This is a genomic window from Candidatus Leptofilum sp., from assembly GCF_965223525.1.
Lineage (GTDB): Bacteria > Chloroflexota > Anaerolineae > Promineifilales > Promineifilaceae > Leptofilum.
Genome location: NZ_CBDCWX010000005.1, coordinates 1,211,102 through 1,326,444 on the forward strand (window position 1 = coordinate 1,211,102; position 115,343 = coordinate 1,326,444).

The window sequence follows — 115,343 nt, forward strand, 5'->3', positions numbered from 1 at the left end:
AATAATACGGACTTTTGAATGCAACCACGGTTTTTCTGCGCTTGTTCGCGTCCTAAAATTGTGACGATTACAAAATGGTGCCAAATCGTTTTGGGGCGGGACGGTTTGTGGGACGTTGCTGGGGCGGCCGTTTTATATGATGCCATCAAATTAAAACGGAGGTTCCCGATGATTCAGCAAACAACCTATCAAAACTATCAACTAAAAACCAACTTTGGCCGAACGGCCGTTACCATCCGACCCATGAACTCCAGTGATACAGAATTGCTGGTCGCCCTGCACGAGCGGCTCTCAGAAGAAAGTTTATACAAGCGGTTTTTGCGGGTTTATCGCCCATCGGTGCGAGACATTAAATTCATCACCCACCTCTCGGCGACGCAAGGGGCGGGCGTGGTAGCCACAACTGAGGTGCGTGGGCGCGAACAGGCCATCGGGCTAGCGTACTATGTTATTGAAGACGAAAAACGGCCTGTCACTGCTGAACCTGCGTTTGTTGTTGATGATTGGTATCAGGGGCAAGGGGTTGGTAAAAAGCTGTTTGCTGCACTGTGCCAAACGGCTGTAAACAACCAAATCTCTTGCTTCAACGTGGTGATGCACCCAGCCAATGGTGGCATGATGCGAATCTTTGAGCAGAGTGGATTGCCCATGCAGCAGCGGCATCATTATGGCGAGCGGGAGCTGACTATTCAGCTACAGCCGCCTACAAACTACCATTTTCTGGATACGGCCGTTGCACTTCATGCACTATAGAGCTTACGCATTTGCCCTCACTAGACTACAAAAGTCTTGGGGCCAATGATGCTAATTCCAGAAAGAGTAAGACTTTTGTAGTCTTTACTGCGTAAGGCCTTCACTAGATGATCTGGTTTACTAGATTGGGCAGCGTTAATTTTGTAGCCGACTGTTCTGCACGCGCCACAAAGTCTGGCGGCAGTTCAGCCATCAGCTCTTCTACGATGGGTTGATAACTGTCAATATCAATTTGGCGCACCCGGTCTTCCGCTTTAACAAACAGCAAAATCGTTAACGCTTGCTCCAATTGCCCCTGGCTTGCCATCACTCTAGCATAGGCTGACAAAGTTGAGAGGGCATCCGGTACTGTTTCTGTCGCCCAGCTCTGAGCCAACGCAGACTTCAGGGTTCGTTTCGCTTTTAGCACGTTTCCCACTTCCAAATAGGTGATTCCCAGATTTTTTGTCATGGAAGCCAGAACCCGCCTTTCACCAATGGTTGTGGCGATGGCGATGCTTCTTTGCAGGTGGGCTTCCGACTTCTTGAATTCACCCAATGTTCGGTAAGTTCCCCCAATTGCCCCAATGCACTCCATTTCAAGCCGCGTAAAGCCTGCTTCCCTGGCGTAGCCCAAGGCTTCTTGGTAAGCGTCCAAAGCCAGCTTGTGTTCTTCTTGCCGTGAATAGGCGGTGCCAATGTTGTGCAGCAGCATGGTTAAGCCAGGGGCAAAATTTTGCTCCCGGAACAGAGCCAGCGATTCTTGGTAACGCGCATGAGCCAAGTCGTAATCGCCTGCGTCTACAGCGACCACGCCCAGCACTTTCAACGCATCTGCCTGAATGAAATAATCCTCAGGCAGTTTGGCATGGGCTAACGCTTGGGTAAGCTGTTCTCGCGCCAAATCGCGCTGCCCACGCAGCACGCTGGCTTTCGCCCAGCAGTTGTAGGCAAAGGCCAGCAGCGATTGGTTGTCGGTCTCTTTTAACCAGGGCACAGACTTCGTTAATAGCTCATCTACCTGCTGGTAATTGCCCAGGCCAAAGCTAAAGTAGGCGGCTTTGGTTTGCAAATTGGCAATAATTGTGCGGTAGAGATTGGTTGTTGCGTTTTGGATGGACGGCTGGGATACGGCCGTTTCCAAGCTGTTCAGCCCATCCAAAAAGAAATCCAGCGCGGTAATCATCGGCCCTTTGAGATAATAATAAAATTGCCAGCTTTCAATAAAGGGGGTTAATAAATGGAGGGTTTCCTCGGTAGCGGGATGGCTGGTAACGACCACTTCGGCAAGCCCAACTGCGTTGGGCAGCTCAGTGCAGGCTGTTACCAGCCATTCCCACGCCTGCGTCAAATTTCCCTGCTCAGTAGCAATTTTATCCAGAGCCGATTGATACGCGGCTCGCTGTACATCAAACGCCTGCTGGTTCATGAAATCCGCAAAGAAAGTGGCAAAATGAGTATGAAGCGGCTCGCTTTCATTGGTGGGTAGCCGTTCGATTGCGTATTGCCGCAGCAGTTCATGAAGCCAGTACCGCTGCTGATCATCCATTGAAAGTAGCGAACGATTTGCCAACTGTCGCAGCACACGCAAATTGGCACCGCAAATTTTTTGGGCAGCCTCGCGGGTAAATCCGCCGCTGAACAGTGCCAGCCTGGGCAGTACATCTGCTTCCTTTGCCGTTAGCCGCTTCCATGATGAATCGAACACGGCGCGCATGCTGCGCTGCCTGAGTGGTAAATCATGAAGTTCTGTTTCCAGAAAGTCCAGACTTTGGGCAATCTCGTCCCCAATTTCTGCAAACGAGAGCATATTGGCCCAGCCTGCGGCCAGCACCAGCGCCAGCGGCATCCCCTGCACCAACTGGCAAATACGAACCACGTCTGCCCATTCGTCTAGCTGAACGGCCGTACTGTGCCGAACTAAATTCACATGCTGCAAAAAGAGGGTAATGGCGCTGTGAGATTCATTAGAAACGACCGTGTCTACCTCTGGCACATCCAAGCCATGCAGCGCATACACTTGCTCCCCGGCTAGCTGTAATCGCTCCCGCGAAGTGGCTAAAATTTTGACGTTCGGTGCGCTTTGCAAAAGCTGTATCAGCAGTGGAACCCCGCTCAGTAAATGCTCAAAGTTGTCCAGCAGTAGCAGCATATTTTTGGCCTGCAATACTCGCAGCAACTGCTGTTCAGGCGCGTCTGAACCTGAAAGGGAAATACCCATTGTCTCGGCGATAATGATCGGTATTTCTTCTGGGGCGGTTGCTGCAGCCAGCGGCACAAAGTAAGTGCCGTCTGTAAACGTAGCCTGCACCTGTTCGGCGGCAGCTAACGCCAGCCGCGTCTTGCCGCTTCCCCCTGTGCCAACGATTGTCAAAATGCGGCACTCCGACTGCTCAGTGAGCAGATGACAAATCGCCTGCAGCTCATGTTCGCGGCCTACAAATGGGGTAGCGGGTGTGGGCAACGCTGGTTTTGGAGTGGCAGCGGGCGCAGTTAATGGGGTCGCTGTTGGTTGCCAGGTGCCGGCTCGAATGGCCTCTAGCTCCGCCGCTACCTGGCGCATACTGGGAATGCGGTCTTCGCGCTCTTTCACCAACATCTGCTGCAAAAGCGGGGCTAAACCAGCGGGCAAATCAGGCAGCTCATCGGCAACAATTGGCACGGGGTTGTTCAGGATGTTGATCATGATGGCTGTCAGTTGGTCGCCAGGAAACGGCCGTTTGCCAGCCAACAGCTCATACAAAATGATGCCAAACGACCAAATATCGGAACGGGTATCCAGCTCCTTACCGCGCAATGCCTCTGGGCTCATGTAGGCAGGGCTGCCCAAAATAGAGCCAGTGGGCGTGAGGCGCACATTGTCGCGTTCCAGCCGCGCAATGCCAAAATCTGCTAAACGAGGGGTGCCATCGGCAGCCAACAGCACGTTGCCCGGTTTAAGGTCACGATGAATAATTCCCAAGTGATGTGCGCGGCTAAGGGCATCGGCCAGTTCCAGGGCAATATCAAGCACCTGCTCAGCAGCCAAAGGTGCGTTGCGAATAAGCAGGTCACGCAAAGAGCCGCCGGGCATATATTCCATCACGATTGTTTGCTTGCCGTTCATCTCGAAGATGTCTAGCATGGCCACAATATTGGGGTGATTGAGTTGTTGCAATGCCTCGGCTTCACGCTTGAAGCGGGTGACGTAGGCTTCTGAGCTGTTGAGTAGTTCAGGCCGAATCTGCTTGATAACGATGGGCTGATCCTGTAGCTGATCATGCCCCAGATAAAGCTCGGCGTGACCACCATGTTTTAGCGGCTCGGTGATGCTGTACCGGTCTGTGGGGGCGAGGGTGGTTGGGGTGGCAAGGGCCGTTTCTACCTCAGGTGGTGGGGGTAAATTGCGCTGCTTAATGAGTTCGTAAAGCGCGTCAGTTTCTGGTTCTGGCTCAACACCCAACTCTTCCTGCAAAAGACGCACGCAGGTTTCATATTGTCGCAGCGCGGCACTGTGCTGCCCCGCCCAGGCATAGAGCTGCATCAGCTCCCGATGCGCCGGCTCGTGCAATGAATCTAGCGACAACCAGCGACGGCCGTATTCAATACTCTTCTCAAATTCTGCAACGGCCGTGTGCCACCGGATGAGCTTTTGTAACGCATCCCCCAGCTTTTGGCGCAACGCTTCTCGTTCAAAAAATTGCCATTCATCAAATTCCGGGCAGTCGGGCAGATTGAACCCGCTCATGAAGTCGCCGCTGAAAATGTCTACGGCTTCAGCAAGCGTAGCGGCGCAATCGGGACACAACGTTTCGGACGGATGATTGTGGTTTTCTACGGTTTGCAGGTGTGCTTGGAAAACGGCCGCGTCCACCCAAAGCGTCTCCCCCACCGTCAGCCCAATTTGCAGCCGATCTGCCTCTAAAACAGTGTCTCCCACAAATCGCTTTAACCGCCCCAGGTCGCGCCGTAGATTTTTGAGTGCCCCAGATTGGTCGTATTCAGGCCATAGCAAGGTTGCTAAATATTCGCGTGTGTGGGGTTGCCCACTGTGTGCCAAAAACGCCAGCAAAGCCACAACTTTGCGGCGACCAATGGGATAAGGTTGGCCGTCACGCTCAAACCGGGGAGTGCCAAACAAAGAAGCCTTCAGGTGCATACGCCATTGTACCCCAAACTTACGCCTGATCAGAAACATTTCTAAGGCAGGGAGTGGCTCAATTCAAGGTGACAGTCACTTCAGCCTCGGCAATATCCAGGCAAATCCCCCCCAGGGGACGCTATTTGGGACGTTTAGAGGATGTTTGCCTTCTACTCTTTGTGCAACTTAACAAAATTTTAGGAGGCAGCATGAATTCAAATAACAAACCCGTTGGTAAGATTTTAATCTTTTTTTACAGTATCCTTGCTTATTTTATAGGGTTGGGTGGACTCGTCTACTTCATTCTGTTTATTGGCAATTGGTCATTCATGCCACATCAAATTGATTCTGGTGAGATGACAACCGTCGGCCTAGCACTGGTGATCAATCTGGGATTGGTTTTGCTGTTTGGCTTACAGCACTCAATCATGGCGCGCCCAGCTTTTAAGCAGGTTTTAACCAGGTTCATCCCCAAAGCGGCCGAACGCAGCACCTATGTTTTAACCTCTGGCATCCTGATGTTGAGCTTCTGCTTCTTCTGGCAGCCAATTGACGGGACGGTATGGGCCGTTCATTCCAATGTGGGGCAAGCGATATTAACTGCCGGGTACCTTTTTGGCTGGGCTTTTGCGGTGCTAGCATCGTTTGTCATCAATCATTTTGAGCTGTTTGGTTTGCAGCAAGCGTACCGCAACCTGAAAAATCAGCAGGAACCGCCGCCCAAGTTTACCCAGCGGTTTTTGTACCGACTGGTGCGCCACCGGCTGCAGCTTGGGGTGCTGATTGGCCTCTGGTCTACCCCCACGATGACGTTTACACATCTGTTTTTAGCCATTGCCTTGACCATCTACATCTTCATCGGCCTCTATTTTGAGGAGAAAGATTTGCGGGCGGCTTTGGGGCAGGCGTATGTGAATTACCAACAGCGTGTCCCGAAGGTTATTCCTGTACCGGGCTGGCTGTTTCGGAACGGCCGTCGCACCAAACCATTAGTTGGCAAGCAACAGGCAAACTAAGGTAGGGGTAGGGGAGAGGCAGGTGGCTGCAATCTGACAAATTGTGGTGCTTGGCTCTCTCCACCTGCCTCTCCCTTTTACATGGCAAACCATCTGCTCATTGTGGCATTTGGCTGGCGAGGCGGTAATTTGCGATTTTCCGAATCTCGAAACTGTTTGACTCTTGATTCTGATTCGCAAAAGCCTTTACAATGTCCCAAACCATAACCCAGCCAGGAAATGCCAACCTATGAGTGATTCAATCAACACAGGAGACATTAAAGATAGCAAAGGCGTTGTATTTGGCAGCGGCCAAGTCAACTTCCATGAGCATAATTACCCCGCTGCACCAGAAAAACCAACCTTCCCCATCCACAAAATTGCTCACCCACAAAATCCCAACTTCACCGGGCGCACTGAGATATTGGCACAGGTGGCCGAAACGCTAAACGCTGGCCAAACGACGGTAGTGACCCAAACGATTGCCAGGCTGGGAGGCGTGGGCAAAACCCAACTGGCGTTGGCCTACAGCTACGCCCACTTAGACAGCTACGACCTCATTTATTGGCTCAGCGCCGATACCGAGCCGAGCTTGGGTGAAGATTTAATGGGGCTGGCCCGACGCCTGAAGCTAATTGCCCCGGAAACCACTGACCAGCAGGCGACAATTGGAGCCGTGCAGCAATGGCTGGGGCAAACCAGCCACAACTGGTTGCTAGTATACGACAATGCCGACCAGATTGAGCCGCAGCAGCTGGCCCCGTACCTGCCCCGCAGTGGCAACGGGCACGTGCTGATTACCAGCCGCAACCCCAACTATGGCGGGCTGGGGCAGGTGCTGGAGCTGGGCTTATTTGATTTGGATGAAGCTGTTGCGTTTCTTTTTCGACGCAAAGAGGCAAAGAGGGCAAAGGTAGAAAGAGAGAGCCAAGAATGGCAAGAGGCGGCGGATTTGGCGGAAGCGTTGGGGCGGCTGCCGCTGGCGCTGGAACACGCGGTGGCGTATGTGGAAAGTAAAGGCAGCAGCTATGCCCGATACCACCAGCTCTTTACCGAACGGCAAAATGAATTGTGGCAACGAGCCGAGAGACCGGAGCGGTACCACGCCACCATAACCACCACCTGGGAACTGGCCTTTGACCAGATAAAAAAGACCCCCGGCGCGCTGGATTTGCTGAACCTGTGCTGCTTTTTAGACCCGGAAAGCATTCCGCTGGATTTGCTTAAGCAGATTGCCGTCGTAGAGACGTTGCATGCAACGTCTCTACAAACGGTGGTGGCCGATGAGCTGGCGTTGAATGATGTGCTGGGCGCACTGCGGCGGTATAGCTTAATTCAACAAACCGAAGGTGCGTTGACAATGCACCGGCTGGTGCAGGACGTGGCTCGGAGTCGCATGGGTGCGGAACGGGTACGTGACTGGTTGGGAGCGGCCATTGATTTGCTATGTAAGGCATATCACTATGACCATAGCAAGATGGAAACCTGGGCAGCGGTGAACGACCTCATACCCCACCTAACCATCGCCACAGAGCTAGCCGCCCAGCTGGGCGGCCAAACGGAAAATGCGGCTTATTTGAATAATGCAGTGGGGCATTATGTCAAATTGCGGGGCAGCTACGCCGCCGCCATGCGTTTTTACGAACAGGCACTTGCCATCCGCCAACAGGTGCTGGGTGACGACCATCCCGACACCGCCCAAAGCCTCAACAACATGGGCTTACTCCTGAATGACATAGGGCACTTGGCCGAGGCACGGCTGTATCTCAAACAAGCTCTCACTATCCGCCAACAGGTGCTGGGCGACGACCATCCTGACACTGCCCAAAGCTTCAAAAACATGGGCATACTCCTTCAAGACTCGGGGCAGCTGAGTGAGGCACAGCCATTTTTTGAACAAGCTCTTGCTATCTACAAAAAGGTGCTAGGTGATGACCACCCCGACACTGCCCGAGGCCTCACCAACATGGGCTTGCTCCTGAAGGCTATGGAGCAGCTAGCTGAGGCACAGCCATTTTTTGAACAAGCTCTTGCTATCTACAAAAAGGTGCTAGGTGATGACCACCCAACTACCGCCAGCGGCCTCAACAACATGGGCTTCATCCTGCAAGCCATGGGGCAGCTGGCTGAGGCACAGCCGTTTTACGAACAAGCCCTCACCATCTATAAAAAGGTACTAGGTGATGACCACCCCTACACCGCTACCAGCCTCAACAATATGGGCAGCCTTGTGGAAGACTTAGGACAGTTAGTTGAGGCACGAGCCTACTATAAACAGGCGATTGCCATTTTGGAAAAAGCTTTCGGTAAAGAACATCCCCACACCCAAATTGTGCAGGGCAACCTCAACGCACTCGATTAAGCTCGTATCCATTCCAACCCCGAAGCTGCGGATTCATTCCGCGCCGCACGAGTATAACCTCCAATTGACTATTCACTAAAGGATTCTTCCCTACAGTCAGAATGATAGGCGTCGTCTCACAACAGCTGTGCGACCTGTACCAGCCGTTCCGCTGCCCGTTCCAAATCGGCCTGGGCAGTGGAGATGGCGAAGCGCAGGTGGCCTTCGCCGCTTTGGCCAAAGGCGATGCCCGGCGTGGCTGCAATTTGCGCTTTTTCCAGCAGGGCATCGGCCAATTCCAGGCTGTTCTTCTGGCTCGTTGGGAAGCTGGGGAAAAGGTAAAACGCTCCCTCAATTGAGCGGCATTCTACGCCGTCAATGCTGTTCAGGGCGGCCACCATAAAGTCCCGCCGCTGCTGGTACGCATCGCGCATCATGCCAATGCTTTCCTGCGGCCCCGTCAGCGCGGCGACGCAAGCGTGCTGCGTAAAGGTGGCGGCGCAGGAGACGGATTGCCCGTTTTGCTTCGTCGCCAGCCGAATAATCTCTGGCGGCCCCACCAGCCAGCCCAGCCGCCAGCCCGTCATCGCATACGATTTGGTGAGGCCGTTGACGGTGAGGGTGCGCTCGGCCATGCCAGGGGCAGCGGCGAGGGAGAGGTGGGAACGGCCGTCAAACACCAACTTCTCATAAATCTCATCCGCAATCACGTACAGGTCTGCTTCCTGAGCAACTTCCACAATCGCATCCCGCTCTTCAACCGTAAGCACCCGCCCGGTGGGGTTGCACGGCGTGTTGACCATGATCGCCTTCGTGCGCGGCGTCAGCTTGGCTCGTAGTCGGTCGGCCGTAATGCGAAAATTGTCGGCGCTGGGCAGACTAACCGACACCGGCGTACCGCCCGTCAGCGTGATCATCGCTGGGTAACTTACCCAGTATGGTTCCAGCACCAAAATTTCATCGGCAGGATTGGTAATCGCAGCCAGCGCCAGGTAAAGTGCCCATTTGCCCCCCGGCGTCACGATGATTTGGCGGCGCGGGTCGTCGATGGGTATCTGGTTTTCGCTTCGCATTTTGTGGGCAATTGCTTCTACGGTTTGTGGCAAGCCCACCATCGGGGCGGGGTAATGGGTGTGACCGTTTTTCAGGGCAGAAACGGCCGCTTCCACAATGTGCGCTGGCGTGTCAAAATCAGGATCGCCGCCCGCCAGGGCGATCACGTCCTGCCCGGCGCGCTGCATTGCTTTTGCTTTGTCATTCACCGCTAGCGTCATCGAGGCGGGGATACTGCTGAGTTTGGTGGAAAGAGGTTTCATCGGATTTTCTCCAGTCTGGGTTTGTGAACGGTAAATTGTAAATGGTTAATGGTAAATGGTAAACTCTGGCATTAACAATTAACCATTCACCGATAACCATTAACTATTATTATGTTAACTTTTAGAGATGATTCAGTAACGGCCGTTATCCTCGGCAATATGCAAGATGCAGGGTTGCCCCACGCAGGCTGTACCTGTGCCCGGTGTACGGCCGCTTTCCAGAATCCAGCGCAGGTGCAGTATGCGGCTTGTTTGGCGGTTGTAGATACGAGGAAAAAGCGGAACACAGAGTTACACGGAGGAGGCACAGAGGGGCACAGAGAGAGGGCAAGCGTTTATTTGGTGGATGCGACGCCGGATATTAAGTTTCAGATGAACTTGCTGGCGGGGGTGTTGGGCGAGCATCCCCAGCGGCGCAATCGGCTGCGCCAGCCAGACGGCGTTTTTCTGACGCACGCTCACATGGGGCACATTGGCGGTCTGCCGCAGTTGAGCAAGGAAGCAATGTTTGTCAACGGGCTGCCGCTCTACGCGACACCCGCCTTGTGTGAACTCATTGAGCAAACCAGATTGTGGTCGCCGCTGGTAGCAGAGCTAGATTTTCGACCCATGCCCAGCGGGGCGTCGGTGGATTTGGGAGATGGATTGGTAGTCACGGCCGTTCCCGTACCGCATCGGGATGAGTGGGGGGTAGGTACAGTGGCGTATCACATCCAGGGGTCAAACCAATCGCTACTCTACCTGCCAGACATTGATTCTTGGGATGAGTGGCCGGAAGCCGAAGCCACGTTGAGCAGCGTAGATGTGGCTTTAGTGGATGCCAGCTTTTACAGTCGAGAGGAGCTTGGCGGTCGTGCCCCCGTTGCCCACCCGCTTGTTACAGACACCATTTCCCGCTTCACCCATCTAGCAGACAGAATGGTTTTGACGCACCTGAATCATACAAATATGATTTTGGACGTGGGGAGTGTGGCAGAAACGGCCGTACACCAAGCCAATTTCCGCATTGCCCAAACCGGCGACCAGTTTATTTTATAATCACCATTCTGGTAGGGGCGAGGCAGTTGGGAATCATCCATGCTAAGCAAAACCAATATGTCTTCCAACTGCCTCGCCTCCTTCTTCAAAGGAAAACAATTTGCAAATTCTAGTCATCGCCCTCGGCGGCGCAGTTGGTGCCGTGCTGCGGTATTTGGTTTCATTGCTAGTCATCCATTTTGCTGGCGATAGCTGGCCTTACGGCACGCTGGTTGTCAACCTACTCGGCTGCTTTTTAATTGGCTTTCTGTGGCAGCTATTCGATACGGTTACCTATACGCACAACACCCGCTTGCTTGTCTTCACTGGCGGGCTTGGCGCCTTTACCACATTTTCCACCTTCGGCCTGGAAAGCCTGACGCTGCTGCAAGCCGGGCGCAGCCGAGACGGGATGCTCTATTTAGCCTCTAGCAATCTCGGGGGCTTGCTTTGCGTTTGGTTAGGATTTGTGGTTTCGCGCACCGTGCTGGCTCAATTGCGCTGATGCGTTTGATGCTTGTCACGTAACCCCGCGTCATTGCTCACCTTTAACTATTTCGGCATGAAAATGGTTGGTCATGCACGTATAATGATGGGCGGAAGTTGAAAGAAATCGACTGATACACAAATTGTAAATAATGACGGTTAGCGATCATAGTCACCAACGAGACACTAACCACCAACGACTAGCTACGAACTTGAGGTCAAAATGAATAAAAAAACTGTTCGAGATATTGATGTAAATGGAAAAAAAGTGCTGGTGCGCGTTGACTTTAACGTGCCGTTGAGCAGCAAAGACCCCAACGATGACATCACCGTAACCGACGATACCCGCATTCGGGCGGCAATGCCCACCATTGCCCATCTGCTGGAAAATGGTGCTGCGCTCATTTTATGTTCCCATTTGGGACGGCCGTCTTCCCCCGCAGACACCCAATTTAGCATGACTCCCGTGGCGGCTCGCCTGAGTGAACTGCTGGAACGCCCCGTGCAAACGGCCGCAAATGTCGTTGGGGCGGACGTGACCGCTGCGGCTGCTAATTTACAGCCTGGCGACGTGCTGCTGCTGGAAAACACGCGCTTCCACGCGGGCGAGAAGAAAAACAATGCTGAATTGGCACAGCAGCTAGCCAATCTGGCAGATTTGTACGTGAATGATGCCTTTGGCTCGGCACACCGCGCTCATGCCAGCACAGAAGGCGTGGGCAAAGCCATTCAAGCGAAAGGCGGTACGGCCGTTGCGGGCTTTTTGATGGAGAAAGAGTTGCAGGCATTGGGAACGGCCGTATCCAATCCACCACACCCCTACGTGGCCATCATGGGCGGGGCCAAAATCTCTGACAAAATCAAGCTCATCGAAAACCTGCTAGACACCGCCGACAAAATTTTGATCGGCGGCGGCATGGCCAATACCTTCATCCGGGCACAGGGGCATGAAACTGGCACCTCGCTGGTGGAAGCCGATGCGCTACCTGAAGCCGAGCGGCTGCTGGGCAAAGCAGGCGACCGTCTGGTGCTGCCTGTTGATTTTGTCGTGACCGACAAATTTGATGCCGACGCAGCAGCCGAAACCGTTGCCGCCGATGGCATCCCTGCCGATAAAATGGCGCTAGACATCGGCTCCAAATCGCTGGAAAAGTTTAAGCAGGCGCTACAAGGGGCCAAAATGGTGGTTTGGAACGGGCCAATGGGCGTGTTTGAGTTCCCGCGCTTTGCCGTTGGCACCAATCAGTTAGCGCAATTGCTGGCGGCGCAAGTAGAAGATGGTACGGAAGTGATTATTGGGGGTGGGGATTCGGCTGCGGCCGTTACCAAAGCGGGGCTTGCTAGCAAAATGAGCCACATTAGCACGGGCGGCGGGGCGAGCCTGGAACTGTTGGAGGGCAAAACGCTGCCCGGCATTGCCGCTCTGGACGATAAATAGTTTTTTACCCTAGAGAGCGTGGAGGACGCAGCGGCTTTTCTAAAAACTCCGCGTCCTTTGCGTCCTCTGCGGTAAATTATTCTTCTTGCGAGGGTTCTTTGGGGGTAAACCGCTCTGCCAGTTTGCTCAATTGTGTGCTGAGCCAGCGCAACCCTTTGGCAGTGCCCTGTTTGGCCTCGTGCTGCCAATCTGTTTCCCGAATTTTGGTTTTGATCGCTTCGGTTTGTTGGCGGGCTTGCTCTTCTGCCGCTTTTACCATACGTTCTTGCACGACTTGTTGGCTTTTAGCGGCAACGGCCGTTGCCCCCCGTTTCACCCCGCGCGTGGCCTTTTTGCGTAGTTCACTGTCCCAAGCCTTTTTGGCTGCGTTGGCCGCTTGGGTTTTAACTGCATCTGCCGTGTTGGGTTGGGGCTGTTCCGGTACAAAAGGCGTTTCTTCCTCAACTGGAACTTCAATTTTTAGATAACCGTTCTCTTCACTCATTGGGTTTGCCTCGATTCTTGTGGAGAATTCAAGTAAAGATTGGACCATTTTGAGATTTCAGCCAAGTACAAAGGGTAATGAAAATGGTTCAATCTTAAATTGTCTGCTCAATTCATGCGCCACCTTGTGCAGCGCATGTTTGTCTCTACGTGAGAATGAGGGCTTTGTTGCAGGAAATCTACTTGCGAGGGAGGCAAAGCGAAAATGTGCTGCCCAGGCCAGGGGTGCTGTTGATGTGGATACGGCCGTTATGCCGATCCATCACAAATTTGGCAATCGTTAAACCAATGCCCAGCCCAGGGTACAGCGTCGGCGCGCTTTCCTCTTTTTCCAGGCGGAAAAATGGTTCAAATAGCCGTTTTTGGTCGGCCAGGGCAATGCCAATTCCCTCATCCGCCACGGCAATGGCCACCTCACCTGCTTCTGGGCAAGAAACGCGAATAGCCACTGGTGCTTCCGCCGGCGAATATTTGAACGCATTTTCGATCAGCGCCCGCAGCGCCAGCGTCAGGCCACGCCGGTCAGCATACACCTTTGGCACCTCAGGCTGAATATCAATGGTGACGGGGGAAGCGTGATCGTTTAATACGCTGCGGGCCGCATTAAGTGATTCGATGAGTACATCCGCCACTTCCAAATATTCAAATGATGGCTTTTGCGGGTGCATCTCGTACAAAATGAGCAGGTCGTTGGTGTGGCCAACCATCTTGTTAACATTGCGCGTAATGGAATCCAGCGCCATTTGCAGCGAATCTCCTTTCATCGCACCGCCGTTGATCAAGCCCAAATAACCTTTGATGGACGTGAGCGGCGTACGCAGTTCGTGAGAGAGCGTGGCGATAAATTGGGTTCGCAGTTCCTCCTGCTCTTCCAATTCTGAGTATGTTTTCCGCAAGGCGGCATTTTTCACGTTTAGCTCGTTGATGACGGCGCGGTCTGTACGGCGAATGTGGCCGATGATTTGCCGCAGCAGGGTACGCAGCAGGCTGGGGTTGGATTGGGCAATCGCCATGAAATCTTCTTCTTCAATGGAAAGCACTCGGCATAGCTGGCGGGTGCGAATGGTGGCCATGCGGGTGGTTTCACCCAAAAAGGCCATCTCGCCAAAGTAACTGCCAGAGCCAATGCTGTCTACCAGAATTTCCTGGTTGTCGTCAGCATGGACGATGATATCCACCTCTCCCTCAGCCAAAATGTAGAGGGTGGTGCCTTCTTCGCCTTCTTTGCAGATGTTGGTGCGGGCAGGGTAGGTTTCGTAAACGGCCGCTTGGCTCAATGTTTTTATGTTGTTGCGGCTCAAATCGGGGAATGCGGTTTGCAGCAAATCCAGCGTTGCTTCATCTGTTTTTAGCGCGGTTGCGGTCATTTTTTCACCATCAAAATAGAAGCCAGTTGTTGACAATCAGTTGCATTCTAGCATGGGGTTGGACGAGCAAAACGGAATTTTTACGGGCTCTTCACTGGAAACGGCCGTTTTTAACAGGATTTTCTTCCTAATCATTTATTGAGCAACTATTCACGCGGCTTGCATGGTCACGCCCTGGGTGAAACCTATACTTGTAAAAGTGGGAAAGACGTTTGAACTAAGCTGTGCCGTTTCTCCCGCTATTACTTACGTAAATCACAATTTCGCGGCTCATTTTCATCAAAATGCCTCTTGTGATTTACAAAAGATGAGAAAATCGCCCAAAAACGCGCCTAACATGACCATTGGCGATTGATTTAGCGAATTCACAAACCCATAATGCGAAAAATTTGCCCGAACGAAACATGAACACCTACGTTGGTCAGCAGTTGGAACAGTACAAGATTGAAGCACACATTGGCAACGGCAGCAGCGGCGCAGTTTACCGCGCCACCGACCTCAATTTAGAGCGGCAGGTTGCGCTGAAGCTGCTCAAGCCCAGCCTCTCGAAGCATCCCGCCCGCCAGCAGCAAATCCTAAAAGCGGCGCAGGCGGCATCTCGCCTTACCCATCCGGCCATTGTGCCGCTGTACAACTTTGGTCAGCAAGACGGCCAGCTTTACCTGGTGACGGCATATGCAGACGGCATCAGCCTGGAGCGGGTGCTGGGGCTGCTGGCACAGGGTGAGCGCGTGCTGCGGCTGGACGAAACGCTGCATATCATCGCCCAAATTGCGGATGGGCTGGGGTATGCTCACCAATCCGGGGTGCTGCACGGCGACCTGAAGCCAGGGAATATTTTGGTCAAGCCATTGGAACGGCCGTTACGCACCGGAGACCCCTCCCTCAAAGCCATGCTAACCGACTTCGGCCTCTCGCCCATCCCCAGCTCCGGCATTCCCGATGGCCTAACGCCAGAAATGGCCCGTCCCCTGCGCCGCTTTGTGCCCTACCTGGCTCCAGAGCGACAGGCTGGACAAGCTGTGGACGGCCGGGCCGATATTTACAGCCTCGGTGTGGTGCTGTACCAGCTCATCGCTGGAGAGCTGCCAAACCACCAGAAATCGCTGCGTGAATTGCAGCCCGGATTGCCTCATGAAATAGCAAATATTGTGGACAAAGCCACCGCCTACGCATTGGCAGACCGCTACCAAATGGCGGAGCAAATGGGAGATGAACTGCGCCAAGCCGCCAGCCGCCTTACCGCTGCCGACACGATGCTGTTTGCCCCGCAAGCCACCGTCGTAGACATTCGCACGCTCATCGAGGAAAACAAGCATGCCCCGCCCGTGCGCCCGCCGTTGGCCACTTTGGAAGAAACGGCCGTGCGCCCCCAACCTCCTCCCGCGCAGCCACCAGCCAGCGTTGATGAAGAGGCAACCCCCTCCCTACTGTTGCCAGAGGGGAGCGCGCCGCCACAAAAAAATGGACAATCGGCCCCATCCAGCAGCTTGCTGCACACCTCACCACCTCCCGCCATTGGCGACCAAATTGTGATTACGGGGCAGGGGCGTGCGCCGCGCCACTTCAGCATGAACAAAGACCAGATCACCGTTGGCCGTGCCCCGGATAACGATATTGTTTTCTCTTCGCTGGATGTGTCCCGCCGCCACGCCCGGTTGGAAAAAGTAGCCGGCGGCTGGCGCATTGTGGATGTGGAGAGTCGGGGCGGGACGTTTTACAACGGCCGTAAACTCCCACCCCAGCAGCCAACCCTGTGGCAACCGGGAGAGAAGCTGCAAATTGGCCCTTACTTTTTGCAATGGCAGCTCGCTGGCGAGGCTCCCGTAAACCCAGCCAGCCAAACGCCTGTGGAACCTGTCACTGAGCTGTTCCAGCTTTCGGCCGAGGGCAGCCAGGTGCAGGCTAGCCACAGCAATTTTAGCGTAGCGCTGAACCCTACCCAGGCAACCCTGGCTCCTGGCAATGAGGCGCATTTGCAAATTGATTTGTTTAACCAAAGCAGCCAGGTGCTGGTTGTAAAAATTAGCCTGACCGGTTTGCCAGAGGTGGCGACGTTGGCCCAAGATACCGTTTCTATGACGCCGGGGGCGCGGGCGACGGTGCCGCTGACGCTGCAGCTGCCGCCGAGTGAGCAGCCGCTGCTGGCGGGGCAGCATCCGTTTCAGCTTTTGCTACGTGCCGATGGCCCCCCGGTGGAAACGGCCGTGCTGCAAGGGCAGCTTACCATTTTGCCAGAAGAGCAGTTTGAACTCAGCATGTGGCCGGCTCATGTGGAAGCGGGCGGCACCTGCCGCGTGATGGTGCGGAACGACGGCAACGTGAACAGTACGGTACAGCTTACTGCACAAGACCCGGCAGGCAAGCTGCAATTTTTTGGCGATGAGCAGTCGCTCACGCTGGAACCGGGCAGCACCGGGACAACGGCTTACCGCATTACGTATCGCAAGAAACGGCCGTTATTCGGCCGTGTCCAGCAGATTCCCTTTGATGTAGAGCTTCGCACCGCTAATGGCCTGCGCCAAAACAAGCTGGGTCATCTGGAACTGCGACCCCGCTTCCCTGCCTGGGTGCTGCCACTCATCCAACTGCTCATGGTGTTGCTGCTCATTGCCGTGGTGCTCAACTCCGTCTTGGGCAACCGCGGGAATCCGGTTGAAAATTTGCCCGTCTCTACGCCTGTGCTGGGTGAAGGCACAGATGAGGTTCCGCCGCTCACTGCCGCCCAGCTTGAGGGAGATGATGATGGCGATGGCCTCAATGGGGAGCAAGAACTCATCATTGGCTCGGATCCATTCAAGGAAGACAGCGATGGCGATGGCCTGCTGGACGGGGAAGAGGTTAACACGCACGGCACTGACCCGCTGCTGCTGGATACAGACGGGGATGGGCTGATGGATTCCATTGAGATTGAGGAACACAACACCAACCCCACCCTGGCCGACACCGACCTCGATGGTTTGTCTGATGGGGTGGAGGTCATTGACGGTACCGATCCGCTTCGCTTCCCCACGCTCATCCCACCGGTCACGCTGGAACCAACCGAAAAAGAGGTTACGGTTGCGCTCCCTTTATTGCCGGACGACTCCGGCTGGCTCACCGACGGGGGTGAGGTGAACACGGGTGGTGAGGCGTTGCCCCAAGCAGGGGATTTGGCGGATGGAACGGCCGTGCGCGGCGTTCTCACCTTCTCTTTGGCAGAAATTCCCCCCGATGCCTTTGTCCGCACCGCCTTTTTGCACTTTAGCGATGATGCTGCTTTGGACGGACGGCCGTTTGATGCCCTCGGCTGCCTGCAAATTGAAGCGGTTGAACTAACGCCGCCGCTGGACAACAGCGTTTATGATGCGCTTGGTTTTTTTCTCGCCTGCGAATTTGAATCCCCTGGCACTTTAGATGTCTCTTTTGACGTAGAAGATGCGCTGGTGCAGGGGCAAACCCTATTTTCCCTCCTCCTCAAGTTTGAAACAGAAAGCAATGGGGACGCCGTTGCCGATCTGTACACCATCCGTACAGTACCTACCCTCGAACTGACGTATCTTTTGCCCTAGTTTTTGGTTTACCCTCGTTCCCACGTTCTACGTGGGAATGCTTGTAACGCTCTGCGTTCCATACGACGCGGAGCATCGGGTCAGATCATTCCACGCGGAGCGTGGAACGAGGAGATGTAACCAAATTTATTGACACAACCCGCCTTTGTGACGGATACTCACGCATTATGGACGACTTAATTGGAAAACAGATAGACCATTATCGCATAGAAGCTGTGCTGGGTGAGGGTGGCATGGGTGCAGTCTACCGGGCGTTAGACACGAACCTGGCTCGCCAAGTGGCACTCAAAATTATGCACCGGCAATTTGCCAGCCAGCCAGAGTTCCAAGAGCGTTTTTTGCAAGAGGCGCAAGCTGCTGCCCGCCTCAACCATCCCAATATTGTGGCTATCTACAGCTTTTCCAGCAGCGCGTCTTACTTAAGCATTGTGATGGAGTACGTGCGCGGCTTGAGTTTGGGTGCGTACATCAAGCAGCTAGCGCAGCGGCGGCAGGTGATGGAGCTAAGTGAATCGCTCAACATCATTGCCCAGGTTGCCGATGCGCTGGGTTACGCTCACCGGCTGGGCGTGGTACACCGAGACATCAAGCCAGACAATATTTTGGTCGCGCGTTTAGAGCAAGCTGGGCAAGCGGATGAGCTGCCCATTCGTGCCAAAGTGACTGATTTTGGCCTGGCCAAGCTGCTGGAGGGGGGCATCGAAACGCAGTCCGGCACCTTTATGGGGACACTGCCCTATATGTCGCCAGAGCAGGCGTTGGCTTCTGCTTCGCTAGACGGCCGTTCCGACATCTATTCTCTCGGCGTGGTGCTGTACCAACTGGCGACGGGCCGTCTGCCATTTGACATAAAAACACCTACTGACGCCGTGATGAAGCATATGCACGAGACGCCACCGCCACCGCGCCATCTGCAGCCCGGCTTGCCCGAGGCGGTTCAAAATGTCATCATCAAAGCCATCGCCAAGCAGCCAGATGACCGTTACCAAACGGCCGAAGCGTTTGCCGCTGCCCTGCGCCGCGCCACCACGGGCTTGACGGAAGAAGACGTGACCGTCTTTGCCACCTCTGCTGAAGAGACGGTAGTGAGCGTGCTGACCCAACTGCATGAAGAGATGATTGTGCAACGGCCGTCGCAAATGGCCGCTGCCGCCACCTCCAGCCCCAACCAGCGGCTGGTCATTAGCAAAAAAGGGGAGTCGCCACGCACCTACAAGCTGGGCAGCGATCCCGTGCTGCTCGGGCGCTCTGAATCGTGCGACGTGACCCTGCCCGCCGACGGCATCTCGCGCCACCATGCCCGGCTGGAATACACGCCCAGCGGCTGGCTCGTCGCCGATCTGGGCAGCACCAACGGCACTTTTTTGGATGAAGCCAAGCTGCTGCCGGAGGTGCCAGAGCCGTGGGATGGCGGCCAGACGTTGCGAATCGGCCCCTTCTTCATCCAGCTTGAAGGCAGTCCCCCGGCCACAAAATCTAAACCGCCGCTGGTTACGGCGCCACAGCCCGCTTATGAAGCCCCATCCGTTGTGCCAATTAGCCGTCCGCCTGGCAGTACGCTGATGCAAAGCAGCACGGGGCAGTTGAGCGTGGTCGTTCATCCCACCAATGTTGAGCTCTCACCTGGCCAAAGCACCGAAATTCAAGTGGAATTATTGAATCACAGCAGCATTGTGGATCATTTTACGCTCAAGCTGGAAGGATTGCCGCCAAGCTGGGTCACGCTGCCCGGTTCGGCCGTTCAGCTCATGCCGGGGGCGCAAAGTTCGCTGCCCGTCACTATTCAGCCGCCCAAAAGCAGCAGTGCCCGCTCTGGGCAGCACCGCTATCGGTTACTGGTTGTGTCGCAAAATAATTCGGCGGAGCAAGCGGCCGTTTCTGGCACGGTGCAGGTACGGCCGTTCACCCAGTTTGCCACTGACATGCGCCCAAGTGAGATTACCAACAACGGCCTCTGCCGGGTGCTGGTTCGCAATGATGGCAACTTTGAGGCGACGTTTGCGCTTCGCGGCAGCGATAGAGCCAAAGCCGTGCAGTTTGAGCAGGCAACCCAGCAAGTCACGATTCCGGCTGGGGGCAAAGATACGATAGATTTTCAGGTGGGGGCAGCACAACGGCCGTTTACCGGCAACCCCAGCACCAATCCCTTCACCATCCAGGTGAGCAGCGGCCTGGAGAGCCAAACGGTGCAAGGGCAGCTTACCACCAAACCCATTTTACCTGGCTGGTTGCTGCCAATATTTGGCATTCTGTTGGTGATTTTGTGCATTTCCTTGGCAGTGGTGTTTGCCACTTTTAATGAACGCGGCCAAGATGCGACGGCAACGGCCGTTGCCCAGGCTGCCATCAGTGCCACCCAAACCGAAGCAGCCAGATTAGGCGGCGACAGCGACGGCGATGGTCTTAGCGATGGTCAGGAAGCCACTGTTACCAACACCGACCCCAACAATCCCGACAGTGACGGTGACGGCATCCCCGATGGTGAAGAAGTCAACGACCTCGGCACCGACCCAAATGATGCCGACAGTGATGATGACGGCCTGAGTGATGGCGACGAAGCCACCTGGGATACCGATCCGCTCGACCCCGATAGCGACGGCGACACCCTCTCGGATGGCGAGGAAGTCGAAAACGGTACCGACCCCGCCAATGCCGACACTGACGGCGATGGCGAACCGGACAACGAAGACCCAGCTCCCGGTGAGCTGCCTACACCAACGCCAACCGAGACGGCGACTGCCACCCCAACCGCCACAGCCACCAATCAACCGACTAGCACCTCCACCTTCACAGCGACCCCTACCGCGTCGCCAACGCCCAGCGCCACGCCTACCTTTAGCCCCACGCCCATCCCGCCCGGCGCCTGGAACGGCGTCTGGCTCAGTAGCTGTGAATTTTTAGACTGCGGCAGCGTCATTTTGACGCATAACGAAGGCGAAGAGACGGTCTCCGGCACATTTGGCGCAGGCAGCGGCACGATTGTGGGCATCATCGAGGAGAACCGCCTCACCGGTACCTGGTCGTTTGCTGGCGAAAATGGCTCGATTGATTTCTGGCTGAGTGATGATGGGCAAAGCTGGATTGGAAACTGGGACAAAACGGCCGCTTGGTGCGGTTATCGAGACGGCCAGCCAGAGCCAACCCCGTGCGGCGTCGCCACCTGGTACGGTGACTGGACTACCAACTGTGGCGCATCTGGCTGTGGCACTATGACGCTCACCCAAAATGGTGCCGAGGTGGAAGGCACCTACGCCGCTGGCGATGGTACCATCGAAGCCACGGCCAACGGCACGACGCTAAATGGAACCTGGAGCCGAAACGCCACCAGCGGCGATATTCAATTTTTTGTATTGGAAAATGGCGAACGCTTCAATGGCAACTACAACGACAGCTTTGCTTGGTGCGGCCACCGCACTGGTTCCCATCTCCCCGACCCGTGCCTCAACGACGGGCTGACTGTCTTTCCCATCTTCCCGCCCATTGTGGTGACGCTGCAACCGGTCATCCCGCCCATCGTATTCCCCACCGCCACACCCACCCCATAGAAGGTAGGGGCAGACCACCGTGTCTGCCCAATCTGGGCGCACCCTTACCTGTGGCGAATCCTCTTGAAAAATCCCCCTCGGCGGCGTATGATCCTTCCATTCTTGTTCCTCAAAACACAAAGGAAGAGCCATGAAAACCTATCCAGTTAACGAAACCCACCGTCTGCAAACCAGACAGTTGAATATGCCACCCCGCTTGTTGCTGGGGCCGGGTCCGTCCAACGCCCATCCGCGTGTGCTGCAAGCCATTAGCAATCGCCAAGTGGGGCATCTGGACCCCAGCTTCATCACCGTGATGAATGAAATTCAGGAGATGCTGCGCTACACGTGGCAAACCAGTAATCCGTTTACGCTGCCCGTCAGCGGCACCGGCAGTGCAGCGATGGAAGCGACGCTGGCCAATCTCGTAGAGCCGGGGGATGTGGTGCTGGTTGGCGTCATTGGCTACTTTGGCGAGCGACTGGTGGATATGGCCGGGCGGTATGGAGCAGATGTAAGAAGAGTGGAACGGCCGTGGGGCGAAGTGCTCAGCCTCGATGACATTAGCCAGGCGCTGAACGAACATAAACCAGCCATCCTGGCTCTGGTTCACGCCGAAACCTCCACCGGAGCTTTGCAGCCGATGGAAGGCGTTGCCGAACTGTGCCGCGCCCACAACTGCTTGCTGCTTATAGATACCGTCACCAGCTTGGCCACAACCCCCATTTTTTTGGATGAATGGGGCGTAGATGCGGCCTATAGCTGTTCTCAAAAGGGACTTAGCTGCCCGCCCGGAGCCTCACCGTTCAGCTTAAGCGAACGCGCTTTGGCCAAGCTAGACCGACGGCAGGGCAAGGTGCCCAACTGGTATTTGGACATGACCACGCTGGCGAATTATTGGGACGGCCGTACCCGCAGCTACCACCACACCGCCCCCATCAACAGCATGTACGCCCTGCGCGAAGGGCTGCGCCTCGTCGTGGAAGAAGGGCTAAACGAACGCTGGGCGCGCCACCAGGCCAACGCCGAACTATTCTGGGAAGGCTTGTCTGCAATGGGGCTGAGCTGCCACGTTAAAGACCCCGCGCTACGCATCCCCGCTCTCACCACCGTCAGCGTCCCCGATGGCGTGGACGCCAAAGCGGTCGCCGGGCAGCTGCTGAACGAGTACAACATTGAGGTAGCGGGCGGCTTTGGCCAACTGGCGGGCAAGGTGTGGCGCGTCGGGCTCATGGGCTTCAACAGCCGCAAGGAAAACATCACCCTACTCCTCGCTGCTCTCAAAGAGATTTTGTAGCATCTTAATGAAGTGACAGTCACCTCGCAGGTGACTGTCACTTGAATAGTTGCCAATATGAAATTAACACCTGCCTGGCGCAACCGACTACGGAACCTGACCACGATTTTTCTGGTGCTAACCGTGGTTGCCATTATTTACACGCTCATTCAGTGGATTCGCAGTGAGCCGGGTAGCTTTGAGCCGCTGAATGTCCTCTTTTTTGCTGTTTTCTCAGTTGCTTCTGCCCTTTCTGCCTGGCTTAGCCGTCCAGACAACGTGCAGCCCCCAGCCAGCAGCGAGATTGCCTTAGCCGAAACACCCGCCTTTGGGTCATTACGCCAACAAATTACAAAACTGTTTTCGTTAGAGGAACTACGCATTTTGTGCTTGGATGTAGGCATCCGTTATGAAACATTAAGCGGTGACACAATCGACACAAAAGCGGCTTCCTTGCTAGCTTATGCCGACCGCCGGGGGCAGCTTAACAAGTTGATGGCTGCGCTCCAGCAAGAACGCCCGCAAGCTAAATGGCCCGTACCAAATACCCTCCAAAATCTCTATGATTTACGACGCAATGTACGAGCCACCTGGATTGACGGCGTGTTGAAACAGTCAGTAACAGATGAGATTGCTCTGGAGCTGAATGTGGCACTTGAACCCCATAGTCTGACACGTAAGGTAGCCTATGTACCGGGGCAAGCCGACAGGCCCGTTGAAAAAGAGATACCACAACTTTTTGCTGACTTTGGGAGCTTGCTTATTTTAGGAGAGCCGGGTAGCGGCAAGACAATGACGCTGCTCCAATTGGCAGAAAGCTTGCTAAACGATGCTGAACAAGATGCCACCCTGCTAACACCTGTAGTATTGAACCTTTCTTCTTGGGCAAATGAGCAAAAGTCGCTGGTAGATTGGCTAGTGGAAGAATTGTGGCAGCAGTATCAGCTACCACGCGAAGCTGGGCGAGCTATTATTCAAAACAACCAGCTTATCTACTTGCTAGACGGGCTAGATGAGATGGCGGAAGCGGCGCGTAATGCTTGTGTACAGGCGATTAATTTGTTTAGGGAACAGCATAGCGGTGGGTTGGCTGTTTGTTGCCGCGCAGAAGAGTATGAAGCCCTGTCCCACAAGCTAAACCTGGGCATGGGGGTGCGTATCCAGTCACTGTCGAAAGTACAGGTAGACGATTACTTCAAGCGACCGGAGTTGGCGCTTGAGGCCGTCTATAAACTTTGGCAAACGGATGAAGCATTCCAGAAGTTGGCCAAAACACCACTCTTTTTAAGCATAATTACCCTAGCATATCGGGGATTAAACAACGAACAACTTTCTAAATTTTCTACGCCGATGACACGCCGAAATCACTTATTTCGTTGTTATGTGGATGAGATGTTTAAACGACGGCCGATTTCCGAACAAAAGAAATATAGTCAAGCTCAAGCACTAAAATGGTTGACAAATTTAGCTTATGGAATGATGCACCATAAACAGTCTCAGTTTTTTATGGAGCGTTTACAACCAACTTGGCTTTTATCAGATCGTTTACAACGGTTTAATGCGTGGATTTATATCGCCATTGTTGGATTTGTTTTCGGTTCAATCTTTAGCCTTTTTATTGATATGAGTGGTGGATTGATTTTTGGAGTGTTTTGTGGATTTATCAGTAAACTAAGCACAAATAAGGAAGCCATTGAGTTGTATGAAGCATTGTATTGGCACTTTCCCTCTCGTCAAGAATTTTTCCGAAAAGTTAAACGCGGACTGATATTTGGGCTGATATTCGGACCAGGTTTTGGGTTAATAGTTGGCTTATTAGGTGGATTAATTGTTAGGTTAAGCAGTGGGTTTAATGGAGGAGTTGCCGGCGGTTTAGTTGGTGGACTTATCGGTGGGTTGCTTATTGGAATAATTGGCGGGTTTGTTGGCGGCTTAGAGTCTTGTTTCCAAGCATCGGACTATAGAACATCATTACACCCTAATCAAGGAATTCATAGCTCCCTCAGGCGAGGCCTCGTAATGGGTTTGTTTTACGGGTTAGTAGGAGCAGTTTTACTTGCAATAATAAGCGGACTGATTTTTGGGTTATATTCAATATTTTCTGGTGTATTAATCGGTGGACAAGAGATAAAAGTAGCTATCAAGACGGCTTTTTCTGATGAGGGAAGATTGGTCCTTTTTGTAGGAGGTATTTTCGGGGGAGCCATCGGGGTGATTGGTGGATTAATTGGCGGCTTTTTTCAGTATGGGGGACAAAGCTATGTTCAACATTATGTTCTGCGTTTGATGTTGGGAAGTCAAAGGATGCTACCATTAGTTGCACTTTCTATAAAAAATCCAGATCGAGTTTTTGTAGATTTTCTGGATGCAATGAAGGATCGTGTGATTTTGCGACGTGTAGGTGGTGGTTGGATGTTTATTCATCGAACATTGTTAGATTATTTCGCTTCCCTGTACCCACACGCCGAAGTTGAGGTTGACCATGAGTGAAGCATTATTCAATTTCCTGCAAGAACTGGGCAATCGAACCAGCGGCGATCTCCGTACGGATGAGTACAGCCGCATTTTGTACAGTACCGACGCCAGCATTTATCAGGTGAAGCCGCACGCCGTCCTCCTGCCGCAAACGGTGGATGACGTGCAGGCGGCGGTGGAGCTGGCGGCCAAGCATCAGGTGCCGCTGCTGCCGCGCACCGGGGGCAGTAGTTTGGCGGGGCAAGCAGTTAACCAAGCTTTGGTGATGGATTTTACGCGCCATTTGGACAAAGTTTTGGAGGTCAATCAGGAAGAGATGTGGGTGCGGGCGCAGCCAGGGATTGTTCTCGACGCACTGAACATTTATCTGCGAAAATACGGCCTGCAATTTGGCCCCGACCCGGCCAGCAGCAACCGGGCGGCCATGGGGGGCATCGTCTCCAACAACTCCACTGGCAGTCATTCGATCATGTACGGCATGACGGCCGATCACGTTCTGGAGATGGAACTGCTGCTGGCCGACGGCACGTTGACCCGTTTTGGGCCACTGGCATCGGCGGCACTTTTGCAACACACGCAAAAAAGCGGCCTCGAAGGAGATATTTACCGTCAGCTCCACGCGCTCACCTTAGACCCCACCAACCAGGAAACCATCCGCAGCGGCACGCCGCGCCATTGGCGGCGTTGTGGCGGCTACAATTTGGATAGATTGATTCCGGTGGCAAACGGCCGTCCCACCTACCATTGGCCCTACGACGAACGATTCAACTTAGCCAAGCTCGTTTGCGGGGCAGAGGGCGGTTTGGGCGTCATCACCGAACTAAAGCTGAACCTGGTGCCGCTGCCCAGGCACACCGCGCTGGCGATTGTGCATTTCAACAGTTTGCCAGAGGCGTTAACGGCCGTTCCCCTCATGCTAGAAGTTGGCCCCTCTGCCGTGGAATTGCTGGATAATCTGGGCCTAACCATGTGCCGCGACGTGCCGGAGTACGCCCGGCTGCTCTCTACCTTCATCCAGGGCACGCCCAACTGCGTTCTCATCACCGAATTTTATGGCGAGAGCGAAGCCGAATTGCTGAGCAAGATTGATAATTTGGAGCGGCATCTCAAGGGGCAACTGGTGAACTTTACGGCCGTTTCCCGCGCCCTCACCTCCCAACAACAAACCGACGTCTGGACGGTGCGTAAAGTGGGTCTAGGCTTGATGATGAGCATTAAAGGCGACCACAAACCGATACCGTTCATTGAAGATGCGGCCGTTCCCGTGGAACATCTGTCCGAATATGTCACCAAAGTCGAGCAGTTCTGCAACGACATTGGTACTGACGTAGCTTACTACGCCCACGCCAGCGCAGGTTGCATCCACATACGGCCGCTCATCAATACTAAAACCGCCAAAGAGGTCGCCAAACTGCCCGCCATCACAGGGTTCTCGGTGGATTTGCTGCGCGGCTACGGCGGCTCTTTCTCTAGCGAACATGGAGACGGCCGTGCCCGTAGCTGGCTGAACGAGAAGTTTTTCGGGGCCGAATTGTATCGGCTGTACCAACAGGTGAAGCAAATCTTCGACCCGCAAAACATTCTCAACCCCGGCACCGTCGTCAACGCTGGGCCAATGACCGAAAATCTGCGCTACGGCGAAGGCTACCAAGTCATTCCCATCACCCCCCATCTCGATTTTAGCGGCGACCAAGGGTTTGATCGCGCTGTGGAAATGTGCAACGGGGCTGGCATTTGCCGCAAGCGCACCACCGGCACCATGTGTCCCAGCTTCATGGCCACCCGCGAGGAAGAACACGCCACGCGCGGACGCGCCAACGCTCTGCGTGCCGCCATGAGCGGCGAGTTGCCCGGCAGCGAGTTCACCAGCGAACGCATGTATGAAGTCATGGAGCTGTGTGTTAGCTGCAAAGCGTGTAAAGCTGAATGTCCCTCCTCGGTGGATATGGCCAAGATTAAGGCAGAATTTTTGGCGCAGTACCACGACGCCCACGGTACGCCCCTGCGCGATAAGCTATTTGCCAACATCACGCCGCTCAGCCGTTTGGGCAGTGGGGTGATGGCTCCGTTAGCGAACTGGACGCTAGGCAACGGCCTTATTCGCAAAGGGCTGGAGCGTACCTTCGGCATCTCGGCCAAGCGCAGTTTGCCAAAATTTGCCAAGCAATCATTTGTGGATTGGTTCAAAAAGCACACACCATTAGGGGAGGCTCAAGATGCACCCCCACAACGAATCGTGCTGTTTAACGACACCTTCTCTACCTACAACGACCCGCACATCGCCATTGCTGCCACGGAATTGCTGGAAGCGGTTGGGTTTGAAGTTATTTTGCCGGGGGTAACAGATTGCGGACGGCCGTCTTTCTCCAAAGGTCTGGTCAGTAAAGCCCGCAATATTGCCAAAACGGTGCTGAATCACCTTGCGCCACTGGCCGAACAGGGCTTGCCCATCATCTTCCTAGAGCCTAGCGATCTCTCCGCTATTACCGATGATTATGAATCGTTACTGCCTAATGATGGGCGAGTGGCACTTGTGGCGGCGCACTGTTGCAGCTTTGAAGAATTCATTGCTGAATTGGCAGAAAATGGGGAATTGAAACTGAATTTTACGGACGAGGCGCGACATTTGGTATTGCACGGGCACTGCCACCAGAAGGCACTCATCGGCACCAAGCCTGCCCGCCGCATCCTAACGCTGCCGCCCAACTACACGCTGGAAGAGATAGATAGTAGCTGTTGTGGCATGGCTGGCTCCTTCGGCTACGAGGCAGAGCATTATGACATCTCGCTAAAAATGGCGGAGCGACGCTTGCTGCCCGCCATGCGCGCTACCACCCCAGAGACGATTCTGGTGGCTCCAGGCGTGAGCTGTCGCCAGCAAATTAAGCACGGCACAGGCCGCCAGGTGCGGCACCCGGCAGAAGTTTTACGTGCGGCCGTGAGGTGACAGTCACTTTGGGAGTTGCTCGTTGAAGCAAGTATATAAATAAAGTGACTATCACCTTTTTTTGAAGAACAAAAAAAGCGAGCCTGGAATTCAGACTCGCTTGGTATTTACTTTGTGTGGGTTAATAAAATAGTGGCTAACTAGAAACGGCCATAACCATTTTCACTAGTTGTGTTGGCTTGTGCGTTTACTGCAAACAGCCCTATTTGGTGCAGTTTCCAGCCAGCCAGTGGGTTTCTGTAACGTATTCCAAAACGATAAAACCTCCTTCTGACTTGATGAAACTTTTTAATAAACCGTTTGCGAAATGGCCATTCGTAACGTGCTGGCAGTTTACACTTTTTTCACACCGTTCGTCAAGGTGACCACCGTGCCATTTTGGTGACATCTTAGATTTCTTCATCGTCAAATGTGCCGAGGGGCATGATGCTGTTTTCGTTGGTTTCGATTATTTCAGCAGCAAGAGAGCCGTGTGAAAGCTCACGCAAGGCATCTTGGAAGCCGGGGAATTTTGGCACGGTGAACTGTAGGGTCATGGTGATGTCGGCGGCGAATGTTTCATCGAGGATACGGCCGTTCCAATCCCCCACCAATAGCCGCACCCGTTCCAGCAAATTGTAGGGCAGCGCCAGCATGGTAATGTGCGTCGGCACCTTTTCAGCGCGAGGCAGAACGTCCAGCACCGCTTTGGCGGCGTCGCCGTAAGCACGCACCAGACCGCCAGTGCCCAGCTTGGTGCCGCCGAAGTAGCGTGTCACCACCACGGCAATATCGCCCAAACCGCTGCCTTGCAGCACTGCCAAAATTGGCCGCCCCGCCGTGCCGGCCGGCTCGCCATCGTCATTACAGTGAGCCGTGACGCTGCTGCCATAGCCCACCAGAAAGGCAGGCACGTTGTGGCTGGCGTCGCTAAATTCGGCTTTGATGCGGGCGATAAACGCTCTGGCTTCCTCGACGGTGAAGGCGGGAACGGCCGTCGCCACAAAGCGCGACCTCTTCACCTCAATTTCCGCCCGCGCCTCTTCCGCCGGGATTAGATACCGCTTGGACATCTAAAACCTAGCTTTGTGGAACCGCTTGCTTAACCCAAGGTTGTTGCACAGCATTCGCCAATCGTTTATCGGCTGTCCAGAAATCGCAGCCCAGTTTTTCGGCTAATGCTAAGTAAAAACTGTCATAGGCAGCAGCTCGGTTTAGTTGGATTGTCCATTCAAATGCTCTGACAACGAGGGAAGCATCCATTTCAAAAAGCGTAACTCCTAAATTTTGCAGGAGTTGTAATAGTTCGGTTCCTTGTTGATTGTTGAGGTCGCCAAATCGAACGAGTTTTGTTGTGGCAGAGGCGACTTCATAAAGCCATAAGGATGGAGCACACAGCTCAAATCTATCCGTGAGCCATTGATTTGCCAAATTCTTAAAATAATCACGAGTTGGATGTGGTGCTACCAGGCGAATAGCAAAACTAGCATCAACGACCAAGTATTTGGTCATCACGACTCTCCCGTTCAGTTAAATAAGCATCCCAGGCAGCATCTATATCAACTGGTTTCCCGTCACGTTCAGCTAAAATTTTTTCAGCTAGCTGATCAGTGGCAGCTAGCCAATTTTGCCAATGTAGAATTCGCTCATCATCCTGACTTTGTTTTAGCTTTTCGTAATCTTCAACACTAACTAAGGCGGCTTTTGGCTTGCCGCGAGAAGTTAAAACGATTCGCTCACCTGCAAAGGCAACACGATTTACTAATTCAGAAATGTCCCTTTTCACTTGCCCAATGCTAACGGCCGTATCACTCATCTCTCACCTCAAAAATTGCAATATCCTGATAAAGCCCACTTTACAACCAGATCGTCGATGTGTCAACCAGTAATTTCCAAATCAAATGTCAGAATGACCCAATTACTCAGTTACCAAATAAGACCAAATCAGGTCTCGGCAGCGATCCGCATCAACCGACACAGCCGTTTCCACCAAATTACCCTTTTGCGGCACGGCGCGGGTAATGCCTCGCTGGTTTTGGGGATGGAGGGTGACGGAAACGGCCGTTTCCTGCCATTCAAACAAGCTCTCATCCAAAACGGCCGCTACTGCCAGCGCATCGTGCAAGGAGCAATCATTGTTGCCCCAGCCCATGCTTTCTACCCGGTCAATCCAGCCATCAGCCTGCGTTTTTAGCAGCTTGAGAGCCGGATCATCATCTGGCAAGCGGGCAAAGGCGGCGCGAGAAAATGGCACTTGGCTCGTAATCTCTAGACCGATGAGGCGCAGCGGCCAGCCTGCGTTTAGCACAATATGCGCTGCTTCTGGATCGCAGCGGGCGTTAAATTCCGGGGTGGGTTTGTCGGCCAGCGAACCGCCCATGGTGACTACCTGGCGCACCAGCGGCACAATGTCTGGCGCCAGCCGCACGGCCAGTGCCAGGTTGGTGAGCGGCCCAACGGCAATGAGCGTGACCTGCCCGGGATTGGCACGCACTGTCTCGATGATGAGATTGGCGGCCAGCGGCAGTGGCGATTGGTCCGGCCAGGGTGGGGTGCGGCCGTAGCCTGCTTGCCAATCGGCAAACCACGCTTTTTCTTCGATGATGCCCTGCGCTGCGCCGCGTCCCAGCGGTAAATCTTCTCGGCCTAGGTAGGTCAGCAGGTGGCGGCTATTGTGCAGCACATTTTCTAAATTGGTGTTGCCATGTGTGATGGTAACGGCCGTTACTCGTTCCCCCATTGCTCGCAGCAAAAAGATAAGTGCCGCCCCGTCGTCAATTTCTGCCCCCGGCGTACCCAGGCTCATATCGGTGTCAAAAATAATCACGCCGTCACCAGCTTGTAGCCCATCCCCCAAACCGTCTCGATGGTGACGCTGTCACCCATTTTTTCGCGCAGATGAGCGATGTGTACGTCCACCGTGCGCGTCTGGCCGTAAAAATCGTAGCCCCAGACTAAATCCAGCAGCTGCTCACGCGACAGGACGATATTGGGATGATCCGCCAAAGTGAGCAGCAGGTCGAACTCTTTGGTGCGAAGCGGGATGCGCTTACCGTCCGCCATTACTTCCCGGCTTTTGGGGTCTATGGTGACGGTTCCGATTTGGCGTACGTCGTCGCTGGCGTTGCCGCTGGCAGAATCGGTAGTGCGGCGCAGAATGGCGCGCACGCGGGCAACTAGCTCGCGGGGATTGAATGGCTTGGTCAGATAATCATCCGCGCCCATCTCTAGCCCCACAATTTTGTCAATATCGTCGTCGCGGGCGGTGAGCATGAGGATGGGCAGATTGCTATCGGTGCGGACGCGGCGGCACACTTCCCAGCCGTCTACCTCTGGCAGCATCAAATCCAGCACCATGAGGGCCAGCTCGTTGTCCTGGACCAGCTTGAGTGCTTGCGCCCCATCTTGCGCTAAGATGACGCGGTAGCCATCTTTTTCTAGATAAAGCCGTGCCAAATCGCGGATGTTGGCCTCGTCATCCACGACGAGAATCGTTTCGTTAGGCATCGGGAATCTCGGCCACCATCTCGATTTCGACTCTGGCACCCAGGGGCAAGCCACGGACGGCAAAGGCGGAACGGGCGGGGGGATTATTGGTGATGTAACGGCCGTACACTTCGTTCAGCCCCGCATAATCTGCCATATCAACCAAAAAGACGGTTGTTTTGACGACGTGGTCGAAGCTGGTGCCGGCGGCTGTGAGAACGGCCTGTAAGTTTTGCATCACCTGCTCGGCTTGGGCGACGATATCGCCTTCAACCATTTTGCCTGTGGCCGGGTCGAGGGCCACCTGCCCCGCGGTGAACAGCAAGTTCCCGGTGCGTACCGCTTGCGAATAAGGGCCTACCGCTTTGGGCGTGTCATCGGTGTGAATGATTGTTTTCATTTTTAACTCCTTTTCTTAGTGACTAGCTCCGCCGGGGGCTAAAGCCCTCCGGCTAGTTTATGGAAGCCCTGTCGGGGCTAATTTGAGCCTCGAAGAGGCTTTCATAATGTAGCCCAGGCCGTTTACGGCTGGGCGGGAGTCAGAATGCGCGGCTACTTAAAGGCTGGCTGCAATTGCCAGCCGCTGCCAGCTTGCATGGCTGGGATGGCCCAAAGCTGAGGCTTAGCGGCTTCGATAGTGAAGTGCAGCTCCTTGAGCCAATCTTTACGGGCGGCCTCTACGCTGAGGACCACAAATTCCAGCAGCTTGAGCGCATCTTCTGGGGTGACGACAGCCTCGACGAGGCTGAATTTGTCTGGCGGGTCTGTGCGCTGAAAGGTGGGCTGACGCTGCACCAAATCGCCGCCAAGCTGGCAAGCGGTTTCGGTGGGCAGATCCCAGGAGGGGACGTAGAGGCGGCGTGGATAGCCCCACAGCTGCTCGGAATGCTGCTGGGCTTCTTTGTTGCGCCCCTGGGTTTGGCGGTTGGTAATAGTGACACGGCCGTTAAACACCCAAAGCGGCAGCCAGCTGTCAAACTTTTCTACAGCTGGGGTCGCAAATTGTAAAGAGATTGTGTCTAGGCCGGATTCGTTGAGGGAAACGGCCGTGCCGCAGTTTGCACAGCCTAACACCACCACATCTGGGTTTTGCGGCTTGAGCGGTTGGGCGCAGATGGGGCAGCGCAAGGCCAGCAGCTTCATCGCTTCCCTCCGGACAAATCTTCCAGCACGCTCATCCCAGAGCGCATCACCGCCTGAATATCGTCATTGTTGCCCACCATGCCGCCCGTGATGGCCGAGATAAAGTTCCCGCCGTCTGATTCACCCGCCAAAGCTGCCTTGCGTGCCCCTTTTTGAATCTCTTCAACTTCTTCCCCATAGCGGAAGGCACGGTAGCCAGCAGCAATCAGTCCCAGCCCTAGGGCGATAGGCAGCAGCACGAGCAGTGCGCCATCCCCATCGTCGCTGTTGCTAACGGCCAACCCCGCCAGCCAGGTGCCGTTGATTAAAATGAGGTTGCCTATGGCCAGCCCACCCACCAAGGCGGCGGCGCGGTAAAAGATGTTGCCAGGGGCTTTGCCGTACAAAATGTTGCCATTCACGCCATCAACCACCACCTGGTAATTGCGTTTGTGGTATTCGTAACGGGAAACCCAAAGTGGATAATAGACGATGGACAAACGCTGGCGCAAAAAGTGGAACTTCTCAAAAAATTTAGTGCGAAGGCTTCGTTTTTGTCGTCCTCGATGAGTGAAGTGCCGCCCGGCTTCGTCCAACGCATCGGTGTGGGATTCTGACGGCTCGAACACCATTGCCTGGGCGTGCAGTTGGTCACTGTCATATGGTTGTAGCTGTTCCTTGGAGATGGCTACCCGATGCACGCCATATTCGGCAACATCAACGGCCGCATCGTTCCAGTGCATTGTTTCGTTGATTTGTACCTCAATGGGGCGGGTGCTGTCTTTGCCCGATTTGACGCGGCCAAACATCCAGCCCGCTACAAATGATTCCACCCGCCAGTAGGGCAAGTAAACCAAAAATGTGTCTTTGATTTGGGCTTCTTTGGCCAGGTCGCGGGCTTTTTTCATGCCTCGGAAAAAGTTGCCGACGGTTTGCAGGGCGCGTTCGCGCTCGACAGTTTGAGAAACTTGCCAGCGGCGCACGCCCCGCTCGCCCTGCACCAGCGAGTGCGTGTGGCAGAAGGGACATTCGACGATGCGATCCCCTTCGGCAATGGGTACGACGCCGCTACATTCGGGGCAGGTGAGTCCTTGGGTTTTGTTGGTTGATTGTGTCATCGTTAATGTGTTTAGGGGCGTTTCGCGAAACGCCCTTACAAATTATCATACACGGGCAGAAATGTAGGCGGCGATGCCAAAAATGGGTACGGCCAGCACAATGGCGACGACGATGTAGCCGACAATGCCAAAAATCAGACTAATATCGAATGAGAAAAAGCTAATGGCGGGAATGAGCGCGGCGCAAAAGTAAAGCGCACAGCCGATGGAGCCAATGGCCACGTAGGGTACTTCGCGCTTGGACGGATAAATGGAGGCAAATACCTGGCTGCTAGCGGCATCCACAACGGCCGTATACCCGCGCCCACCAAACGTATATTTGAAAATGAACAGGGGCAGATGCACCAACGAACTCTCTTTGATCTGCCCAGCGGCGATTTTTTGGTTCTCGGCCAGCCATTTGCGAACTGTGTCCAGCGGCACGGTAGGGGTGATGGCATCGCCGTCCATGGTGTGATCATACGGTTCCAGGTCGGAGGCAGGGATGCTCAGTTCGGTGATTTCCAGCACGGAGAGGGCAGCAGCGGGTTCTAGCACGACTTTTTCCTGCCCGTTCATATCCACCCGTACCAGCCACATGGGGAACATCTGGAAAGACGGCCGTTCCAAAACCGCCTTCTTGTCTAAATCCTTCACCGTGTCATTGCCACCCATCCAGCGACGAACGGCGGCAGCAGCGGCCGTTTCATCCACCGTGGCGCGCACCGCATAATGCAGCACTGCGCCACTTTTATCTACAAAGTTGGTCGCGCCGCAAAATTCACAGGTTACAAATTGGGAGCCTTGCTCGATGGGAAGAACGGCCGCACATTGGTGGCATAAAATTTGGGTTTCTGGGGTTTCGATGGTTAGCTCATCCATAACAGCCGCATTGTACTCAAAAGACAAAAAAAGACGCAAGCCCAGTTTACAAAAAAACAGTTTGGGTGCATTAACAAGTTGCCAGGCAAAATGATTGGCTCACGCAAAGACGCCAAGGCGCAAAGGGAAAGACTTGGCGTCTTTGCGCCTTGGCGTGAAATTCACTGACAACTCTTTTATGCACCCAACAGTTTTTCATATTACCCGCACCAGATTGTTTATGATAAACTCCGCATTCATAATTCTTCCTTCATAATTCATAATTTTTAGAGGAGCAACCAGATAATGATCGATGTCAATCAGCTACGTCGTGGAGTAAGTTTTACTCAGGACGGAAATCTTTACAAAGTAACGGAATACAGCCACAGCAAGCCGGGGCGCGGCAAGGCCACCATTCGCGTGAGCGTGCGCGATTTGCGCTCAGGCTCTAACTTTCAGCTCACCTTCACCTCTGGCGACCGCGTGGAAGATATTCGGTTGGACAAGCAAACCTTCCAATATTTGTATGACGACGGCACGTTTTATGTGTTTATGAACACTGGCACCTACGAACAAAAGCAGGTAAACCACCATGTGATGGAAGATGACAAGGAGTTTTTGCTGGACAACATGGAGCTGGAACTGCTGATGTATGAAGGTGAGGTGCTGGATTACAATCTACCCAAAACGATGGATTTTGAAATTGTGGAAGCTGAAAATGCAGTGGCTGGCGATACAGCCACAGGTGCAACGAAGGAAGTGATCACCAGCACTGGTTTGAAGGTAAAAACGCCCTTGTTTGTGAACATTGGCGACACAATTCGCGTGAACACGGATTCGCGGGAATATATCACTCGCGTTTAAACTATAAAATTGTAGGGGCGCACCCCCGATGAGCTCGTTGTTTAGGGTAGACACGGGGGTCTACCCCTACCCGAACGATGCTTTTAACTGAAGACAAGTGCTCTGCCATGTGAAGCAGAGCACTTTTTAATTTGTGCTAAACGACGATGTTGACCAGCTTTTGCGGCACAACGATGATTTTGCGGATTGGCTGGCTATTGATATGGTTTTGGACGTTGGGTTGAGCAACGGCCGTTTCTTTCACCACATCCACAGGCAGGTCAGCCGCCACCTTCATCCGGTCACGCACCTTGCCATTCACCTGCACCACGATGGTGATTTCATCATCTAGCGTCATCGCTTCATTGTAGCTGGGCCACGGTTGCAGATGGACGGATTCGGTATGACCCAGTGCCGTTTGCCACACCTCTTCGGCAATGAACGGGGCGAGGGGGGCCAGCAGTCGTGCCATCGTGCCAATGGCTTCCCGCCACGCCTCCACACCGATGGCTTGCTCACGCGCGTCGTACAGACTGTTCAGATATTCCATTAGACCAGCAACGGCAGTGTTAAACCGAAAATCATCCATCTCTTGCGTAATCCGCTTCACAATTTTGTGCTGCGCCCGTTCAAAACGCACCTTCGCCTTCTCGTCTTCGTGACGTTGGGCTTTTGCGTGAACCTTTTCCTGCGCCAGCGTCCAGAACCGCCCTACAAAGCGCGTCATGCCGCGAATGCCTGCATCATCCCAGATGACGTCGGCGTCAAATGGCCCCAGGAAAACGACGTTCAGCCGCAGCGCGTCGGTGCCATGTTGGTCAATGACCTCATCTGGCGTAATCACATTGCCCTTCGATTTGGACATGCGACGGCCGTCCAGCGGCGAAGACAGCACCCCCTGGTTTCGCAGCTCGGTAAAGGGTTCTACAAAATCAATCAGCCCTGCATCAGCCATCACTTTTGTCCAGAAGCGAGCGTACAGCAGATGCAGCACGGCATGTTCGGTGCCGCCTACGTAGATGTCCACTGGCAGCCAGCGGCGCACTGCCGCCGGGTCGAACGACCCCTCGTCGTAATGCGGGTTGGCAAAGCGCAGAAAGTACCAGGAGGAGCAGGCAAAGCCGTCCATTGTGTCTGTCTCTCGCTGAGCGGGTTCGCCGCACTGCGGGCAGGTGGTGTTGACCCAGTCTTGAACGTGCGCCAGCGGGGAACGGCCGTCTCCAGCGGGGGCAAAGTTGTCTGTTTCCGGCAGCAGGACGGGCAGCTCATCTTCCGGCACAGGCATCGGGCCACATTCTGGACAATGCACGATGGGGATGGGTGCGCCCCAGTACCGCTGACGCGAAATCAGCCAGTCGCGCAGTTTGTAGGTTACCTGTGGCTGTCCTTTGCCTTGGGTTTGCAGTTCGGTGGTTATGGCTGCGATGGCCTCTTGTGAGGTTTGCCCGCTGAACTGTGCTGAGTTGATGAGACGGCCGTATCCTACAAAACAGTCCTCGTCTGCCTCACCACCCATCGGTTCAATGACTGGCACGATGGGCAGATCGTAGGTTTGGGCGAAGGCGAAATCGCGGCTGTCGTGGGCGGGTACGCCCATCACTGCGCCGCTGCCGTAGCTGGGCAGCACGTAATCGGCTACCCAAATGGGCACTGGTTCGTCCGTCAGCGGATGGGCGGCGTACGCGCCGGTAAAGACCCCGGTTTGTACTTTTTCGGTGGCGGTGCGTTCAATTTCTGATTTGCGCTTGGCTTGCTGGGTGTAGTGGGAAACGGCCGTTGCCTGCCCGTCACTCACAATTTGCCCCACCAGCGGATGCTCTGGCGCGATGGCAATAAACGTCACCCCAAATAGCGTATCCGCCCGCGTCGTGAAGGTGCTGATCGTAAAATTCTTAGCCACAGATTTCGCAGATTGCACAGATTTTTGTTCTTCAATCTGCGAAATTTGTGTAATCTGTGGATTTTTAACTTCAAAAACGACTTCGGTGCCCTCGGAACGGCCGATCCAATTGCGCTGCATCGTTTTCACGTTTTCCGGCCAATTCACGGTGTCCAGGTCGGCAATCAGCCTGTCGGCGTATTCCGTAATTTTGAAATACCATTGCGCCAGCTCTTTCTTGGTCACCTCACTGTCGCAGCGCCAGCACAGCCCTTGCTCTACCTGCTCATTGGCCAGGATGGTTTGGCAAGACGGGCACCACCATTGGCTGCCCATTGCCCGGTAGGCCAGCCCTCGCTGGTGCAGCAGCAGGAAAAACCATTGCGTCCATTTGTAATAATCGGGAAAGGTGGAGTTGATCTCGCGTGACCAGTCGTAGCTGCATTCCATTGCTTGCATCTGCCGCCGATAGGTGTCGGCGAACAGTTTGGTGCTTTCGCTAGGATGGATGTTGTGTTTAATGGCGTAATTTTCGGCGGGCAGGCCAAAGGCGTCCCAGCCCATCGGGTGCAGCACGTTGTAGCCGCGCATCCGCTTGTAGCGGCTAATGATGCAGGTGGGTACGTAGTTGCGGGCGTGTCCCACAGACAGCCCCGCCCCGGATGGGTACGGAAAAAAGTCCAGGATGTAGATGTCTGGTTTAGCAAGGTCATCGCCTGCCTGGTACAGTTTTTGCGCTTCCCAGATGGGTCGCCATTTTTTCTCGACGGCGTGGGGATTGTATTTTGTTTGCTTTGTCATTTTGTCCTCTTATTGTTTGTAATTGGGTAATTTGGTAATTGTGTAATTGAGCAACTAACACTTTCGATCCGCCCAAGGGCTTCAACCCCCGGCGAACTGCCCGACAGCAGCTAGAATCAATGCCGCTGTCGGGCGATGTAACAATAAGAGGTTCCAAATTTGGGTAAAGGCAAATTCTGTGTTCATGATATTTCTTCAAGTGACAGGCACGGGGCGCACAATGTTTTTCTGTGGAAACCATTTTGCCCCGTGCCTGTCACTTTATCTTATAACTTTCCGGGCGCGAATGCCCAAAAATAGCGGTATTTCGGCGCTGGCTCGTTTGTCTGCTTTGAGACGGCCGTTTGCCAACTGCGCCACATCTTTCACCGGAATTTCCTCAATGCGCTCCACCAACAAGCCACTGTCGGCCAGCCCGTTGATGTAGGCTTGCAGTGGCCTGTGAAAACTGCGGGTCTTGCCGCTGCGTTGGCCTTGCTTTTTAGGCTGCAACGGCACGCGCAGCGTTGTCAGGTAGCTGTCTATGCGCCGGAAGCGCAGCTTGCGCTGTTTGTCCCAGCCCCAGCCACTTTGCCTGGGAATGCGGAAGCAGGGATGGGTCATGAGAATCACGAGCCGCCCGCCGGGTTTCAATGCCCAAGATGCGTTTTGCAGCACCACATCCAGCGGATCCATATCTTGAATACTGAGCAGGAAGACGGCCGTGTCAAACCCACCCTTCTTCACACCAGCCACCTTATCCAATGCACGGGCATCACCCCGCAAAAAATTCGCTTTTGTATGCCGTTTTTTAGCTCGCTGCACCAGCTTCGGGCTAGCTTCGATACCCAGATATTCCATGCCCACTTCCTGCAAATAGGGTGCCAAAACACCTTGCCCTGCGCCAATGTCCAACACGGACTCGCCAGGTTGGGGGGTGAGTAATTCCAGCAAAGCCGGAATCACTATCTGGCGATGATAATCGCCACCTTTTTGCCCCATCCAACCGTCATACCAAGCGGCCACATCATCCCAACTTGTCGGTGCTGCCCGCTTGGTGGGCGGGCTATGGTTTTTAATTGTTAAATTTTTCTGTTTCACGGGTTTCCTCCACAAATCGCTAAATTTTTGAGCCGGTTTGTGCAGTTGGTGAAACAAAAAGCCACAGGGTCTCCCGTGGCTGTGTGAAAAGAAAAAGGCCACAGGGCTGAAGCACCTGTGGCCTAAAATGTTTAGAAATTCAATTTCTTAATTCATTCGACCCATGAGGTTGCCCCAGCAACGCAACAAACACGGCTACCAAGTAAGTGCCGTTGTTCATTTCGTAATCGTTGAGCAACCATGTAATTTATCATCATAGGTTTCCTGAATTAGACGCTAACAGGTTAGCATAGGTGTGGCAATTCGTCAATTTTGTGTTAGAGACTGATGTTACGCACTTCGTCTAGGGAGACTACAAAAGTCTAGGTCGCATTTCAGGCAATTTCCAGACTGAGTAAGACTTTTGTAGTCTTGGGCTGCGTAACATGAGTTAGAGAGCTAGCCAGAAGATGATAAAATCTGTGCCTGGAGGCAACTATGTGGGAACAGTTTTTGGAAATTTGGAACGCAGAAATGTGGTGGAGCTATCTGCTGCGGATTTTTGTTTATTTTTTGGTGGCGTACTTGATTCATCGCTTGTCTGGGCGCATGGCGCGACGACTACTGCGAATTGGCAGCCTGGCCAGCAAGCGGCGCAAGCTGCGCCCCGACAGGCAAAAGACGCTGACAAGCCTGGTGGGGAGTGCCATTACGTTTTTAGCGATGGTAACGGCCGTACTTCTCAGCCTCAACCTCTTTGTGGGGGGCGAGACGCTGGTGTGGATGGTGGGCTTGTTTGCGGCGGCATTTGGCTTGGGCGCACGGCCGTTGGTGAGTGATTTTCTCACCGGTATTGGCTTTTTGTTTGAAGACACCTTCGACGTGGGCGAAAAAGTAGACATTTTGGGCAATGAAGGGGTTGTGGAATCTGTCAACCTGCGGACAACGACGCTGCGCGCAGGTAGCGGTGAGCTATTTGTCGTGCCCAATGGCGAAATCCGTATTGTGCGTAACTTTAGTCGCGGCAGTTTTTCCCCTGCTACCGTCACCATCAAAGTAGATGCGGATGATTTGAGCCGAGCGTTGCCCATTTTGGAGGTGCTTGGCAAAGAGGCGACTTTGTTGCTGCCAAATTTGCTGGAGCCGTGGCAAATCATCAGCCAATCTGGAGCCATTGGGCAGCAAACGGAGTTGACGCTGGTAGCTAAAGCAAAGTATGCGATGGGGGCAGAGATGCGCCCGCGCTTGCTGGCTTTGGTGCATGAACGCCTAAATGAATCTGGTATACATTTGGGGGATTGAGGAAAAAAGCTGTATCGAGAAAACTCAAACAGAAACTGGCTCCCCGATGAAGCCGGCGACGCTATTTGGGAATGCTGCCACAATTTTTGTGGGCGTGACCTGATTGAACAAATCGGCGGGGCCATTTGCCTGCACGCGGATGTAGTTATCGGTATAGCCCACCCAGCGCAAGCCGCCGTTGTCTGCTCCCACGTTCGTTTCCCACAGTACGTTGAGCGTCTGTCCTACAAACCGCCGGTGGAATTTGTGGCTGAGTTCTTTCCCCAGATTGATCATGCGACGGGTGCGTTCTTTTTTGATTTTGCCGTTGATTTGGTTGGGGAATTGCGAAGCGGCCGTTCCCGGGCGAGGGCTATAGCCAAACACATGCAGTCTGGAAAAGTTGATTTCTTCGACAAATTCCAAGCTATCGGCAAAGTCTGCGGCCGTTTCACCCGGAAAGCCCACAATCACATCGGTACTCAAATTTAGATTGGAGATGTGGCTGCGGGCAGCCTCCGCTAATTCGCGGAAGCTGGCGCAGCTGGTGCGTCGCGCCATTCGCTTCAAGATTTTGTCACTGCCAGATTGCAGCGGCATGTGCAAATGTGGCAGCAGCCTGGGATTTTGCCATAGCGTAAAAAAGTCTGGCACCAAATCCCACGGCTCCAGTGAAGAGAGGCGCAAGCGAGGAATATCAGTGTGCCGCAAAATAGCCTGCACCAAATCAAGCAACCCTGCCCGATTGCCAAAATCATGCCCGTAGCTGCCCAAATGCACCCCCGTCAGCACAGCTTCCTGATAGCCAGCCGCGGTCAATGCTTGAATCTCAGCCACCACATCCCCCAAATGGCGGCTTTGCCCCGTACCCCGTGCCACCGTTGTGACACAAAAGGTGCATTTGTTGTCGCAACCATCCTGCACTTTGATGAAAGCGCGCGTGTTTGCCCCCAAGCCGCCTGCCAAAAACTCCCTCAATACAGGCTCTTGCTCAAAAACGGGCAGCTCGATACGCGCCTTTGGATCCAACAGTTGCACAAGCTGGGCTTTTTGCTGATTTACCACAACGCGCCCTGCGCCCTGCACCTGGCTCAGTTCATCAGACGCAATGGTGGCGTAACAGCCCGTGAGCACAATTTCTGCGTCTGGATTTTGGCGGTGAATGCGGCGGGTTTGGCTGCGGGCATCGCGGGCCGCTTCGGCCGTAACCGCGCAGGTGTTGATGATAACTTTGTCAGCTTTAGCGGACTCCGTCACGATCTCATGCCCAGCAGCCAGTAGCTGACGCGCCATTGTTTCGATTTCGCTTTGGTTCAAGCGGCAGCCAATACTATTCAGGAAAACTTTCATGGCCACCATTTTAGCGCAGGCAAAGGTCCGGTGCGAGTTTGGAAATTACCGCATACGACGGCTGAGTGAACCGTTACGACTCCCCATGAACATAGACGCAGGTAATTTAAAGCCAAAATTACGCAAGCGTTGCTCGCAGTTGGGGCGCATGCCGCCTGGTTTGAAATCACCAACCAATTCGCCGTCGCCACCACCTGTTTCCTCAAATTTGAAGATGTCTTGCATTACCACGGTTTCACCTTCCATGCCCGTGATTTCGGTGATGTTGATGACCTTGCGGCTACCGTCGCGCAGACGGGCTTGCTGCACAATCAGGTCTACGGCCGAAACAATTTGTTTGCGTACCACAGAAAGCGGCAGATCCATCCCAGCCATCAGCACCAATGTTTCCAGGCGGCTAATGGTGTCGCGTGGATTGTTGGCATGAATGGTGGTGAGACTGCCATCGTGGCCAGTGTTCATGGCTTGTAGCATGTCTAACGCTTCGCCTCCGCGACATTCACCCACCACAATGCGCTCCGGGCGCATCCGCAATGAGTTGATGACTAGATCGCGAATCGTTACCTCGCTGTCGCCTGCTTTGGATGGTTTTTTGGTTTCCAAACGCACCACATGCCGTTGAAGCAAGCTCAATTCGGCCGCATCTTCGATGGTAACGATGCGGTCTCCATCGGGAATGAAGCTGGAGAGTACGTTGAGTAAGGTGGTTTTACCAGAGCCAGTGCCGCCAGCCACAACAATGTTGAGCTTGGCACGTACACATGCTTCCAAAAAGTCGGCCATATCCTGATTCAGGCTGCCAAAGTTGATTAAATCTTGAATGCCAAATGGGTTGCTGGAGAATTTACGGATGGTGATATTGGGGCCGTCAATGGCGCACGGGGAGACGACGGCATTGACACGGGAGCCATCAGGCAGCCGGGCATCTACCAACGGTGAATCAACCCCCACATAACGCCCTAGAGGTTCTATGATCTTACGAATAACGCGCTCCACATGGGTATCATCTACAAAGGTAACCCCAGACTCGATGAGCTTCCCTTTCTTTTCGATGTAAACCAGATCGGCGCGATTGACCATCACTTCAGTAACATCGTTGTCTTTGAGGATTTTTTCCAGAGGGCCAAAGCCTAAAATTTCATCTAGTAGCTCTTCAAAAAACTGCTTTTCATCACTTGGCGCAATGCTGATTTTAGCGTGTTGGCGGGCCAGCTTGTACCGTTCTTTGATGAGTTTGATTGTGTGTGGGCTGCGATCTAGGGTGAGTGTTTTTGGTAGGGAGGTTTCAATTTTTTGCGCCAACCAGAGACGCGTACTGTCTAGATTATTGGTTGTGGTTGTATGGGCTGCCCCGTTTTGTTCTGTTTGCATAATACTTCCTTACGTGTCTAGGACACGAACTCGTGGTCAGAAATTCGAGAATCATTGTAACGAGAAAGGTTGCATTTCAGCCATAGTCCGTTCTTACCAGCGCGGGGGAAATACGACCGTTTTTTATGTCTGCTACTTGACATCCCATGTTGGTTTGGATAGAATTTCCCAGCCTTTTTAACAAAGGATTCGCCGGGATAGCTCAGTCGGTAGAGCACTGCACTGAAAATGCAGGTGTCCCCAGTTCGAGTCTGGGTCCTGGCATATTTTTCTTTTTAACATTTGCCATGATTGTTTGGTAAGATTGCAGTAAAAGTTTTGCTAAATGAAGCGGCAGTTGGTATAACTGTAACTAGTAATTCTCTTTGCGGGCATAGTTCAGTGGTAGAACGTCTCCTTGCCAAGGAGAAGGCCACGAGTTCGAATCTCGTTGCCCGCTCTATACAGAAGCAGATGTTGTAGGTGGCTCATGATAACGATTGCTTCTGTTTAACTGTTTCGCCACCTCCCTTCTAAATCGCCAATTAAGTAGCATTGGCGAAACAGTAACAATCGGCAGGCTGCAAGCCTGCCGGATTTGTTTCCGGCGACGTGGCCAAGTGGTAAGGCAGAGGTCTGCAAAACCTTTATCACCGGTTCGAATCCGGTCGTCGCCTCAATATCCAAAGCCCTTGCCCGCTGGCAGGGGCTTTTTTTGTCACCAATTATGGAGTTTTCTAGCATGAAGATTTTTGATTTGCCACGAACCGTAGATGTCATTAATCCACGACAATGGGAGACGTTTGCTCCCTATTTTAATGAACTGAAGGAACGGCCGTTAACCTCCGAAAATTTGCGCCAATGGCTCACCGACTGGTCCGACTTGACCCGTCTACTGTTTGAAGCAGCCTCACTGATTTACATTGAAAAATCACAAGACACCACCAACAAAGAGAAAGAGCAAGCATTTCTGGATTTGATCAATGATGTTTACCCGCAGGCGCAAGTTGCTATCCAAGCATTAAAGGAGCGGCTGCTGGCAGTTGATCCAAGCAGTGAGGCTCTAGAAGATATGACGCTCGTGCTGCGAAACATGCAGAATGAGGCTTCCTTGTTCCGTGAGGAAAACATTCCGCTTTTTACTCAGGCAGCTAAACTGGAAAATGAGTATGATAAAGTAACCGGTGTGCTCAAAGCAACTTGGGATGGCGAAGAAAAAAACCTGAGCCAGCTTGGTTTCTTTTTGAATGACAAGGACCGTGCGGTGCGCCAAAAAGCGTGGCAAGCAATTTCTGATTTGTGGTTAAGTGAGCGGGAAACGCTCAATGGCATTTACGCCAAACTGCTCACGCTGCGGCAGCAAATGGCTAAAAATGCCGATTTACCAGACTATCGCACCTATGCCTTCCGGGAAAAAGGTCGGTTTGACTACACGCCTGAGGATTGCCTAACGTTTCATGAAGCGATTGAAACGGCCGTTGTTCCCGCAGTACAACGCATTTTAGAACGTAAAAAGAGGCGACTTGGGTATGATACATTGCGCCCCTGGGATTGGGTGCCAGAAAAAGGAACGTTGGTGGATGATTCAGATGGGGAACCACTACGGCCGTATCAAGGCCAGGATGCCCTTATTCAACACACGCTCAACATCTTTAACCAGCTTGACCCACAGTTAGGCCGCCATTTTGCCACCATGGCAGAAGATGGCCTGCTGGATTTGGATACTCGTGCCGGCAAAGCGTTGGGCGGGTACTGTAGCCCGTTACCGCTGAGAATGCGGCCGTTTATCTTTATGAACGGTGTGGGTAGCCATGATGATGTGCAAACCATGCTCCATGAAGCTGGACACGCTTTCCATGTGTTTGAAACGGCCGAACTACCCCTCATTTGGCAAACCGACCCACCCATGGAATTTTGCGAAGTTGCCTCCATGTCTATGGAGCTGCTAGCTGCGCCTTACCTCACAAACCAAAGTGGCGGCTTCTATACGTCGCCGCAAGCTGCACGCGCCCGCATAGACCACCTGGAAAATAGCCTTGCCTTTTTGCCCTACATGGCCGTGGTAGATGCCTTCCAGCATTGGGTGTATACCAATGCCGAACAAGCGGCAGATGCCACTCAATGCGATGCCACTTGGCAAAATCTGTATGAACGATTCTTACCAGGCGTTGATTGGGTCGGCCATGAAGCCAGCCTTGAAACCGGCTGGCATCGCAAGCTGCACATTTTCACCTCGCCCTTTTATTATATTGAGTACGGCATGGCGCAAGTTGGGGCTTTGCAAGTTTGGCGCAACAGCTTGCAGAACCCTGCGAAAGCATTAGCTGCTTACCGTCAATCACTCTCTTTGGGTGGCACCAAAACCTTGCCAGAGTTATTTGCTGCTGCGGGGGCAGAATTCCGGTTCGATACAGAGATGTTGACAGACCTAGTGATGCTTATTGAGGAAACAACGACCAAATTAAGAAAAAATACCTTAAGCTAGGAAGCTAAGCGTGCCGATTGGCAATACAGTCAAGATCGAGATAATATCAATTACATGGTCAACGACAACTTTCAGCCCAGCGTGGCGATGCGCGAATATCTGGCCGAAATTTTTCGGCTGCAAGAGGATTCGCCTACCGTAAGCACAACCAGCCTGGCAGAGCGCCTTCAGGTATCTGCGCCAGCGGTGCCGCGCATGTTGAAACGGCTCAGAAATGCAGGTTATGTAAAGCACAAGCCGTACCAGGGCATTGAACTAACCCCGCGCGGCCGTGAAGAAGCGTTGCGTGAGTTGCGCCGCCACCGCATTCTGGAAGTTTTTCTAGTGAATGTGATGGACTTTACCTGGGATGAAGCCCATGAACATGCGGATGATATGGGCAAAGGGCTCAACGACACAATTACTGAGCGCATGGCAGAAATGACCAACAACCCCACCCGCTGCCCCCATGGTGAACCAATTCCTGATTCAGAGTGCAACTTGCCAGAAGTGAAAGATGTCTGCATCATAAATTTGGGGGTGGGCCATGTTGGCACAGTTAGCCGGGTACGTACACATGATCCAGAACGACTAAAATATTTCAGCTCACTGGGCTTGGTACCAGGAGCAGATTTTGAAATTATGGGGCGCGCCCCGTTTAATGGGCCAATGCGCTTGCGCGTGGGGCGGGATGATGTGGTGCTAGGCGTGGAGCTAACTAAATCCCTCTGGGTAGAGTAAGATCTTAATTTGCTTACGGAAACAGGCGGCGCGTTTTAACCTCGGCAACAGCGTCTTCCCGATACCGATAAAGCATGGCGGGTCTGCCTTCTCCTTCTTTTTTCTTTTCCCCCGTTTCTTCTAAAATTTCCGCCGATAAAATCTTGCGACGAAAGTTTCGTTTGTCTAAAGGTTCTTCCAGGATAATTTCGTACGCTTTTTGCAGTTCGGAAAGTGTGAACACATCAGGCAGTAATTGAAACCCAACTGAACTGTACTCTAACTTGTACCGAAGCCGCGTGTGTGCATACTCTATGATTTCGGCATGGTCAAATGCCAGCGAAGGAAGCTGGGAGATGGCAAACCAGCCTGTTTCGCTGGCATCGCGTCCGGCTTTGTGGTGGATGGCATCGTGTGGTACGAGGGCAAAGTAAGCCACGGTGATGACACGGGTGCGCGGGTCGCGCCCAGGATTGCCAAAGGTGTATAGTTGCTCTGTGTACACATCCTCCACACCGGTCTCGTCTGCCAAAGCGCGAACGGCCGCTTCTTCTAATGATTCATCTATTTGCACAAACGAACCAGGGATAGCCCACATGTTGGCAAACGGTGGCGCCAGCCGCTTAATGAGCAGCACCTTCAGCTCGTTTTTATCTAACGAGAAAATGACCACGTCTACGGTGACAGACGGCCGTTCAAACTGATTCGGATCGTATTTTGCAGATAACTCTACAGACAAGATGCCTCCCAAAAATTAGCGTAAATAAAAAGTCTCCAGCCAGAAGCTAGAGACTTTAATGTTGCTGGACACTCTTAAACTACTCTTCTGGCTCGTTGGGATTTTCCGGTGGCAAGGCCAGATATGGCGCATTATCCATAGATGGATGCAGATCAAAATTTGATTGATCTGGTATGGCCAAGCCACCTTGGTCAATAATTTGTGGCAGGCTAACGCTGGTTGTTACAAATGCCGTTTGGTCGCCAGGTGAGCGCAAAGCCAAGTCAATATCTACCCCCCGAAACATAGCCCAGTTTAACGCCAGGGCATCCTGCGATGACATACTGAGAATCACCACATCTGGCTGGCCTTCTAATCTGGAAGGGATAGGGGTAGGTGTTGGTGGCACACTACCATCTTCGCCAGGTTGAGCCGCTGCCCGGGCGGCAATTTGCTCTTGTTCTAAAATGCGTGGGTCTTGCCAAGTACCTACGTATAGTACTTCTGCTTGTTGAATAGTTAACTGGGTGACTCGCTTAGGAATAGGAAGCCCAAGCGTGAAATCTTGTCCTTCAAGCCCAAGCGTGCTGGGATAAATAGCGGCTACCTGGTTGATTTCCGGAACAAATTCGAGACGGCCGTCTTTAACCTCTGGAAACAAAAATGGCTGTCCGTTAAGCAATGCTGAATTGATGACACGCGCCACATTATTAGGCAATATCGTACCAAACTGCGGATCGATGTCTACAACCCGCATTGTCATCAACACGTCTACTAAATCACCAGGGCGCATCGCCAAGGCAGCACCATTGAAGCGGTCAACAGGGAAGGCAATGGCTACTTCCCCAAACGGCACATACAAAGCCAGGTCAGAACCAAATGAAGCAATGTCTGTTGGGTTTAGTGCCAACATGGGGCTTAAAAATGATTGCCCACGCGCTATGTCTACCTTTGTGATGCGCCCAACCAACTGCGTTGTATCCGTAAATGTGTAACCACCTTGTAAAGCAATATTGTCACGCGGCCACCGTTGAACTTCTAGCAGCTCATCTGTAATCATTGTGCCTACAGGGATGTTTACCCGAGCGACAACCACATCTTCAAGCCCTGGGGTTGCTGTTGGTGGCGGTTGTAGCGGCTCTTCTGCACCGTTGTCATCATCACCATTATCGGTGGTGCCGTTTTCTGCTGGTGTGTCATCATTGCCACCTAAAAGGCCAGCCAGAGGCCCAATACCACTATTGCCCAGCAGCAAAAGCGCAACGGCCGCTATCAATATCAATACCAAAATCAGGAGAATGAACGTTCTGAGACGCATAACAGGGTCCTTGTTAAGTTAGCCTTGAAAGTAACAGCCCATCATTATTCAGGCACAGAGCCTTCTTCAGGGGGCGGGGTGGGTGTTATCTGTATCACCGTTGATTCAACCGAGTACCCCAAATTAGGCGGAATCTCAACATTAAACCGCTCTAAAAGGAAGTCTAACGTCATATTTTCTACACTATATAGTTGACCATCGTTGACACCGCGCAAAGCAAAGAAAACTTGTGCGTTTACTTCTACTGCATACCGTAGCAGAAGCTGTTGCTGTGGTTGCAAAGCAACGACTATCACATCAGGCGGAGGCGGTGTAGCGGTTGGTGCCAGAGCCGGTGGCGGCGTGGGAGTGGGTTCCCCTTCTTCTGCTGGTTCAGGTGTGGGTGTAGGAACTAAATCTGCTGGATTGCCGGGTAAGCTATATTGTCCCACTTGAATAACCCGAGCGTTTTGAATGATCATGCTGACGGGTACGGGGCGTGGGGCAATGTCTTCTTCATTGGGGAAAATATGGGCAAGATCGCCTGTGGGCAGCTCCTCAAAACGGCCGACTGGCTCAACCGGAAAAATAATTAACCCAGTCGTTGTGGTTAATACATCGCCGGCCCCCAATGCTTCAATGGCTTCAATTTGTTCTTCTAGATAAAAGGCTGCGTTATTGGGCAAATAAGTTTGGAATTCCTCGTCAATTTGACGGAAGAGGAATGTAACCATGATGTCTACGTAATCACCCTCGCTTACGCCGTAAGCTACGCCAGTGAGCCGATTCATTGGGACGGATTGAGCCACATACCCTGGTGGGATGAGAGAGCTTGGCCCGAATGATTCCAGACCAACCTGGGTAATATCATCTACCAAAGTATCGTAGGTAAGCGTTTCGCCCTGATAAATATCGGTTCTAGCGAACAGGTTCTCTGCTTCTTCTATGCTGGTAATTACATTGTTGCCAACAGTGTCAATCGGGCGCATATCCAAAGCCAGAATATCTTCTGTCATTTGGTGACCACGCGGAACGGTCTGCAAAGAGACGACCACTTCTACAAGCGGCTGCACTGTTTCTGCTGGCTCATCGCTCTCTAAACCGTCTGGGGCGGGTGCGCCTGGCGTACCGTCTGTTTCCGTTGCTGTATCTATGGGTTGATCTTGTTGTAGAACAGCAAACACACCGACAATTGACAATAATACGAGGGCAAATACAAAAATGAGAATCAAGATAGTTCGACGGCTCATAAGATCGTCCCTTTTTTAAGCATATGTTTAGGGGCTAGCGGGTATCTTGGGTCGCGTGTCATACGGGAGTAAGCTACTGACTCAAACTGTATTGCTATCTCGTGTCGGCTTCAGTTTGTTTGGTTATTGAAAACCGGAACCTTCTTGCAATTGAGGACACAGCCGTAGCTCAGTTTGTTTGTCTGATAAATACCAATACAAATAACAATATGTAAACCTCTCAACGAGCCGTATGTTATCATATGTAAAGTTGAATAGCAAGTGCAGGGGCATTGTGAAGCGGCTAAATATAGTACAAATGGGGGAGTTTTGGCAGAGTTTGGCTAGATTTTTGGCGAATATGGTTTGGTTGGCAGATTTTCTGGGGTTTTGGACGTTATTGTGACGGTTGGGGAGCATTAACGAGGAGATGCCACCAGGCTTGCCAGGGACGGGCGTTTTGGATGGGGTCTGGGGTGGCGGTGGGCACGGCCGTTGGCAAAGGCGTCGCTTCAATTACTAAAGGCACCACTCGCTTTTCACCGGGCAAAACATAGCCTGCTTCGTCGCGGGCGTAGGCGGCTATGTAATCATCGCTTTGCACATATTCCAGCGTAACCTGGAGCGAAACCTGGCGAGTAGATTCGGCGTCTACTTGAGCTTGAAGGTCCGTTTCGCCCACGCCAACCAGTTGCCCAGCCTGCGCTCGCCGGTTCAGATCCACCGCGACAAAGACGGCCGCACCCACCAGCAGCAGGATAATGATTTGGGGGAGCGTTAGCAACGGCCGTTGCCGCCATAGTTCTTTATACATAACGCTCACATCTTAACATAAATATTCTCTCTGGCAAGAGCCTAAGCTGGAATGACCAGACTTTGCCAGTCGCGCGGATAGTAAGTGAGGAAGTCCACGCCATTTGCCGTGATAACCACCGTGTCTGAATGGCGGAAGCCGCCGAGTTCTGGCACGTACAGACCCGGCTCCACGGTGAATACCATGCCTTCTTGCAACACAGTTTGGTCACCACTGTCTAAAAAGGGGCCTTCGTGGTAGCGCAGGCCGATGGCGTGGCCGGTGTGATGCTTCCAATATTGCATCATACTATTTTTTTCGTAATAGGTACGAACGGCCGAATCCACCGCACTGCAGGCCACCCCCGGCTTCATTGCTTCGAAGGCAACCTCCTGTGCTGCTTTCATATGATTGAAGAAGGTTTGTTGCTTGGCGGTAGGTTCGCCCACGAACATAGTGCGTTCCAGCTCTGAGTTGTAGCCCCACATGGGGCAGCCCGCGCCCGTCACCAGCACATCCCCTGGTTGAAAGGTGATGTTGTTGGCCAGCGCGTGGGGAATGGCCGCATTGCGCCCAATCTGCCCGCGATACCCGGCAAACGGCCCGGTGAGCCACATGCTTTGGGCGCGGTAAAGCGGGCCGATAGCGTCCATCATGGCCAGGGTGGCTTCTTGGCTGGCGCGTAGGCTAACGGCCGTTTCTGTGGCATGGACGGCCGTATATCTTTGCAACAGCACATGCGCCAGGTGGCCCCACTTGCAGCTTTCCTTTATAAGCGCAATCTCGGCGGGGCTTTTGATTGCCTGCATTTTGTTGAGCTGACCTTGTATATTGTGTACCGTCATGCCGGTTAGCTGGCTGAGAGACACGCCTTCGTAGCCAAAAATCCAGGGATAACCGTCCATATCGACCCCAATCTGGCTGCTGCTGGCTAGGGGATATTGTTTGGGTGCTTCTTGATGCGGCCGTATCACAATCTCTTCTGGCCGGGTGGGGGTATGTAAAAATTGGGGGTTCACGTTTTCCTTGATCAGCCCCATATCCATCAGCAAATCCTGGAAGATGGCCATTGGGTGCGGATCGCCGGGATATTCCAGGTAATGTGCCACGCGATCCAGATCGGCTTCAGCTTGAGCGTGTTCCACTTCCAGGCGGGGTACCAGCATGGCGCGCTCACCCTCGGCGCTGAGGACAAAGGCGATGGGACGCTCTGTGGGGATAAAGGCAAAGCCTGTGAAGTAGAGGATGTTGGTGCTGTCGAAGAGAACCACGCCTGTGAACCTGTTTTGGCGGATGGTGTCGAGAAGCTGTTGGGAACGGCCGTTAAATTCAGATTGAGTCAGGCGCATGGTTACGGCACGCAAATGATGTCGGCAATCTTGACGGTGTAGTTGGCGTCCAGGTTGTTGCGCGTTTGCAAATCTTCAGGCGTGGTGTTGAATCGCTGGCTGATGTTGAAGGCGGTGTCGCCTTCGCCTACCGCATACGGCCGTCCGCGACCGCTGCAATATTGCGGATTTCCCACTGGGATGTTGATGGTTGTACCTGGTACCAGATTGGTCTGGGAGATACCTTTATCGGCCATGAGGGCGATGGAGGTGGTGAATGCCTGCGACAAGCTGTAAAGTGTGTCCCCTTGCTGCACCGTGTAGCTTTGGTAGATGATTTTCTCGACGGCAGGAGGGGCGGGTACATTTGTTGGTGGCACGGTTGTGGGGGGAACGGCCGTTGGTTCCGGCGTGGCAGTAGCGGTTTCCACTTGCTGATCCGGCGGTTGACTTTCTGTGGCTACCTCTTCCGGGCGCGGGCTGTCGTTGGCAGGGGCATCTGCGAGATTGGGGCGTGTGTTGGGATCTACTTGCAGCGTAATTGGCTGCCCGCCTACATTTACCAAGAAATTGCCGTCGGCAGGCGCCTCGGTTGTTTCAGCAGCATCCCGGTTTTGTATCACATTCATGGCTAAAAAGACGCCTATGGCCAGGATGATGGCAATCGCAATCATCATCAAAACGACAGGTGAACGGAGATTTGGCATACGGTTTCCCCTTTGCTGCGCCAAACCAATTTGCATGGCTGTGCAGACTATGAACTATTGAGACGGCCGTCTGGAATTATGTTACACTTACCATAAAATAATAGCAAGTAGGGGCGATGCAGTTGAGAATAAATTTTTGCCTGGCAAACCGAAATGTCTTCCAACTGCATCGCCCGTACATAATTCATAAGATGTTGGAGGTCCCCATGATTTACAAGCGCGAAAAGCTGGAAGAGATTGAACAAATGGCCCTCGCTCCATATGGGCTAAAAAGTGCAGACAGCCGTGGGCGCGTATATCCTGAAGCCGAATCCGCTTCGCGGCCTGCATTTGTGCGCGATCGGGATCGCATCATTCACACCACTGCTTTCCGCCGATTGGAGTACAAAACACAGGTCTTTGTTTATTATGAGGGAGATCATTACCGTACTCGCCTGACGCACACGCTGGAAGTTGCCCAGTTGGGGCGGTCGCTAGCGCGGGGGCTGGGCTGCAATGAAGAGCTGACCGAAGCAATCTGCCTGGCCCACGATTTGGGACATCCTCCTTTTGGCCATGCTGGTGAGTACGCACTCAATCGGCTCATGGCCGATCACGGAGGCTTCAACCACAACACGCAAAGCTACCGCATCGTTACCAAGCTGGAAGAGCGCTACCCGAACTTCCCCGGCCTCAACCTGACTTACGAAACGCGCGAAGGAATGATTAAGCACGAAACCGATTACGACAAAAGCGATGCTGAAGGATATGAGCCAGGCAAACGCGCCTCGCTGGAAGCACAAATTTCCAATCTGGCTGATGAAATTGCCTACAACGCACACGATCTGGATGATGGCCTGCGGGCGGGCATGTTTGAGATGGCGGCATTGGATAAGCTAACATTGTGGCAAGAGTTGAAGGAAGTTGTGGGGTGGCAGTCGGAACGGCCGTTGCCTAACATCACCCGCCACGAACTCATCCGCGAACTGATCGGCCAATCCGTAACAGATGTTTTGGCACAGACCAGCCAAAACCTGACAGAAAACCAGATTGATTCTGTAGAAAAGGTGCAAAACCACCCCGTCAATCTGGTTAGCTACTCGCCTGAATTCAAAACGAAGGTGCGCCAGCTCAAGAAGTTTTTGCTGGACAGCATGTACCATCATTACCGGCTCATCCGCATGCAAACAAAGGCGGAGCGATTCATTTCTGAGCTGTTCCAGGCTTATGCCCAGGAACCAAACATGCTGCCCACCGGTACCAAAAAGAAGCTGGACGAAGCACCGCTCCACCGCGTCATTACCGATTACATCGCCGGGATGACGGATCGGTACGCGCTGGACGAGTGGGAAAAGCTATACGACCCGTATCGCCGTGCCTAAGATGCGTCGCCTTTTTCTCTGGCTCAAACTTCTGCTGCTGACAATTATTTGTCTCTTCTTTTTGGCGCGTGAATGGCCCCCTTTTGGCGACGAATACACCCAAATTGTGCAACTGGTCGGATTGCGCCAGTTTGATTTTGTGAGCTGGGAGCTAAATGCCTTTGCCGCCAAAGCGGAGGGCGTTTTGGCCAACAATGATGCCTTTTTGGATGAAGCCAGCCGCAAGCAGACGGTGCTAGATTTTATGGCACTCGTTCGTGAAATTCAGCAGCTGGATGCCCAAATTAGCCAAATTTACACCGATCCAAACATTAGTGACCCAGTGGCGGCAACGGCCGTTTTGCAAACCGAATATGCCCAAAAAAGAGAGGAACTCGCTGCCCTCCAACCCGTGGCAGAGGCAATTGTGCAGGATCAAGTGGGGCAGATTTTGGCGGAGGAAGGGTTTGGCGTGCTGGGGCAAGCCTGGCCGCCCGTGATGATGCAAATGAGTCCGCTGCCGTCGCTGCTTATCATCTCCCCGCGAGACCGCATCGAGCGGATTTACGGGGTGTCGCTCATTCCGGGATTGTCTACGGCGGAGAAGGATGCATTGGAAACGGCCGTCTACGAACAGCTAAACCTCTCTGCCCTGGTCGTGCCGCTGGGTGGCTTAGGCACTTACCCGGCGATGATCATGGAAACCAGCAACATTAACTGGTTTGTGGAGGTCACTGCCCACGAATGGGCACACCACTGGATGACTTTCTTCCCCGTCGGGCTAAACTACGGCGACCCCCAGGTACGCATCATCAACGAAACCATCGCCTCCATATTTGACCAAGAAATCGGCAGTCGCGTCATCGAGCGGTACTATCCCGAATTTGTGCCGCCGCCCCCGCCGCCAGCCACAGACCCAGCCCCCGAAGCCGAACCGGATGAGCCGCAAGTCTTTGAGTATGGCGCAGAGCTAGCCGCCACCCGCATCCACGCCGAGGAGCTGCTAGCAGCGGGTGATATTGAAGCAGCCGAGGCATACATGGAAGCACGACGACTCGTTTTTCTGCAAAATGGGTATGGGATTCGCAAGCTGAACCAGGCGTACTTTGCCTTTTACGGGGCGTATGCGGCCGTTCCCGGCGCAACCGGCAGCGACCCCACTGGCCCCATGCTGCGCGACATCCAGGCCAACACCCACACCCCCCGCGCCTTCATGGAAGCAGTCGCCCCCATTGCCACCTTCACCGATTTAGAAGAAATTTGGGACGAAATTGCGGTGGTGGATAGTCAGTAGACTTCGCCCATGCTGCCTAACGCCAGGTTCAGGTGCGCTGGCGCGGTCAGCAAGTGCCTTTGCCAATGACCAAACCGGTAGCCATTCGAGGCATCGCGCCAGCGTCACCTGCAACCCATGTTAGGCGGCTTGCCGCCTATGTATTTTGCCTTAATGTCTTAATTCCTCAACTGGTTCAAGTCGAAACTAAATGTAGTAATGAAAGTATCAATGTCGGTCCAAGAACCATGCAGTGTTCTAATTAAAGTCGAGAGTGGCAACAAGTTTTCTTCGAGAAATTGCAGAGGACTTCTAATTTTAATCTTGTTCTCAATCTCCCTGACAGCAACCAAATTATTCAAAATGGTCTTAAAGTCTGTTGTAAGAAAAAAGTCCCATCTGTTTTGAATTGCACGGCAAATGTGCGTAGAGTCATAACCTGGTCCAAAAAGGCTATTAACTCTCGCTACAATTGCATCAGAGACAGGTTCCGAAGATGACTCCCAGTTTTTTGATAGCTCACAGTAGGCTCTTTCAAGAAATGCTCTTTTTTCGTGAGCGATATGCCCGATTGGAGAAAAGTTTTTGATTTCATTTAGAGTGGTTTCAGATGTCCCAAATATCAATTGCCATTGGTCATCTAGGTTAAGCAAGTAATACAAAGCTATGTATTCTGGCGTCCATCGAGATAAAGGAGCTTTTACATCTTTTGCTCGCATTCCTTCACCATACTCATATTGAATGAGTGCAAAAAAATCGTTAAGAATGCAAGTATCGAAATACAAGCGAATCATTTACGTTAATTCCTTTACATCAGCCCATTTGAGAGCCGTCCTAACTACTTATTAACCTGCACCGATGCTGGGTAAGATGAAAATCAGGGTTTTATCAGGCATTGGTGCTGGATAAACTACTTATTCTGGCAATAAACACGATCTCGCACAGTATAAAATGTTTCGTTGACCATTACAAGATTCAGCTAAGTGCATATCTATTACATGCACAAGGAACGAATGACAACGCAATTTGCCCAAAGAGGCTATTCTTGGTCTATGTCGCGGAGGAGGGTGACGATGCGGTTGGCATCGGGCCAATTTTCGTCGGTGGGGTCGGCTTGGGTGAGATATGTTTCCATATCGGCGAGGGCTTGGGGGTAACGGCGTTCCATCCCCAGCATAATGTTGCATTACGCTTGAAACGCTAACCCAGCTTCCAACGTTTCAAGATCGACCAATGTCATGTTTTGTTCCCTTGCGTACTGCTGTGCCGCTGATGAAAATCCTGCCCGTGCGAAGAAGATGGTGTGAAGCGACCAATCGGTAGGTGAATGGGGCAGTTCTGCCAATAATTTAGGTGCTTTTTGCTCTACTAGCTCGCGCACTGTTCCACGACTAATCGGATTGTCTCCCCATTTGCATTCACCAAGCAGAATATCGCGACTATCCCAATTGACTCCAACCACATCAACTTGAACCTTTCGGCTCCAGTGGCTGCCAATAATCATTGGCCGAAATTCTAACGCATCTCGTTTGCGTTGTTCACGCACCCACTGCTGGCTTAGCTGCTCAAATGCGGTTTGCCCCACAAACCCACGCAGTTCTGAGCGTACCTTTTCTAATACAGGCTCAATATCATCGGGCAAGATATCGTTGAATGGGGCTAAGAACCGAAAGTAGAAATGAAAATATGGATCGCTGAAATGGTAGCGTCCTTGACGCGATTTTCGGCGTTTGATGGTGGGTACCGTGGCTGGAATGCGTCGTTCAATTAATTTTAGTTCCTGTAACCGCACTAAGTATGATGAAAGATGTGTTTTTCCTATCAACGAGTAGTTACTGATTTCGGACAGTGTATGGTTGCCCATCCCAATTGCCTTCAGGATCGAGAGGAAAGTTTGAGGTTCGTTTACTTCGTCGTACAGTAAAAATGTTGGTTCAGCGATGAACAAGCTGCCAGGTGCCAGAATGACATCCCTGATGTTTTCAACTAACCCTTGCTCTGGATGAAGCCAATTGAGGTAGGCTGGAATACCGCCAACGATTGCGTAGAGGGCAATGCGCTCTTCAGTTGACCAGTCCCGGAAAAATTGTTCAAGGCTGTGAAACGGTAGCGGATCAAGGTGCCATTGAGCTGTGAATCGGTCAAATAGCGGGGATTGGTGATATTGTAATGTTTCCATTACCCGCATTTGCGAACCACACAATATCAGAATTAGTTGGCTGTTTTCAAAATATTGATCCCAGGCGTGCTGTAGGCTTGAGAGCAGCGCATTGTCAGCCTGTGCGGCATAAGGCAATTCATCAATCACCAAGATATGTTGCTTATCACCAATACGATTAGCCACAAGTTCCCATGCCTCTGACCAGCTATCCAACAGAGGGGCTTGTCGCAGAGGCCGCTGCTCAAATTCAGCGATAAATTTTCGTCTTTGTAATGATGCGGTTTCCTTTTCAGCTACCCAATACATGGCGGGAATATCAATGTTTGATAACCAATGGCGCAAGAGGCGCGTTTTGCCTACTCGTCTACGGCCGTATATCAACACAAATTGCGCCGAACGTGAGCGGGTATGCTTGAGTAACTTATCAAGAAAAGCAAGTTCAATTTTTCGGTTAACAAAACGCATGTGATGATTTTAACCACGTGGTGTGTATTATGCAAGGCTTGTGGCTTAATTTTGTGCAAAGATATAATAACGACTTTTGTAGAAACATTATTCTTGGTCTATGTCGCGGAGGAGTCGAACGATGCGGTTGGCGTCGGGCCAATTTTCGTCGGAGGGGTCAGCTTGGGTGAGGTAGGCTTCTATATCGGTGAGGGCTTGAGGGTAACGGCCGTTTTCCATCCACATCATCCCCCGGTTAAACAAAGCCAGGTGGTAGGTGGGGTCTTCATCCAGCAGGGCGTCAAAATCGGCAATGGCTTCCTCAATGCGACCTAGCTCTCGCCCCAGCAAAATGCCCCGGTGCAGCCTTGCCGCCCGGAAGGTTGGGTCAACATTGTAGGCACGGCTAAAATAATGAACCGCCCGCTCAAACTCCCGCGCCATGCTGTTTTGAATGCCAAAATAGCGGTGCAGTCCACCCCAGGTATACAAAAGCCATGCCCACACAAATCGCATTAATTTCCTGCCTAAAAACAATCCGCAGATTTCGCAGATTAGCGTAGATTAAAGGAAAAATCTGCGAAATCTGCGTTAATCTGCGGAGAAATTCTTTACCCAGCTCGCGTGTCGCGCAGCAGCCGCACCAGATAATCGGTGCCTTCCGGCTGCGACTCTTCGATGGCCAACTGCCAGCCCTTGGCCATTTCATCAAAGGGCATCGGCGCGTAATGCTCTGCCTCGAACAGTTCGCGGATGATGGCAGGTGCATCTTGAGGCAAAAAGGCCACAATGATTTGCCCCATGTGGGAGGCGGCCGAGATTTCAATATCTTCTAAAACGGCCTTGCCCGTTTGGGAGAGCATCTCCAGCGGATGAATGTAAATTTCGTCAATGCGCGCTACCTGACTATCAATGTTATAGCCAAAGACCGCGCTGATTTCGGTGCCAACTTGCCCGATGAAGTAACCTCTTTCGCTCAAGGCCATTAGCAGTTCGGCACGCTTCATCTTCACCTTGCCATCGGTTGCTTTTTGGATGAGCAGTAAGATGGAAGGGATGTCAGACGGCCGTGCGCGGCGGACCTGCAAATCGTCTGGGCGGTCGCTGGGTTCCAGGCGGGGCGGTGGGGCATCGCTGCTTACTTTTTTGGGTGCGGCTGCTTTGGGTGAATTTAGACGGCCTGCAAGCGGCAGTGAGTTACTTTGTGCTGATTCATCCGGCTGCGGCAGGCGCGCCATTGGTTGGGCCGTGGCTGGGTCTGGCAAACGCGCCCAGGCAATGTTGAACTGGGCTTCGGTATCCTTCATGAGCCCGTTGGTGTCTATGAGCACGTCTGATTGAGCCACTTTTTCTTCTTGCGGAGCCTGGCCTTTGATGCGAACGGCCGCTACTTCCGTCTCCATACCCCGGCAAACGCGCAGCCGCTCAAGCTGCCGCTGGGGGCTACACCGCGTGACCCAAATTTGGTGGCAAATATCGCGCAGATTGCCTTCAAGTAATTTAATTGCCTCGATGAAGATGATCTTTTGCTCGCTGGCCAAAATGCGGGCATCTACCACTTTGCCCACGGCGGGATGAATCATCGCTTCTAAATCTTGCATGGCGGTGGGGTCGGCAAAGGCAATCTCGCCGAGCTTTTGGCGGTTGATACGGCCGTCCTCCCGCCGCACCTCTGAGCCAAACGCCACCGCAATAGCCGCTTGCATCGTGGCATCATTGTCCATCAATTCATGCACAATCTTGTCGGCATCAATGGTGAGTGCGCCGTGGTCACGCGCTAGGCGCATCACGGCCGATTTGCCCGTGGCGATATTGCCCGTCAGCCCCACGATCACTTTTCCGGCATAGGTGGTTGGTTCAGCGTTGTCACTCATGCAATGTCTCCCATTGTTCCATTAGATCGGCTAATTTAGCTTCGGCAGTAGCGTACGCCTCGCTGAGCGTTTGTATCTTAGCAAAAGATTCGCTGGTTGTCGCTTCTTGCAGCGCGTCGCCGATTTTGGCAATCTCCGCTTCAGCAGCTTCGATGGCCTGTTCGACCTCAACCAACGCTTCGGCCTGCTTACGCAATTCGTTTTTACTAAGCTGGCTGCCGTTGTTGCGGCTGCGAGCTGCTTTTTCCGCTGCGCGCATCCGGGCAGCCGCTGCTTTGGCTGCTTCTGCCTCTTGCTCACGGATGTCCAGATAGTTTTGGTAGCCACCAGCGTAGACGCGCAGACGGCCGTCTGCCAGTGCCCAAATCTGCGTCGCCAGCGCATTCACCAAATAGCGGTCATGGGATACCATCAAAATGGTGCCATTGAACTGCTCCAATGCCTCTTGCAACGCTTCCTGCGAGGGGATATCCAGATGATTGGTCGGCTCGTCGAGCAGTAAAAAGTTAGCCCCTTGTAGTGCCAAAATTGCCAGCGCCAACCGCCCCCGCTCGCCGCCGCTGAGCATACTTACCTTTTTGTACACATCATCCTCGCGGAACAAAAAGCGCGCCAAATAGTTCCGCGCCTCGCTGATGGGCAGATTGCGGAAGTTGAGCAGCTCGTCCAGCACCGTGTTTTCCAAATTTAGCCCATCATGCGCCTGAGCAAAGTAGCCAATCTGCAAACTCGCGCCCAAAATCACCTCGCCGTGCAGCGGTTCCAGCGGCTCCAGCGCGGTTTTGAGAAAGGTGGTTTTGCCCGCGCCGTTGGGGCCAATAAGCGCGGCACATTCCAGCCGCCGCAGCTCAATGTCTTCAGACGTAAACAGCTTTGTGCTAGGGTAGCCGATGGTTAGCTCTTTGGTGCGTAGGACGAGTTCGCCGCTGCGCTGTTCGCTGTCCAAGTTAAGCCGAAGGGTAGACGGCCGTATCGGTGGCCTCAGTTCTCCAATTTGCTGTTGCAGTTCGCCGACGGTGGTAGCCACACGGCCGTACCGGATAATGCCGTAATGGGCGTCCGTTTGCAACCAGCCCTTGCTGTTGAGCATGGCTAATGCTGGGAGACCGCCGATGAGAACGGCCGTTACCTCTCGTGCCAGCCGACTCAGTTTGCCCTGTGCCATCTGCGTGCGCTGCCCGGCAATGTTCCTCCGAATAAAATCCATCTCTTTGGCGATATGCTGCCGAAAATCCTCATACGCCTGAATTTGTTTTTGCCATCGCTCCTGCCGCTGCTGCACATAAGCTGAATAGTTGCCGCGATAACGCTGTAGGCCATGGCTGCTCATCTCCCAGATGTTACTCACCACGCGGTCCAAAAAGTAGCGGTCGTGGCTCACCACCAAAATCGCACCGTCCCACGTCTTCAGCATTCCCTCCAGCCACTCAATTGCTGCCACGTCCAAATGGTTTGTCGGCTCATCCATGATGAGCAAATCTGGCTTTTCCAGCAGCAGACGGCCCAGCAGAACGCGCGTTTTTTGCCCGCCGCTCAGGTGCGGCAGCGGCATCCTCCAATCACCCTCGGCGAAGCCCAGCCCCGTCAGCACCTGCCGGATGCGAATCTGGTAGTCGTAGCCACCTGCATGTTCAAAACGCTCTTGCAGTTGGCTGTAGCTACTCAGCAACGTTTCGGAGTGATCGCCGTTGGCCATTTTCTGCTCCATTTGGCGCAGCGTAGCTTCATCTTCTCGTAAGGCATCAAAAACGGTGAGCATCTCTTCAAAGACGCTGTTTTCCTGTCCAGCAAACGCTTGGGCGGCTTCTTGTGGCAGATAGCCTAGCCGTGTGCCTTTGGCAATTTGCACGCTACCTGCGCTAGGCTGGCTCAATCCAGCCAAAATCAGCAGCAGCGTCGTTTTGCCCACGCCGTTGGGACCAACTAGCCCCACTTTACCGCCGTCGGGAATGCTGCCACTCACGCCAGTGAAAACGTCAAACTCACCAAACGCTTGGCCAATGTTATGTGCCGTCAAAAGTGCCATAACGTGCGATTATACCGAACGTGAGCTTTCCGTGCTTAAAAACTAACAGGCAGAAAAATTGCCGGCTCCCGATTAAATAACTAACAATATTAGAATAAATGTCCTATAAAAATCCACAATGTAGTATAATAAGGATGAAACGGTGGAAATTTCTCAGGAAGGTTTAACATGATCCTCTATGTGGAAGGTAATCTTTTTAATTCTCCTGCTCAAGTTTTAGTAAATACTGTGAATACAGTGGGGGTGATGGGCAAAGGAGTTGCTTTGGAGTTCAAGCGGCTATTCCCTGATATGTACAAGCAGTATCGAAGGTTGTGTGAGCAGGGTAGTTTTGAGATTGGTATGTTGTGGCTTTATAAGAGCCCGAATAAATGGGTTTTAAATTTTCCTACAAAAAAACACTGGCGTAATCCTTCCAAGTTAGAATACATTGAAGCAGGCTTACAGAAATTTGCCGACACGTATGCGGAAATGGGGATTCATAGTATTGCATTTCCGCCGCTTGGTTGTGGAAATGGGCAATTGGACTTTAAAAGCCAAGTTCAACCTCTTATGTATGATTATCTCCGAAATCTACCTATTGATGTCTTTATCTATCCAGAAAAAGACAGCCCCTTTGTGGAGCATCTTAGTCCTACTGAGATGAAAAAGTGGTTGCGAACTGAGCCTACCAGCCTTCCGTTTCTTGAGGTTTGGGATGACCTTACTCATCTGCTAAAAACAAAATCAAATTTCACAACCGTAGCTCAAAATAACAAGTTTTCGGCTCAAATTTGTTATGATCCTGAAGGGCTAGAGATATATGCTTCTGGACAACGTTATTTAGTCAAATATGAAGACTTGGTGGCATTTTGGCAGCAATTACGCAATCATGGATTTTCTACCCGGAGGATTGCACCAGGTATCAATAAGCAAATTTCTTATCTCATACCTATCTTTTCAGAACTTGATTATGTAAAGCCTGTTCATGTCACAGAAAATTACGAACAGCTAGCTAGATCTACCGTATCAATAGGTCTACAGGTCATGCCTTCTGCTTTCAGCCGTTCACATGAAATTAAACAATTGCCACTCCTTTCGTTCGACAATATTTAAAAGCTAGCCTCGTGAAAAAAGACGCCAATCAAATAAAAAGCTTTCTGAAAAATCTCTCAGAGCAAGAATGGATATATAGAAGTGAACGAAGATGGTGGCCCAGTTTTGTCTTTCATTACACAGATATACTTAACGCGGCAAAAATATTAAATAGTGGTGCAATTTTTAGCAGGCAAGAAGCGGAAAAAAGAGGCGTGCTTTCTGTTAGTAGTGGAAGCTCAGCTGTTCTTGCTGGAACTAATCCTCATGTACAATCTTGCGTCCGCTTTTATTTCCGCCCTCAAACTCCCACTCAATTTCATGTTGAGGGTATTCGATCTGACAGGGTTTTGTCGAAATCACGCTATCCAGATGCTCATTGCCCGGTTCCAGTCTTTTTCCTTATTTGATTCCGAATATATTTTAACTCTTGATGGATGTCAGTTTTCGGATGGTGGGCTTGGTTCTCCCAGAGCAAGATATTTATCGAATGCAAGCGACTTGAAAAATTTACCATGGAAGAAAATATATCATACGGGTCGTTTTGATCCTTCAAAGGAGGATATAACCTTTCGACGTAGTGCAGAAGTTTTGGTTCCTAACAGTTTAGAGCTTAATGCTTTAAGATATATCTATTGTCGGTCTCAGGCTGAAAAGGAAACTTTGTTGCAGCTACTTGAACCAAACAATAGAAGAAAATATCGTAATAAAGTTGCAGCTACCAGCAGAAGTACGCTTTTCTTTCGGAAACATACCTTCATTCAAACTGGTCGCTTATCAGCCCAATCTGCTACGTTTGATTTTTCGCCAGAAACCAGTTCGCCTGGACCATTTAATCTTAAAATTGAGGTTCAGACCGAAACTCAGAATGGAGCGTATGAAATAAATAATTTCATGGTAAAGCCAAATCAAAATTTCTCTATATCCTTTCGTCGCAAAATACCCAAATACACGATTCGTGTAAAGCTTGATAATTATTTGGCTTTTGCAAATTCGTTCGAAGAGGTGGATATTCCATTTTAGGCAACAGCAAAAATAGAAGGCAGTTTGTACTGCATTCCACAAACAATTACATGAATCAAAAAAGGGGCCGCGGCCCCTTTTTTGTTAGTTGAGGTATTGCCGGAGGTGTCCGGCGAAGTTGGGATGGCGCAGCTTGCGTAGCGCTTCCTTCTCAAGCTGCCGGATGCGCTCGCGGGAAAGGCCAAACATTTCGCCGACCTCTTTGAGGGTGCGAGATTCGCCATCTTGCAGGCCGTAGCGCAGGCGCAAAATGCGGGCTTCACGCGGGGTAAGCTGATCCAGAATCTCGCCTAGCTCTTCGGTGAGCATCTTTTGGGCGACGGTTTCGGCTGGCGGCGGTGCGTCTACATCTTCAATGAAGTCACCCAGTTCAGCGTCAGATTCGTCGCCAACGGGGCGTTCCAGGTGGACTGGCTGGCGGCTGGTTCGCAACATCCAGCGAACGCGCTCGGCGGGTAGCTCCATATGTTCGGCAATTTCTTCGGCAGTGGGCTGACGGCCGTATTCCTGTTCTAACTCCTGGGCAACCTGATACAGCTTGCTGATGCGGCCACCCAAGTGCGCCGGGATACGAATGGTACGGCCGTGGTTGGCCAAGGCACGGGTGACGGCCTGACGAATCCACCAGGTGGCATAAGTGCTAAAGCGATTCCCACGACGATAATCGTACTTTTCTACGGCTTTCATCAAGCCAACATTGCCTTCCTGAATCAAATCCAGAAACTGCAAGCCGCGTCCACGATACTTCTTGGCGATGCTTACAACCAGGCGAGTATTGGCGCGAATGAGATGAGCGCGAGCCATGTCGGCAATTTCTGTCAGATTTGCCAGCGCATCCTGCTCATCAAGGCTCAAAATTTCATCGTTGATGCGTACTTCTGCTTCTTTACCCGCTTCAATTTCCATGGCCAGGGTAACTTCTTCATCCGCAGAAAGCAGCCCTTGCTGCCCCATCTCACGGAAATATAAGCCCACGGAATCATCAATCGGTACATTGCTTAAATCAAACAGCGGTGCAGCATGAGGGGAGACTTCCGTAGTCTCTCCTTCTGACAAGGCTTTACCGTTGGCTAAAGCCTCGCTTAGCTCCTTAGACTCGGCATCCGTCATTTGAGCTTCAACTTCATCCTCGTTTTCATAAATAGGAATACCAGCTGCCTGAGCCTCTTCCAGGATTGTCTCTAGTATTGGCAAATTGTCTTCGACGTCAGGCAGGGCTTCCATGATTTGATCGTAGGTGATATAGCCTTGTTCGGACCCTTCATTTAGCAATACGCTAACAAAGTCCATTTCGTCGAATGGCGTGGTTAATTTGGTCATCTATTTTCCCTTTCTCCGAGATTGTATATTTAGGGGGTGCTGACTCTCACCCATGTAGCCAACTCGTCACAAATTTTCCCAAACGGCAATTTATAATCTCTTAAAAATGTGTTGTATAAGCATTGAGCTAGCTAGCCTCTTCCTTACCTAGAGGGGCAGTCTAGCATATTCAAATGGCAAAAGTCAAGGGGTGGAATGAACTGAAACCTGGGTCTTGAAAGTGACAATATCAAAAGCAACAATAGCTCTTTGGTACCATGTTGTTTGGCCTATTTTTTCATCTATATCAGCAGTTCATCCACGCCCGGAAGTGGTGTTTCTAGCACGGCCGTTGCCTTTGTTAAATCCAGTTCACAATTTAATGGCCAACGGCCGTCTGATGGAGCAATGGTAAGCGTGTCGCGGGGCTGAACTTGCCAATAATCCAGCATTTTTAGGCCAAACTGGGCGCGAGTAAGGGCTTGCCTGCCAGCCACGTTGAGAATGCCGCTGACCTGATTGTGTGCCAGTTTCAAAATCGCCAAACACAGGCTTTCAACCCACACTGGATTGCGAATCTGATTGCTAAACAGGGTCACAGGTTCCCCGTTGGTCAGGGCCGCTGCCATCCAGCGCGTGCCGTGGTCCATTTGCTCCAAACCGTAGATGAGTGAGGTACGTACGATGACGCTGTTGGGGTGCTGCTGCACAATGGCTTCGGCGTCGGATTTGGCACGGCCGTATGGCGTAATCGGATCAGGCGGCGCAGTTTCATTGTAGGGGGCGGCATCGCCACGGAAGATGGCGTCGGTTGATAGGTGTACCAGCCGCGCGCCAACTTCACGGGCGGCCCACATCACATTCCCGGTGCCCTCGCGGATGGCCATGGCCATCGCTGCTGTAGAGCCGACGAGGTAGATGATGATGTCCGGTTGGAGGGAGTGGATGAGTTTGCGAACGGCCGTTTCATCCCGAACATCCAATTGATAACGTTCGCCAGGAATCGCAGGGTTGTTTTGATAGTAGGAATAATGAACTGTGTGTCCGATCTGAACTGCCAACGGCACAAGATGCTGACCCAGGTAACTGCTTCCCCCTGTGATTAAAATGCGGCTCATTCGTTTTCTAAATCTAAAGCTTCGGTTTTGGCAATTGCTTCTTTGGCTGCGGCTTGGGCAGCGCGTTGTTTACTGCGACCAATACCTTCTCCCCACACGTCCTCATTTAATAATACCTGAACCGTAAATTCTTTAGCATGATCGGGGCCGCTTGCGCCCGAAACTTCGTAGCGGGGGGTGATGTTGAATTTGGCCTGAGCCCACACCTGGAACTCGCTTTTGGCATCTTTGTGCAGCGATTCTGCCATAATTTCTGTGAGGGCTGGACTAATGAGTCTCTCAACCAAAGGTTTAACCGCAGGCAAGCCTTGATCTAAATAAACTGCCCCGATGACCGCCTCGAATGAGGCGCAGAGCAAAGGTGTGCGCTCTCGACCCCCGTTTTCGGTCTCACCATAACCAAGCAAAAGAAAACGGCCGATTTCCAACTGACGCGCAAAGCTTGCCAACGTTTTTGCTCGCACCAGTGCCGCCCGCAAGCTGGTCAGCTCACCCTCATCCATCTCTGGGAAACGGTGGTAAAGGTAGGCTCCAACGATAAAGTCCAGCACCGCGTCCCCTAAAAATTCCAGACGCTCGTTGTCCTCCAGCACCTCTCCAGGATTTTCGTTCAGGTAGGAGCGGTGGGTAAGCGCGCGCATCAGCAGCGAGTAATCTTTGAACTGGATGTTGAGATTGTTTTCTAATTCACCAAAACGATTCATACAAGTTAGCAATCAAAGATTTCGCAGATTCAAAAGATTGGAAAATCTGGGAATCTGCGAAATCTTTGATTTTTTCTCTTATTATGCCACACAATTTGGGGCTATTGGAATTTTTTAATGACCAAGACCGCGTTATGGCCCCCAAAACCAAAAGCATGGTTGAGGCAAACGTCCACTTTAGCGGAGCGAGCGGTGTTGGGAATGTAATCCAGGTCGCAGTCGGGGTCTGGGGTTTCGTAATTGATGGTGGGCGGCATGATTTGATCATGGATGGCCAGGGTGCAAAAGACGGTTTCGATGGCGCCTGTAGCCCCCATGATGTGCCCGGTCATGGATTTGGTGGAGCTGATGCCAACGTTATAGGCGTGTTCACCGAGGGCGGATTTGATTGCAGCCGTTTCCGACGCATCATTCAAAGGGGTCGCCGTACCGTGTGCGCTGATGTAATCTACATCCTCCGGTTGCAGCCTCGCATCTTCCAATGCTTTGCGGATGGCACGGGCGGCTCCTGCGCCACCCTCAGCCGGAGCAGTGATGTGGTGTGCGTCGGTGGTTTGGCCGTAGCCAACTAGTTCGGCGTAAATGGTAGCCCCCCGCGCTTGGGCATGTTCCAGGCTCTCGATTATCAACATGCCAGACCCTTCGCCCACAACGAGCCCATCCCGATTTTTATCGAAAGGCTGAGGCGTGTTGTTGGTCTTGCTGGACGTCGCGCCAGCGCGCTCAAAACCAGCTACCGCTACAGAAGCCAGAATGGATTCGCTGCCGCCCGTGAGCATCACGTCCATTTCGCCGCGCTGCACGGTGCGGAAAGCGTGGCCAATGGCATCGCTGCCAGCGGCGCAGGCTGTGGTGATGGTGGTGGAGGGACCGTGAATACCGTAATCAATGGCAATCATGCCGGCCGCGCCGTTGGGCATAATCATGGTGATGGCAAAGGGACTGACGCGCTTGAGCCCTTTTTCTAGCACGGTATGCTCTTGCTCTACTAGCGTTTGAATGCCGCCCACGCCAGTTCCCATCGTAATGCCAATGCGTTCCCGGTTCTCGTCTGTGATTTCGAGGCCAGAGTGACTGATTGCTTCGCGCGCAGCGACGGTGGCTAGCTGCTGGAAGCGGTCGCGGCGGCGGGCATCGCGTCGCCCCAAATGTTCATTCGCATCGAAATCTTTGATTTCACAAATGGTGCCCATCTCGTGTTCGCCTTTGTTGAGCACCACAAAATCACCTGTACCAGACTTGCCCGCTTTGATAGCGGCCCAAGTGTCAGGTACGTTATGGCCTAGAGGGGTAACTAAGCCCATGCCGGTAATGACGACACGATGGTTTTTTAATCCGTTTTGCATTCTTCTTCTCCCAAGAGTTGATACCTTTCAGGGAAGTAATTGGGCAATTACTCAATTACCTCTTTCTTTTTTCATTATTGCCCACTGCCCGGATGCCCTTTTTCTTGCCAGCGGGCTTCGTATTTTGCCAGAGCCGCCGTGAGTGCTTGCTCGAGGTCTACGTTTACGGCCGTTGCCAACTGACACAAACTATAAAGCATATCGCCTAACTCGTCGGCTATGGCTGGGTTGTCAATCGGGTCGTGATGGCCGTAATCGGTTGCTTTGAGTAGCTCTTTGGCAACCTCGCCAAATTCACTGAGTAAATCTAATGCAGTAACACCGGGGGAGTGGGATAAGTTGTGTTTTTTAGCAAATTGGTGGACGCGTTCTTGCCAGTTTTCCATAATTAGAGATTGGAGATTAGAGAATAGTTTGATCTCCAGTCTCTAATTATCCGCTTCAGTGGGGCGATAATCGCCTTCTACCCAAACCGACTGGTCTTCGCCAACTTCTTTTTTCCAAATGGGGACGATCTCTTTGAGGCGGTCGATGCCGTAGCGGGCGGCGTCGAAGACGCCCTGGTCGCGATGGCCGCTAGCGCAGGCGACGAAGGTGGTGTTTTCGCCAATGTCCAAACGGCCGATTCGCTGCACAATGGCCACCCCCTTCACCAGCGGCCACTTCTCCCAAATTTCGCGGGCAATCTGCGCCATTTTTAGCTCGGCCATTTCGCTGTAGGCTTCATATTCTAGAAACTGCGTTTCTGGAGGCAGGCCGTCGCGCTGGGTATGGCCGCGCACAGAACCGGTGAAGCTGACAATTGCGCCAATTTCTGGGTTGGTAAGGTGGGCGTGGATAGAGGGAATATCTAGCTCATCGCTGGTGACGGCAAAGTAGGTGGGGTGAGGAAGGTTGTCCTGCCCGCTGCCGCCGCTGACGGGGGGGAACAGGGCGACTTCATCATTAGCAGATACGGCCGTATCCAACCCAGCAAACGATTTATTCACCGACACCACCGCAATAGGTAGGGAAGATTGCAAAGCCGGATGCGCTGCGCCGACTGCATCCAACAACGTTGCCACATTAGCTGGTTCTGCCACCGTGACGGTTATTTTATTGTTGCCCGCTTTATCTTTCAGCGTGGCGAATAGTTTGATTTGAATTTCCATTTTTTAGTTGAACGGAGATTTGAGTTTGATTTTAATCTCCAGTCTCCAATCTCCAATCTCCACTTTTACCACCAGATTTTTCCACGACGCGCACATCCCCAATGACCATGCCGCGATCGACGGCTTTGGCCATGTCATAAATGGTGAGGGCGGCAACGGAAACGGCCGTTAACGCTTCCATCTCCACCCCCGTTTTGCCCTTCAACCGGACAGATGCCTTGATGTCAACGCGGCTTGCGGCGGGGTTGGGCGTGCAGGTGACGGCTACGTGGCTGAGCATGAGCGGATGGCACATAGGGACGAGGTCGCTGGTGCGCTTGGCGGCCATGATGCCAGCTAGCTGCGCCACAGTTAGCACATCTCCCTTTTTCATGTTGCCTTCTATAATAAGAGACAATGTTTCCGGCTCCATTTTCACAGAGCCACGCGCCACGGCGACGCGCTCAGTGTCGTCCTTGTCGCCCACGTCTACCATGCGGGCGCGACCAGCTTCATCCAGATGGGTTAACTTTGACATTAAAAGCAATTATAGTGAGCTATCAGGTGGGAAGCCAATTGGGGCAGAAGACGGCCGTTCAGCTCCAAATTTATTTTTAGTTTTCGCCAATATAGTCAAACCAAAAAATCTGATCGGGAGAGCGAAGATAAGCTAACAAATGACCATCACAAGTCGTAATAAAGTTACCAGAAGCAGGACTTTTCGAGCTAAATTCCAAACTTCCAACATCTAACCCATCGTCCAACTGAAAAGCAATCAACTGACCATCAAAGTTGAGAACGTATCCAATATCTCCGTAGGCAGCAATGTTGGAATTGATCTGTTTGTCAGAACACCAATTTATTTGGCCATCTTCAAGTTTGAGACTGCATACTTGTTGGCGCATTCGTACAATGAGTGCGTCATCGAAAACATAAGGGTTTAGGCCTATGTCATATTCAGTTGTCCATAAGTAAGTTTGGGGCTCACCAGCGACCGTTGCATACAAATGGTATCCATTTCCACTATAAATATCGATCCCGGTTTGTCGTAGATGGAGATTTTCCGTAGGAATCGACTCGCTTGATAATAGAGTTCCATCATCGGTGTCGTAATAGTTTATTTGATCAGTTGAATGGTAGCTGAGACGTCCGTTCTTTACGCTCAAAAAAGGAATTCCTTGGCGGAAATCTAAGGCTTTCCCTGATGCCCATTGTTGGGTGCCAGATTCAATCTTATAAGCGGCAATATTAGGAATTGTCTCCGCTTTGTACACAAAGACCTGAGCATGATTTAGCGCGACAGCAACTGGGCTTTGCTCAGATTTATGCCAGAGCACATTGCCTTCTTTATTAAATAGTATTGTGCCTTCGAGTTCCTTACCTTCCTAAGACATCGTTCCGGCAATGACGCCTTGCTTCCCGTTACAGGCCATCGGTGTCCCAGAAGCCGCTAAAGTCGCCTTAGCAGACCAAATAAGTTCTACGGGCAAGGAATTACTCGTAACATTCCATGGTGAGGTGGGATTAACTCTTGGATCTTCTTGCAAACAACCGACAAACATTGTGCAAAAAAGCAGACATGTGAAGACGGCAAGTTTGTTCATCAAGAAATCCTGTTTGGTCATGGCACAGCAACCGCTCGATAATAATTTTTACGGTTAGCTTCCTGCAACGACCATATTCTACCAAAATCTCTATTGCAACCACATAGTCGATTTGCCGCTATGTTTGCTGAGGCGTAAACGCCCCCCGCTACAAATGAAAGGCCCATAGGGTCTGATTCTCAAACTCAAGCAAGCAGCCCGCAAGGGATTCCACAACTAGCCGGATGGCTTTAGCCTCCGGCGATATGGCAATAGGCGATTACCTCACCCAAAACCGCTACCTCCTTCGACAACACCCCAGAATGATGTAGGTTATCCAGCATGTTAAACTTGTTTGATGCCTACGAAACGGCTAACTGTTTTGAGAGAGAAAGGTATAGGGGGCAAAAACTGCAATTTGGCGAAGGGGATGCAAGACGACTGAATCTTGTTCGTCTGTGATAAATTTTTGGATAAAGGTAGAGAGGGGCGGCACGGCATTGGCGCAGGCATGCGCTGCCGTGTCACTCAATTGGACGTCTGACTTTATTATTTCCGCTTTGGCTTTGAGGCGATGCTCAATTCATAACTTTCATCGAGCCACTTTTCCCATAAGGGCTGCGGCATGGGGTTTTCGGCAGAAAAGCGTGCAGTGACCCAGCCGTTGGAGCCAACCTGGAAATCTTTCGGCGCAGTTTCTGCCAGTTCAGCCGCTTCCGGCAACGATTCTTGCAGCTTAAACATCGCTTTGAAGCGTCCACCCTGTTCTCCAACGTAGAGAAAGCCCCGTTTGTTTGCCTTAAATGAGCTTTGGGTGCAGGCCGTTCCTTCATCAACATGTGGGTATAGGCTGGCTTTCAGGCGCATGGCCTCAGTTGGGTCTTGATTATCTGTGCTCATTTTGCCTCCATCTTATTTACTCATGTTACGCAGCGTAGATTTCAAAAGTCTTTATTTTCTCTGGTGTTGAACGAATCGCCGAGAAGACTTTTGAAATCTTTTAATTTATTCTTCAGTTCGCGCAATCATCCATTGAATGTTGAATTTATCGGTGACCATGCCAAAGTTGTTGTCAAGAGGAAAGAGAACCTGACCGTCTTCGGATAGTTTTTCAAATGCCCTCTGCCGTTCATCCGCATCGGGCGATCCAATAAACAGGGCAAAGTTGCTCCCAACCGTGACTTCGTTGCCCGGCATATCATCAGATGCCTTGAAGTGAACGGAGCCTGCTTTAAACTCTGAATCAAAAATGCGCTCTTCCATCCCTGGCGGGACATCGAACGGAGCCTCAGCGACGGTACGCAAAGACGTGATCTTGCCGTCTAAACATGATTCGTAAAACTGCAAAGCTTCGTGGCAGTTGCCAGAAAACATCAGGTATGGGATTGCTAAATTCATTACTTTTCTCCTTTGAAAATAAAAAGCGGAACACGGAGTTACACAGAGAAAACCCAGAGAGCCACGGAGATAAGAGAGAAAAATCTGTTCAATCTGCTAAATCTGTTGATTTTCATGAGTGTGCCACCTTCGTGAAATCTCTTCAGCCATTGCCTGAGTACGTTGTTCAATGCGCCAACGGCCGTTCACGAGGATTGTCACCAGTCTCCAGCAAATAGGCCAGCCCTTCAAAGGCTGAAGCCCAACCGCTCATGACAAATTGGCTGTAGGCGTCGAGTAGATTGCGTTGGGTCAAACGGACAGTCGTTTTGCCACCTTCCTCAGTGAAAACGACCCGCACAAACATCTTCTCATCGTGGAATTGGTCAGTTAGTTCATAGGCTAGCAAGGTTGGCGGTTCATACTCTATAATGAGTCCGCGATGTGGGTATTCACCTGCCTCTGGTAAGGTCATCAGGTGGTGGTATTTCCCGCCAACTTCCGGCTCAACGTGCGACTTTACTTCCGTTGCGAAGCCGCAGCCCCACCAAAGTTCAACCTTGCTGGTTTTGATCCAGGCATCAAAAACGGCCGTTCGCGGCGCATCAAATTGGCGTGTCACAACCAAGGTTCCATTTTCATACGAAATATCGACACTCATTTAAGTTCCCCTGTTTGCTTGAGATACGCTTCAATGTCGTCGAACTGTTCCCGCCAGAATTGAGCATAGTAATCAATCCAGTCACGCGCCTGTTCGGCCGCCTCTGGCGCGGCTTGAATAATATATTCGCGCCCCCGTTTGGCGCGCCGAATTAGCCCCGCATTTTCCAGAATGCGAATATGCTTGGAAATAGCAGGTTGCGACATCTGGTAAGGTGCGGCCAGAGTGGTGATGTTGGTCTCCCCCTGAGAAAGCTGCATCAAGATGCCTCGTCGCGTCGCGTCTGAAAGTGCACCAAAGATCTGGTCAAGCTGCGGATTATTCATAACCATATGGTTATATATTAGCTGAGCATTGGAATACTGTCAAGCTAGAGAAGGGTAAGCACTCAGGAAAAATGTTATAGTCAGGGTCAGATTTTACACAGGATAGAGGGAAGTAAAGATGATGAAAGTCAAAAATCTGTTCAGCACGGGATTTTGGGGGTGCCTTCTGCTTTTGCTGGTTGCCTGTAACGATCCTGCTTCGTTGCCAACAGACCAGATGGGACCGATGTTGACACCGCCAACGAATACGGCCGTCGTCCAACCGAATAACGTTCCGACGTTGGTCATCTATGATTGCCTAAAGATGGATGAAGGGGAATTTTGGCTATTAGACGCGGAGAGTGAAGCGTGGAGCAAGTGGTATCCAGATACGGCTACGACTTCGAGAAGCACAGTCAGCGGGGCAAATGCAAACTTATTGCACTATACGCAAAAAGAGGATTGTCTCGACTTGTCTACGTCAACGGATGCGCTAGTTCTGTTTCTGGATGGGCAAACGGCCGTTCTCCCCCAGGCCGGTTATTCACAAGAGCCAAATCATGAACGGAACTTATCGCCGATTATTTCGCCAGACGGCCGTTGGCGCATCAGAGCTTCATCAGAACAAACCCGCATCTACAATTTGGCAACAAATGTCGAACATAACATTGTTGACAGAGGTGGCTGGATTGTGGATTGGTCGCCAAACGGAGACCGGTTTTTAATGAGCGATGACAACGGCTCCTACATCGCCAAGCTAAATGGAGAAACTGAATCACTGCCAGAATCGGCAGAAAAAGAAACCTTTCAGGTTGGGCAATGGCTAACTGAAGATGAGATGATATTGGTAAAAAACGAGAGCTTGTTTCGTCTCGATCTGAACAGCGGCAAACTAGAGACAATGGAAGGATTTGGGCGGATACTGTGGATTCGTTATTCGCCGGATCAGGCGTATATTGCTACAGTTGAAAAAGTGGATTGCGTTCGCAAAACGGACAACAGTTCCTGGATTATTGGAACTGAGCGATGCGCGGACGAGATTTTTCTCTACGATGGCGATGGTCAAAACCGACGTCGGATCAGTGCTGTTGATTTTTCCAGCCACATGCGCCCAATATGGCTTCCATCTGCCCCTTGATTTTGGTGCGTTCTACCACAAGACGGTGGTAGAGATACCCTTCGACAACTCCTCACGAGTAAGGTAAGCTATCCAGCATGTTGATGCTGTTTGATACTTACGAGCGAAAAGTACGGCCGTTCACCCCCCTCAATCCACCCCAAGTAAAATTGTACGCCTGCGGCCTCACCGTTTACGACTACGCCCACATCGGCAATCTGCGTAGCTACATCTTTGAAGATATTTTGCGCCGCGTCCTGGAATTTAACGGGCATGACGTTTTGCACGTCCAGAACATCACCGACGTTGGGCATCTGACCGACGATGCGGATGCGGGTGAAGATAAGATGGAAGTGGGTACGCGCCGCTCTGGCAAAAGCGCCTGGGAAATTGCCGAAATTTATACCGAAGCATTCAAGCAGGATTTAGCCCAGCTACACATCCTTGAGCCGCACATCCGGTGCAAAGCCACCGACCACATTGCCGAGCAAATCACCATGATTCAGTGCATTGAGGCCAACGGCTACACCTACCGCACCAGCGATGGCATCTACTTCGATACGGCCAGGCTGGACGATTACGGCTACCTCGCTCGGCTGAAAATTGAGGGTTTGCAGGCAGGTAGTCGGGTGGCAATGAGCGAAAAGCGCAACCCTACCGACTTTGCCCTGTGGAAGTTTAGCCCACCAGAGGCACAGCGGCAGATGGAGTGGGACAGTCCGTGGGGCGTTGGCTTCCCCGGCTGGCACATCGAATGCTCGGCGATGGCGGCACATTACCTGGGCAACTACTTCGACATTCACTGTGGCGGCGAGGACCACATTATGGTGCATCATCCCAACGAGATTGCCCAGATGCAGGCATGCCACGGCACCCGGCTGGCAAACTTCTGGCTGCATGGCTATTTTTTGCAGCTAGACGGCATGAAGATGTCCAAATCGTCTGGCGACTTTTTGCGGCTGCAAACGTTCCTGGATCGTGGCTATGATCCGCTGGTCTTTCGTTATTTTTGCTTGGGCGGGCATTATCGTTCCAAAATAACGTTTAACTGGCAGGCGATGGATGGAGCGGCGACGGCGCTGCACCGTTTGCGAACGGCAGTTTCCCAATGGCCCGATCCCATCCAACTAGATGCAACCTTCCTCGCCGATTTTACCGCGCAGGTCAACGATGACCTGAACATGCCGCGTGCCCTGGCCGTCGTTTGGAATTTGGTCAAAAGCGACCTGCCCGGCGGCGTGAAAAAAGCGACGATTGTAGAGTTTGACCGCGTGCTTGGCCTGGGTTTGGCCGATTGGCAGCCAGAAGCTGAACAAGCCATCCCTGAAGCGATTCAAGCCTTGACCGAGCAGCGGCAAGCCGCCCGCACCGCCAAAAATTGGGCATAGGCCGATGCCCTGCGCGACCAAATCATTGCCGCAGGCTACGACATCACCGACACACCCAACGGCCCCGAACTCAAACGCAGAGCCGCCAATGCGTGATTGGTACAAAACCATTTACCTCTCGCCCCATCTGGATGATGCGGTGCTTTCATGTGGTGGGCGGATTTTTCTGGAAACGGCCGCTTCCCACCCAACCCTCATCGTTACTCTCATGGCTGGCGAACCCGCGCCAAATTTGCAGCTCTCGGCCTTCGTCCAGGCACTCCACCAACGCTGGGAACTCCCTCAAGCCGCCGTCCGCGCCCGCCGCGCCGAAGATGCCGCTGCCTGCCAAATTCTTGGTGCAGATTTTTTACATTGGGACGTGCCAGACTGCGTCTACCGTACCGATCCGGCCACGGGCGAACCATGCTACCCCACTTGGGAAAGCATCATCACCACCCAGCACCCCGCCGATGATGCGGTGGTTGCCCAACTCACCCAGCAGCTCACCCAACTGCCCCCTGCCGATGAAGTTGTGGTGCCGCTCACGGCGGGCAATCATGTGGATCACAGGCTGGTGCGGCAGGCGGCAGAACGTGCTTTTGGCACGGATCGCCTTCTTTATTATGAAGATTATCCGTATGCAGCAGAGCGTGGGGCGGTAACGGCCGTCCTCCACCCGACCATGCAATCAACCCAAACAGTGCTGCCGGAAACGGCCGTTGCCGCCAAAATCAAAGCCATCTGGGCCTACGCCTCGCAGCGCAGCAGCTTTTTTGCCAGCCGCCAGGATGCCGAGGCCAAAATTCGTACGTATGCGGCACAAGTGGGTGGGGAGCGGTATTGGCGACGGGTTAGAGCGTAGCGGCCATTTGAGGATACGGCCGTTTGTCGTTAAGATTCCGTTGGTTTTAGCGACAGAATCCTCCCATTAGTACCGACTGGCTTGATTATTTACGGGGGGGCAACTTATAATAAACCCTCACACAAGGAGATAGACGACAACCAATCATGGGGCGACTAACGACCAGACAACTTGCCAGCAAAAGAGGCCGTCAAAAAAAAGCGCAGCGCAGTGGCTTACAGCCGGGTGATATGCTGCAAGAACGGTACCGCATCGTGGGGCCATTGGGCGCAGGCGGTTTTAGCTCTGTGTACCAGGCGCGGGATATGCGCTTCCCCAACGTTACCAAGCTGTGTGCTGTTAAAGAAATGGTCATTTCTACCCCAGATCCGCAAATGCGGGCGCTCACCATCAAATCGTTTGAGCGCGAAGCCAGCATGTTGGCTATGCTCGATCATCCCGCTATCCCCGATGTGTCTGACTACTTCACGGAAGGGGACCGCTCTTATCTGATTATTGAATTGATCCGGGGCAAAGATTTAGACGAATGGTTAGAGGAGCAAACTGACCATCTGGATCAGGAGACAGCTATCTCCTGGGCGATGCAGCTATGCGACGCCCTTTACCATTTGCACAGCCAAAAACCGCAGCCCATCGTTTTCCGCGATGTAAAACCGTCTAACATCATGCTGGATCATCGTGAGCGGATTCGCCTGATTGATTTTGGCATCGCCAAAGTGTTTGAGATGGGTGACAAAGGCACGATGATCGGGACGGAGGGATATTCGCCCCCAGAGCAGTACCGGGGGCAGGCGGAGCCAGCCGGGGATATTTATGCGCTGGGGGCCACGCTGCACCATTTGCTCACACGGCAAGACCCACGTCTGGAACCCCCCTTTACCTTTGCCGAACGGCCGATTTCCAAAGTGAACCCCGGTGTGACGCCCGCGTTTGAAGCAATCATCAATCGCTGCCTGGCCTATGATCCCAAAGAGCGCTTTGCCGATGCGAAGGCGTTGAAAGATGCGTTGGAGGTGCTGGCGGTGCGCCCGGCAACGGCCGTATTCGACAGCAATCCCAACTTGCCAATTCCTCAAACTGGCAGCCCTGCTGCTGTGACCCAGACTGGCACCCCTGCTGCCACTACCACGCCAGCGGTTAGCCAAGTGCAGCCCATTTGGCAATTTAAGTGTGAAGATGAGATTCGGGGCAAAGCGGCCGTTGCTGGCAATATGGTACTCGTGGGCGCCTACGACAACAATCTGTACGCTCTGAACAACGAAAATGGTGAATTCATCTGGAAATTCCCTGCTTCAGACAGCGTGGGCGGTAGCACACCATTTATTTATGAAGATAATGTTTTCATTGGCTCTGCCGACAAGCATTTGTACTGCATTCAGCGGCGCACTGGCCGCCAAAATTGGCGCTATGCCACCAACGGTTCTGTTTACGCCTCCCCCGTCGTTCGCTACGATCATGTTTTTTTTGGATCAGATGATGGCCACTTTTATGCACTTGAGGTTCATCAGGGGCGGCCTAAGTGGAAAGCCAATGCGTACGCATCTGTTCGCTCCACTGCTTTTGTAGATGAGGAGCGCATCTTCTTTGGTACCGAAGGCGGCTACATTTTTTGTGTTGAAATTGCCAGCGGCAAGACTAAATGGCAGGCGCAGGCCAAACGGAACGTTACCTCGTCTCCCACTGTGGCAGATGAAATCGTATTTGTAGGTTCTATGGATGGCACTGTGTACGCGCTAGATGCGAATACAGGCTGGATCATTTGGCGATTCCGTTCGCGCCGCCCCATAATTTCATCCCCAGCCGTACACGACGACTCCGTTTATATTGGATCCTCTGATGGTAGCTTATATACGCTCGACATGGATACTGGGCGTCAAAAGTGGACGTTTGAAATAGAAGGCCAAATAGCGTCTTCGCCCGTTGTTTGGAATGATGCCGTCTATTTTGGCGGTACAGACGGCTGCGTTTATTGCCTCAACACCAAGCGGGGCGATATGAATTGGAAATTTGATACGGGGGCACCTGTTATTTCATCACCGACAATTGCTGATGGTGTGGTTTACATCGGCTCCACCAACCATTATATTTATGCATTGCCAGCATAGCTGGCACAATGCACCACGATTGGACTTTATTATGAACGAAACACCACCTTTCATTCAGCCTGAGGAAGAGGCAAGCAAAACAGAAGCCGAGGAAGTGGAAGAAGTTGCAGAGACGTCTCAATTGGAGGAGACGGCCGTTATGCAAGACCCTAATGAAACGGCCGTTATAGACACAGGGCTGCCTCCGAGCAATGCAAACACCAATGACCCCACCTTGCGTGCTGGTGTTCGCTGTGATGTGGGCGCGCGTGAACGAAATGAAGATTCTTGCTTAGTGTTTAGTTCAGAAGCTGGTGGGCATTTTTCTATGCTGCCTTTGGGTCTTTACATTGTGGCAGATGGCATGGGGGGGCACACCAACGGCCATGTAGCCAGCCGCATTGCCTCGCGGGTGGCCGCCCACTACATTTTGACCAAAATTTATATGCCCCTGCTGCAAACGGTGGGGACCCCCAACCAAGTGCCTATTCAGGAAGTGTTGCTGGATGCGGTTCAGGTGGCCAATACGGCCGTCTTTGAAGATGATCCAGAAGTAGATAGCGGTACCACGCTGACGATTGCGCTGGTATTGGGTCGCCGCCTGCATGTGGCTCACGTAGGCGACAGCCGCCTCTATCTGCTGGCCGATGGCAAGTTGGAGCAAATTTCCAGTGACCACTCCCTGGTGCAGCGTTTGCAAGATGTGGGCACGCTTACTGCTGAAGAAGCAACCATGTACCGCTACCGCAACGTGCTGCTGCGGGCAGTGGGCCAGGGAGAAGAAGTTGAAGTAGACACCTACATGCGCTTGCTGCCCCACACGGGTAAATTGCTGCTATGTAGCGATGGCCTATGCGGGTTTATTGATGACGAAAACATTCAGGAAATATTGGAAAAAGATATTTCGCTGCCACAAATGGTAGACGAGCTGTATGAAACTGCGTTAGCAGCCCATAGCAATGACAATGTTACGGCCATTGTGGTAGACTTCTCGCTATAATTGGCAAACAAATTTAGGGAGGGTAATTGTCCAATTGGCAGTTTGTAGGACAGATTTTCGCCAGCATAACAACCGGAAGACGTTCATTCAATTAATGAACCACCTTTACCCTCACTGTTTTCCCAAAATAGATTGTGTAAGTGCAGGTCGGTGTAAGTCAGTAGCATCCAAGGCAGTACGGCCGTAAGTTTATGGATAAAGAGTTTGAGTACTACGCAATTTTAGGAGTGGCACCCCAGGCTACGCTTGAAGAAATTCAGTCAGCCTTTGCTTCACTGCGCGTCAAAATTCCCAAAGAAAAAAGAGACAAAGCCAAAAATCCTGCGTATGCACGGCTGGCCAACGCCTACGAAGTTCTTAGCGATCCGGCTCGCCGCGCCACCTACGATTCGCTACTGGCAGAAACCAAGTCGCTGGATGTTGTGAATTTGCAGGTTACAGCCAGCCGAGATCGCATCAAGGTATCTGATACAGAACAGGTAGTGTACCTGCTGCTAGACATTTCACCCCCAGCCCAGGATACCAAGCAACTCCCCTTAAATTTGAGCCTGGTGCTAGACAAAAGCACATCTATGCAGGGTAGCCGGTTGAGCCATGTGAAAACGGCCGTGGAACTCATTGTGAATAAGCTAGCACCAACAGACACGCTTTCCATTGTCAGTTTTAGCGACCGCGCAGACGTTGATGTGCCGGCAGGTAAGGTGGAAAACCCAACGGCCGTTGTTGGCCAACTACGCGGCGTACAGGCCTCTGGCGGTACCGAAATTTACCAGGGGCTGCAGGCTGCAGTAAAAGAGCTACGCAAGGTTGATCTGGCCAAGCACACCAATTACCTCATTCTGTTAACCGACGGGCATACTTACGGGGATGTTGAGCAATGTCTAGAGCTTGCTCGTCGAGCAGCCAGAGAAAACATCGGCATCAGTGCCTTCGGCCTGGGTACAGAATGGAACGATCAATTTTTGGATACCCTCGTTTCCCCCTCTGGCGGACAATCCAACTTTGTGGAGCAACCAGGCGACATTGTGCAACATCTGCAAAAGCGCATTCAAGGGCTAGGCACCGTTTATGCCAAAAACCTACAGCTCAAGGCAACCCTGCATCGCCAGGCAACTATTCAGTACGGGTTTAAGCTAGAACCATTTGCTCAGCCCCTTGCTTTAGATGATGAGTTTCTGAAACTGGGCAATTTGGAAGGTCGCTCCCCGCTAGCTGCGCTATTGGAATTGAAAATAGCACCTAGCCCGACAGAGACGCGCCTCAAGCTGAACATCGAGGTCATAGCCCATATTCCAGGGCCACAAAAGCGTGAGCAGGCGTTTAAGCAAGCACACCCCCTCATGGTTCTGTCTGACGTAGCCCAAGAAATGCCGCCAGAAAATATTGTGGAAGCGGTACGCGTGATGAACATGTACCGCATGAATGAAAAAGTGTGGCAAGAAGTAGAAGCAGGCCGTCTAGATGTGGCCACCACGCGGATGCACCACCTAAGTACGCGCCTGTTAGAAGCTGGCGAAACGGAGCTAGCACATCAAGCACAACAAGAGATGGATCAGATTTCCAGAGCCGGTACCATGTCTTTAGCAGGGCGCAAAAAGCTGAAGTACGGTACGCGAGCCTTAATCGGTAAAGCAAAGAAGAAGCATGATTAAATGTACAGAGTGCGGTTCCTCGCAAGAAGAGGGATTGCTGTTTTGTAGTGAATGTGGTGGGTTTCTTTTAGTGGAGACAGGGAAAATAACGGCCGTCTTGCCATTTTCCGAATTTGCTAACAGACCCCCCCCACCGCCGTTGGCCAAAGACACACTAGCCCCTGCGGCCGTTGCCCCCAAAATCGCCCTCGTCGTACCCAGCAGCCGCCGTCGCTTCAAATTAACGGTGCAGGATGAAGTTCAAATTGGCCGCGCCTCTTCTGAACTGGTGCCAGAAGTTGATCTGTCTGATGATGATGGTGCAGAAAAAGGCGTCTCGCGCCTTCACGCCAAAATTCATGCCGTGCAAGAAGGCTTAGTGCTAATAGATCTAAACAGCACCAACGGCACGCTGCTAAACAACTACCGCTTGCCGCCCCATGAGCCATACCCGCTGCAAAGCGGCGACGAAATTCGTTTTGGCGACTTGTTGGTTCACATATTTTTGTCGGATTCTGGCTCTGGCACCAATTGACTGTCTCAATTGAAAACGGCATCGTGAGAAATTGTGAGTTTGTATAAAATAGAAATCTAAAGAGGTCAATTGTATGATTACGGTAATTGTTCATATCAGAAACGAAGATGCTTTTGAATGCGAAATTGACGAATTGCCCAGTCCTAGCAGCCAGTTTGTTCAAGTACACAATCCGCGCCTGCGCGATGGCAAAGATTTGCATTACCTGGATGAAGAAGTAACCAGCATGCTAGTGCCCTGGCATCGCATCAACTTTATTCAAATCTTGCCATCTGGTGACCAGGAAGAAGTTGTTAGTTTCGTTCGGTAAACAATATTTAGAGATACGATTTTTCCAAAAAATCGTATCTCTATGTCTCGCAAAAAAATTATGGTTGAACAAATCCCAGATTCGCTAGAGCCAACAGCCCCTCGCCTCATCCTGGTTGTGGATGATGAATCCCGGATGCGGCGCTTTATTCGCATGAATATGGAGTTGGAAGGGTACCAAATTATCGAAGCCGAAAATGGCTTGGTTGCCCTGGAACAAATCCGGCAGCACACGCCAGATTTGGTCATTATGGATGTGATGATGCCAGAGATGGATGGCTTCGAAACGCTAAAATTATTGCGCGAAATTTCGACAGTGCCGGTTATCTTACTTACGGTGAAAAGTGAGGAGGATGACAAAATTCAGGGGTTAAGCCTGGGTGCAGATGATTACGTGACGAAGCCATTTAGCCCCAGAGAGCTGATGATAAGGGTAACGGCCGTTCTCCGACGAGCAGAGTGGCCAGCCCCACCACCTAGAACCATCCTCCGCATAGATGATAGGCTCTCTGTTGATTTCAATCGGCACCAAGTCCTGGTCAATGATGAACGGATTGACCTGCGCCCCACAGAGTACCGTCTGCTCAACCACCTCATTCAAAATGCAGGCTGGGTGGTGCCCCACGAAACCCTGCTCGCCAAAGTATGGGGATACGAATACCGGGATGAAACGCACTATCTGCGCCTATACATCAATTACCTACGCAAAAAAATAGAAGACGACCCGGCCAACCCCTATTACATTCTCACCGAGCGTGGCGTTGGTTACCGCTTTGTAGACTACAAGAAAATCTAAAAGCACTAATTTGGTAGACAACGATTGCTAACAACACAAAAATTCAGAAAAGAGATAAACAAGAAATCGTATCTCTTTACGTAAGTCGAAATAGACGCAAGGGTTTACTTTTCCCGCGTTTTTAATATCATTATCCGTTATGACACACACAATTGCGTCTGACGGCAAGCAATTCTTTGAGCAAATTAACAAGTACCTTAGTGCTGAAGATCGCATTTGCGTACAGGAAGCATTTGCCCTCGCTCGCCGGGAACACGGAGAACAACGCCGTAAGTCTGGCGAGCTTTTTTTTACCCACCCATTAACCGTTGCATACTACATTTCAGAATATTACCTGGATGCCCAAGCGCTCATGGCAGCGTTACTGCATGATGTAGCCGAAGACACACGGGTTACAGTTGAAGAAATTGAAGCCCAGTTTGGTCAAGACGTGGCACGACTGGTTGATGGTGTGACCAAATTAAAAGACGTCACCAAAGGCATTGCCAAACGGAAAGAGCTTTCTAAGCAGGAGATTGAAGATTTAACCCTGCTCAAGCTGTTGGCAGCCATGACTACCGATGTTCGCACCGTCATCATCAAGCTTTTCGATAGGTTGCATAACATGCGAACTATTAAAGCCACACCCCACGGCCGTCAGGTTTACAAGGCCAAAGAGACGCTCTCGGTTTATGCACCATTGGCCAACCGGTTGGGCATCTGGTGGCTAAAAAACGAACTGGAATCCCTCTCGCTGGAGGTGTTGGAGCCCGAAGCACACGCCATTATAAAAAATCGCCTGGCGCAGATTCATAAAGAGCAGCAGGAAGATTACCAAATTGTTAGAGAGCAGATTTTTGAGTGTCTGCTGCAAGCCAATTTGGATGTGCGGCGCGTCTTTTTGGCACCAGAAAATATTTACAGTGTGTACCAGGATTTATGCAAAAATGGCACCCCCTTTTATGATGTAGACAAGACAATGCGGCTGGTGGTGCTGCTAGATGATTGGCAATCTTGTTACCAGGCACTGGGCCATTTGCACCAACTGTGGCAGCCTGTACCTGGCAAATTTGATGATTACGTAGCTGTTGCCCGCGATAATTTGTATCGTTCACTGCATTCGACAGTCGTGCATACCAATGGGCAGCATTTAAAGTTGCGGCTACGCACAGACGCAATGGACAAGGTCTCTGAAATTGGCGTATTGGCGCGCTGGGTGTATGCCGATACGCCCATGTGGACAAGTGGCGTAGCAGGGCGCATGGAAGCGTTCTTTGAAAACATCAACGAAAATATCAATATGGAGCCTCAAGACCCCACGGCCGGTGTACGCGGTGTGGTGGAAGATGTGTTTCGGCAGCAGATTCGCGTGTTTACGCCACGGGGGGATGCTGTGGAATTGGTTGAAGGGGCGACAGCGTTGGATTTTGCCTACGCTATTCACACAGGGTTAGGGGATCAATGTTATTCGGCATTTGTGAATGATATGCACTACTCGTTGAATCGGCCGTTGCTTGATGGTATGAAGGTGCATATCATGAAAAAGGAGCGGGCGCAGCCGCAGCGCGATTGGCTGGATGAAGATTTAGGCTACCTTATGACCAATTATGCCCGTAGCCATGCGCGTCGTTGGTTTAGGCGCTTGCCGCAAAAAGAGGCGGTTTACCAGGGGCTTAAGTTGCTGCAAGATGAGCTGAGTATGCTGGGATTGTACAGTTACCCGCATGATCGTGTGGCGCATGCTTTTAATTACGATAACACGCATGATTTGTATCATGAACTGGGGCGGGCGGAGATTTTGCCAACGGCCGTTACCACCACGCTGGTCGAGGAAATGTGGTCACAAGGGCCCGCCCGCCACACCGGTAAAATTGTCTACTCAGAAGCAGGTGACCAGTTTGTGGTAACTCAGGCAGAAGGGCGCAAAATTCGCCTTTGCGGCACTTGCCACCCGCGCCCGCCTGACTCGATCATTGGTTTTTTGCGCCGGGATGGAGGTGTGACCGTTCATCATGAACGTTGCCATACTTTGAATCCCAGTCGGCTAGCCGGGCGCAAGCTGATTTTAGCCTGGGGGGAAGCGACCCCACGCGAAGTGCGCCAAATTAAGCTGCAAGTCAAAGTGTATGATCGCCCAGGTTTACTGTTTGAAATAACCCAGCTCATGAATGATGAAGGGATCAATATCTCCTACATTCATACCCCAGAGCCGGGTGCGCCAAATGAAGTGCATATTCATCTGGAAATTGAGGTGCTGCGGCCGCGCCAGCTTGTTCGCATTTTGCATCAGATTCGGGCACTGGCCAATGTCTTTTTTGTAGAGATTGTGGATTCATTTACGGTGCCAGAGCCGTTGCTGCCAGCCGACTCCTTCTACCGCCCCGAATAATCCCTGAGCGACAGGTTTTACAGGTGTTATACCCGCGAACGCGGGTATCCAAATTCATTGCGCGGATGGATTCCCGCGCAGGCGGTAATGACATACGCTATGTGCTTACAGATTTTCGATTTCGATTGACTTGACGGGATCGGCTAGCTCAAAGCCAAATATTTTGCCGTAAAAATAGAGCTCACCATCTAGCGTGCGCTTGATGTTTTCCGCACTGCGGAAGCCGTGCTGCTCGCCGGGGAAAGCGACGTAGGCAACCGGGATGCCCTTTGCTTTGACTGCCTCGAACATCATTTCTGCCTGGTTGGGCGGCACAACTTTGTCTTCTAGCCCCTGGAACAGAATGAGCGGGCAGTTGATTTGGTCGGTGTAATGGATAGGAGAACGTTCTGTGTAGAGCTGTTTGGCTTCGGGATATGGCCCAATCATGCTGTCTATGTAGCGGGATTCAAATTTGTGTGTTTCTTTGGCTAAGGCTTCTACATCGCTGACGCCAAAGAAGCTGGCTCCAGCACTGAAGGTATTGTGAAAGGTGAGGGCACACAGTGTCGTGTAGCCACCGGCACTACCGCCACGAATGGCCAAGCGGTTGCCGTCTACTAACCCTTGCCGCACGAGATATTTGGCACTGTTAATGCAATCCTGCACGTCCACAATGCCCCACTGACCATTGAGCCGCTGCCGGTAGGAACGGCCGTATCCCGTGCTGCCCCCATAATTTACATCCAAAACGGCAAAGCCCCGGCTGGTCCAATATTGTGTGCCTAAATTGAGCGTGGTCTGCGTGGCGCTGGTTGGCCCGCCGTGGCTAATCACCAGTAGCGGAGGGGCTTCGCCTTGCGGAGCAGCGAAATCCCGGTTTTGCGGTGGGTAGTAGATGGCGTGTGCCGTTAGCCCATTTTCGGTGGGAAACTCCACTGATTCCGGGACAGAAAGGTAGGCGGTGTCCACCGTTAAATCTGTAGATTGGCGCAGAATTTGGGCATCGTTGGTTTGCAAATTGAGCCGGACGATGGCGTTGGGGCGCGTGGCTGAACCGCCAATGAAATGAGCAAAACCATTGCCCACACGCAGTTGGGAAATGGAGCTGTACGGGGTATCAATTGGGGTCAGCGTCCCCAATTTAGTGTTGAGCCGCGCCAAATGCCAGATGCCATTTTGGGTGTAGGTGCAAATAACGGTGTCGTCGCGTTCAAAACCGTAGGTAGATATGCCAAACGCCCACTGCGGACGGCCGAATTCAGCCTCCATTGGGTACACAGGCTGCGCTGCGCCATCGCGCCAGCGGTATAAATTCCACCAGTTGGTGCGGTCAGAGACGAAGTAGAGTTCGCCGTTGGGCGACCATTCTGGCTGGAAGACAGATTCGTTGCTGCCGCCAGCGATTTTGGTCATGTTATTGAGGGTTGTGCCAGTTTCGTCTAAATCGGCCAGCCACAGTTCGGTGCCGTCCCAGGGCATATTGGGGTGGTTCCAACTGAGCCAGGCAAGCTGACGGCCGTTCGGACTCAAACGGGGCGAGGCATAAAAGTTGTTGCCAGCGGCCAGCACCGCGCCAGCTTCATTGTGGCCATCCAGGTTCAGGCTGACGAGGCTGTTGGTTGGCTCTTCGCCCGGTTCGCTATGGTCTTCTCGAATGCAAAAAAGGCGACCTCGTTTGGCATCTACCGTGCCATCTGCAAATCTGAGAGATTTGCTTGGGGTGAGTGGGTCGGGCTCGCTGTAAGGGTATTGCACGTAGAGCCGCTGGTCTACAAAGTTGGTGAAGTAAATCACGTCGTCGTGGACGGCGTAGCTGCCCCCGCCGTACTCATGGACGCGGGTTCGCACGTTGAATCCGGCGGCAGACAGTTCTTCATAACCACCGTCGGGTGTCCATTTTACCAGGGCGTTACGGCCGTTTTCAGACGGCCGTCCTTCTGTCCAGTAAACAGCATCGCCATCTACCACCAATTGACCCAAACCAATCGAGCCAACCACGATGAGATCAGAGGTTATGGGGGATTTCCAGGAGCCGTAAGGGACGGTCTTTTTTGCCATCTGGGAATAATAAACGTCAATGGCGGAATTGCCAATTGGTTTTGAGCTATTGAGTTATTGCGTATTTCGTATTGCGTGGCTGTCTCTAATTTACGCAATAATGCTCTTTATTTTGTGCCTTCTGCCGTTCGGGCAACCTTCACCAGCCACTGCTGAATCGGAGCCATCTTTTCAAAATGATCGAAGCAAACGTCCAGGAAGCTGTCTGAGGTGACGACGCTGGCGGGGATGTCGCCAGAGCTGGCAAAGAGGGCGGCGTAACGCAGCCAGTCGGCGCGGGGATGATCAGCGTCGAAGCCACGCGGCACACGCTTATAATGTTCCCCGCCGACGGTATAGCCTGCTTGCTGAACGGCCGTAACCGCCTCAATCAACGCTGCCCCCAAAGCATCATCCACCACCGCCTGACGGTACGCGGCTAGCATAGGCTTGGGAAAGCCGTACATCCCCACATGAATGCCCGCTCCGCTGCCGGTTAATCCCAAATGAAAGCCGGGGCATTCGGTTTTTTTGCCGCTGCCTTCCCAAAAGATGATGCCTACATAATCCTTGTAGGGCGTTTTGTCTTTGCTAAAGCGCGTATCGCGGTAGATTCGCATGAGCGAACCAGAGCCGTTGGTGCGGGTATCGTACTGAATGTTGGGGGAAAGATGCTGTAAGCGATTGCCTATCGCTTCGATGAAGGCAATGGCGGGTTCGACGATGTGTGTCTTGTAAAGTTCCTTGCGTGGGTTAAACCAGTCGCGTTCATTATTCTGCACCAAATCGTGCATAAATTGGATACCTTCCGCGGGGAAGTTGGTGAAGGTGGTTGTGCTCATCGGTTTTTTCTCCTTTAAATAAACCTCCCGCAGGTTTCTTGCTAGATTTTGATCACATATGGAACCTGCGGGAGGTTGGTTGCTACTTACTATTGTACGACGAACGGCCGTTGCCAAATTCGACACCGTTACTCACCATTGTAGGGGGCGCACTCCCGTGTGCGCCCAATTTGGGCAGACACGGGGGTCTGCCTCTAACTAGAATCGGGAGGTTCATTCAATAGTTGTAAAGACCAGTATAATAGCCGCATGGCGCATGAAACAAACTTTACCGATTTTTGGCAGCAACATTACCGCAACGACCGTACCCCCTGGGATTTAGGCTACCCGACTCCCGTCTTTGCCCGGCTGGCTGCCAGCGGCGACTATCCACCGGGTCAGATGATTGTGCTGGGAGCCGGGCGTGGCCATGATGCTCGCCTGTTTGCCCGGCATGGCTTCGACGTGTTGGCAGTAGATTTTGCTTCTGAGGCAGTGGCAACGATGCACTTACTGAATGATGCTGCCCATCCGGTGCAGGTTTTGCAGGCGGATATTTTTGAGTTGCCAATGGGGATGAACGGCCGTTTCGATTACATCCTGGAATACACCTGCTTTTGCGCTATAGACCCGGCTCGGCGAGGGGAGTATGCAGCATTAGCCGCACGATTGCTCAAGCCCGGCGGCCTGTACATCGGACTTGCCTTTCCCATTGGCCGCCGCTCTGGCGGGCCGCCCTTCGTCGTGCAGCCAGACGCCATGATTGAACTGCTGTCTGAACACGGGTTCAGCATCCAGCAACGTGAGTTCCCCCACGATTCTGTCCCCTCCCGCCAAAATATTGAAGAACTCATCATCCTAAAAAGATAAAAAGCCAATCACGAATGGCACGAATGAGCGAATAACACGAATTCTGTTTGACATGATTCGTGGCATTCGTCTATTCGTAAAATTCGTGATTTTGCCGGGAGGAGTGAGCATCCTTAGATGCGAACGGCGGGCATTTGAGGATGCTCACTCCTCGGTTTTAGGGCAGGGTGAAAGTGGTGAGTGGGATGTTGTCTTGGCCGTTGGGCTGCTGGAGGCGGCTGGCGTTGGGCAGGTAGAGGCCCGTGGTGACGGTGTAGTCGCCGGGGGGCAGCGTGGCGGGCAGGGTGATGGTGTGCTGGTCGATGATAAATTCGCCGGGGAGCCAGCCGGTGGTGGGGCGCGTCCAGCCTGCGGGGGGGGCATCAGATTGAGCCACAATACGGCCGTCCCCATCCAACACATGTACAAACACCCGATAGCTCTCACTCAACTCGGTCTCAGCCTGCCAAACCAGTTCCAAATTGAGCGTTTCGCCTGCCGCCAGCGACGCTTCATCTAGCGAAAAGCCAACCAGCGTCGCCTGCTCACTGAGAGTGATGCCGACGGCCGTTTCCACCTCAGGCATCTCCAGCAAACGTTCCGGCGCGGTGATGGTGAGCTCGCCCCAGCGGATGGTCTGGCCGTTGGGGAAGGCGAGCTGCCAGTGGTGGTTCCCGTCGGCCAAACGTACTGGCAACTGCAAAAGGGGCTGGCTGCGCCACGCCCCCGCACCAAATTCGGGCAGGGTGATGGGCCAGTTGGCAACGGTCGTTCCATCTTCATCAACTAGACTAAGAGTAACGGCCGTTTCTGCCTGTGCCTTCCAGAAAAGCGTTACTAGTACAGAGTCTCCTGGCGCAGCTTCCGTGCGATCTAGATTGCTGCCCAGCAATGTAGCCGAACTGCTGGTCGCGTTCAGGCGGTGCTGTATGGGCAGCGTGGTAAGCCACGGTTCAGTAGGCGGTTCAACTGTTACCGTGCCTAAATCAAATTGTGGGCCGATGGGTTGGCTATCGGCGGCATAAAACGTGAGTGGTGTGAGGTTGTTTTCCTCAAAAAAGGAGAGCTGTAGTTGGTATTCTCCGGGCGGCGTGCCGGGCAGCAAATCCACAAAGTAGGCGGTGAGGGCGTACTGGTCGGTGGCCCAGCCTGAGGTAGGTGGCGGATTACGCAGCCAACGGTAATCGCGCAATCCTTCGTCTGACCAGCGACGGCCGTTGGCATCCAGCAGCGTTAGCCCCACTTTGTAGTTGGCGGGCAGTGGCTGCAACGCCTGCCAGTAGAGGGTGAGGGTAAGTGGTTGGTTGGCGGGAACGGCGGTCTTCCATTCATCCAAGCCCAGCAGCCGCACCTGCGCCGGATTGCCTGGCGTGCCCAGCGTCACATCCAGCGGCTGTGCCACGTCCGCCAACTTGCCATCTTGCAACCGTGCCTGCCGCAGCGGGGTTTGCCCCGCATCCGCCAGCAGTAGCTTGCTTGCGATGAGCAACAAGGCGACGGTGAACGGTAATCCGTAATCGGTAATCCGTAATCGGTGAACGGTAATCGGTGAACGGTGAGCAGTAATCTGTTTACCGATAACCGATAACCGATAACCGATAACCAGCACTAAAACCAAGCTGAATAGCGCAATCCCATCCGCCGCTAACCGCAGTGGGGTTTCGCGGAAGGTGGCCTGGATGGTAGCATGGCCGTTCGGCACGGGCACTGTTATCCACCCTTCGGGGTCTGAGGGGGTAATTGGCACGGGTTCATCGTTGACTGTGACTTGCCAGCCGGGGAAGTTGAAGATGCGGAGGGTGGTGGTGAAGGGAACGGCCGTTTCGAGTTCGATTTTAGTGGTTAGCGGCTGGTGGTTGGTGGCTAGGATGGTTGCTTCTGGCGATAGGATAGTTTCGTCTAGGCGAGCTTGCCAGGCAGGAGGATTGGTTGGGTCGGGCACGATTTCGACGGCGCGGGGCAGTAATTCGCCACTGGCGGTGCTGCCGAGTGTTTGTGTGGCTTGCTCCCAGGCCACCATGCCTTCTACAGACAAATCATCCGGCATGTCGCACACATCCGGGTAGAGCCAACCCCAATGCCCCACAGATAGCAGGGTGATGGCTACAATCGGTAGGAGGATAGAGAGAGGTTGGGATTTTGGTGGATTTTGGCGTATTGCGTATTGCGTATTGCGTACGCTTCTTGTGGTACGCAATACGCAATACGCAATACCATCATTTAGTCCTCCACACAAAAAGGCAGCTAAAAAGCTAGCGGGAGCCAAAAAGCGCCAGGGGAATTGGAAGGCGGCGAGTTGGGGAACGGCCGTCCACAAAAATTCTGAAGCCTGAACGGTGAGGAAGACGTACCCAGCTAGCCCCACCAGCAAAAAGCCCACCAGCCAGCGGCTGGCCTTCGCTCGTTGCCAGGCCAGTCCCGCCCCAACCAACGCCACAAGGAGCAGCAAAATGCCCAAACCGCGAGGAGGCCAATCGTTTAGCAGGCTAGGGTCTGCGTTGCGGGATAGTGCCAAAAGTTGCTCCAGCGGCAAAAAGTTGTTGAAATATAAAAAGGGCCAAGCGCTGTTGGCTCTTTCAAACTGAATGGCCGACCGCTCCATGGTGGCGGGTAGCCAGAAAAAGGCACTTCCGCCCATGCCTAGCAGCAAACCAACTACCCCACGCCCCAACGTTGCCCGGGAACGGCCGTCTCGCAGCCACCATAGCCCAATCCAGCCCACAAATAGGGGCAGGAAGGCGTAGGCCGTCACGTCATGGGTGTAAACGAGGAGGATAAAGCTGAAAACGGCCGTTCCCAATCCCCAACCATTTTGCTCCTGCTGCCAGCGGTAGAGGCCCCACAGCACCAGCGGCGGCAAGCTCCAGGCCACCGTTTCCGACAGGCTGGCGCGGTAAAAAGCGACGTAAGCGTGAAACGGTGCATACAAGTAAGCCACTGCCGCCACCAGTCCGCCCCAGTTGCCCCAAAAGGTGCGTACCAGCCCCCACATCGTCCAGCCAGAGGCTAAGATGCCTAGCCCGTAAGCTAGATTAAGCGCCACTGGCCAGCTCAGACCGATTTGATGAAATACGGCCGTCATCTGCGCTGAAAAGGGGGATTGAAACATGAAGAGCGGGTAGCCATACCCATGCGCCATCTGCGGTGCCCAGCGGCTGAACAAAATCCCCTCATCCAGCAGCGCCCCCGCCTGCACCGCCCGCCACAAGTGGAACATCGTGTCGAAGCCGCAGCTAATTTGCCTGGTAAACAGCGGCTGCAAAATTGGAACGGCTAAAAGTGTGATGAGAAAGAGGAAAAAGAACGTCTGCCTGCGTGGGAACGGCCGTTGGCTCACGCTTGTTTTATTGGAGGGGGATAAGTCACGGTCACGGGTCATATTGGCAACATTCTCAGAAAATGAGCCGGATCATATCACACCTTGCCGAAATTGTTGTTTCCTGAGCGGTATGTTACAATTTTTGCTTGTTTGTAGCGCAATTCACCATTGCGCTATATTTTTGTCTGGTTGAAATAACAGATGAAAAGAACGCTTCGTAGCTTATCAAATAAAATTGCAAGAATAAGCCAACGTAACACATGGAAGAGGCAATGCTCGATGAACTGCAATCGGCTGGGCATTGTTGTGTGGAGGATTAAGAAACATGAAAAGTAAAATTGCAAAACCTGCGCTGCTGCTTGTCGTAACCTTGCTGGTTGTGCTGCTCACAATTCCCCAAAATGACGCATCGGCTCAAGATGACATTATTTCTGGCAACCTGTTTGAGAATGGGGGATTTGAAGCTGGTTACTTCAACCAGGACAGCATTCCCCAAATTGCTGTACCCAATGGCTGGCGGATGCACTGGCTGGATGGCGTCGCCTTTGAAGGTACAGATGGGGTGTTAGCTTACCGTCCAGAAACAGTCGTTTGGAATATTCAAGATGCACCTCCAGCAGAACGGCCGCTCTTTTTCCGCGACGGCAGCTTTACCTTGAAGCTATTTAAACCGTGGGCACCTTTGTTTGTGGCCTTGTCGCAAGAAGTGTCTGGCCTGGAAGTTGGCCGCAACTACCGCATTGTTGCCCCAATTTACGTTGACATTGTGGAATCGTATGACGGTGGCAAGCAGCCGCCAGACGCTCGACCTGATGCCGGCTTTATCCGGTTTAGCGTTGGGCCGGCTGGTTCCGGTTGGCGTACCGCTGGCCTTACTTATAGTCCCACCTGGGGTGCTGCCAACGTTGCGGGCTTTTACCTTAACAGCATCAACTACATTTGGGATTTCACAGCTACGTCTGAATCTATGATAATTTTCCTGGAAATGGGTTCTAAGGTTCCATTTATTAACAGTGGCTTCTTTATGGACGGCGTGGCTTTGTATGCGCTAGGTAGCACGGGCGAGGTGCCGGCAAGCTCTGGCGGCAGCAGCGGTGGTGGCACCGCCGCACAGGCTGGCCCAACGGCAACGCCATTCCCCACCCCCACGCCCCGTCCAGATGGGGCCATCGTGCACGTTGTAAACACCGGTGATACCTTCTGGACAATTGCCATCCGCTACGCGCCTGCGCTGGGCTTGACGCCGGAGGAAGCCCTGCCGGTTATCCGAGAATTGAATAATGATCCGGCATTCATCTCGGTAGGCCAGGAGCTGATCATCAAGGAACCAGGTGCAGTTGTGGCCGCGCCGGAACCAACGGCCGAAACGCCTGCCGAAGAAGCCCCTGCTGACGAACCAGAAGAATCAGCCCTAGCCGAGGAAGTGATTGAAGTAGAAGGCACTGACGGTGAATCAACCGAAGAGGGAGCCCCTGCTCAAGAAGTGGCTGAAGTAACCGCTGCTGCTACCACGGGCACCATTTGCGTAGCGGCATTTGACGACCAAAATGCTGACGGCGTGCGAGATAACGCTACGGAAGGATTGCAAGCTGATGCAGCCATCACCATTTTCCGGGGCGGCAGCACGGTAACAACCCACATTACCGACGGGGCCAGCGAGCCATACTGCTTTGAGAATTTGGCACCGGATACGTACCAGGTGCAAATCTTCCCGCCTGCCGATTACCAGCCAACGACCTCGCCAAGCTGGGCGGTTTCTGTAGCAGAGGGCGCTCAAATTTCGGTGGCATTTGGTACGCGCTTTGATCCTCAGGAAACGGCCGTTGCCGACACAACTTCCGCAGACACAGCCACCGACGACACCGCTGCTGAATCCGCCGAAGATGTCGAAGCAGCCCCTGCCAATGAGGGCGGCTTCTTTAGTAGCATCGGCGGCATTGTTTTGGTTGTTGCTGCCATTTTGGTGCTGTTGGCAGGCGTGGGCGTGGTCATGCTCCGGCGCGGGTAAACCCGTAATCAGTAAATGGTAAGCGGTAATCAGTTTTTCCGATTACGGATTACCGAACACCGATAACCGAAAAGAGCGTTCTACGGGGGCGCTCTTTTTTGTTGGGCGTGGGGCGCGTCAGGTTGTCGTTTGTTAATCGTGTGGGGGGCGAACAGTGGGGGAACGGCCGTACCTTTACAGTTAATAGTGGTTGGTGGTTAGTTGTGGCCACTAACCACTATTAACTGCTTTCAGGAGAGACCATGCTCAAAGACCAAACCACCCGCCCGATGGCTTTAATTCAGACCCCGCAATCGGCACCGCCTCAACAACAAGCTCAATTTGCCACACCGCCTACGCGCAAGCGACGCGGTTGCTTTGGCTGCCTGGGCCGCGCCTTCATTGGCGGCATTCTATTACTAGCGATGCTCATTTTTGGCGGCGTGATTGTGGCCGGCACGCTGGTCTACTCCAATCTGTCGCAGGAAATTGAAGACGGCATTGCCAAGCTAGACGCCGCCCGCGACCGGGAAACGTTTGAAACCACCCAGATTTTTGATCGCAATGGGGAGCTGCTTTGGGAATTTTTTGGCGAGGGGAAGCGCACGGCCGTTCCCATCAGCCAAATCCCCTCCCACCTCATCCACGCCACTGTAGCGGTAGAAGACGATAGCTTTTACGAAAACCCCGGCGCGGACATTCCCTCATTGGTGGCGGCGTTAATTGCTAACTTGCGTAATCCAGACGGCCGTCCCGTGGGGGGCAGCACCATCACCCAGCAGCTTGTGCGCCACATCGCCTTCGACTACGAAGAGCGCACCGAAATCTCCTACAACCGCAAAACCAAAGAGATCATCCTCGCCTGGATTATGAACCGGGATTACAGCAAGGATGAAATCATGGAGATGTACCTCAATGAAATTTATTACGGCAATTTAGCCTACGGCATCGAAGCCGCTGCCGACACCTATTTTGGCAAATCGGCACAGGAATTAAACCTGGGCGAGGCGTCTTTGCTGGCAGGTTTGCCGCAAAGCCCGGTAGAGCTAGACCCGCTGGCGAATTTGGAGGCGGCCAAAGAGCGGCAATGGCTGGTGCTCAATCTGATGGTGAGCGAAGGCTTCATTACCCAGGATGAGGCCGTGGCAGCTTACCAGGAATCGCTCACGTTTGCCCCGCAAGAAGTGAGCCTGGAGGCTCCCCACTTTGCCGTTTACGTGCGGCAGCAGCTAGAGGCGCTGTACGGAGCCGAAGCGGTGGCCAATGGTGGCCTGCGCGTGACAACCACGCTGGATATGAACTACCAGCGGCTGGCGGAGCAGTTGGCCCAGCAGCACGTTGCTGCCGTCGGGCCGGAGCACAATCTTACCAACGCCGCGCTGGTGGCGATGAAGCCAGGCACGGGCGAGATTTTAGCCATGCTAGGCAGCGTTGATTACCAAGACCAAAGCATTGACGGGCATGTGAACGTGACGCTCTCTTTGCAGCAGCCGGGAAGCAGCATCAAGCCACTCACCTACGCCGCTGCGCTTTCCCCAGGTGAAAATGGCGATCCCGCCTGGACGGTCGCAGATTTGCTGTGGGATGTGGAGGTAGATTATCCACAGTTTAATGGAGAGACCTATTCGCCGGTGAATTATGACGGCCGTTTCCACGGCCCCGTTCGTTTGCGATCAGCATTGGCCAACAGCTACAACATCCCCGCCGTACTGGTTTTGCAGGATTTGGGCGTGCCGCGAATGCTGGAATTTGCCCAGCAGATGGGCATTAGCAGTTGGAACCAGGATTCCAGTAATTATGGCCTTTCGCTGACGCTGGGCGGTGCCGAAGTAACCCCGCTGGAACTGACCGCCGCCTATGCCGTCTTTGCTAACGGCGGCAACCAGGTAACGCCCACCGCCATTTTGCGCGTACAAAAGAGCAATGGCGAGGTTTTGTTTGAACAGCCCCCGCAAGCGGCCGTTTCCGTCATTGATCCGCGCGTAGCCTACCTGATTAACAACATTTTGGACGATGATGAAGCTCGCGTGCCCGCCATGGGGCGCAGCAATCCGCTGGCGCTGCCTTTCCCCGCAGCCGCTAAAACTGGCACCACCAATGACTTCCGCGATAACTGGACGATGGGTTACACCCCCGGCTTGGTGGTGGGCGTGTGGACGGGCAATACAGACAACAGCGAAATGCTCAACATCAGTGGCCTGACCGGGGCTGCGCCGCTGTGGAGCGATTACATGCAGGCGGTTTACAGTAACTACGATCTGCTGGCAGTGCTAAACGTGAACGGCGTTGAACCGCCGACTGATTTTGTACGGCCAGAGGGATTGGAAGAACGGCCGTTGTGCAGCATCACGTCCGTCACCATCGGAGCTACCGAATGTACGCCTGCTGGTTCTGAATTATTCCTCGTCAACAACAATCCCGCTGTGGCCGAAACCAGCGATCCCAATTTAGTAGCTTGGGAAGAACTGGAGCCAGCCGTTTTACGGATGCCTGCCGTGCCGCTGCCGCCCCTCCCCGCAGAGCTGCTGCTAGCCGCCGAAGAAGACGAAGATGCCCCACCGCCGCAGCTTTTCTGCCATCTGGCTGAAGGTACAGATGCCACGCTGCTGCCTGCCGATGCGCTACCGCAACTATTCCTCGCTCCGCCCCGCAACCCGGAGAGCGTGAAGGCAGCCCATGAGTGGGCGCAGGCAAATAATGTAGTGGTGTTGCCAACGGCCGTTTGCAACGACGAACTGCTCGCTCTGGCACGTGACCCTAACCGGGTGGCCGTCTACCGCATCAGCAGTCCAACGCAAGGGGAAACCGTCAGCGGCATTTTACCTATCATGGGCACAGCCGATTTTGAACCAGGCGTGGTGCAGTTTTACAAAATCGAGCTAGGCATCCCTAACGGCGACAACGTAGATTGGGTGACTCTGGGCAACACGCACGATCAGCCCGTCGTCAATGGCCCACTGGAAATGCTGCACGCCGAGGCGTTGCCGCCGGGTGAATATTTCTTGCGGTTGATTGTGGTTAAAGACAGCAATTACGTTGGCGAACCGCACATGATTGCCATCACCATCGAATCATAAAAAACCAGGCTTGAGAATGTGAAAAAAGACGGGTCACGGTAGGGGCGCACCCCGTGTGCGCCCGGGCGTGGGCAGACCCCCGTGTCTGCCCCTACCCATTGTCCCTGGTGACAAATATGAACGATTGCCTAAACCGGCAGCGGGATTGTTCGATGTTGGGGGGCTGTCTGCTATAATTTGCGCTTGCATTTTATTTTAGCAATCGTAGCGGCTAACAATTTTCTCAAGGCGTTTTAGAGGAAAATAAGTGTGAAGAAGCGTTTTGTTTTTTTTGTATTGGTAACTATCAATTTGTGGTGGCTGGCAGCCTGTGGCGGATCGCCGGCTCCTGTTCCAGAGCCAACGAATACGGCCGTTGCCGAAGCCATCCCCCCCACCGAAACAGCCACCGACGCACCACCAACCGCCACGCCCACGGCTGAAATCATCCCGACGGAACCGGAACCAACGGAAGAAGCACTGTTCCCCACCCCGGAAGTAACGCCCACACCAACGCTGACCCCCACAGTGGCAACGCCCGATTACAACCTTACCATTGTGGAACCAGCCCCAGCCACCACACTGTTAGCAGGCCGTGATGTGACGTTCCGCGGCGAGGTGCAGCCGCCCACCACTGACCCGATTTCGCTGACGTTAACGATTGGTTCATTTACGGCCGTATCCACCCAAATCACCCCTGCCGATGACGGCCGTTGGGAACTCACCACTACCCTAGCCAACGCTGCCTCTGGCCCCGGCCTGCTCTCGGTTTCCCTGGGCGACTTGGCACAGGCGCAGCAAACCAACCCAATTGCCTTCGACAGCAGCACCGATGAGCCGTACATTTCACTTGTTCAACCAGTTGAGGGAGAGACGGCCGTTGCTGGTTACACCTTCTTCATGCAGGGCGATAGTCGCAATCTCATAGACGATGCCTTCACCATCGGCGTGTTGGTGGATGATTGCACCAACTTCATTGCTGCCCAAAAAATCTCGCTGTCTGGTGGGCTATGGTACGGCTTTGTGATTTTGCCACAAAATGCCGTAGCTGGCCCTGCCTGCGCCGTGGCCTACACGGGCGAATATGGCGAAGGTGCCTGGCGCGAGACTATCATTCCCATCCAGCTACGCGCCTACGATGATCCGCAGGCTGTGCTGCTCAAGCTGGGCAATTTGGGAGAACTTACCTTCAACGCGGGACAAGCTACCAATCTGTTTGGCGTGGCGGCTAACGTGCCAGAGGGCGCGGTAGACATTATGCTGGAGCTGGATTCTGTGGGTGGGAACGGCCGTCTGGTTACCTCTGGCAAAGCCTTTGCCGACCAGTTTGGCTTTTGGGCCATTGACCTAGACGTGCCAGATGATGCACCCAGCGGCCCAGCCTTGCTCACCATCTCCACTGGCGAAGGAGAAAGTTACCAGGAAATTCGCCTGCCCGTTACCATCTCCCCCTAGCGTCTAACTGAGAAATACGATTTCTAAAATCTGCCGACGATTGTAATCAACTCACAAGATTTTATTTAGAAAAAGATCATAAGATTAAAGATAATTGCATCATAAATGAAAATTGGGGGTTTTTTCACAATTCATCCTCCATAATTCATAATTTTCATTGGAGAGAAGCATGTTAATCAAAAAACGCACGGGGATTGAGATTCCCTCATCAGAAATTACTCCGCAATCTGTGTACCTCTCGCGCCGCCAATTTATGCGTGGGGCTGCTGCCGCTGCCGCTGGCGGTTTGCTAGTTGCCTGCGGTGCGCCAGACGCGGAGTCTGTTGCCGAAGATGCGCCTTCCACAATTGCCACCGGCAGCGCTGCTGAAGAAAGCTATGTGCAAGAGGCAATGCCCGGTTCTGTTAGCAGTAATTTTGATGAATTTGGCGATCCGCTTAACAGTTATGAGGAAATAACAACCTACAACAACTATTATGAGTTTACAACGGACAAAACCCGCGTGGCCTCGCTAGCAAAGAATTTTCCAACGGCACCCTGGCAAGTGGTTGTGGGTGGGTTAGTTAACAAACCAAAAACCTTCGGCTTGGAAGAGTTGATGGCCTTTGAGCAGGAAGAGCGTATTTATCGGCTACGCTGCGTCGAAGGGTGGTCAATGGTTATTCCCTGGGTGGGTTTTCCGCTCTCCAAGTTGCTGAATGAAGTGGAGCCAACCTCAACCGCCAAATATGTGCGTTTTGAAACAATTGAAGATACGGCCAATATGCCCGGCGTTCGCAGTCCGCTCTTCCCCTGGCCTTATGTGGAAGGGCTGCGTCTGGATGAGGCGATGCACGATCTGACAATTTTGAGCACAGGGCTGTATGGCCAGCCGCTGCTGCCCCAAAATGGGGCACCAATTCGCCTGGTGGTTCCGTGGAAGTATGGGTTCAAGAGCATAAAATCAATTGTCAAGATTGATTTGGTGGACACAATGCCAGAATCTTTATGGATGAAGGCAGCGCCCAATGAGTACGGCTTTTTTGCCACCGTGAACCCCAACGTGCCGCATCCACGCTGGTCGCAGGCCACAGAGCGGCGCATTGGCGAGTTTGGACGGCGCGAGACGCTGCTGTTTAATGGGTATAGTGATGAGGTGGCTCACCTGTACGACGATCCAGATTACGATACAACGCAATCGAGTTAGGGGGATTTTGCCACAGAGGACACAGAGAATTTAGAGATTTTTGAGTGCTCTGGGGCAACTTGTAGAGTGACGTGACGAAAGAGAGTGAGCAAATGTCTGTAATTTCTGGTCGGGACGCACCCACTGTGGCAGGCTCAACACAATTGAGCAGCTCAGTGCAGGCCGTTTCCGCTCAACCTAAAAGCCGCAACCGCAAAAAGACGGTTCGCCGCCTCACCTGGGTTACTCATTTAGGTGCCTGGGTGCCGTTGGTGGTGCTGGTAGCGGAATACTTCACCAACAATTTGGGTGTAGACCCCGTGCGTGAGATTTTGTTCCACACGGGCACCACTGCGCTGGTGCTGCTGGTGCTTTCGTTGGCTGTGACCCCAGTAAATATTGTTTTTGGCTGGAAGCAGGTGATCTCGTTGAGAAGGCCGTTAGGCCTTTACGCCTTCTTTTACGTCTGTTTGCACCTGCTTACCTTCATCTGGCTGGATTATGCGCTCAATCTGGCATTTATTATTGATGGCATTGTGGAGCAGCCTTTTGTCTTGGTTGGCACGGTTGCCTTCCTGCTGCTCATTCCGCTGGCCATTACCTCCACCAAAGGATGGCAGCGACGGCTGGGCAAGCGGTGGAAAAGGCTGCACAAACTGAGCTACCTCATCATCATTTTGGTGCTGGTCCATTTTATTTGGCTGGTGAAGAATGTTTATATTGAGCCAGGCATTTATGCTGGCATTGTGGCTTTACTCTTCTTGGCACGGTGGCAGCCCATCAAGACAAAGTTGCTACGCTGGCAGCGACGCAGCCGTAACCGAGTGCGCTAACCAAAAATTTGTACGAAACATCTCGAATGCAGATTGTAGCCCGACACTAAGTCGGGCTTTTTCTATTTATGGCACAAGAACGGCCGTAGCCATTCAGCATAGCGGCAATCAGGCAAGCGTCAGGCAAAGTAGAACCAAGTCCAGTAAGCTATCGTTGTTAATGTGTAACTTTTCTTTGTTGTATAGGATTATCAATGCAAACCAGCGAACTCAAAACCCAATTTTTCCGCAGGCCAACTGCGCCACAGCGCGTGGTGACTGAACTGCCCACCCCAGCGCAAACACAGTCGCTGGCCGATGCGCCGACCCAGCTTTGGTTCCCGGCAGCAGCCACGCAGCCACAGCCACACACCTTTCGGCGTAGACGGCCGTTCCTCAAACATTTCTTCTTCGGCTTAATCTTGCTAACCTTGCTGGCTTTTGGCTTTACGGCCGTTGCTGGCGCTAGCCTGCTTTTTATGAGCGATGTGATTTTGCCCGGCGTAGAAGTGATCGGTGTAGACGTTGGCCGTCTGACGCGAAGCGAAGCGGCTTCCGCTCTGAGCGATGTTGCCAGCCAGCAAACGGTGCGCCTGACGCAGGGTGAGACGGTCTGGCTCATTTCTGCTGAAGAGCTGGGGCTGACCCTGAATGCCCCCACCACGGCCGAAAACGCGTATGCGTACGGCCGTACTCCCGCCGCCTGGTTCGAATTTGTTCAAACCGGGGCGATGACCGTGGAGCCAATTTGGATGTTGGATACGGCCGTTGCCCAAAGCACTCTCCAAGCCCGTGCTAGAGAATTAGCCATTGAACCGGTAAACGCTGGGCTAATTATCCAAAATGGGCAGGTTGCCACGACCCCTGCTGCCGACGGGCAAATGCTGGATGTAGATGCGACTGTCGCGGCTTTGGTGCAGAATGGCGCAACGGCCGTTACCCAAAACGGCCAAATTCTACTCGTGATGCAAGCCATTCCCGCTGCCATCACCGACGTGAGCGGTGCGGTGGCTCAGGCAGAAGCGTTGCTCAGCACCACCATCACCATCCATGCTACAGACCCCGTGCGGAATGAGGCCGTGAGTTGGGTTGTTGGCCCGCAGGTATGGGGCGATTGGCTAACCCTGGAGGTTGTTTCTGGTTATCCGCCCCAGTTTGAGTGGGCAGTTGACCCCCACAAAGCAGACCAATTTTTTGCCGAGCGCAACGCCGCACTGGGCGAAAATCGGTATTTGGACGGGGAACTGGCGTTAACGGCCGTTACCGACGCCATTAAAAACCAGCAAGAGCGCATTGAGCTACGCATCTACCACAGCCCCAGCCAGTACACAGTGCAGCCGGGCGATACCTTTGCCAGCATTGGGCGCAAAGTGGGCATTCCCTATCCCTGGATTCAGGCTGCCAACCCAGATGTGGCTGACGCGCTCACCGTTGGGCAAACTATCACCATTCCCTCACCAGATGATTTGCTGCCATACCCGGTAGTAGATAGCAAGCGCATTGTGGTAAACATTAGCCAGCAGCGCGCCTGGGTGTATGAAAATGGCGCACTCAAGTGGGAATGGCTGGCCAGCACCGGCATCGCCTCTAGCCCCACCGCCCCCGGCGTCTTCCAGATTCAAACGCATGAACCCAATGCCTACGCCGCCAACTGGGATTTGTGGATGCCCAACTTCATGGGTATTTACCAGCCTGCACCCAACGTCGCCTTTATGAATGGCTTCCACGGCTTCCCCACCCGCGATGGTGTCAATCTGCTGTGGACCAGCAATTTGGGGACGCCCGTGACGTATGGTTGTATACTGTTGAGCAATGAAAACGCCGCCCAACTGTATGCGTGGGCCGAGCAGGGCGTCATTGTAGAGATTCTACCCTAAAGGATTAAGCTGTTGATGGCTATGTTATTGATTGTGTGCGGGGTTGGGCTAACGCTGGCCGCTATTGGTGTTGGCCTCCATTTCTTTTTGAAGGATCGGGAGTAAGTATAATGGTTGGTTTTGGCCTTGCTGAACTGGCGATTATTGTTTGTGGTGGTGGGGTGCTGGTTGTCGCTGTGGTTGCTGGTCTTTACTTCTGGCAGCAGCGAGAGCGCTGAACCGAGGCGTGAAATGTCGTTCATGTTTCTCATTTTGGTAGGTGGGGGGATTTTGTTGATTACGGCCGTAGGCGTTACCCTCTTCTTTTTCCTGCGCGACCGCGAAAAGTAAAATCTCTGTTTTTTGGTACAATTTTTCTGTGACCTGGATTCAGAAAGAGATTACATTAACGCCCAAAGCGCGTGGGTTTCATTTGATAACGGCCGAAATTAGCCAGCAGTTGCCAGCGTTGCGCGACTTTCAGGTGGGGTTGGCGCACATATTCATCCAGCACACGTCTGCTTCACTGGCGCTGAACGAAAACGCAGACCCGACGGTGCGGCAGGATATGGAGCGCCATTTTAACGTGCTGGCACCTGAAAACGCCCCCTATTTTGTACACACTTATGAAGGATCAGACGACATGCCCGCCCACATCAAGGCGGTGCTTCTGGGAAGTTCAGTGACGGTGCCTGTGAGGAACGGCCGTTTTCATCTTGGCACCTGGCAGGGCATCTATCTCTGCGAACACCGCAACCGGGGTGGCAGTCGTCACCTGGTGGTGACCATCCACGGAGAATAACGTACTCAGAGGTCAGAAGTAGCTTATGGTTTATATTGAAACGTTTGAGCGAAAATCCAAAATCGCTGCTTTCTCAACTCCTTTACTCTTTGTGCATGGTGCCTGCTTAGGCGCATGGTGTTGGCAAGATGGCTTCCTCGATTTTTTTGCTGAGGCTGGTTACCAGGCAATTGCCTTGAATTTGCGTGGGCACGGCGGCAGCGCAACAGATAAACCGCTGCAAAAAGTGCGTATAGATGATTATGTTGCAGATGTCGCGTCTGTGGCGGAAAAATTGGCTCACCCTCCCGTTGTCATCGGGCATTCAATGGGCGGTTTGATTGTCCAACGCTTTGCGGCCAACTATGCGACATCGGGCGTGGTGATGATGTCGCCATCCCCCTTTGCCGGGATGCTTTCACAATCATTGCGCTTGTTGCGAACGCATCCGGGGCGATTTTTCATTGCCAGTTTATGGCGTGATATTCATCGAATTTACCCAGACAATCGTCGCGTTCGGAACATCATGTTTTCACCCAGCACGCCGGAGGAGATTGTGACCCGTTGTCGCGAACGCCTGCAAAAGGAGTCATGGACAGCGACGCAAGAGATGAATCCGCCATTGAAGCAGGCGTATGACATCAATGTTCCCATGCTGGTGTTGGGGGCAGAATATGATGGGACTGTTTTGCCGGATGCGATTTGTGACACGGCCGTTGCCTACAAAGCACCATGCCACATCTTCAAAAACATGGGGCATAACCTCATGCTAGAACCAGACTGGCGCGAGGTTGCTGCTTACATTCAGAATTGGCTCCGCGAAAACATTGTCAACTAATTGCTATAGTTGCGGACAGTGCAACCAAAGCATTGTTATTCTGAAAATAGGTATTGACTGATTAGTCAATCTATGTTATGCTGTTGCCCATGAACGACAAAGCCACACAGATCATCGAGGCCGCCATTGACCTTTTTGCCAAAGAAGGGTTCTGGAATACACCCACCTCCCGCATTGCCAAACACGCAAGCGTGGCTACCGGTACGCTGTTCAATTACTTTGAATCAAAGGATGTGCTGATTGACGCTGTGTACAGGCAGCTTAAGCAAGAATGGATGGGGCATATGATGACTGGCTATCCTGAAAATGGCACCCTGAAAGAGCGTGTTGAGCATGTCTGGTTTCGTTTTATAGATTGGGGCGTTCGTTTTCCAGTCAGGTACAGCTTGCTGATGCAGCTAAAGCTGTCGGATTTGGTGAGCAAAGAGGTGCAGCAGAGCCAGGAGGCGGAGATGGCCTTTGCCTATGACATGATTGTCCAGGGCATTGCCGATGGCGTGCTGGTGGATGTGGCTCCCGACTATCTGGGACGGATTTTTTATGCTCAGTTGGAAGCGGCCGTTCACTATGCCACCGAAAACAACCTAACCGATATGCCCCTCAACCGCCATATCGGACAAGGCTTTGATGTTTTCTGGAAGGGCGTTACGCAGTAGTTTTTTTGATAACGAATGACTGACTAATCAATCTTGAATGGTCAACTGAATGAAATAGGAGTGTAATCTTATGAGCAACAAATGGACACAAAATGATATGCCTGACCTGACAGGAAAGGTTGTCATCATCACTGGTGCAAACAGCGGCTTGGGGCTTGAATCAACAAAAGCAGTGGCAGCGAAGGGTGCGACGATTGTGATGGCCTGTCGTAATCTGAGCAAAGCGGAAAAGGCAAAAGCCGAGGTGCTACAGGTCGTACCAAACGCCAAGTTAGACGTGATGGCTTTGGATAATGCTAGCCTGGCCTCTGTGCGTGCCTTTGCTGACGCTTTCAAAGCCAAATATGATCGCCTCGACATCTTGCTCAATAACGCAGGCGTCATGGCTATTCCCCGCACAGAAACCGAAGATGGCTTTGAAATGCAGCTAGGTGTGAACCATCTGGCTCACTTTGCCCTGACGGGGCTGCTGTTGGACGTGCTAACTAAAACGCCTGGTTCCCGTGTACACAACACTTCTAGCAGCGCGGCCTTCCGTGGCGAACTCAATTTTGATGATTTGATGGGCGAGAAGGAATACGGCCGTTGGACAGCTTACGGGCAAAGCAAACTAGCAAACGCCGCTTTTGCCACTGAGCTAGACCGACGGCTTAAGGAAGCCGGACACGATATTATTGCCAATTCCTCCCACCCCGGCTTGGTGATGACCAATTTGCAAACCAACAGCCTGGAGCAATCTGGCAGGCCGCTATTTGAGCGAATTCTGTATCCGATTGCTGAGAGATTGATGGCGCAAGATATAAGCATGGGGGTGCTGCCGCAACTTTATGCCTCTGTAGCACCAGATGTCAAAGGGGGCGTATTTTACGGCCCGAAAACATTCCGAGTGCGCGGGTATCCGGCTGAACAGGAATGCAACGATGTCCTCAATGATGCTGCTGCTCTCAAGCGGTTCTGGGAAGTCTCTGAAGAACTGACAGGAATTCGCTACACGTTTTAACAACCGCTTAAACAAATCAAATTAGGAGAAATCATAATGAAAACCATTGTAATTACAGGTGCAAGTTCTGGTATTGGCAAAGCATCCGCAAAATATTTTGCCGAACAAGGGTGGAAAGTGGCTGCAACCATGCGTACACCTGAAAAAGAAACCGAACTAACCCAAATTGAGAACGTCACTGTTTATCAAATGGACGTGACAGACAATAATTCTATTCAAAATGCCACCGAGCAGATTTTGGCAGACTTTGGCAACGTAGATGTGGTGCTAAACAATGCCGGGTATGGTTTGGTAGGTCCTTTCGAAGCAGCATCGGCTGACCGTATCCGCCGCCAATTTGATACCAATGTGTTTGGATTGATGGAAGTAACTCGCGCCTTTTTGCCCCATTTCCGAGCTAACAATGCGGGCATGTTTATGAATGTCTCCTCGATTGGCGGACGGGTCACTTTCCCGTTTGTAAGCTTGTATCACGGCACTAAATGGGCGGTGGAAGGCTTTACTGAATCGTTGGCGTATGAACTGGGTGAGCTAGGCATCCAGGTAAAGTTGATTGAACCTGGTGGTGTGGACACTGATTTTAGCGGCCGTTCTCTTGATATGGCTGTTCCCGATGATCTGCCAGATTATTTGCCCGCCGTTCAGAAATTTATGGCAGCTCGGGCAAACGCTGGTTTGGCAGCAAGTACGGCCGAACAGATCGCGGCAGGTATTTATGAAGCAGCCACCGACGGCAAAACCCAACTGCGTTACTTGCTGGGGGATGATGCCATGCAAACGTATGCCATGCGCGAGCAGGTTGGCGATGATGCCTTTATAGCTAGTATGCGGGAGCGCATGTTGTCTTAAGCAAGTTCGGTAAAATATGACGACACCTTACGAACAGTACAACAACATTCATGAGGCATACGGCCGTATCATCAAACAAGGCAGCACGGCTTATGTGGTGGGCTACGATGAAGCGCGGCAGGTGATGGGCGATCACAAGCGGTTTATCAAAGATTACCGCAATCTGATGAGCGACCGGGAACGCATCATGACCCACCTGATGCCTACCACGTTTGACCTGCTCTACGACAACATGCTTAGTCGGGATGCGCCAGACCATACGCGGCTGCGTGCGCTCATAAGCAAAGCGTTTACTAACCGCACGATCCAGGCACTTGCACCGCGCATTCAGGAGATTGCCGATCAGCTCATTGACGCATTTGAGGGGAAAGGCGAAACTGACCTCATCGAAGATTTTGCCTTTCCCCTGCCCATCATCGTCATTTGCGAACTGCTAGGCATTCCAACTCAAGACCACCACAAGTTTCGCAGTTGGTCACATGCCTTTATCGGCATTTCTAACGAGGCCGATCCGTCTGGCAATTCGCTATTTGAGTTTGTGGAATATATTGGCCGTATAATTCATTTGCGTCGGCATGATCCCCAAGACGATCTCATCTCGCGCCTGGTTCATGCAGAAGAAGATGGCCAACGCCTGACTGAGCAGGAGCTTTTCAGTATGATTGCCTTGCTTATCGTGGCGGGGCACGAAACAACGGTCAACCTCATTGGCAACGGCATGGCGACTTTGCTGCAACATCCAGACCAGGCTGCGTTACTGCAACACAACCCTGACCTGATTGATAACGCTATCGAAGAGTTTTTGCGCTATGAAGGGCCAGTTGAAATGACCACAACGCGCTATGCGGCCGAAGATGTAACCATTGGCGACACTTTTTTACCACGCGGCACAACTGTCATTGTTATTTTGGCGGCCGTTAACCGCGATCTGCAAACCTTTGCCGGGGGTGACACACTGGACGTTAGGCGCGAGCAAAATAAACATATGGGCTTTGGCTACGGCGTTCATTATTGCGTTGGCGCACCGCTAGCGCGGCTAGAGGCCAGAATTGCGTTTAACACATTGCTCAAACGGTTGCCAACGCTCCAGTTAGCTGTTCCAGCAGCCAAACTTAGTTATAACGACAGCGCAATTGTGCGAGGATTGACCCGGTTGCTCGTTCGTTGGTAAGTCTAGAAGAAATGATTCGGGCAGGCTGCAGAGTTGCCTTGCTTGGAACCCAAGAAAGGATGGTTATATGAACAAAAAATGGCTTGGTGACCTTGCCTTTATTTTAGCGGGGATTGGTGTTTATCGGGCAATGAATGGCAAGCAGAGCGATAATGCCGTTTTGCCTGAGCAATGGACAACAGCCAGCATGCCAGACTTGACGGGCAAAGTGATTGTTGTTACCGGAGCCAACAGCGGCATTGGCTTTGAAGCAGCCAAGGAATTTGCGCGCAAGGGTGCAACCACAATTCTGGCCTGCCGCAGTTTAGAAAAAGCTGAAGCAGCATTGGCTGAAATCCAGATGGAAATACCTAATGCGAAAGCTGAGATTATGCTATCAGAATTGACCGGGATTCATTATGCACATGCACAGCTAGGCTCAATGGCTTAAGGTTTATCAGATTATTTTGAGGTGTTGGCATATGCTATGGTGGAATGTTTTTTGGAAAAACACAATTACCCCCCTAATGAAAAAATTAAACCGTTCAGGCTTCGGTTTATCAATCCTTCCAATCGTGATCTTGATCGGAATTGGAACTATCGCCTATGCTTATTTTGAAGGATGGTCACTGCCGGATTCCCTGTATGCTACCATTATTACAATCACGACAGTTGGCTACGGTGATCTTTCGCCGCAAACAGTGGGCGGGCGGCTTTTTGCCATCTTCTTTACATTAAGTGCCATTGGTTTGGCAAGCTACGCCATCTCTACCCTGGCCGCAGGGGTCATTAGATGGGAGCAAGAACGAGTCCAACGTCATATTCAGGAGCAACGCATGAGCACCATAGCGAGTTTAGAAAACCACATCATCGTTTGTGGCGGCAATGCCATCAGCCGCAAAGCGATGTTCTTTTTTCAACGAGACAACCAGCCCATCATTTTGGTCGAGCAAGATGAAGAGAAACTGCGCCGCGCCCTGCTTTATCTGGACATAGAGTATCTGCAGAAAAAATTCGGCCATTACTATGACCTTACCCAGGCTGTTGATGTAACTGAAGATGAACAGCTATCGTTGGAAGAGTTGACAGAGCGGGTTGATGTGCCTTATTTACTGGCCGACCCCACTGACGACAGCACCTTGATCGCCGCCGGCATTGACCGTGCAAGAGGAATTGTTGCCGCCCTCGACAGCGATGAGCACAATCTGTTTGCTGTTATCAGCGCACGGGCACTCGCCACCCAAATGGATAATCCCAAGTTACGTATCCTGGCGCTGGTTTATGACGATAAAAATGGCCCCAAACTCCAGATTGCGGGTGCAGATCAGCTTATTTTTCCCGAAAAAGGGAGTGGTATGCAGGTTCAATCCTGGATGATGAACCCGTTGATTGGCGATTTTTGGATGGAAGTCTCATTCAAAGCGCAGTCAACTTATGATATGCAGCAATTCATAATCAGTGACTATCCTGCCTGGGTAGGAAAAAGCGTGACGCAATTACGCAACCAGCATCAAGTAGTAGTGCTAGCGGTGTGGCGTGATGGTGCGTTCCATTATTCGCCGACTGCCGACGAGGTACTGCAGGCTAACGATGTGTTGATCGCGTTTGCCCCCAAAATGGATCAACAATCTGATGGCAAGTGAGAGGAAGAGAAGTAGATGAACTTGATGAACTTGATTAGGCAAAATTTTCGGCAATGGTGGCAGCCACCGCGCAGGCTTGCGGATCGAGAAGAAGAGCGCAGCATTACCTTTTTAGAATTAATTGTTGTTCTTCTGGTGTTGCTAGCTCCTGTTTTTTACAGCTTCCGTGTATGGGTCGAAATGTTAGGAGCAGAAGAAATTCCTTTGTCTTAGTGCAAAACTGAGCTCTTCAGGACCTACGTAGTCGCTCCGGCCAGTCTCCTGACCGGGCTGGCTAAGTGGCAAGGCGGGACGCGGGCCACCGCCCGGAAAGTGCCTAAGTCCTAATCTTTTACTTTTAAAAGTAGTCTGTTCTGGAAAAACCCGCCACAAGTAGGCGGGTTTTTGCGTTGCTAATGCGGGTCATCTGGCAAGAAGTAACTTATAATTCGTAAAATTTTATTAGGTAGGTGAATTGTTTATGGCAAAGCGAATTGTTTTGATTGGCGCAGGGAGCGCACAATTTGGTTACGGTACGATTGGGGACGTTTTCCAAAGCGAGGTATTGGCCGGTAGCCATATTGTACTTCATGATATTAACCCGGTGACGATGGGCGTGGTTCAGGAGACTGGCCAGGCGTATATTGATGCCCACAACTTGCCCTACACGATCTCGGCCACTACCAACCGGGCTGAGGCGTTGCAGGGAGCTGATGTTGTCATTATTTCCATTGAAATTGGGGATCGGTTTGAGCTGTGGGAGATGGATTGGCGAATTCCGCAGCAGTTTGGCATTCAGCAGGTGTATGGTGAAAATGGTGGCCCCGGCGGGCTATTCCACGCGCTGCGGATCACGCCGCCCATCCTGGAAATCTGCGCGGATGTGATGGCGATTTGCCCTGATGCAATGGTGTTTAACTTTAGCAACCCCATGAGCCGAATTTGTACCACTGTGCATCGCGCCTTCCCAGAGTTGAACTTCATTGGTCTATGTCATGAAATTAGGTCGCTGGAACGGTTTTTGCCGCTGGTGTTGGAACGGCCGTACACAGACCTGTCCGTCCGTGCTGCTGGCCTTAACCATTTTAGTGCTGTGCTCACAGCAACCTATCGGGATACAGGTGCAGATGCTTACCCAGACATTCTGGCGCTCGCGCCCGAATTTTTTGGTAACATGCCGCTACTGGACACGGCAAGAAAGTATTTCAAAGAAACGGGCCAAGCTGCATCTGTGAATGGCAATGCGCCTAAGGTATTAACTGAAGCGTGGCCGGAGCGAGGCGTCTTCCGGGCGGTTTTAGAGCGGTTTGGCGTGCTGCCCATTACCAGTGATAGTCATTTTGGTGAATATATTCAGTGGGCCTATGACGTGACCGATCACAAAGGGATCAATGATTTCTACCGCTTCTACAAAAATTATCTGACCAAAGTCGAGCCAAAAATTGAGCAAAAAATAAAAGAGCGGATCGTACCCATTGTTGAGGGCATGATGACGGATTCTGGTTATGAAGAACCCGCTGTCAACATTCCCAACAGCGGCTTTATTGATGAACTCCCCGATTGGCTCGTCGTTGAAGTGCCAGCGAAGGTTGATAAAAATGGGATTCACGGCATTCCGATGGGGCAGTTGCCAAAGGGCTTTTTGGGATTGTTACGCAATCAGGTAGCGGTTCACGACATGACGGCTGAAGCGATTCTGCATAAATCGCGGGAGCTAGCCCTGCAAGCATTGCTAGTTGACCCCATTGTGACCCGGTATCAAGGCATGGCCGAAATGCTGGACACGATGATAGATTATCAACAAGATTGGCTTGGCTATTTGGAATAAGCTTGCCCACCCCCACCGCAAAATTTATTGTCGGCGGAGGCTCCGTTTGTTTACGGCCGTTCCCCATTCGGTACCCCCAACGCAGTTTGTAGCGCTTCCACAGGAACCGTAAGCTGTTGGGCAGCGGCTTCCAAATCAGGCAAACCTTGTCCCGGTTCGTCTAATACATTGTGCAACGCTTCTTCGCTGATGCCTAATTCTGCGGTGACAACCGGTAGGAATTGTAACCAACTTAAAATGCATCTTCTCTTCGGCTCTTCCAGGAAGGATGCAACTTCAAGATGCACGCAGCCGTAAAGAAATCTAATAAACATGGATTTTAACAATTAGATGACAACAGGTTACCTTGTAGGAGGGTAAACATGAAACTGATTATTCGTTTATTGATTAACGCAGCCGCACTTTGGGCAGCGGCACAAATTGTTGATGGCGTTACTCTTGAAGGGAGCTTTGCCACTATTTTGTTTGTGGCGTTGATCTTTGGCATTGTTAATGCAATCGTTCGGCCAATATTAACGATCTTCTCTCTCCCATTCATTATAGTGACCTTGGGATTGTTTGTTTTTGTACTCAACGCACTAATGCTGATGTTGACTGATGCCATTAGCAGCGCTTTAACTGTTGATGGGTTTGGTGCTGCTCTATTGGGTAGTTTGGTGATTAGTGTAGTGAGCTGGCTCCTCGGTGTGTTCCTGAAGGATGACGACAAACAGAAGAAAAACGATTGATCTTTCTGCGGTAGGGAGATAGTGAGCCATCTCCCTACCGCCAAGCAGTTCCCCGCCTATCACCTACCAGAAGATCAAAGGGCAACCTTCATTGAACTGTTTTTTGACCTTATTTTGTTTTTTCGGTCACCCAGGTGGCAACGGCCGTTGCGATCCTTCTCATTTCAGGTGTTTCACCGTTGCTTTCACTGTTCATCACCTTTTTGGGGATTGTTCTTATTGTCATTCTCGAAGAGCAGATGAACTCAGCTACTTCTTGATCCGCCAATAATCCTGGATAATTACGGCCGGATCACCACCGGTAAATACGTCTCATGCAACACACTTACCACCGTGAAGCTCACCGGGTCGCTCTCCAAACTACGATCCGGATCGTAGACGATGATGGCGTAGCTGCCGAGGCTGTTGAGATCAGATGCGGGGAGAACGGCCGTTACCACAAAAGGACTCACATACGTCGTGGCGTGATCCGCACCTTCCCAGCGCACCACCGTGCTGGGCGTGAAGCCCGCCCCTTGCACCGTCAGTAGCACATCTTGCACATCGTCCAGCCCAGACCAGGGGGGCGCGATGCTGTTAATGAGCAGCCCCCCACCAAACTCGTACGCGCCGATGTCGCAAACGCCGTTGCGGGCAAAGCCGCGCTGGTCGGTGGCGGGGCAGTTGCTGCCTGCGTTTATGGCTGGGCTGCCGGCTAGCAGCGGCACGGTGGGTGTCGGGCCACCAAAGTCACCGATTGTGCCTAGCTGGGGATTTACGGCCGTTTGCCCCCCAAAACATTCATAATCATTCCAATTCCCCGTCGTTTTTTGCGGAAATTGAATATTGTTGCCCCCATTGGTTAACACCACTGTGCAATTTTCCTGGATGTCCCAGGGGTTGTCTCCATCGTTGTTGGCAATAATTGTGTTGCGGACCGTCGCCGGCCCAGCAATCGCGCCACCCACAAAGCCCGCCGTATTGTTTACAACCGTACTGTTCACAATCGTGGTGTCGTCGCTGGTGCGAATCGCCCCGCCAAAGCCGCGTCGCCAATCATCATCAGCCAGAGCGATGGGGGTCGTGGCATCATTGCCGTCAAAGGTGCTGCTGGTAATCGTCACGGGTGCATCCAGCAGCCAAAGCGCACCGCCAGAGCTAGCGCTGCCGTCTGTAGCGTGGGCGTTGTTGTTCATGAAGGTGCTGTCGCTAATGTTTAGTGGGCCGTTGCTAGTGGCGCTTTGGTGGTAGATGGCGCCCCCTTGCCCAGCGCCGGTTGCCGAATTACCGTCAAACAGCGATTGGGCGATGAGTGTGCTGCCGGTGCCTTCCGGAAAGCTAAAAATCGCGCCGCCTAGCTGATTGGTTTGGTTATTGGTGAAGGTGCTCAACGAAATGTCAATTGTGCCATTGAAATTTTTGGTACCGTCCACGTAAATTGCGCCCCCACCGCCGCCCCCGACGCTATTGTTGGCCACATTACCCGTGAACGTCGAGTCGCTCACAGTAAGATTGGCCCCCAGGATATGAATGCCCCCGCCGTTGACGGAGCTGTTGTTGCTGAACGTGCTGCCGCTCACGGTGGCGGTTGAGCCGCCGGTGATGTAGAGTGCGCCACCACCGTTTCCGCCGCCCGCGATTGCTGCTGCGGTAGATTGGTTGCCGCTAAAGCTGCTGTTGGTGACGATGAGCGTGCCGCCAACGTCGCTGGAACCCCAGCCATTGAGCGCAATGGCACCGCCGTTAGCTGCCGTGGAGCTGTTGATGGCGCTGTTTGTTAGGGTGAGGGTGCTGAGTCGCTCCACGTAAATCGCCCCGCCATCGCTACTGCTAAATCCGTCGGTGAGGGTGATGTTTTGCAGGGTGAAGCTAGCGCCGTTTTGCAAATTGAACAGGCGGGTGCTGTCCCCGCCGCTGAGCGTGATTTGCCCGCCGCCGTTAAGAGTGGTGTCGTTGTTGATGGTTTTTTGGCTGGCGAGGGTGATGGTGTGGCTGCCGCCGCAGTTGAAGCTAACACTGCCGCCGCCTGCTAAGGCTGTTTCCAGTGCGGCTTCTGTGCAGCTTGCTGGGGTGCCATTGCCCACTGTACCAGCTCCTTCGGCCGTTTTTGTGGCCAACAGCACAACGAGGATGATGAGGAGTACCAACAATATCCCCACTTCACCTGATAGCTGTTTGTTGGCTGAGGGTGTCTGCTTGGCCTGCGTCTTTGGTTTTACTCGCAATTTCATGGTGGTGTGCTTCCTTTGCGACGGCCGTTCTTCACGCGGGGGTCGCTTCTGTTTGCTCTGGGGATATTGTGCGGCAGGAAACGGCCGTGTTGAAGGTGACTTTGGTACGGGGTGGTTTTTGGCAACGGCCGTACTTACCGTATAATTTTTGCCAGCAATACGCGCACATCGCTTGGCAATCGGATAAAAGTTCCCCAAAAGGAGTTTCTCATGACGACCCCCTCCATTACCGGCAAGCACCGCTCAAAAATTAGCGCGTTGCAGCAGCCTTCCGCCGAGACAATTGAGTATGCCAAAAGTTTACACATGCACGTACTTGGCCCCGGCGAATTGGCAGAATCGGAATGGGCCGAGGCGGGCTTGCCCGCGCCCGATTTGCAATTTATCCGGCAATATCGGCTGGATCGCGTGCGGGAGCAGCTGCGGTCCTTCGATTACGCAGGCATCTTGCTCTACGATCCGCTGAACACCCGCTACGCCACCGACAGCACCAACATGCAGCTTTGGATCACTCACAACGCGGCGCGGTATGCCTTTGTAGCCACGGAGGGGCCGGTCATCATTTTTGAGTTTCACGGCTGCGAATTTCTGAGCGACCACAATCCGCTGGTGACGGAAGTGCGGCCGGCGATCAGCCATTACTATTTTGGGGCAGGGGAAAATTATGAGGCGAAAGCGGCCGTTTGGGCAGCAGAAATCGCCGATTTGGTAGAAAAACACGGGGGTGGCAATAAACGCTTGGCGCTAGATCATGGCACGGTAACGGCCGTTCACGCGCTAGAGGCACACGGGCTGGAAATCAAGAACGGGGAAGAAATCATGGAGCTGGCGCGGCTGATCAAGCATGATGAGGAGATCAAGGCGATGCGCCGCGCCATCGTCGCCTGTGATCGCTCCATTGACATCATGCGCGACCATTTCCAGCCGGGCATCACAGAGCAGCGGCTGTGGAGCTACCTGCACGCAGAAAATATCTCCCGCGGCGGTGAATGGATCGAGACGCGGCTGCTGGCGGCTGGCCCACGCGCCAATCCCTGGTTTCAGGAGTGCAGCAGCCGCAAAATTCAGGCGGGTGAGCTGATGGGCTTCGATACCGATTT

95 protein-coding genes and 3 tRNA genes (1 of these 98 cut by a window edge) are annotated in these 115,343 nt (G+C 52.6%); 52 read left to right on the forward strand and 46 right to left on the reverse strand.

Annotated elements, in window-relative coordinates; translation table 11 throughout:
• Positions 1-60 precede the first annotated feature (60 nt).
• A complete protein-coding gene (locus tag ACOQPM_RS10675) occupies positions 61-753 on the forward strand; it encodes a GNAT family N-acetyltransferase (protein WP_420629244.1) in 693 nt (230 codons plus the stop codon).
• Positions 754-856: 103 nt separating this feature from the next.
• On the opposite strand, the gene ACOQPM_RS10680 is transcribed toward ACOQPM_RS10675, so the two are convergent.
• A complete protein-coding gene (locus ACOQPM_RS10680; RefSeq protein ID WP_420629245.1) occupies positions 857-4,870 on the reverse strand; it encodes a protein kinase domain-containing protein in 4,014 nt (1,337 codons plus the stop codon).
• 191 nt (positions 4,871-5,061) lie between these two features.
• Here ACOQPM_RS10680 and ACOQPM_RS10685 point away from each other — a divergent pair, with 191 nt between their 5' ends.
• Complete coding sequence (locus ACOQPM_RS10685) at positions 5,062-5,868, forward strand: methyltransferase family protein (protein WP_420629246.1); 807 nt, start codon at positions 5,062-5,064, stop codon at positions 5,866-5,868.
• Positions 5,869-6,097: 229 nt separating this feature from the next.
• Complete coding sequence (locus ACOQPM_RS10690; protein WP_420629247.1) at positions 6,098-8,209, forward strand: tetratricopeptide repeat protein; 2,112 nt, start codon at positions 6,098-6,100, stop codon at positions 8,207-8,209.
• A gap of 116 nt (positions 8,210-8,325) precedes the next feature.
• On the opposite strand, the gene ACOQPM_RS10695 is transcribed toward ACOQPM_RS10690, so the two are convergent.
• Positions 8,326-9,504 carry a pyridoxal phosphate-dependent aminotransferase gene (locus ACOQPM_RS10695; RefSeq protein WP_420629248.1) on the reverse strand — a complete coding sequence of 393 codons (1,179 nt, stop codon included), beginning with the start codon at positions 9,502-9,504 and terminating at the stop codon, positions 8,326-8,328.
• Positions 9,505-9,615: 111 nt separating this feature from the next.
• Between ACOQPM_RS10695 and ACOQPM_RS10700 the strand changes: the two genes are divergently transcribed.
• From ACOQPM_RS10700 to ACOQPM_RS10710, 3 genes are all read left to right on the forward strand, one after another.
• A complete protein-coding gene (locus tag ACOQPM_RS10700; RefSeq protein WP_420629249.1) occupies positions 9,616-10,542 on the forward strand; it encodes an MBL fold metallo-hydrolase in 927 nt (308 codons plus the stop codon).
• A gap of 100 nt (positions 10,543-10,642) precedes the next feature.
• Complete coding sequence (gene crcB, locus ACOQPM_RS10705) at positions 10,643-11,026, forward strand: fluoride efflux transporter CrcB (RefSeq protein WP_420629250.1); 384 nt, start codon at positions 10,643-10,645, stop codon at positions 11,024-11,026.
• A gap of 204 nt (positions 11,027-11,230) precedes the next feature.
• Positions 11,231-12,445, forward strand: a complete 1,215-nt coding sequence (locus ACOQPM_RS10710) for a phosphoglycerate kinase (RefSeq protein WP_420629251.1) — start codon at positions 11,231-11,233, stop codon at positions 12,443-12,445.
• Between the two features lie 76 nt (positions 12,446-12,521).
• On the opposite strand, the gene ACOQPM_RS10715 is transcribed toward ACOQPM_RS10710, so the two are convergent.
• The gene (locus tag ACOQPM_RS10715) at positions 12,522-12,929 is read right to left on the reverse strand and encodes a hypothetical protein (RefSeq protein ID WP_420629252.1); all 408 of its coding nucleotides are present in this window, start codon (positions 12,927-12,929) and stop codon (positions 12,522-12,524) included.
• 178 nt (positions 12,930-13,107) lie between these two features.
• The gene (locus ACOQPM_RS10720) at positions 13,108-14,295 is read right to left on the reverse strand and encodes a sensor histidine kinase (RefSeq protein WP_420629253.1); all 1,188 of its coding nucleotides are present in this window, start codon (positions 14,293-14,295) and stop codon (positions 13,108-13,110) included.
• 404 nt (positions 14,296-14,699) lie between these two features.
• On the opposite strand from ACOQPM_RS10720, the gene ACOQPM_RS10725 reads away from it, so the two are divergent.
• The 5 genes from ACOQPM_RS10725 to ACOQPM_RS10745 all read left to right on the forward strand — a co-directional run bounded on the left by ACOQPM_RS10725 (position 14,700) and on the right by ACOQPM_RS10745 (position 28,068).
• The gene (locus tag ACOQPM_RS10725; RefSeq protein WP_420629254.1) at positions 14,700-17,846 is read left to right on the forward strand and encodes a protein kinase domain-containing protein; all 3,147 of its coding nucleotides are present in this window, start codon (positions 14,700-14,702) and stop codon (positions 17,844-17,846) included.
• 167 nt (positions 17,847-18,013) lie between these two features.
• Entirely contained in the window at positions 18,014-21,391 is a 3,378-nt protein-coding gene (locus ACOQPM_RS10730) for a protein kinase domain-containing protein (protein ID WP_420629255.1), read from the forward strand.
• A 130-nt stretch (positions 21,392-21,521) separates the two neighbouring features.
• Positions 21,522-22,667, forward strand: a complete 1,146-nt coding sequence (locus ACOQPM_RS10735) for a pyridoxal-phosphate-dependent aminotransferase family protein (protein ID WP_420629256.1) — start codon at positions 21,522-21,524, stop codon at positions 22,665-22,667.
• Positions 22,668-22,724: 57 nt separating this feature from the next.
• Positions 22,725-25,136 (forward strand): NACHT domain-containing protein, encoded by a 2,412-nt coding sequence (locus tag ACOQPM_RS10740; protein ID WP_420629257.1) that lies wholly within the window; start codon positions 22,725-22,727, stop codon positions 25,134-25,136.
• On the forward strand, positions 25,129-28,068 hold the full coding sequence (locus ACOQPM_RS10745) for an FAD-binding and (Fe-S)-binding domain-containing protein (RefSeq protein WP_420629258.1): 2,940 nt from the start codon (positions 25,129-25,131) through the stop codon (positions 28,066-28,068). Before ACOQPM_RS10740 ends, ACOQPM_RS10745 begins: the two co-directional genes overlap by 8 nt.
• A gap of 389 nt (positions 28,069-28,457) precedes the next feature.
• Here the strand turns inward: ACOQPM_RS10745 and ACOQPM_RS10750 are convergent, their stop codons facing one another.
• The 9 genes from ACOQPM_RS10750 to ACOQPM_RS10790 all read right to left on the reverse strand — a co-directional run bounded on the left by ACOQPM_RS10750 (position 28,458) and on the right by ACOQPM_RS10790 (position 34,634).
• Entirely contained in the window at positions 28,458-29,120 is a 663-nt protein-coding gene (locus ACOQPM_RS10750) for a YigZ family protein (protein ID WP_420629259.1), read from the reverse strand.
• 7 nt (positions 29,121-29,127) lie between these two features.
• Positions 29,128-29,559, reverse strand: coding sequence for a type II toxin-antitoxin system VapC family toxin (locus tag ACOQPM_RS10755; protein WP_420629260.1), 432 nt, complete (start codon positions 29,557-29,559; stop codon positions 29,128-29,130).
• Complete coding sequence (locus tag ACOQPM_RS10760) at positions 29,537-29,863, reverse strand: type II toxin-antitoxin system Phd/YefM family antitoxin (RefSeq protein WP_420629261.1); 327 nt, start codon at positions 29,861-29,863, stop codon at positions 29,537-29,539. Before ACOQPM_RS10760 ends, ACOQPM_RS10755 begins: the two co-directional genes overlap by 23 nt.
• Before the next feature lie 102 nt (positions 29,864-29,965).
• A complete protein-coding gene (locus tag ACOQPM_RS10765) occupies positions 29,966-30,874 on the reverse strand; it encodes a nucleoside hydrolase (protein ID WP_420629262.1) in 909 nt (302 codons plus the stop codon).
• Positions 30,871-31,554, reverse strand: coding sequence for a response regulator transcription factor (locus ACOQPM_RS10770; protein ID WP_420629263.1), 684 nt, complete (start codon positions 31,552-31,554; stop codon positions 30,871-30,873). Before ACOQPM_RS10770 ends, ACOQPM_RS10765 begins: the two co-directional genes overlap by 4 nt.
• Entirely contained in the window at positions 31,547-31,933 is a 387-nt protein-coding gene (locus ACOQPM_RS10775) for a RidA family protein (RefSeq protein WP_420629264.1), read from the reverse strand. The genes ACOQPM_RS10770 and ACOQPM_RS10775 overlap by 8 nt, the downstream gene beginning before the upstream one ends.
• A 152-nt stretch (positions 31,934-32,085) precedes the next feature.
• On the reverse strand, positions 32,086-32,676 hold the full coding sequence (locus tag ACOQPM_RS10780) for a hypothetical protein (protein WP_420629265.1): 591 nt from the start codon (positions 32,674-32,676) through the stop codon (positions 32,086-32,088).
• Positions 32,673-33,773, reverse strand: coding sequence for a hypothetical protein (locus ACOQPM_RS10785; protein WP_420629266.1), 1,101 nt, complete (start codon positions 33,771-33,773; stop codon positions 32,673-32,675). Before ACOQPM_RS10785 ends, ACOQPM_RS10780 begins: the two co-directional genes overlap by 4 nt.
• A gap of 45 nt (positions 33,774-33,818) precedes the next feature.
• Entirely contained in the window at positions 33,819-34,634 is an 816-nt protein-coding gene (locus ACOQPM_RS10790) for a hypothetical protein (RefSeq protein WP_420629267.1), read from the reverse strand.
• A gap of 285 nt (positions 34,635-34,919) precedes the next feature.
• Here ACOQPM_RS10790 and efp point away from each other — a divergent pair, with 285 nt between their 5' ends.
• On the forward strand, positions 34,920-35,477 hold the full coding sequence (efp, locus tag ACOQPM_RS10795; RefSeq protein WP_420629268.1) for an elongation factor P: 558 nt from the start codon (positions 34,920-34,922) through the stop codon (positions 35,475-35,477).
• Between the two features lie 136 nt (positions 35,478-35,613).
• Here efp and leuS read toward each other — a convergent pair whose 3' ends face one another.
• Positions 35,614-38,136: a leucine--tRNA ligase gene (gene leuS / locus ACOQPM_RS10800; RefSeq protein ID WP_420629269.1), complete on the reverse strand. Its 2,523-nt coding sequence runs from the start codon at positions 38,134-38,136 to the stop codon at positions 35,614-35,616.
• Positions 38,137-38,397: 261 nt separating this feature from the next.
• The gene (locus ACOQPM_RS10805; RefSeq protein ID WP_420629270.1) at positions 38,398-39,216 is read right to left on the reverse strand and encodes a class I SAM-dependent methyltransferase; all 819 of its coding nucleotides are present in this window, start codon (positions 39,214-39,216) and stop codon (positions 38,398-38,400) included.
• 477 nt (positions 39,217-39,693) lie between these two features.
• Between ACOQPM_RS10805 and ACOQPM_RS10810 the strand changes: the two genes are divergently transcribed.
• Complete coding sequence (locus ACOQPM_RS10810) at positions 39,694-40,497, forward strand: mechanosensitive ion channel family protein (protein WP_420629271.1); 804 nt, start codon at positions 39,694-39,696, stop codon at positions 40,495-40,497.
• A gap of 24 nt (positions 40,498-40,521) precedes the next feature.
• Here ACOQPM_RS10810 and mtaB read toward each other — a convergent pair whose 3' ends face one another.
• Both mtaB and ACOQPM_RS10820 read right to left on the reverse strand, forming a co-directional pair.
• On the reverse strand, positions 40,522-41,826 hold the full coding sequence (gene mtaB / locus ACOQPM_RS10815) for a tRNA (N(6)-L-threonylcarbamoyladenosine(37)-C(2))-methylthiotransferase MtaB (RefSeq protein ID WP_420629272.1): 1,305 nt from the start codon (positions 41,824-41,826) through the stop codon (positions 40,522-40,524).
• 45 nt (positions 41,827-41,871) lie between these two features.
• The gene (locus ACOQPM_RS10820; RefSeq protein WP_420629273.1) at positions 41,872-43,197 is read right to left on the reverse strand and encodes a CpaF family protein; all 1,326 of its coding nucleotides are present in this window, start codon (positions 43,195-43,197) and stop codon (positions 41,872-41,874) included.
• A 191-nt stretch (positions 43,198-43,388) separates the two neighbouring features.
• Here ACOQPM_RS10820 and ACOQPM_RS10825 point away from each other — a divergent pair.
• The 5 genes from ACOQPM_RS10825 to ACOQPM_RS10845 all read left to right on the forward strand — a co-directional run bounded on the left by ACOQPM_RS10825 (position 43,389) and on the right by ACOQPM_RS10845 (position 46,381).
• Positions 43,389-43,461 (forward strand) — tRNA-Phe (locus ACOQPM_RS10825).
• A 103-nt stretch (positions 43,462-43,564) separates the two neighbouring features.
• A tRNA-Gly gene (locus ACOQPM_RS10830) sits at positions 43,565-43,636 on the forward strand.
• A gap of 146 nt (positions 43,637-43,782) precedes the next feature.
• Positions 43,783-43,853, forward strand: a tRNA-Cys gene (locus ACOQPM_RS10835).
• A 65-nt stretch (positions 43,854-43,918) separates the two neighbouring features.
• Positions 43,919-45,661, forward strand: a complete 1,743-nt coding sequence (locus ACOQPM_RS10840) for a M3 family oligoendopeptidase (protein WP_420629274.1) — start codon at positions 43,919-43,921, stop codon at positions 45,659-45,661.
• A 54-nt stretch (positions 45,662-45,715) separates the two neighbouring features.
• Positions 45,716-46,381 (forward strand): metal-dependent transcriptional regulator, encoded by a 666-nt coding sequence (locus ACOQPM_RS10845; protein WP_420629275.1) that lies wholly within the window; start codon positions 45,716-45,718, stop codon positions 46,379-46,381.
• Positions 46,382-46,394: 13 nt separating this feature from the next.
• Here the strand turns inward: ACOQPM_RS10845 and ACOQPM_RS10850 are convergent, their stop codons facing one another.
• The 6 genes from ACOQPM_RS10850 to ACOQPM_RS10875 all read right to left on the reverse strand — a co-directional run bounded on the left by ACOQPM_RS10850 (position 46,395) and on the right by ACOQPM_RS10875 (position 52,432).
• The gene (locus ACOQPM_RS10850) at positions 46,395-47,099 is read right to left on the reverse strand and encodes an NUDIX hydrolase (RefSeq protein WP_420629276.1); all 705 of its coding nucleotides are present in this window, start codon (positions 47,097-47,099) and stop codon (positions 46,395-46,397) included.
• 79 nt (positions 47,100-47,178) lie between these two features.
• The gene (gene cpaB / locus ACOQPM_RS10855; RefSeq protein WP_420629277.1) at positions 47,179-48,396 is read right to left on the reverse strand and encodes a Flp pilus assembly protein CpaB; all 1,218 of its coding nucleotides are present in this window, start codon (positions 48,394-48,396) and stop codon (positions 47,179-47,181) included.
• Between the two features lie 44 nt (positions 48,397-48,440).
• The gene (locus tag ACOQPM_RS10860; RefSeq protein ID WP_420629278.1) at positions 48,441-49,625 is read right to left on the reverse strand and encodes an SAF domain-containing protein; all 1,185 of its coding nucleotides are present in this window, start codon (positions 49,623-49,625) and stop codon (positions 48,441-48,443) included.
• Positions 49,626-50,001: 376 nt separating this feature from the next.
• Positions 50,002-50,418 (reverse strand): septum formation initiator family protein, encoded by a 417-nt coding sequence (locus ACOQPM_RS10865; RefSeq protein ID WP_420629279.1) that lies wholly within the window; start codon positions 50,416-50,418, stop codon positions 50,002-50,004.
• Positions 50,419-50,459: 41 nt separating this feature from the next.
• The gene (locus tag ACOQPM_RS10870) at positions 50,460-51,746 is read right to left on the reverse strand and encodes a M24 family metallopeptidase (protein WP_420629280.1); all 1,287 of its coding nucleotides are present in this window, start codon (positions 51,744-51,746) and stop codon (positions 50,460-50,462) included.
• 2 nt (positions 51,747-51,748) lie between these two features.
• Positions 51,749-52,432: a LysM peptidoglycan-binding domain-containing protein gene (locus ACOQPM_RS10875; protein ID WP_420629281.1), complete on the reverse strand. Its 684-nt coding sequence runs from the start codon at positions 52,430-52,432 to the stop codon at positions 51,749-51,751.
• A 206-nt stretch (positions 52,433-52,638) separates the two neighbouring features.
• On the opposite strand from ACOQPM_RS10875, the gene ACOQPM_RS10880 reads away from it, so the two are divergent.
• Positions 52,639-53,793, forward strand: coding sequence for a deoxyguanosinetriphosphate triphosphohydrolase (locus ACOQPM_RS10880; protein ID WP_420629282.1), 1,155 nt, complete (start codon positions 52,639-52,641; stop codon positions 53,791-53,793).
• Between the two features lies 1 nt (position 53,794).
• Entirely contained in the window at positions 53,795-55,066 is a 1,272-nt protein-coding gene (locus tag ACOQPM_RS10885; RefSeq protein WP_420629283.1) for a hypothetical protein, read from the forward strand.
• A 158-nt stretch (positions 55,067-55,224) separates the two neighbouring features.
• Here ACOQPM_RS10885 and ACOQPM_RS10890 read toward each other — a convergent pair whose 3' ends face one another.
• The 6 genes from ACOQPM_RS10890 to abc-f all read right to left on the reverse strand — a co-directional run bounded on the left by ACOQPM_RS10890 (position 55,225) and on the right by abc-f (position 61,550).
• A complete protein-coding gene (locus ACOQPM_RS10890; RefSeq protein ID WP_420629284.1) occupies positions 55,225-55,839 on the reverse strand; it encodes a hypothetical protein in 615 nt (204 codons plus the stop codon).
• A gap of 245 nt (positions 55,840-56,084) precedes the next feature.
• Positions 56,085-56,222: a hypothetical protein gene (locus ACOQPM_RS10895; RefSeq protein WP_420629285.1), complete on the reverse strand. Its 138-nt coding sequence runs from the start codon at positions 56,220-56,222 to the stop codon at positions 56,085-56,087.
• 9 nt (positions 56,223-56,231) lie between these two features.
• Complete coding sequence (locus tag ACOQPM_RS10900; protein ID WP_420629286.1) at positions 56,232-57,671, reverse strand: ATP-binding protein; 1,440 nt, start codon at positions 57,669-57,671, stop codon at positions 56,232-56,234.
• Between the two features lie 87 nt (positions 57,672-57,758).
• Positions 57,759-58,166 carry a tetratricopeptide repeat protein gene (locus ACOQPM_RS10905; RefSeq protein ID WP_420629287.1) on the reverse strand — a complete coding sequence of 136 codons (408 nt, stop codon included), beginning with the start codon at positions 58,164-58,166 and terminating at the stop codon, positions 57,759-57,761.
• Positions 58,167-58,261: 95 nt separating this feature from the next.
• Positions 58,262-59,524, reverse strand: coding sequence for a dephospho-CoA kinase (coaE, locus tag ACOQPM_RS10910; protein WP_420629288.1), 1,263 nt, complete (start codon positions 59,522-59,524; stop codon positions 58,262-58,264).
• Positions 59,517-61,550: a ribosomal protection-like ABC-F family protein gene (gene abc-f, locus ACOQPM_RS10915; RefSeq protein WP_420629289.1), complete on the reverse strand. Its 2,034-nt coding sequence runs from the start codon at positions 61,548-61,550 to the stop codon at positions 59,517-59,519. The genes coaE and abc-f overlap by 8 nt, the downstream gene beginning before the upstream one ends.
• Positions 61,551-61,718: 168 nt before the next feature.
• On the opposite strand from abc-f, the gene ACOQPM_RS10920 reads away from it, so the two are divergent.
• Genes ACOQPM_RS10920 through ACOQPM_RS10930 form a run of 3 tightly spaced genes read left to right on the forward strand, consistent with a single transcriptional unit; the run spans position 61,719 to position 63,647 of the window.
• A complete protein-coding gene (locus ACOQPM_RS10920) occupies positions 61,719-62,645 on the forward strand; it encodes a macro domain-containing protein (RefSeq protein ID WP_420629290.1) in 927 nt (308 codons plus the stop codon).
• Between the two features lie 11 nt (positions 62,646-62,656).
• The gene (locus tag ACOQPM_RS10925) at positions 62,657-63,034 is read left to right on the forward strand and encodes a DarT ssDNA thymidine ADP-ribosyltransferase family protein (protein ID WP_420629291.1); all 378 of its coding nucleotides are present in this window, start codon (positions 62,657-62,659) and stop codon (positions 63,032-63,034) included.
• The gene (locus tag ACOQPM_RS10930) at positions 62,997-63,647 is read left to right on the forward strand and encodes a DarT ssDNA thymidine ADP-ribosyltransferase family protein (RefSeq protein WP_420629292.1); all 651 of its coding nucleotides are present in this window, start codon (positions 62,997-62,999) and stop codon (positions 63,645-63,647) included. The genes ACOQPM_RS10925 and ACOQPM_RS10930 overlap by 38 nt, the downstream gene beginning before the upstream one ends.
• An 84-nt stretch (positions 63,648-63,731) precedes the next feature.
• Here the strand turns inward: ACOQPM_RS10930 and ACOQPM_RS10935 are convergent, their stop codons facing one another.
• From ACOQPM_RS10935 to ACOQPM_RS10990, 12 genes are all read right to left on the reverse strand, one after another.
• The gene (locus tag ACOQPM_RS10935) at positions 63,732-64,967 is read right to left on the reverse strand and encodes a sigma-70 family RNA polymerase sigma factor (protein WP_420629293.1); all 1,236 of its coding nucleotides are present in this window, start codon (positions 64,965-64,967) and stop codon (positions 63,732-63,734) included.
• Between the two features lie 281 nt (positions 64,968-65,248).
• Complete coding sequence (locus tag ACOQPM_RS10940) at positions 65,249-66,064, reverse strand: SDR family oxidoreductase (protein WP_420629294.1); 816 nt, start codon at positions 66,062-66,064, stop codon at positions 65,249-65,251.
• Positions 66,061-66,768, reverse strand: a complete 708-nt coding sequence (gene rnc / locus ACOQPM_RS10945; protein WP_420629295.1) for a ribonuclease III — start codon at positions 66,766-66,768, stop codon at positions 66,061-66,063. The genes ACOQPM_RS10940 and rnc overlap by 4 nt, the downstream gene beginning before the upstream one ends.
• A gap of 101 nt (positions 66,769-66,869) precedes the next feature.
• Positions 66,870-68,114, reverse strand: a complete 1,245-nt coding sequence (gene fabF, locus ACOQPM_RS10950; RefSeq protein WP_420629296.1) for a beta-ketoacyl-ACP synthase II — start codon at positions 68,112-68,114, stop codon at positions 66,870-66,872.
• A 74-nt stretch (positions 68,115-68,188) separates the two neighbouring features.
• On the reverse strand, positions 68,189-68,500 hold the full coding sequence (locus tag ACOQPM_RS10955) for a MazG nucleotide pyrophosphohydrolase domain-containing protein (RefSeq protein WP_420629297.1): 312 nt from the start codon (positions 68,498-68,500) through the stop codon (positions 68,189-68,191).
• 42 nt (positions 68,501-68,542) lie between these two features.
• A complete protein-coding gene (locus ACOQPM_RS10960) occupies positions 68,543-69,265 on the reverse strand; it encodes a molybdenum cofactor biosynthesis protein (RefSeq protein ID WP_420629298.1) in 723 nt (240 codons plus the stop codon).
• Between the two features lie 31 nt (positions 69,266-69,296).
• Positions 69,297-69,782, reverse strand: a complete 486-nt coding sequence (moaC, locus tag ACOQPM_RS10965) for a cyclic pyranopterin monophosphate synthase MoaC (RefSeq protein ID WP_420629299.1) — start codon at positions 69,780-69,782, stop codon at positions 69,297-69,299.
• Between the two features lie 76 nt (positions 69,783-69,858).
• Positions 69,859-70,581, reverse strand: a complete 723-nt coding sequence (locus ACOQPM_RS10970) for a hypothetical protein (RefSeq protein WP_420629300.1) — start codon at positions 70,579-70,581, stop codon at positions 69,859-69,861.
• A gap of 795 nt (positions 70,582-71,376) precedes the next feature.
• Entirely contained in the window at positions 71,377-71,727 is a 351-nt protein-coding gene (locus ACOQPM_RS10975) for a hypothetical protein (protein ID WP_420629301.1), read from the reverse strand.
• 105 nt (positions 71,728-71,832) lie between these two features.
• Positions 71,833-72,225: a VOC family protein gene (locus ACOQPM_RS10980; RefSeq protein ID WP_420629302.1), complete on the reverse strand. Its 393-nt coding sequence runs from the start codon at positions 72,223-72,225 to the stop codon at positions 71,833-71,835.
• Positions 72,226-72,391: 166 nt separating this feature from the next.
• Complete coding sequence (locus ACOQPM_RS10985) at positions 72,392-72,865, reverse strand: SRPBCC family protein (protein ID WP_420629303.1); 474 nt, start codon at positions 72,863-72,865, stop codon at positions 72,392-72,394.
• Positions 72,862-73,191 (reverse strand): ArsR/SmtB family transcription factor, encoded by a 330-nt coding sequence (locus ACOQPM_RS10990; RefSeq protein ID WP_420629304.1) that lies wholly within the window; start codon positions 73,189-73,191, stop codon positions 72,862-72,864. Before ACOQPM_RS10990 ends, ACOQPM_RS10985 begins: the two co-directional genes overlap by 4 nt.
• A 118-nt stretch (positions 73,192-73,309) precedes the next feature.
• On the opposite strand from ACOQPM_RS10990, the gene ACOQPM_RS10995 reads away from it, so the two are divergent.
• The 10 genes from ACOQPM_RS10995 (at position 73,310) to ACOQPM_RS11040 (ending at position 85,242) form a co-directional block, all read left to right on the forward strand.
• Positions 73,310-74,308, forward strand: a complete 999-nt coding sequence (locus tag ACOQPM_RS10995; RefSeq protein ID WP_420629305.1) for a hypothetical protein — start codon at positions 73,310-73,312, stop codon at positions 74,306-74,308.
• Between the two features lie 77 nt (positions 74,309-74,385).
• The gene (gene cysS / locus ACOQPM_RS11000; RefSeq protein ID WP_420629306.1) at positions 74,386-75,675 is read left to right on the forward strand and encodes a cysteine--tRNA ligase; all 1,290 of its coding nucleotides are present in this window, start codon (positions 74,386-74,388) and stop codon (positions 75,673-75,675) included.
• Positions 75,676-75,763: 88 nt separating this feature from the next.
• Positions 75,764-76,519, forward strand: coding sequence for a PIG-L deacetylase family protein (locus ACOQPM_RS11005; protein WP_420629307.1), 756 nt, complete (start codon positions 75,764-75,766; stop codon positions 76,517-76,519).
• A 146-nt stretch (positions 76,520-76,665) separates the two neighbouring features.
• Entirely contained in the window at positions 76,666-78,624 is a 1,959-nt protein-coding gene (locus ACOQPM_RS11010; protein ID WP_420629308.1) for a PQQ-binding-like beta-propeller repeat protein, read from the forward strand.
• Between the two features lie 31 nt (positions 78,625-78,655).
• Complete coding sequence (locus ACOQPM_RS11015; RefSeq protein WP_420629309.1) at positions 78,656-79,603, forward strand: PP2C family protein-serine/threonine phosphatase; 948 nt, start codon at positions 78,656-78,658, stop codon at positions 79,601-79,603.
• A 191-nt stretch (positions 79,604-79,794) separates the two neighbouring features.
• Entirely contained in the window at positions 79,795-81,255 is a 1,461-nt protein-coding gene (locus ACOQPM_RS11020) for a VWA domain-containing protein (protein ID WP_420629310.1), read from the forward strand.
• Positions 81,248-81,769: an FHA domain-containing protein gene (locus ACOQPM_RS11025; RefSeq protein ID WP_420629311.1), complete on the forward strand. Its 522-nt coding sequence runs from the start codon at positions 81,248-81,250 to the stop codon at positions 81,767-81,769. Before ACOQPM_RS11020 ends, ACOQPM_RS11025 begins: the two co-directional genes overlap by 8 nt.
• Before the next feature lie 73 nt (positions 81,770-81,842).
• Positions 81,843-82,079, forward strand: coding sequence for a hypothetical protein (locus ACOQPM_RS11030; RefSeq protein ID WP_420629312.1), 237 nt, complete (start codon positions 81,843-81,845; stop codon positions 82,077-82,079).
• A gap of 60 nt (positions 82,080-82,139) precedes the next feature.
• On the forward strand, positions 82,140-82,874 hold the full coding sequence (locus tag ACOQPM_RS11035) for a response regulator transcription factor (protein WP_420629313.1): 735 nt from the start codon (positions 82,140-82,142) through the stop codon (positions 82,872-82,874).
• Between the two features lie 139 nt (positions 82,875-83,013).
• A complete protein-coding gene (locus ACOQPM_RS11040; protein WP_420629314.1) occupies positions 83,014-85,242 on the forward strand; it encodes a RelA/SpoT family protein in 2,229 nt (742 codons plus the stop codon).
• A 105-nt stretch (positions 85,243-85,347) separates the two neighbouring features.
• Here the strand turns inward: ACOQPM_RS11040 and ACOQPM_RS11045 are convergent, their stop codons facing one another.
• Together ACOQPM_RS11045 and ACOQPM_RS11050 are read right to left on the reverse strand one after the other, a co-directional pair.
• On the reverse strand, positions 85,348-87,282 hold the full coding sequence (locus tag ACOQPM_RS11045) for a S9 family peptidase (RefSeq protein ID WP_420629315.1): 1,935 nt from the start codon (positions 87,280-87,282) through the stop codon (positions 85,348-85,350).
• Between the two features lie 107 nt (positions 87,283-87,389).
• Positions 87,390-88,103, reverse strand: a complete 714-nt coding sequence (locus tag ACOQPM_RS11050; protein WP_420629316.1) for a DUF2461 domain-containing protein — start codon at positions 88,101-88,103, stop codon at positions 87,390-87,392.
• Between the two features lie 249 nt (positions 88,104-88,352).
• On the opposite strand from ACOQPM_RS11050, the gene ACOQPM_RS11055 reads away from it, so the two are divergent.
• Positions 88,353-88,952, forward strand: coding sequence for a methyltransferase domain-containing protein (locus ACOQPM_RS11055; protein ID WP_420629317.1), 600 nt, complete (start codon positions 88,353-88,355; stop codon positions 88,950-88,952).
• Positions 88,953-89,109: 157 nt separating this feature from the next.
• Here ACOQPM_RS11055 and ACOQPM_RS11060 read toward each other — a convergent pair whose 3' ends face one another.
• Complete coding sequence (locus ACOQPM_RS11060) at positions 89,110-92,310, reverse strand: hypothetical protein (RefSeq protein ID WP_420629318.1); 3,201 nt, start codon at positions 92,308-92,310, stop codon at positions 89,110-89,112.
• Positions 92,311-92,575: 265 nt separating this feature from the next.
• Between ACOQPM_RS11060 and ACOQPM_RS11065 the strand changes: the two genes are divergently transcribed.
• The 16 genes from ACOQPM_RS11065 to ACOQPM_RS11140 all read left to right on the forward strand — a co-directional run bounded on the left by ACOQPM_RS11065 (position 92,576) and on the right by ACOQPM_RS11140 (position 111,305).
• Positions 92,576-94,258 (forward strand): SdrD B-like domain-containing protein, encoded by a 1,683-nt coding sequence (locus ACOQPM_RS11065; protein ID WP_420629319.1) that lies wholly within the window; start codon positions 92,576-92,578, stop codon positions 94,256-94,258.
• A 242-nt stretch (positions 94,259-94,500) separates the two neighbouring features.
• A complete protein-coding gene (locus ACOQPM_RS11070) occupies positions 94,501-97,314 on the forward strand; it encodes a transglycosylase domain-containing protein (RefSeq protein ID WP_420629320.1) in 2,814 nt (937 codons plus the stop codon).
• A 249-nt stretch (positions 97,315-97,563) separates the two neighbouring features.
• Positions 97,564-98,748, forward strand: a complete 1,185-nt coding sequence (locus ACOQPM_RS11075; protein ID WP_420629321.1) for a hypothetical protein — start codon at positions 97,564-97,566, stop codon at positions 98,746-98,748.
• 169 nt (positions 98,749-98,917) lie between these two features.
• Positions 98,918-99,934, forward strand: a complete 1,017-nt coding sequence (gene msrP, locus ACOQPM_RS11080; RefSeq protein WP_420629322.1) for a protein-methionine-sulfoxide reductase catalytic subunit MsrP — start codon at positions 98,918-98,920, stop codon at positions 99,932-99,934.
• 92 nt (positions 99,935-100,026) lie between these two features.
• Complete coding sequence (locus tag ACOQPM_RS11085; RefSeq protein ID WP_420629323.1) at positions 100,027-100,746, forward strand: sulfite oxidase heme-binding subunit YedZ; 720 nt, start codon at positions 100,027-100,029, stop codon at positions 100,744-100,746.
• 194 nt (positions 100,747-100,940) lie between these two features.
• Positions 100,941-102,602, forward strand: a complete 1,662-nt coding sequence (locus ACOQPM_RS11090; protein ID WP_420629324.1) for a L,D-transpeptidase family protein — start codon at positions 100,941-100,943, stop codon at positions 102,600-102,602.
• A 358-nt stretch (positions 102,603-102,960) separates the two neighbouring features.
• Positions 102,961-103,383 (forward strand): secondary thiamine-phosphate synthase enzyme YjbQ, encoded by a 423-nt coding sequence (locus ACOQPM_RS11095; protein WP_420629325.1) that lies wholly within the window; start codon positions 102,961-102,963, stop codon positions 103,381-103,383.
• A gap of 25 nt (positions 103,384-103,408) precedes the next feature.
• A complete protein-coding gene (locus tag ACOQPM_RS11100; RefSeq protein WP_420629326.1) occupies positions 103,409-104,200 on the forward strand; it encodes an alpha/beta hydrolase in 792 nt (263 codons plus the stop codon).
• Positions 104,201-104,289: 89 nt separating this feature from the next.
• A complete protein-coding gene (locus ACOQPM_RS11105) occupies positions 104,290-104,856 on the forward strand; it encodes a TetR/AcrR family transcriptional regulator (RefSeq protein ID WP_420629327.1) in 567 nt (188 codons plus the stop codon).
• Positions 104,857-104,926: 70 nt separating this feature from the next.
• Positions 104,927-105,856 (forward strand): oxidoreductase, encoded by a 930-nt coding sequence (locus tag ACOQPM_RS11110; protein ID WP_420629328.1) that lies wholly within the window; start codon positions 104,927-104,929, stop codon positions 105,854-105,856.
• Between the two features lie 36 nt (positions 105,857-105,892).
• Entirely contained in the window at positions 105,893-106,705 is an 813-nt protein-coding gene (locus ACOQPM_RS11115) for an SDR family oxidoreductase (protein ID WP_420629329.1), read from the forward strand.
• A gap of 16 nt (positions 106,706-106,721) precedes the next feature.
• Positions 106,722-107,876: a cytochrome P450 family protein gene (locus ACOQPM_RS11120; RefSeq protein ID WP_420629330.1), complete on the forward strand. Its 1,155-nt coding sequence runs from the start codon at positions 106,722-106,724 to the stop codon at positions 107,874-107,876.
• A gap of 67 nt (positions 107,877-107,943) precedes the next feature.
• Entirely contained in the window at positions 107,944-108,306 is a 363-nt protein-coding gene (locus ACOQPM_RS11125) for an SDR family NAD(P)-dependent oxidoreductase (protein WP_420629331.1), read from the forward strand.
• A gap of 31 nt (positions 108,307-108,337) precedes the next feature.
• Positions 108,338-109,498, forward strand: coding sequence for a potassium channel family protein (locus ACOQPM_RS11130; protein WP_420629332.1), 1,161 nt, complete (start codon positions 108,338-108,340; stop codon positions 109,496-109,498).
• Between the two features lie 15 nt (positions 109,499-109,513).
• Positions 109,514-109,711, forward strand: a complete 198-nt coding sequence (locus ACOQPM_RS11135) for a hypothetical protein (RefSeq protein ID WP_420629333.1) — start codon at positions 109,514-109,516, stop codon at positions 109,709-109,711.
• Positions 109,712-109,958: 247 nt separating this feature from the next.
• Positions 109,959-111,305, forward strand: a complete 1,347-nt coding sequence (locus ACOQPM_RS11140) for an alpha-glucosidase (protein WP_420629334.1) — start codon at positions 109,959-109,961, stop codon at positions 111,303-111,305.
• A 50-nt stretch (positions 111,306-111,355) separates the two neighbouring features.
• Here ACOQPM_RS11140 and ACOQPM_RS11145 read toward each other — a convergent pair whose 3' ends face one another.
• Positions 111,356-111,619, reverse strand: coding sequence for a hypothetical protein (locus ACOQPM_RS11145; protein WP_420629335.1), 264 nt, complete (start codon positions 111,617-111,619; stop codon positions 111,356-111,358).
• A gap of 48 nt (positions 111,620-111,667) precedes the next feature.
• Here ACOQPM_RS11145 and ACOQPM_RS11150 point away from each other — a divergent pair, with 48 nt between their 5' ends.
• Positions 111,668-112,033 (forward strand): phage holin family protein, encoded by a 366-nt coding sequence (locus ACOQPM_RS11150; RefSeq protein ID WP_420629336.1) that lies wholly within the window; start codon positions 111,668-111,670, stop codon positions 112,031-112,033.
• Between the two features lie 281 nt (positions 112,034-112,314).
• Here ACOQPM_RS11150 and ACOQPM_RS11155 read toward each other — a convergent pair whose 3' ends face one another.
• Complete coding sequence (locus ACOQPM_RS11155; RefSeq protein WP_420629337.1) at positions 112,315-114,441, reverse strand: choice-of-anchor Q domain-containing protein; 2,127 nt, start codon at positions 114,439-114,441, stop codon at positions 112,315-112,317.
• Positions 114,442-114,453: 12 nt separating this feature from the next.
• On the opposite strand from ACOQPM_RS11155, the gene ACOQPM_RS11160 reads away from it, so the two are divergent.
• Positions 114,454-115,343, forward strand: the 5' portion of a protein-coding gene (locus ACOQPM_RS11160; protein ID WP_420629338.1) for a M24 family metallopeptidase. 442 nt of this gene lie beyond the right edge of the window; 890 of the gene's 1,332 nt are visible here — the first part of the coding sequence; the start codon lies at positions 114,454-114,456; its stop codon lies off the right edge, out of view.

Coding starts and splice junctions, on each gene's coding strand:
- ACOQPM_RS10680 (WP_420629245.1), bottom strand. CDS start 4,870: ATGCACCTGAAGGCTTCTTTGTTTGGCACTCCCCGGTTTGAGCGTGAC.
- ACOQPM_RS10685 (WP_420629246.1), top strand. CDS start 5,062: ATGAATTCAAATAACAAACCCGTTGGTAAGATTTTAATCTTTTTTTAC.
- ACOQPM_RS10690 (WP_420629247.1), top strand. CDS start 6,098: ATGAGTGATTCAATCAACACAGGAGACATTAAAGATAGCAAAGGCGTT.
- ACOQPM_RS10695 (WP_420629248.1), bottom strand. CDS start 9,504: ATGAAACCTCTTTCCACCAAACTCAGCAGTATCCCCGCCTCGATGACG.
- ACOQPM_RS10700 (WP_420629249.1), top strand. CDS start 9,616: ATGTTAACTTTTAGAGATGATTCAGTAACGGCCGTTATCCTCGGCAAT.
- ACOQPM_RS10710 (WP_420629251.1), top strand. CDS start 11,231: ATGAATAAAAAAACTGTTCGAGATATTGATGTAAATGGAAAAAAAGTG.
- ACOQPM_RS10715 (WP_420629252.1), bottom strand. CDS start 12,929: ATGAGTGAAGAGAACGGTTATCTAAAAATTGAAGTTCCAGTTGAGGAA.
- ACOQPM_RS10720 (WP_420629253.1), bottom strand. CDS start 14,295: ATGACCGCAACCGCGCTAAAAACAGATGAAGCAACGCTGGATTTGCTG.
- ACOQPM_RS10725 (WP_420629254.1), top strand. CDS start 14,700: ATGAACACCTACGTTGGTCAGCAGTTGGAACAGTACAAGATTGAAGCA.
- ACOQPM_RS10730 (WP_420629255.1), top strand. CDS start 18,014: ATGGACGACTTAATTGGAAAACAGATAGACCATTATCGCATAGAAGCT.
- ACOQPM_RS10735 (WP_420629256.1), top strand. CDS start 21,522: ATGAAAACCTATCCAGTTAACGAAACCCACCGTCTGCAAACCAGACAG.
- ACOQPM_RS10740 (WP_420629257.1), top strand. CDS start 22,725: ATGAAATTAACACCTGCCTGGCGCAACCGACTACGGAACCTGACCACG.
- ACOQPM_RS10745 (WP_420629258.1), top strand. CDS start 25,129: ATGAGTGAAGCATTATTCAATTTCCTGCAAGAACTGGGCAATCGAACC.
- ACOQPM_RS10750 (WP_420629259.1), bottom strand. CDS start 29,120: ATGTCCAAGCGGTATCTAATCCCGGCGGAAGAGGCGCGGGCGGAAATT.
- ACOQPM_RS10755 (WP_420629260.1), bottom strand. CDS start 29,559: ATGACCAAATACTTGGTCGTTGATGCTAGTTTTGCTATTCGCCTGGTA.
- ACOQPM_RS10760 (WP_420629261.1), bottom strand. CDS start 29,863: ATGAGTGATACGGCCGTTAGCATTGGGCAAGTGAAAAGGGACATTTCT.
- ACOQPM_RS10770 (WP_420629263.1), bottom strand. CDS start 31,554: ATGCCTAACGAAACGATTCTCGTCGTGGATGACGAGGCCAACATCCGC.
- ACOQPM_RS10775 (WP_420629264.1), bottom strand. CDS start 31,933: ATGAAAACAATCATTCACACCGATGACACGCCCAAAGCGGTAGGCCCT.
- ACOQPM_RS10780 (WP_420629265.1), bottom strand. CDS start 32,676: ATGAAGCTGCTGGCCTTGCGCTGCCCCATCTGCGCCCAACCGCTCAAG.
- ACOQPM_RS10785 (WP_420629266.1), bottom strand. CDS start 33,773: ATGACACAATCAACCAACAAAACCCAAGGACTCACCTGCCCCGAATGT.
- ACOQPM_RS10790 (WP_420629267.1), bottom strand. CDS start 34,634: ATGGATGAGCTAACCATCGAAACCCCAGAAACCCAAATTTTATGCCAC.
- efp (WP_420629268.1), top strand. CDS start 34,920: ATGATCGATGTCAATCAGCTACGTCGTGGAGTAAGTTTTACTCAGGAC.
- leuS (WP_420629269.1), bottom strand. CDS start 38,136: ATGACAAAGCAAACAAAATACAATCCCCACGCCGTCGAGAAAAAATGG.
- ACOQPM_RS10810 (WP_420629271.1), top strand. CDS start 39,694: ATGTGGGAACAGTTTTTGGAAATTTGGAACGCAGAAATGTGGTGGAGC.
- mtaB (WP_420629272.1), bottom strand. CDS start 41,826: ATGAAAGTTTTCCTGAATAGTATTGGCTGCCGCTTGAACCAAAGCGAA.
- ACOQPM_RS10820 (WP_420629273.1), bottom strand. CDS start 43,197: ATGCAAACAGAACAAAACGGGGCAGCCCATACAACCACAACCAATAAT.
- ACOQPM_RS10840 (WP_420629274.1), top strand. CDS start 43,919: ATGAAGATTTTTGATTTGCCACGAACCGTAGATGTCATTAATCCACGA.
- ACOQPM_RS10845 (WP_420629275.1), top strand. CDS start 45,716: ATGGTCAACGACAACTTTCAGCCCAGCGTGGCGATGCGCGAATATCTG.
- cpaB (WP_420629277.1), bottom strand. CDS start 48,396: ATGCGTCTCAGAACGTTCATTCTCCTGATTTTGGTATTGATATTGATA.
- ACOQPM_RS10860 (WP_420629278.1), bottom strand. CDS start 49,625: ATGAGCCGTCGAACTATCTTGATTCTCATTTTTGTATTTGCCCTCGTA.
- ACOQPM_RS10865 (WP_420629279.1), bottom strand. CDS start 50,418: ATGTATAAAGAACTATGGCGGCAACGGCCGTTGCTAACGCTCCCCCAA.
- ACOQPM_RS10870 (WP_420629280.1), bottom strand. CDS start 51,746: ATGCGCCTGACTCAATCTGAATTTAACGGCCGTTCCCAACAGCTTCTC.
- ACOQPM_RS10875 (WP_420629281.1), bottom strand. CDS start 52,432: ATGCCAAATCTCCGTTCACCTGTCGTTTTGATGATGATTGCGATTGCC.
- ACOQPM_RS10880 (WP_420629282.1), top strand. CDS start 52,639: ATGATTTACAAGCGCGAAAAGCTGGAAGAGATTGAACAAATGGCCCTC.
- ACOQPM_RS10885 (WP_420629283.1), top strand. CDS start 53,795: ATGCGTCGCCTTTTTCTCTGGCTCAAACTTCTGCTGCTGACAATTATT.
- ACOQPM_RS10890 (WP_420629284.1), bottom strand. CDS start 55,839: ATGATTCGCTTGTATTTCGATACTTGCATTCTTAACGATTTTTTTGCA.
- ACOQPM_RS10895 (WP_420629285.1), bottom strand. CDS start 56,222: ATGCTGGGGATGGAACGCCGTTACCCCCAAGCCCTCGCCGATATGGAA.
- ACOQPM_RS10900 (WP_420629286.1), bottom strand. CDS start 57,671: ATGCGTTTTGTTAACCGAAAAATTGAACTTGCTTTTCTTGATAAGTTA.
- ACOQPM_RS10905 (WP_420629287.1), bottom strand. CDS start 58,166: ATGCGATTTGTGTGGGCATGGCTTTTGTATACCTGGGGTGGACTGCAC.
- coaE (WP_420629288.1), bottom strand. CDS start 59,524: ATGAGTGACAACGCTGAACCAACCACCTATGCCGGAAAAGTGATCGTG.
- abc-f (WP_420629289.1), bottom strand. CDS start 61,550: ATGGCACTTTTGACGGCACATAACATTGGCCAAGCGTTTGGTGAGTTT.
- ACOQPM_RS10920 (WP_420629290.1), top strand. CDS start 61,719: ATGATCCTCTATGTGGAAGGTAATCTTTTTAATTCTCCTGCTCAAGTT.
- ACOQPM_RS10930 (WP_420629292.1), top strand. CDS start 62,997: ATGCTCATTGCCCGGTTCCAGTCTTTTTCCTTATTTGATTCCGAATAT.
- ACOQPM_RS10935 (WP_420629293.1), bottom strand. CDS start 64,967: ATGACCAAATTAACCACGCCATTCGACGAAATGGACTTTGTTAGCGTA.
- ACOQPM_RS10940 (WP_420629294.1), bottom strand. CDS start 66,064: ATGAGCCGCATTTTAATCACAGGGGGAAGCAGTTACCTGGGTCAGCAT.
- rnc (WP_420629295.1), bottom strand. CDS start 66,768: ATGAATCGTTTTGGTGAATTAGAAAACAATCTCAACATCCAGTTCAAA.
- fabF (WP_420629296.1), bottom strand. CDS start 68,114: ATGCAAAACGGATTAAAAAACCATCGTGTCGTCATTACCGGCATGGGC.
- ACOQPM_RS10955 (WP_420629297.1), bottom strand. CDS start 68,500: ATGGAAAACTGGCAAGAACGCGTCCACCAATTTGCTAAAAAACACAAC.
- ACOQPM_RS10960 (WP_420629298.1), bottom strand. CDS start 69,265: ATGGAAATTCAAATCAAACTATTCGCCACGCTGAAAGATAAAGCGGGC.
- moaC (WP_420629299.1), bottom strand. CDS start 69,782: ATGTCAAAGTTAACCCATCTGGATGAAGCTGGTCGCGCCCGCATGGTA.
- ACOQPM_RS10975 (WP_420629301.1), bottom strand. CDS start 71,727: ATGAGCACAGATAATCAAGACCCAACTGAGGCCATGCGCCTGAAAGCC.
- ACOQPM_RS10980 (WP_420629302.1), bottom strand. CDS start 72,225: ATGAATTTAGCAATCCCATACCTGATGTTTTCTGGCAACTGCCACGAA.
- ACOQPM_RS10985 (WP_420629303.1), bottom strand. CDS start 72,865: ATGAGTGTCGATATTTCGTATGAAAATGGAACCTTGGTTGTGACACGC.
- ACOQPM_RS10990 (WP_420629304.1), bottom strand. CDS start 73,191: ATGAATAATCCGCAGCTTGACCAGATCTTTGGTGCACTTTCAGACGCG.
- ACOQPM_RS10995 (WP_420629305.1), top strand. CDS start 73,310: ATGATGAAAGTCAAAAATCTGTTCAGCACGGGATTTTGGGGGTGCCTT.
- cysS (WP_420629306.1), top strand. CDS start 74,386: ATGTTGATGCTGTTTGATACTTACGAGCGAAAAGTACGGCCGTTCACC.
- ACOQPM_RS11005 (WP_420629307.1), top strand. CDS start 75,764: ATGCGTGATTGGTACAAAACCATTTACCTCTCGCCCCATCTGGATGAT.
- ACOQPM_RS11010 (WP_420629308.1), top strand. CDS start 76,666: ATGGGGCGACTAACGACCAGACAACTTGCCAGCAAAAGAGGCCGTCAA.
- ACOQPM_RS11015 (WP_420629309.1), top strand. CDS start 78,656: ATGAACGAAACACCACCTTTCATTCAGCCTGAGGAAGAGGCAAGCAAA.
- ACOQPM_RS11020 (WP_420629310.1), top strand. CDS start 79,795: ATGGATAAAGAGTTTGAGTACTACGCAATTTTAGGAGTGGCACCCCAG.
- ACOQPM_RS11025 (WP_420629311.1), top strand. CDS start 81,248: ATGATTAAATGTACAGAGTGCGGTTCCTCGCAAGAAGAGGGATTGCTG.
- ACOQPM_RS11030 (WP_420629312.1), top strand. CDS start 81,843: ATGATTACGGTAATTGTTCATATCAGAAACGAAGATGCTTTTGAATGC.
- ACOQPM_RS11035 (WP_420629313.1), top strand. CDS start 82,140: ATGGTTGAACAAATCCCAGATTCGCTAGAGCCAACAGCCCCTCGCCTC.
- ACOQPM_RS11040 (WP_420629314.1), top strand. CDS start 83,014: ATGACACACACAATTGCGTCTGACGGCAAGCAATTCTTTGAGCAAATT.
- ACOQPM_RS11045 (WP_420629315.1), bottom strand. CDS start 87,282: ATGGCAAAAAAGACCGTCCCTTACGGCTCCTGGAAATCCCCCATAACC.
- ACOQPM_RS11050 (WP_420629316.1), bottom strand. CDS start 88,103: ATGAGCACAACCACCTTCACCAACTTCCCCGCGGAAGGTATCCAATTT.
- ACOQPM_RS11055 (WP_420629317.1), top strand. CDS start 88,353: ATGGCGCATGAAACAAACTTTACCGATTTTTGGCAGCAACATTACCGC.
- ACOQPM_RS11060 (WP_420629318.1), bottom strand. CDS start 92,310: ATGACCCGTGACCGTGACTTATCCCCCTCCAATAAAACAAGCGTGAGC.
- ACOQPM_RS11065 (WP_420629319.1), top strand. CDS start 92,576: ATGAAAAGTAAAATTGCAAAACCTGCGCTGCTGCTTGTCGTAACCTTG.
- ACOQPM_RS11070 (WP_420629320.1), top strand. CDS start 94,501: ATGCTCAAAGACCAAACCACCCGCCCGATGGCTTTAATTCAGACCCCG.
- msrP (WP_420629322.1), top strand. CDS start 98,918: ATGTTAATCAAAAAACGCACGGGGATTGAGATTCCCTCATCAGAAATT.
- ACOQPM_RS11085 (WP_420629323.1), top strand. CDS start 100,027: ATGTCTGTAATTTCTGGTCGGGACGCACCCACTGTGGCAGGCTCAACA.
- ACOQPM_RS11090 (WP_420629324.1), top strand. CDS start 100,941: ATGCAAACCAGCGAACTCAAAACCCAATTTTTCCGCAGGCCAACTGCG.
- ACOQPM_RS11100 (WP_420629326.1), top strand. CDS start 103,409: ATGGTTTATATTGAAACGTTTGAGCGAAAATCCAAAATCGCTGCTTTC.
- ACOQPM_RS11105 (WP_420629327.1), top strand. CDS start 104,290: ATGAACGACAAAGCCACACAGATCATCGAGGCCGCCATTGACCTTTTT.
- ACOQPM_RS11110 (WP_420629328.1), top strand. CDS start 104,927: ATGAGCAACAAATGGACACAAAATGATATGCCTGACCTGACAGGAAAG.
- ACOQPM_RS11115 (WP_420629329.1), top strand. CDS start 105,893: ATGAAAACCATTGTAATTACAGGTGCAAGTTCTGGTATTGGCAAAGCA.
- ACOQPM_RS11120 (WP_420629330.1), top strand. CDS start 106,722: ATGACGACACCTTACGAACAGTACAACAACATTCATGAGGCATACGGC.
- ACOQPM_RS11125 (WP_420629331.1), top strand. CDS start 107,944: ATGAACAAAAAATGGCTTGGTGACCTTGCCTTTATTTTAGCGGGGATT.
- ACOQPM_RS11130 (WP_420629332.1), top strand. CDS start 108,338: ATGCTATGGTGGAATGTTTTTTGGAAAAACACAATTACCCCCCTAATG.
- ACOQPM_RS11135 (WP_420629333.1), top strand. CDS start 109,514: ATGAACTTGATGAACTTGATTAGGCAAAATTTTCGGCAATGGTGGCAG.
- ACOQPM_RS11140 (WP_420629334.1), top strand. CDS start 109,959: ATGGCAAAGCGAATTGTTTTGATTGGCGCAGGGAGCGCACAATTTGGT.
- ACOQPM_RS11145 (WP_420629335.1), bottom strand. CDS start 111,619: ATGTTTATTAGATTTCTTTACGGCTGCGTGCATCTTGAAGTTGCATCC.
- ACOQPM_RS11150 (WP_420629336.1), top strand. CDS start 111,668: ATGAAACTGATTATTCGTTTATTGATTAACGCAGCCGCACTTTGGGCA.